This is a genomic window from Pantoea sp. Ep11b, from assembly GCF_040783975.1.
Lineage (GTDB): Bacteria > Pseudomonadota > Gammaproteobacteria > Enterobacterales > Enterobacteriaceae > Pantoea.
In genome coordinates, this window is sequence record NZ_CP160631.1 from 167064 (window position 1) to 282406 (window position 115343).

General features: G+C 58.4%; 96 protein-coding genes, 4 tRNA genes, 3 rRNA genes and 2 riboswitches (1 of these 105 only partly in view). Of the genes, 42 read left to right on the forward strand and 61 right to left on the reverse strand.

Going from position 1 to position 115343, the window contains the following annotated elements; genetic code table 11:
- Positions 1–90, forward strand: the 3' portion of a protein-coding gene (locus AB1748_RS00890; RefSeq protein WP_293773263.1) for a MurR/RpiR family transcriptional regulator. 753 nt of this gene lie to the left of the window's left edge; only the last 90 of its 843 coding nucleotides appear in the window; its start codon lies beyond the left edge, outside the window; its stop codon occupies positions 88–90.
- A 73-nt stretch (positions 91–163) separates the two neighbouring features.
- Here AB1748_RS00890 and iolB read toward each other — a convergent pair whose 3' ends face one another.
- Entirely contained in the window at positions 164–982 is an 819-nt protein-coding gene (gene iolB, locus AB1748_RS00895; protein WP_111139268.1) for a 5-deoxy-glucuronate isomerase, read from the reverse strand.
- Between the two features lie 117 nt (positions 983–1099).
- Positions 1100–2605: a CoA-acylating methylmalonate-semialdehyde dehydrogenase gene (locus AB1748_RS00900; RefSeq protein ID WP_111139269.1), complete on the reverse strand. Its 1506-nt coding sequence runs from the start codon at positions 2603–2605 to the stop codon at positions 1100–1102.
- A gap of 422 nt (positions 2606–3027) precedes the next feature.
- Between AB1748_RS00900 and AB1748_RS00905 the strand changes: the two genes are divergently transcribed.
- Entirely contained in the window at positions 3028–3843 is an 816-nt protein-coding gene (locus AB1748_RS00905) for a TIM barrel protein (RefSeq protein ID WP_367395896.1), read from the forward strand.
- 65 nt (positions 3844–3908) lie between these two features.
- On the opposite strand, the gene AB1748_RS00910 is transcribed toward AB1748_RS00905, so the two are convergent.
- Positions 3909–5120, reverse strand: a complete 1212-nt coding sequence (locus tag AB1748_RS00910) for an MFS transporter (protein WP_367395897.1) — start codon at positions 5118–5120, stop codon at positions 3909–3911.
- 276 nt (positions 5121–5396) lie between these two features.
- On the opposite strand from AB1748_RS00910, the gene AB1748_RS00915 reads away from it, so the two are divergent.
- Positions 5397–6452, forward strand: coding sequence for an AI-2E family transporter (locus AB1748_RS00915; protein ID WP_111139272.1), 1056 nt, complete (start codon positions 5397–5399; stop codon positions 6450–6452).
- On the opposite strand, the gene AB1748_RS00920 is transcribed toward AB1748_RS00915, so the two are convergent.
- Complete coding sequence (locus tag AB1748_RS00920; RefSeq protein WP_367395898.1) at positions 6441–7124, reverse strand: FadR/GntR family transcriptional regulator; 684 nt, start codon at positions 7122–7124, stop codon at positions 6441–6443. The genes AB1748_RS00915 and AB1748_RS00920 overlap by 12 nt on opposite strands.
- 146 nt (positions 7125–7270) lie before the next feature.
- On the opposite strand from AB1748_RS00920, the gene uxuA reads away from it, so the two are divergent.
- The 6 genes from uxuA to AB1748_RS00950 all read left to right on the forward strand — a co-directional run bounded on the left by uxuA (position 7271) and on the right by AB1748_RS00950 (position 14461).
- Entirely contained in the window at positions 7271–8455 is a 1185-nt protein-coding gene (uxuA, locus tag AB1748_RS00925; RefSeq protein WP_111139274.1) for a mannonate dehydratase, read from the forward strand.
- Between the two features lie 271 nt (positions 8456–8726).
- Complete coding sequence (locus tag AB1748_RS00930) at positions 8727–10331, forward strand: EAL domain-containing protein (protein WP_111139275.1); 1605 nt, start codon at positions 8727–8729, stop codon at positions 10329–10331.
- Entirely contained in the window at positions 10318–10569 is a 252-nt protein-coding gene (locus tag AB1748_RS00935; RefSeq protein ID WP_367395899.1) for a hypothetical protein, read from the forward strand. The genes AB1748_RS00930 and AB1748_RS00935 overlap by 14 nt, the downstream gene beginning before the upstream one ends.
- Positions 10570–10780: 211 nt before the next feature.
- Positions 10781–12286 carry a glycine betaine/L-proline transporter ProP gene (proP, locus tag AB1748_RS00940; RefSeq protein ID WP_111139276.1) on the forward strand — a complete coding sequence of 502 codons (1506 nt, stop codon included), beginning with the start codon at positions 10781–10783 and terminating at the stop codon, positions 12284–12286.
- Between the two features lie 127 nt (positions 12287–12413).
- The gene (gene hemB / locus AB1748_RS00945; protein WP_293773246.1) at positions 12414–13391 is read left to right on the forward strand and encodes a porphobilinogen synthase; all 978 of its coding nucleotides are present in this window, start codon (positions 12414–12416) and stop codon (positions 13389–13391) included.
- A gap of 101 nt (positions 13392–13492) precedes the next feature.
- Positions 13493–14461, forward strand: a complete 969-nt coding sequence (locus AB1748_RS00950; RefSeq protein WP_367395900.1) for a diguanylate cyclase — start codon at positions 13493–13495, stop codon at positions 14459–14461.
- Between the two features lie 16 nt (positions 14462–14477).
- Here AB1748_RS00950 and AB1748_RS00955 read toward each other — a convergent pair whose 3' ends face one another.
- Positions 14478–15500, reverse strand: coding sequence for an alpha/beta fold hydrolase (locus AB1748_RS00955; protein WP_111139279.1), 1023 nt, complete (start codon positions 15498–15500; stop codon positions 14478–14480).
- Between the two features lie 308 nt (positions 15501–15808).
- Here AB1748_RS00955 and AB1748_RS00960 point away from each other — a divergent pair, with 308 nt between their 5' ends.
- On the forward strand, positions 15809–16306 hold the full coding sequence (locus AB1748_RS00960; protein WP_367395901.1) for a helix-turn-helix domain-containing protein: 498 nt from the start codon (positions 15809–15811) through the stop codon (positions 16304–16306).
- Here AB1748_RS00960 and AB1748_RS00965 read toward each other — a convergent pair whose 3' ends face one another.
- Positions 16307–16966, reverse strand: a complete 660-nt coding sequence (locus AB1748_RS00965; RefSeq protein ID WP_111139281.1) for an epoxyqueuosine reductase QueH — start codon at positions 16964–16966, stop codon at positions 16307–16309.
- A gap of 271 nt (positions 16967–17237) precedes the next feature.
- Between AB1748_RS00965 and AB1748_RS00970 the strand changes: the two genes are divergently transcribed.
- Entirely contained in the window at positions 17238–18626 is a 1389-nt protein-coding gene (locus tag AB1748_RS00970; RefSeq protein WP_111139282.1) for a sugar porter family MFS transporter, read from the forward strand.
- A 15-nt stretch (positions 18627–18641) separates the two neighbouring features.
- Here AB1748_RS00970 and AB1748_RS00975 read toward each other — a convergent pair whose 3' ends face one another.
- From AB1748_RS00975 to AB1748_RS00985, 3 genes are all read right to left on the reverse strand, one after another.
- Complete coding sequence (locus tag AB1748_RS00975) at positions 18642–19319, reverse strand: SDR family oxidoreductase (protein ID WP_367395902.1); 678 nt, start codon at positions 19317–19319, stop codon at positions 18642–18644.
- 173 nt (positions 19320–19492) lie between these two features.
- Positions 19493–20320, reverse strand: coding sequence for a hypothetical protein (locus AB1748_RS00980; RefSeq protein WP_111139284.1), 828 nt, complete (start codon positions 20318–20320; stop codon positions 19493–19495).
- Between the two features lies 1 nt (position 20321).
- Entirely contained in the window at positions 20322–20519 is a 198-nt protein-coding gene (locus AB1748_RS00985; RefSeq protein ID WP_111139285.1) for a hypothetical protein, read from the reverse strand.
- A 284-nt stretch (positions 20520–20803) separates the two neighbouring features.
- Here AB1748_RS00985 and AB1748_RS00990 point away from each other — a divergent pair, with 284 nt between their 5' ends.
- Positions 20804–21790, forward strand: a complete 987-nt coding sequence (locus AB1748_RS00990; RefSeq protein ID WP_367395903.1) for an aldo/keto reductase — start codon at positions 20804–20806, stop codon at positions 21788–21790.
- Positions 21791–21796: 6 nt separating this feature from the next.
- On the opposite strand, the gene AB1748_RS00995 is transcribed toward AB1748_RS00990, so the two are convergent.
- On the reverse strand, positions 21797–22981 hold the full coding sequence (locus AB1748_RS00995) for an NAD(P)/FAD-dependent oxidoreductase (protein WP_367395904.1): 1185 nt from the start codon (positions 22979–22981) through the stop codon (positions 21797–21799).
- Positions 22982–23224: 243 nt separating this feature from the next.
- Here AB1748_RS00995 and pitA point away from each other — a divergent pair, with 243 nt between their 5' ends.
- Positions 23225–24727: an inorganic phosphate transporter PitA gene (gene pitA / locus AB1748_RS01000; protein WP_367396308.1), complete on the forward strand. Its 1503-nt coding sequence runs from the start codon at positions 23225–23227 to the stop codon at positions 24725–24727.
- 35 nt (positions 24728–24762) lie between these two features.
- On the opposite strand, the gene uspB is transcribed toward pitA, so the two are convergent.
- Positions 24763–25098: a universal stress protein UspB gene (uspB, locus tag AB1748_RS01005; protein ID WP_111139289.1), complete on the reverse strand. Its 336-nt coding sequence runs from the start codon at positions 25096–25098 to the stop codon at positions 24763–24765.
- Positions 25099–25513: 415 nt separating this feature from the next.
- On the opposite strand from uspB, the gene uspA reads away from it, so the two are divergent.
- Positions 25514–25951, forward strand: a complete 438-nt coding sequence (gene uspA / locus AB1748_RS01010) for a universal stress protein UspA (RefSeq protein WP_293773229.1) — start codon at positions 25514–25516, stop codon at positions 25949–25951.
- Between the two features lie 629 nt (positions 25952–26580).
- Here the strand turns inward: uspA and rsmJ are convergent.
- Both rsmJ and prlC read right to left on the reverse strand, forming a co-directional pair.
- Complete coding sequence (gene rsmJ, locus AB1748_RS01015) at positions 26581–27345, reverse strand: 16S rRNA (guanine(1516)-N(2))-methyltransferase RsmJ (RefSeq protein WP_111139292.1); 765 nt, start codon at positions 27343–27345, stop codon at positions 26581–26583.
- Positions 27346–27353: 8 nt separating this feature from the next.
- Entirely contained in the window at positions 27354–29396 is a 2043-nt protein-coding gene (gene prlC, locus AB1748_RS01020) for an oligopeptidase A (protein ID WP_367395905.1), read from the reverse strand.
- A gap of 293 nt (positions 29397–29689) precedes the next feature.
- Between prlC and AB1748_RS01025 the strand changes: the two genes are divergently transcribed.
- Together AB1748_RS01025 and AB1748_RS01030 are read left to right on the forward strand one after the other, a co-directional pair.
- Positions 29690–30532: a 23S rRNA (adenine(2030)-N(6))-methyltransferase RlmJ gene (locus AB1748_RS01025; RefSeq protein WP_111139294.1), complete on the forward strand. Its 843-nt coding sequence runs from the start codon at positions 29690–29692 to the stop codon at positions 30530–30532.
- A 7-nt stretch (positions 30533–30539) separates the two neighbouring features.
- Positions 30540–31358 carry a CPBP family intramembrane glutamic endopeptidase gene (locus AB1748_RS01030; protein WP_111139295.1) on the forward strand — a complete coding sequence of 273 codons (819 nt, stop codon included), beginning with the start codon at positions 30540–30542 and terminating at the stop codon, positions 31356–31358.
- Here the strand turns inward: AB1748_RS01030 and rnz are convergent.
- Positions 31355–32266 carry a ribonuclease Z gene (gene rnz, locus AB1748_RS01035; RefSeq protein WP_367395906.1) on the reverse strand — a complete coding sequence of 304 codons (912 nt, stop codon included), beginning with the start codon at positions 32264–32266 and terminating at the stop codon, positions 31355–31357. The two genes, AB1748_RS01030 and rnz, sit on opposite strands and share 4 nt — an antisense overlap.
- A gap of 127 nt (positions 32267–32393) precedes the next feature.
- On the opposite strand from rnz, the gene gorA reads away from it, so the two are divergent.
- A complete protein-coding gene (gorA, locus tag AB1748_RS01040) occupies positions 32394–33746 on the forward strand; it encodes a glutathione-disulfide reductase (RefSeq protein ID WP_111139297.1) in 1353 nt (450 codons plus the stop codon).
- Positions 33747–33857: 111 nt separating this feature from the next.
- On the opposite strand, the gene AB1748_RS01045 is transcribed toward gorA, so the two are convergent.
- From AB1748_RS01045 to AB1748_RS01060, 4 genes are all read right to left on the reverse strand, one after another.
- On the reverse strand, positions 33858–34754 hold the full coding sequence (locus tag AB1748_RS01045) for an alpha/beta hydrolase (RefSeq protein ID WP_140917398.1): 897 nt from the start codon (positions 34752–34754) through the stop codon (positions 33858–33860).
- Positions 34755–34922: 168 nt separating this feature from the next.
- A complete protein-coding gene (locus tag AB1748_RS01050; RefSeq protein WP_111139299.1) occupies positions 34923–35267 on the reverse strand; it encodes a hypothetical protein in 345 nt (114 codons plus the stop codon).
- Positions 35268–35290: 23 nt separating this feature from the next.
- On the reverse strand, positions 35291–36637 hold the full coding sequence (locus tag AB1748_RS01055; protein WP_293773212.1) for a sodium:proton antiporter: 1347 nt from the start codon (positions 36635–36637) through the stop codon (positions 35291–35293).
- Between the two features lie 62 nt (positions 36638–36699).
- A complete protein-coding gene (locus AB1748_RS01060) occupies positions 36700–37902 on the reverse strand; it encodes an MFS transporter (RefSeq protein WP_111139301.1) in 1203 nt (400 codons plus the stop codon).
- 94 nt (positions 37903–37996) lie between these two features.
- On the opposite strand from AB1748_RS01060, the gene AB1748_RS01065 reads away from it, so the two are divergent.
- Entirely contained in the window at positions 37997–38935 is a 939-nt protein-coding gene (locus AB1748_RS01065; protein WP_367395907.1) for a LysR family transcriptional regulator, read from the forward strand.
- A 73-nt stretch (positions 38936–39008) separates the two neighbouring features.
- Here AB1748_RS01065 and AB1748_RS01070 read toward each other — a convergent pair whose 3' ends face one another.
- The 7 genes from AB1748_RS01070 to AB1748_RS01100 form a co-directional block, all read right to left on the reverse strand.
- On the reverse strand, positions 39009–39506 hold the full coding sequence (locus tag AB1748_RS01070; protein WP_111139303.1) for a TIGR00645 family protein: 498 nt from the start codon (positions 39504–39506) through the stop codon (positions 39009–39011).
- Between the two features lie 54 nt (positions 39507–39560).
- The gene (gene kdpD, locus AB1748_RS01075) at positions 39561–42236 is read right to left on the reverse strand and encodes a two-component system sensor histidine kinase KdpD (protein WP_111139304.1); all 2676 of its coding nucleotides are present in this window, start codon (positions 42234–42236) and stop codon (positions 39561–39563) included.
- 16 nt (positions 42237–42252) lie between these two features.
- Positions 42253–42819, reverse strand: a complete 567-nt coding sequence (gene kdpC, locus AB1748_RS01080; RefSeq protein ID WP_367395908.1) for a potassium-transporting ATPase subunit KdpC — start codon at positions 42817–42819, stop codon at positions 42253–42255.
- 10 nt (positions 42820–42829) lie between these two features.
- Complete coding sequence (kdpB, locus tag AB1748_RS01085; RefSeq protein ID WP_111139306.1) at positions 42830–44878, reverse strand: potassium-transporting ATPase subunit KdpB; 2049 nt, start codon at positions 44876–44878, stop codon at positions 42830–42832.
- Positions 44875–46563: a potassium-transporting ATPase subunit KdpA gene (gene kdpA / locus AB1748_RS01090; RefSeq protein ID WP_111139307.1), complete on the reverse strand. Its 1689-nt coding sequence runs from the start codon at positions 46561–46563 to the stop codon at positions 44875–44877. The genes kdpB and kdpA overlap by 4 nt, the downstream gene beginning before the upstream one ends.
- Positions 46563–46652 carry a K(+)-transporting ATPase subunit F gene (kdpF, locus tag AB1748_RS01095; protein WP_010253443.1) on the reverse strand — a complete coding sequence of 30 codons (90 nt, stop codon included), beginning with the start codon at positions 46650–46652 and terminating at the stop codon, positions 46563–46565. The genes kdpA and kdpF overlap by 1 nt, the downstream gene beginning before the upstream one ends.
- A 108-nt stretch (positions 46653–46760) precedes the next feature.
- Entirely contained in the window at positions 46761–47927 is a 1167-nt protein-coding gene (locus tag AB1748_RS01100) for an HD-GYP domain-containing protein (protein WP_367395909.1), read from the reverse strand.
- 253 nt (positions 47928–48180) lie between these two features.
- Here AB1748_RS01100 and AB1748_RS01105 point away from each other — a divergent pair, with 253 nt between their 5' ends.
- Complete coding sequence (locus AB1748_RS01105) at positions 48181–49191, forward strand: hypothetical protein (RefSeq protein ID WP_367395910.1); 1011 nt, start codon at positions 48181–48183, stop codon at positions 49189–49191.
- Between the two features lie 499 nt (positions 49192–49690).
- On the opposite strand, the gene AB1748_RS01110 is transcribed toward AB1748_RS01105, so the two are convergent.
- Positions 49691–50191, reverse strand: a complete 501-nt coding sequence (locus AB1748_RS01110; protein WP_111139310.1) for a GNAT family N-acetyltransferase — start codon at positions 50189–50191, stop codon at positions 49691–49693.
- Positions 50192–50263: 72 nt separating this feature from the next.
- Between AB1748_RS01110 and AB1748_RS01115 the strand changes: the two genes are divergently transcribed.
- Positions 50264–52096 (forward strand): ABC transporter ATP-binding protein, encoded by a 1833-nt coding sequence (locus tag AB1748_RS01115; protein ID WP_367395911.1) that lies wholly within the window; start codon positions 50264–50266, stop codon positions 52094–52096.
- On the opposite strand, the gene AB1748_RS01120 is transcribed toward AB1748_RS01115, so the two are convergent.
- Positions 52093–53211, reverse strand: coding sequence for a GNAT family N-acetyltransferase (locus AB1748_RS01120; protein WP_367395912.1), 1119 nt, complete (start codon positions 53209–53211; stop codon positions 52093–52095). The two genes, AB1748_RS01115 and AB1748_RS01120, sit on opposite strands and share 4 nt — an antisense overlap.
- Before the next feature lie 141 nt (positions 53212–53352).
- Here AB1748_RS01120 and AB1748_RS01125 point away from each other — a divergent pair, with 141 nt between their 5' ends.
- From AB1748_RS01125 to AB1748_RS01135, 3 genes are all read left to right on the forward strand, one after another.
- Positions 53353–54258 carry a LysR family transcriptional regulator gene (locus AB1748_RS01125; RefSeq protein ID WP_111139313.1) on the forward strand — a complete coding sequence of 302 codons (906 nt, stop codon included), beginning with the start codon at positions 53353–53355 and terminating at the stop codon, positions 54256–54258.
- A 98-nt stretch (positions 54259–54356) separates the two neighbouring features.
- Complete coding sequence (locus AB1748_RS01130) at positions 54357–55298, forward strand: glutathione S-transferase family protein (protein ID WP_111139314.1); 942 nt, start codon at positions 54357–54359, stop codon at positions 55296–55298.
- 10 nt (positions 55299–55308) lie between these two features.
- Entirely contained in the window at positions 55309–55914 is a 606-nt protein-coding gene (locus tag AB1748_RS01135; RefSeq protein WP_293773178.1) for an alpha/beta hydrolase, read from the forward strand.
- Here the strand turns inward: AB1748_RS01135 and AB1748_RS01140 are convergent.
- Together AB1748_RS01140 and crcB are read right to left on the reverse strand one after the other, a co-directional pair.
- Positions 55911–56726 carry a sugar phosphate isomerase/epimerase family protein gene (locus AB1748_RS01140; protein WP_367395913.1) on the reverse strand — a complete coding sequence of 272 codons (816 nt, stop codon included), beginning with the start codon at positions 56724–56726 and terminating at the stop codon, positions 55911–55913. The two genes, AB1748_RS01135 and AB1748_RS01140, sit on opposite strands and share 4 nt — an antisense overlap.
- A gap of 108 nt (positions 56727–56834) precedes the next feature.
- Positions 56835–57212: a fluoride efflux transporter CrcB gene (crcB, locus tag AB1748_RS01145; RefSeq protein WP_111142119.1), complete on the reverse strand. Its 378-nt coding sequence runs from the start codon at positions 57210–57212 to the stop codon at positions 56835–56837.
- An 87-nt stretch (positions 57213–57299) separates the two neighbouring features.
- Positions 57300–57375, reverse strand: a riboswitch (Fluoride riboswitch).
- Between the two features lie 117 nt (positions 57376–57492).
- Here crcB and AB1748_RS01150 point away from each other — a divergent pair.
- Complete coding sequence (locus AB1748_RS01150) at positions 57493–58413, forward strand: nucleoside hydrolase (protein WP_111142120.1); 921 nt, start codon at positions 57493–57495, stop codon at positions 58411–58413.
- Between the two features lie 6 nt (positions 58414–58419).
- Here AB1748_RS01150 and AB1748_RS01155 read toward each other — a convergent pair whose 3' ends face one another.
- The gene (locus tag AB1748_RS01155) at positions 58420–59448 is read right to left on the reverse strand and encodes a zinc-binding alcohol dehydrogenase family protein (protein ID WP_367395914.1); all 1029 of its coding nucleotides are present in this window, start codon (positions 59446–59448) and stop codon (positions 58420–58422) included.
- A 137-nt stretch (positions 59449–59585) separates the two neighbouring features.
- Between AB1748_RS01155 and AB1748_RS01160 the strand changes: the two genes are divergently transcribed.
- A complete protein-coding gene (locus tag AB1748_RS01160; RefSeq protein ID WP_367395915.1) occupies positions 59586–60488 on the forward strand; it encodes a GntR family transcriptional regulator in 903 nt (300 codons plus the stop codon).
- 169 nt (positions 60489–60657) lie between these two features.
- Positions 60658–62010: an MFS transporter gene (locus AB1748_RS01165; RefSeq protein ID WP_111142123.1), complete on the forward strand. Its 1353-nt coding sequence runs from the start codon at positions 60658–60660 to the stop codon at positions 62008–62010.
- Positions 62011–62030: 20 nt separating this feature from the next.
- Here AB1748_RS01165 and AB1748_RS01170 read toward each other — a convergent pair whose 3' ends face one another.
- The 4 genes from AB1748_RS01170 to mntP form a co-directional block, all read right to left on the reverse strand.
- Positions 62031–63422, reverse strand: a complete 1392-nt coding sequence (locus AB1748_RS01170; protein ID WP_111142124.1) for a hypothetical protein — start codon at positions 63420–63422, stop codon at positions 62031–62033.
- Positions 63415–64326, reverse strand: a complete 912-nt coding sequence (locus tag AB1748_RS01175; RefSeq protein ID WP_293773158.1) for an alpha/beta fold hydrolase — start codon at positions 64324–64326, stop codon at positions 63415–63417. Before AB1748_RS01175 ends, AB1748_RS01170 begins: the two co-directional genes overlap by 8 nt.
- A 425-nt stretch (positions 64327–64751) precedes the next feature.
- Complete coding sequence (gene azuC, locus AB1748_RS01180; RefSeq protein ID WP_367396309.1) at positions 64752–64829, reverse strand: stress response protein AzuC; 78 nt, start codon at positions 64827–64829, stop codon at positions 64752–64754.
- Between the two features lie 115 nt (positions 64830–64944).
- Positions 64945–65520, reverse strand: a complete 576-nt coding sequence (gene mntP / locus AB1748_RS01185) for a manganese efflux pump MntP (RefSeq protein ID WP_111142258.1) — start codon at positions 65518–65520, stop codon at positions 64945–64947.
- A 315-nt stretch (positions 65521–65835) separates the two neighbouring features.
- On the opposite strand from mntP, the gene AB1748_RS01190 reads away from it, so the two are divergent.
- The 3 genes from AB1748_RS01190 to AB1748_RS01200 all read left to right on the forward strand — a co-directional run bounded on the left by AB1748_RS01190 (position 65836) and on the right by AB1748_RS01200 (position 70951).
- A complete protein-coding gene (locus AB1748_RS01190; protein ID WP_111142257.1) occupies positions 65836–66078 on the forward strand; it encodes a DUF1158 domain-containing protein in 243 nt (80 codons plus the stop codon).
- 748 nt (positions 66079–66826) lie between these two features.
- The gene (gene mqo / locus AB1748_RS01195; protein WP_367395916.1) at positions 66827–68440 is read left to right on the forward strand and encodes a malate dehydrogenase (quinone); all 1614 of its coding nucleotides are present in this window, start codon (positions 66827–66829) and stop codon (positions 68438–68440) included.
- Between the two features lie 126 nt (positions 68441–68566).
- Positions 68567–70951 (forward strand): phosphoketolase, encoded by a 2385-nt coding sequence (locus tag AB1748_RS01200; RefSeq protein WP_367395917.1) that lies wholly within the window; start codon positions 68567–68569, stop codon positions 70949–70951.
- On the opposite strand, the gene AB1748_RS01205 is transcribed toward AB1748_RS01200, so the two are convergent.
- Positions 70948–71535: a LysE family translocator gene (locus tag AB1748_RS01205; protein ID WP_367395918.1), complete on the reverse strand. Its 588-nt coding sequence runs from the start codon at positions 71533–71535 to the stop codon at positions 70948–70950. The genes AB1748_RS01200 and AB1748_RS01205 overlap by 4 nt on opposite strands.
- A 135-nt stretch (positions 71536–71670) precedes the next feature.
- Here AB1748_RS01205 and AB1748_RS01210 point away from each other — a divergent pair, with 135 nt between their 5' ends.
- Entirely contained in the window at positions 71671–73158 is a 1488-nt protein-coding gene (locus tag AB1748_RS01210; RefSeq protein WP_111141120.1) for a PLP-dependent aminotransferase family protein, read from the forward strand.
- On the opposite strand, the gene AB1748_RS01215 is transcribed toward AB1748_RS01210, so the two are convergent.
- A complete protein-coding gene (locus tag AB1748_RS01215; protein WP_111141119.1) occupies positions 73125–73748 on the reverse strand; it encodes a glutathione S-transferase family protein in 624 nt (207 codons plus the stop codon). The two genes, AB1748_RS01210 and AB1748_RS01215, sit on opposite strands and share 34 nt — an antisense overlap.
- 106 nt (positions 73749–73854) lie before the next feature.
- Here AB1748_RS01215 and AB1748_RS01220 point away from each other — a divergent pair, with 106 nt between their 5' ends.
- Positions 73855–74703 carry a PhzF family phenazine biosynthesis protein gene (locus AB1748_RS01220; protein ID WP_111141117.1) on the forward strand — a complete coding sequence of 283 codons (849 nt, stop codon included), beginning with the start codon at positions 73855–73857 and terminating at the stop codon, positions 74701–74703.
- A 45-nt stretch (positions 74704–74748) separates the two neighbouring features.
- Here the strand turns inward: AB1748_RS01220 and AB1748_RS01225 are convergent, their stop codons facing one another.
- Positions 74749–75507: an SDR family NAD(P)-dependent oxidoreductase gene (locus AB1748_RS01225; protein WP_367395919.1), complete on the reverse strand. Its 759-nt coding sequence runs from the start codon at positions 75505–75507 to the stop codon at positions 74749–74751.
- A 115-nt stretch (positions 75508–75622) separates the two neighbouring features.
- Here AB1748_RS01225 and AB1748_RS01230 point away from each other — a divergent pair, with 115 nt between their 5' ends.
- From AB1748_RS01230 to AB1748_RS01240, 3 genes are all read left to right on the forward strand, one after another.
- Entirely contained in the window at positions 75623–76522 is a 900-nt protein-coding gene (locus AB1748_RS01230; protein WP_367395920.1) for a LysR family transcriptional regulator, read from the forward strand.
- 45 nt (positions 76523–76567) lie between these two features.
- Positions 76568–77584, forward strand: coding sequence for an inner membrane protein YhjD (yhjD, locus tag AB1748_RS01235; protein WP_111141111.1), 1017 nt, complete (start codon positions 76568–76570; stop codon positions 77582–77584).
- A gap of 272 nt (positions 77585–77856) precedes the next feature.
- Positions 77857–79188 carry an MFS transporter gene (locus AB1748_RS01240; protein WP_111141109.1) on the forward strand — a complete coding sequence of 444 codons (1332 nt, stop codon included), beginning with the start codon at positions 77857–77859 and terminating at the stop codon, positions 79186–79188.
- 357 nt (positions 79189–79545) lie between these two features.
- On the opposite strand, the gene ilvC is transcribed toward AB1748_RS01240, so the two are convergent.
- Positions 79546–81021, reverse strand: coding sequence for a ketol-acid reductoisomerase (gene ilvC / locus AB1748_RS01245; RefSeq protein WP_111141107.1), 1476 nt, complete (start codon positions 81019–81021; stop codon positions 79546–79548).
- Between the two features lie 162 nt (positions 81022–81183).
- Here ilvC and ilvY point away from each other — a divergent pair, with 162 nt between their 5' ends.
- Entirely contained in the window at positions 81184–82065 is an 882-nt protein-coding gene (gene ilvY, locus AB1748_RS01250; protein WP_111141105.1) for an HTH-type transcriptional activator IlvY, read from the forward strand.
- Here ilvY and ilvA read toward each other — a convergent pair whose 3' ends face one another.
- From ilvA to ilvL, 6 genes are all read right to left on the reverse strand, one after another.
- Entirely contained in the window at positions 82066–83613 is a 1548-nt protein-coding gene (ilvA, locus tag AB1748_RS01255) for a threonine ammonia-lyase, biosynthetic (RefSeq protein ID WP_293773125.1), read from the reverse strand.
- A gap of 2 nt (positions 83614–83615) precedes the next feature.
- The gene (ilvD, locus tag AB1748_RS01260; protein WP_111141101.1) at positions 83616–85466 is read right to left on the reverse strand and encodes a dihydroxy-acid dehydratase; all 1851 of its coding nucleotides are present in this window, start codon (positions 85464–85466) and stop codon (positions 83616–83618) included.
- A 60-nt stretch (positions 85467–85526) separates the two neighbouring features.
- Positions 85527–86456 (reverse strand): branched-chain amino acid transaminase, encoded by a 930-nt coding sequence (locus tag AB1748_RS01265; protein WP_111141100.1) that lies wholly within the window; start codon positions 86454–86456, stop codon positions 85527–85529.
- A gap of 18 nt (positions 86457–86474) precedes the next feature.
- Positions 86475–86732 (reverse strand): acetolactate synthase 2 small subunit, encoded by a 258-nt coding sequence (gene ilvM, locus AB1748_RS01270; RefSeq protein WP_008926359.1) that lies wholly within the window; start codon positions 86730–86732, stop codon positions 86475–86477.
- Positions 86729–88375 (reverse strand): acetolactate synthase 2 catalytic subunit, encoded by a 1647-nt coding sequence (gene ilvG, locus AB1748_RS01275; RefSeq protein ID WP_367395921.1) that lies wholly within the window; start codon positions 88373–88375, stop codon positions 86729–86731. Before ilvG ends, ilvM begins: the two co-directional genes overlap by 4 nt.
- 150 nt (positions 88376–88525) lie before the next feature.
- Positions 88526–88624 carry an ilv operon leader peptide gene (gene ilvL / locus AB1748_RS01280; protein WP_072101316.1) on the reverse strand — a complete coding sequence of 33 codons (99 nt, stop codon included), beginning with the start codon at positions 88622–88624 and terminating at the stop codon, positions 88526–88528.
- A 329-nt stretch (positions 88625–88953) separates the two neighbouring features.
- Here ilvL and AB1748_RS01285 point away from each other — a divergent pair, with 329 nt between their 5' ends.
- Positions 88954–90474, forward strand: a complete 1521-nt coding sequence (locus AB1748_RS01285; protein WP_111141096.1) for a YifB family Mg chelatase-like AAA ATPase — start codon at positions 88954–88956, stop codon at positions 90472–90474.
- 25 nt (positions 90475–90499) lie between these two features.
- On the opposite strand, the gene AB1748_RS01290 is transcribed toward AB1748_RS01285, so the two are convergent.
- A complete protein-coding gene (locus AB1748_RS01290) occupies positions 90500–90838 on the reverse strand; it encodes a DUF413 domain-containing protein (protein ID WP_111141094.1) in 339 nt (112 codons plus the stop codon).
- A 120-nt stretch (positions 90839–90958) separates the two neighbouring features.
- Between AB1748_RS01290 and hdfR the strand changes: the two genes are divergently transcribed.
- Positions 90959–91792 (forward strand): HTH-type transcriptional regulator HdfR, encoded by an 834-nt coding sequence (gene hdfR / locus AB1748_RS01295; RefSeq protein WP_111141092.1) that lies wholly within the window; start codon positions 90959–90961, stop codon positions 91790–91792.
- Positions 91793–91901: 109 nt separating this feature from the next.
- Here hdfR and AB1748_RS01300 read toward each other — a convergent pair.
- The 9 genes from AB1748_RS01300 to btuB all read right to left on the reverse strand — a co-directional run bounded on the left by AB1748_RS01300 (position 91902) and on the right by btuB (position 100446).
- Positions 91902–91977 (reverse strand) — tRNA-Trp (locus tag AB1748_RS01300).
- A 7-nt stretch (positions 91978–91984) separates the two neighbouring features.
- A tRNA-Asp gene (locus AB1748_RS01305) sits at positions 91985–92061 on the reverse strand.
- A gap of 88 nt (positions 92062–92149) precedes the next feature.
- A 5S ribosomal RNA gene (gene rrf, locus AB1748_RS01310) occupies positions 92150–92265 on the reverse strand.
- Positions 92266–92355: 90 nt separating this feature from the next.
- A 23S ribosomal RNA gene (locus AB1748_RS01315) occupies positions 92356–95261 on the reverse strand.
- A 206-nt stretch (positions 95262–95467) separates the two neighbouring features.
- Positions 95468–95543 (reverse strand) — tRNA-Ala (locus AB1748_RS01320).
- Between the two features lie 138 nt (positions 95544–95681).
- Positions 95682–95758 (reverse strand) — tRNA-Ile (locus AB1748_RS01325).
- Positions 95759–95831: 73 nt separating this feature from the next.
- A 16S ribosomal RNA gene (locus tag AB1748_RS01330) occupies positions 95832–97371 on the reverse strand.
- Together the 16S, 23S and 5S rRNA genes with 4 tRNA genes alongside form the textbook arrangement of a ribosomal RNA operon.
- A 398-nt stretch (positions 97372–97769) precedes the next feature.
- Complete coding sequence (gene murI / locus AB1748_RS01335) at positions 97770–98621, reverse strand: glutamate racemase (protein WP_111140435.1); 852 nt, start codon at positions 98619–98621, stop codon at positions 97770–97772.
- On the reverse strand, positions 98566–100446 hold the full coding sequence (btuB, locus tag AB1748_RS01340; RefSeq protein ID WP_111140434.1) for a TonB-dependent vitamin B12 receptor BtuB: 1881 nt from the start codon (positions 100444–100446) through the stop codon (positions 98566–98568). The genes murI and btuB overlap by 56 nt, the downstream gene beginning before the upstream one ends.
- A 69-nt stretch (positions 100447–100515) precedes the next feature.
- Positions 100516–100699, reverse strand: a riboswitch (cobalamin riboswitch).
- A gap of 110 nt (positions 100700–100809) precedes the next feature.
- On the opposite strand from btuB, the gene trmA reads away from it, so the two are divergent.
- Positions 100810–101913, forward strand: a complete 1104-nt coding sequence (gene trmA / locus AB1748_RS01345) for a tRNA (uridine(54)-C5)-methyltransferase TrmA (RefSeq protein WP_111140433.1) — start codon at positions 100810–100812, stop codon at positions 101911–101913.
- A gap of 41 nt (positions 101914–101954) precedes the next feature.
- On the opposite strand, the gene AB1748_RS01350 is transcribed toward trmA, so the two are convergent.
- Positions 101955–102305: a YijD family membrane protein gene (locus AB1748_RS01350; protein WP_111140432.1), complete on the reverse strand. Its 351-nt coding sequence runs from the start codon at positions 102303–102305 to the stop codon at positions 101955–101957.
- A gap of 14 nt (positions 102306–102319) precedes the next feature.
- Positions 102320–102967 (reverse strand): HTH-type transcriptional repressor FabR, encoded by a 648-nt coding sequence (fabR, locus tag AB1748_RS01355; RefSeq protein WP_111140431.1) that lies wholly within the window; start codon positions 102965–102967, stop codon positions 102320–102322.
- Positions 102968–103159: 192 nt separating this feature from the next.
- Here fabR and sthA point away from each other — a divergent pair, with 192 nt between their 5' ends.
- A complete protein-coding gene (gene sthA / locus AB1748_RS01360; protein ID WP_293770478.1) occupies positions 103160–104560 on the forward strand; it encodes a Si-specific NAD(P)(+) transhydrogenase in 1401 nt (466 codons plus the stop codon).
- Here sthA and oxyR read toward each other — a convergent pair.
- Positions 104543–105460: a DNA-binding transcriptional regulator OxyR gene (gene oxyR / locus AB1748_RS01365; protein ID WP_111140429.1), complete on the reverse strand. Its 918-nt coding sequence runs from the start codon at positions 105458–105460 to the stop codon at positions 104543–104545. The two genes, sthA and oxyR, sit on opposite strands and share 18 nt — an antisense overlap.
- 124 nt (positions 105461–105584) lie before the next feature.
- Between oxyR and AB1748_RS01370 the strand changes: the two genes are divergently transcribed.
- Complete coding sequence (locus tag AB1748_RS01370; RefSeq protein ID WP_111140428.1) at positions 105585–106319, forward strand: glutathione peroxidase; 735 nt, start codon at positions 105585–105587, stop codon at positions 106317–106319.
- A gap of 119 nt (positions 106320–106438) precedes the next feature.
- On the opposite strand, the gene argH is transcribed toward AB1748_RS01370, so the two are convergent.
- The 4 genes from argH to argC all read right to left on the reverse strand — a co-directional run bounded on the left by argH (position 106439) and on the right by argC (position 110940).
- Positions 106439–107812 (reverse strand): argininosuccinate lyase, encoded by a 1374-nt coding sequence (argH, locus tag AB1748_RS01375; RefSeq protein ID WP_111140427.1) that lies wholly within the window; start codon positions 107810–107812, stop codon positions 106439–106441.
- Positions 107813–107902: 90 nt separating this feature from the next.
- On the reverse strand, positions 107903–109120 hold the full coding sequence (locus tag AB1748_RS01380) for an argininosuccinate synthase (protein WP_111140426.1): 1218 nt from the start codon (positions 109118–109120) through the stop codon (positions 107903–107905).
- A 24-nt stretch (positions 109121–109144) separates the two neighbouring features.
- Positions 109145–109921, reverse strand: a complete 777-nt coding sequence (argB, locus tag AB1748_RS01385; protein WP_111140425.1) for an acetylglutamate kinase — start codon at positions 109919–109921, stop codon at positions 109145–109147.
- A gap of 14 nt (positions 109922–109935) precedes the next feature.
- Positions 109936–110940, reverse strand: coding sequence for an N-acetyl-gamma-glutamyl-phosphate reductase (gene argC / locus AB1748_RS01390; protein ID WP_367395922.1), 1005 nt, complete (start codon positions 110938–110940; stop codon positions 109936–109938).
- A 167-nt stretch (positions 110941–111107) separates the two neighbouring features.
- On the opposite strand from argC, the gene argE reads away from it, so the two are divergent.
- Together argE and ppc are read left to right on the forward strand one after the other, a co-directional pair.
- Positions 111108–112256 carry an acetylornithine deacetylase gene (argE, locus tag AB1748_RS01395; protein WP_111140424.1) on the forward strand — a complete coding sequence of 383 codons (1149 nt, stop codon included), beginning with the start codon at positions 111108–111110 and terminating at the stop codon, positions 112254–112256.
- A 352-nt stretch (positions 112257–112608) separates the two neighbouring features.
- Positions 112609–115260, forward strand: a complete 2652-nt coding sequence (gene ppc, locus AB1748_RS01400; RefSeq protein WP_111140423.1) for a phosphoenolpyruvate carboxylase — start codon at positions 112609–112611, stop codon at positions 115258–115260.
- Positions 115261–115343: the final 83 nt, after the last annotated feature.

Below are 115343 nucleotides of genomic sequence, written 5' to 3' on the forward strand. Positions count from 1 at the left end.
GTTGATGGCTTCCGTTCTCAGGTCGCCTCTCTCTGTCTGGCGCAGACGCTGGCGGTTTCCCTGGCGCTCAACAACGCGGAAACCTCCTGAATCTGACCGGCTCGCCTTGCAGAAAGGGCAGCCCACGGGCTGCCCTTTTTCACTGCCTGAAACCGTTCCGGCGTTACTCGGTGCGCGGATAGCGGTCGCTGTTGACCCAGGCGTGATCTTTCTCCCAGCTGAATTTCCACAGCCGCACCGGCCCTGCCATGACATTCAGATAGTAGTTGTTGTAACCCGCCAGCGTTGCCACCGGATGATAGCCGCGTGGCACCATCACCACATCGCGATTGTAGGGGGCCATACAGAGATCCAGCGAACGGTCGTCGGTGTAAACGCGCTGCATGGCAAAACCCGGCTCCGGATCGAAACGGTGATAGTAGGTCTCTTCCAGATAGGTTTCGTTTTCACTCTCCTCCTGGTCGTGCTTGTGGCTGGGATAAGAGCTGGTGTCGCCCTCGTTGGTATAGACCTCAACCACCAGCAGACTGTCTGCCGGTTCACTGTCAGGCAGAATATTGTGGACCAGGCGCTGATTGCGCCCTTTTCCGCGATGTTCGACGCCGACATCCGCAGGTGAAATCAGTCGCGCCGGCAGATTCCCCTGACCGGGTGCGTTACAGACGGCCAGTTCGAGATCGCTGTCCGCGTAAACGACCACCTCATCATCATGCGGTACGTAGACGGAATAGGGCGGCACGCGCTCAAAGGGCGACATGCGCTGACCAATGCCGGGGAACTCAGCATGGCGGGTTTTTACCGAGGCCAGCCCGGCAACCAGCACCAGGCACAGCTCTTTATCACCGCTGCTCAGGTGCAGGGTTTCCCCTTTTTTAAGCAGATAGGCATCAAAGCCAACATAACGCCAGCCTGCCCGCTCAGGCGTAACATGCTGAATACGGCCCTGCGCGTCAGGGGCCTGGGCTTTCGACAGTAAAGACATCCTGATCCTCCTCTCTGTCACGATTGACGCTGCAGTACCTCGCTGCGCGGTGCCAGCGAATAACGCGACCGGCAGAGTAGCCTGCCGGTCGCGCATCCTGATCAGCGTTGAAATAGATTAGCCGAGTGTCGGCATACTGAATTCAGACACGGTCTGCTGCCCGGATGGCCAGCGCACGGTGGCCGTCTTCATTCGGGTGTAGAAGCGAACGCCATCCGGCCCGTGAACATTGAGTGCGCCAAAGACGGATCGTTTCCAGCCGCCGAAACTGTGAAACGCCATCGGCACCGGAACCGGCACGTTAACGCCCACCATGCCCGCTTCCACGTTCTGCACAAATTCACGCGCGGTATGCCCGTTGCTGGTGAAAATCGCACTGCCGTTGCCAAACTCATGGCTGTTAACCAGCTGCAGCGCCTGGGTATAGTCGGGCGCACGCATGATGCTCAGCACCGGTCCGAAGATCTCTTCACGCCAGATCACCATGTCCGGCGTGACGTTATCGAACAGCGTGCCGCCGACGTAGTAACCTCCGGCGTGGCCTTCCACCTGGACGTGACGGCCATCGACCACCAGCTTCGCCCCTTCCTGCTCGCCTTTGTCGATGTAACCCAGCACTTTCTTCTGGTGCGCCGCCGAGACCACCGGTCCCATCTCATTCTCATCCGCGCCCTGATTCATGCCAGGGCCGATGCGCAGCGCCTTCACCAGCGGTGTCAGACGGGCAATCAGTTTGTCGGCCGTATCATTGCCTACCGCGACCACGACCGGCAGCGCCATGCAGCGTTCACCGGCGGAACCAAATGCCCCGCCCATAATGGCGTTCACGGTGGCATCCAGATCGGCATCCGGCATCACAATCGCGTGGTTTTTCGCCGCGCCAAACGCCTGGACGCGTTTGCCATGGGCGCTGGCCGTTTTATAAATATGTTCTGCCACGCCCGAAGAGCCGACAAAGCTGACTGCGGCAATGCGGGGATCTTTATAGAGCTGTTCGGCATCTTCATTTGAGCTGTGGACTACGTTGAAGACCCCATCAGGCAGGCCCGCTTCGGTCAGCAGTTCCGCCATGCGCACCGAGGCCGAAGGGTCCAGCGCAGGGGGCTTCAGTACAAAGGTGTTACCGCAGGCCAGCGCGATCGGGAACATCCAGAGCGGCACCATTGCCGGGAAGTTAAACGGCGTAATGCCTGCCACGACCCCGACCGGTTGCATCAGCGAGAAGCTGTCCACCCCGCCGCCGACATTCGGCGAGTACTCCCCTTTAAGCAGATGCGGGATCCCGCAGGCAAACTCGATGACTTCAATGCCGCGTGTCAGTTCGCCCAGCGCATCTGACCAGACTTTGCCATGTTCAGAGACAATCAGTGCCGCCAGCTCATCGCGATGCTGTTCCATCAGGGCTTTAAAGTTAAACAGCACGCGGGCGCGACGCAGCGGCGAGGTTTTCGACCAGTCGGCAAACGCATTGTGCGCCACGCCAATCGCATGGGCCACCTCATCAGCGGTGCTTTGCGTCAGTTCACGGATGACGTTGCCCGTGGCGGGATCGTAAACAGGAATGGTTTCGTTGCTGGCGCTGAGGGTAGTTTTACCGCCAATGAAGTTACCTATGATCGTCATGATGTTGCCTCTTTAAATGGTGAAGTTCCCTGCAGACGGCCCCTGCAACCTGCCACGCTGCCTGACCAGGCAAACCTGAAAGCGTGGTATGAAGCTATTACAGTGGAATAAATTTTTCAAATAGTTCTTTTTGGAAAATTTGCTTTTAGCGGCACAGATCGCATTTTCCCGGTTGCTCTTGCCCTGAAGGCGTGCTGCTGGTCGCAGGAGGTTATCTCAGGCCAGCACACGCCTGGCCGTGTCACATCCGGGGCGTACAGGGGAGAGAACAGTGCGAACTCTAGCGGGTTTTGAGGCATCTGACTGAAACGCAGCAGGGAATTAATGCGAGGCTGATCTAACAATTTAAATTTCACAATCCCCTATTAATGAAATAAATGTTTTCTTTAGTCGCCATACCCTCCCCTTCCTGGAGTTATCGCATGGCTATCGATCCCACCCGTTTCTGCATCAATCGCAAAATTGCGCCCCGGCTTTCGCTGGAGGCATTTTTTCAGCTGGTTCAGCGGCTGGGACTGAGCAAAGTTGAGCTGCGCAATGACATGCCGGGCGGCAGCGTCACCGACGATCTCAGCACCAGCCAGCTGCGGGCGCTGGCCGACAGATATCAGATCGATATCGTGACCATCAATGCGCTCTATCCGTTTAACCGTATTGATGACGAGCTGCTCGACCGCGCGGAGGCGCTGCTTCGGACAGCACAGCAGATCGGCGCGAAGGCGCTGGTCATGTGCCCGCTGAATGAGGGCATCGCCCTGTCCTCTCAGCAGACCCAGGCGGCGATGCAGCAACTGGCCCCGCGCTTTGCACATTACGGCATTCAGGGGCTGGTTGAGCCGCTGGGTTTCCCCGTCAGTTCGCTTCGTTCAGCCGTACAGACGCAACAGTTAATCGCTGCGGCGGGCGTGCCCTTTAAGCTGCTGCTGGACACCTTCCATCATCATCTTTATGAGGAGGCTGAGCAGGAGTTTCCGGCGGGCATTGATGCGGAACAGATCGGGCTGGTGCACCTGTCCGGCGTGGAAGATCGCCGTCCGACCGCCGAACTCACCGATGAGGAGCGCATCATGCTGAGTGACAGTGATGTGCTGAAGAGCGTGGTGCAGGTCAGACGCCTTGAGATGCTGGGCTATAAAGGGCTTTACGCCTTTGAGCCTTTCTCCAGCCAGCTTAACAACTGGACTCCGGCAGAGATTGAGCGCCAGATCCGCCATAGCATTGAACTGCTGCAAGCCTGAGTGCGGCATTGCACAGGTTGCGGGCGGGCACCGGACACGACGCGGCGCCGTCGTCGTGCCCGATGCTAGTCTGAAGCGGCGTCTGCCGCCTGACGCCGCTGCAGGCGCAGCGTGCAGAAAAACGCCACACAGACCAGTAAAGCCGTCAGCAGATAGACGCGGGAAACCCCGGCGTAGGTCATGATGAATCCGGCCAGCGGGCCGGTAATGCCCAGCGAGAGATCCATAAAGGCGGTGTAGGTTGCCAGCGCACTGCCCTGATTCTGCGGCGGCATCACTTTTACCGCCACCACGCCCAGCGCCGGGAACACCAGCGAGAATCCGGCCCCGGTCAGAAAGGCGCCCGCTTTGGCCATCCAGGGCTCGCCCGCCGCGGCAACCAGAAACAGCCCGGCCGCTTCAACCGCCAGGCAGAGGCTGGCGACCCGCAGGCCACCGTGACGGTTAATGGCGTTCGGGAACAGCAGACGCGCGCCGACGAAGGCGCCGCTGAACAGAGAGAGGGCAAAGGCGGCCCCTTCCCAGCCCTTCTCCTGATAGAACAGAGTAATAAAGGTGGCGATGACGCCAAATCCGGCCGATCCCATCGCAAGGATGGCACCAAAACCCGCAACTTTTCCCAGCACCGCCCTAAACGGCAGCGGCCTGGCCCGGCTCGCTTTTACCGCCGGGCGCGGCACCGCGCAGGCGATACCCACAATGCAGATAGCCACAATCACCAGCGACAGCCACAGCAGTCCGCCCGCCCGGAATATCATCACGCCGAGCGGCGCGCCTATCGCCATCGCGCCGTAGGTGACGATGCCGTTCCAGGAGATGACCCGGCCGATGTGCAGCGAACCGACCCGCGCCACCCCCCACAGTGAGGTGCCCGTGCCGGTAAAACTCTGACCCACGCCAAGGATCAGCCTGCCCAGACAGAGCAGCGTCAGGCTTAGCAGCGGTGAGGCGATCAGCGCCGCCAGCAGAATACAGAAACCGCTGATCAGGCAGCCTGCCAGGCCTATCACCACCACTTTTTTTGGGCCCCAGAGATCGGCATAGCGTCCGGCATGCGGGCGGCTCAATAGGGTCGCCACATACTGCAGGCTGATCACCAGCCCGGCCCAGAACGCGCTGAACCCCAGCTGCTCATGGACCCATCCCGGCAGCACCGCCAGCGGCAGACCGATGGTGAGATAGCTGGCGAAGTTGTAGGCCACGATAGAGAGGATCAGCAGAGAGATGCTCAGGTTTCCGGCTGGCGTATTCGGTTCCGCTGCAGGCTGTTCAGGCATGAGTCCTCACGCGTGTATTTGGCTGAATGATAAGGTTTATCCTTTCACTATACCTGCTTTCGCCACCGGCGCATCCGAATGGCCGGCGATCCGGCGGCTGCGTCTGCCCCGACAGGCCGCCGTACACCGGCCGGAAAGTGATGGCGAGAGCGGAATGGGGTGGCGCTGATTATCCCGCCTTTCCGCCGCTGCGATTTACCGTTTCTCTGATAAATCAGATTGTTAATTTTCTTTCAGCTAAACTGGTAACAGCCAATTTACGTCACGGGAGAGGGCATGAGCGAGCTGCAACGGGAAAAGATCGGACAAAACATTCTGATTAAACTGGCGATGCTGGTCATCATCCTCGCCGGTATCCGGGCTGCGTCCGATATTCTGGTCCCGCTTCTGCTGGCGGCGTTCTTTGCCATCGTCCTCAATCCGCTGGTCACGATGCTGATGCGCCGTGGCTTCCGTCGCGGACTGGCGATCGGGCTGGTAATCACAGTGATCTTCTGTGTGATCGTCCTGCTGGGGGCGGTCATTGCCAGCTCGATGAGCGAATTTTCCGAGCTCTATCCGCAGCTGCGCGCCACTATGGAGCAGAAAATGACGGTGCTGCAGCATCTGGCGGCAGGCTTTCATCTCAATATCTCCACCAATGCGCTGGTTCAGCATTTCGACCCGAATACCATGATGAATCTGGCCCGGGCGGCGCTGAGCGGTTTTTCCGGGGCGATGACCAACACCGTGCTGCTGGTGCTGACCGTGGTCTTTATGCTGTTTGAGGTCCATCACCTGCCTTACAAGATGCGCAACGCGCTGGTGAATCCGAAAATCCGCATCGCCGGGCTGCATAAAGCACTGAAAGGCGTTACACACTATCTGGCGCTGAAAACTCTGGTAAGTCTGATTACCGGGCTTTCGGTCTGGCTGACGCTCTATCTGCTGGATGTGAAGTTCGCGCTGCTGTGGGCGGTCGTGGCCTTTATCCTCAACTTCATTCCCAACATTGGCCCGATTATCGCCGGCATTCCCCCTTTCCTGCAGGCGCTGCTGCTGAACAGCTTGTTTGATGCGGCGATGGTGGCGGCGCTGTTTACCGCGATCCATATGGTGTTCGGTAACATGCTGGAACCGCGTTTGATGGGGCGCGGTCTTGGCCTGTCGACGCTGGTGGTGTTCCTGTCACTGGTGTTCTGGGGCTGGCTGCTGGGCCCGGTCGGCATGCTGCTCTCGGTGCCGCTCACCAGCATTACTAAAATCCTGATGGAAACCACGCCGGGCGGCAGCCGTCTGGCGATCATGCTGGGCACCGGCAGACCGAAGCGGGCGCGGGGATTAACCAAGTAGCCGCTGCTGAACGTGCTGCAGATGGCGCGCCATCGCCTGGCGGGCCGCCACGTCATCGCCCGCCACAATGGCCTGCGCAATCTGCTGATGGTCAGCATTCATCTCCTGCGCAACGCTGTTATCAGCGAAATAGCGTTCCAGCCGCTGCACATGCGGGCTGTGGCGTCGGTTCCATAATTGCTCCAGCATGTCGCGCAGGAGATCGTTACCGCTCATCTCGCTGATCAGCAGATGAAAGCGTTTATCCTGTGCCAGAAAAGCCGCATCGTTTTCATTGTGCTGCTGCAGTTCTGCGGTCAGTGCCAGCAGTTCTGCCCGCTGCGCGTCAGTACCGTGCCGTGCCGCCAGGCCTGCCAGCATCCCCTCAAAGGCTTCGCGCGCCTGCAGAAGATCCTGCAGACTGCAGGCTTCACTCTCCTGCGGCATCGCGCTCTGCGGCAGCGGCTGTGCAACAAAGACGCCGGTGCCGGTGCGGATATCGACCCAGCCGGTCATCTCCAGCGCAATCAACGCCTCACGCACTGACGAGCGGCTGACGCCCAGCTGCTTCGCCAGCTCACGTTCCGGCGGCAGCAGTCCTCCCGCGACGAACTCCCCACGCGCGATACCGTCCATAATGGCGTTGGCAATCTGGCGATAGAGACGCTCAGTTTTGATTACAGCCAGGGTCATTACCTTCTCCTTTTACTCCGCTTAACAGCGGTCGCGGCCGATGCAGTTTGTCACGCTGCGATCCGGATCACGGCCCTGTTTTTCCCGCTATCATACTCTTGGTCCAGCGGCCTGACCACTGGGCCACATCACAGTAAGGAGTGAAGATGGAACATACATGGCGATGGTACGGCCCGAACGACCCGGTTTCACTGGATGATGCGCGTCAGGCGGGCGCGACCGGTATCGTGACGGCGCTGCACCATATCCCCAATGGCGAAGTCTGGCCGGTTGAGGAGATTAAAGCGCGTCAGGCCCTGCTGGCGGAAAAAGGGCTGGTCTGGTCGGTCGTGGAGAGCATCCCGGTTCATGAGGCAATCAAAACGCAGCGAGGTGACTACCTGCGCTATATCGCCAATTATCAGCAGTCGATACGCAATCTGGCCGCCTGCGGCATTGATACCGTCTGCTACAACTTCATGCCGGTGCTGGACTGGACGCGCACCGATCTCGCCTGGACGCTGCCGGATGGCGCAAAAGCCCTGCGCTTTGACGCCGACGCCTTCGCCGCCTTTGAGCTTTACCTGCTAAAGCGGCCCGGCGCAGAGCAGGATTACAGCGCAGCCGAGCAGCAGGCCGCCGCTCAGTGCTTCGCCGCCATGAGTGAAGAGGAGAAAAACACCCTGGTCCGCAACATTATCGCCGGTCTGCCGGGTGCCGAAGAGGGGTACACCCTGGAGCAGTTTCAGGTTCAGCTGGCGCAGTATGACGGCATTGATAAAGCAAAACTGCGTGAGCATATGGCGACCTTCCTGCGCGCCATCGTGCCGGTTGCGGAAGAGACGGGTATCCGGCTGGCGGTTCACCCGGACGATCCACCGCGCCCTATCCTGGGTCTGCCGCGCATTATCTCTACCCAGGAAGATATGCAGTGGCTGAAGGAGACGGTGGACAGCCTGCATAACGGCTTCTGTTTCTGCACCGGCTCCTATGGGGTCCGTGCCGACAACGCGCTGGTTGAGATGGCGGAAACCTATGCTGACCGCATTAACTTCGTCCACCTGCGCGCCACGAAACGCGAGGAAAATCCGGCCAGTTTTCATGAGGCGGCGCATCTGGCGGGCGACGTCGATATGGTCGGCGTGATTAAAGTGATTCTGGCGGAAGAGCAGCGCCGTCGCCGGAGCGGCCAGTTGAGAGCGATTCCGATGCGTCCCGATCATGGTCACCAGATGCTGGATGACCTGCACAAACGCACGAACCCTGGCTACTCCGCCATCGGCCGTCTGAAAGGGCTGGCTGAGCTGCGTGGCGTCGAAGTGGCGCTGACGCAGATCTATTTTGCCGACTGAGCAGCAGAACCCTGGCCCGCGAGCGGGTCAGGGTTCTGCTGCCGGCTGCGGCCGCCAGGCGCGCCGTCTCTCCTCCCGTTATCAGCGGATCTGCGCTGAAAGCCAACGAAGCCAAAACAACCTGTCAATAAATGCAAAGTCTGGTCGATAATTGACCTGAGTCAGTTCTGTCGATCGCAAAAACGCTAATCTGCACCGCCCGGAGAAATGCTATGCTGCACCACGTATTAGCCCCTCCGCTCAATACGAAAAAATCTCAGAGGATTTAGCGGTGCCGCTACTGAAACGAAAACGTGACTACGCCAGGCTGGTGATTATTATTGCCGGCCTGCTTCCTCTGGTTATTGGCCTTTTCTTTACCGCGCTTGATGCGCGCCACACCGTCCACCAGCAGCAGGTGAGCGCGGCAACTACGCTGCTCTCGCAGGCCGAACGAATGAGCGACAGCGCCTGGAATATGATCACCACGCTGCGCCAGTTTCAGCATCAGCCCTGCAGCCAGATTGAAAGCCAGTTACAGCGCATCGGCTCACTGAATCCCTATTTCCGCGCCGTCGGCAAGATCGAGCGGGGTGAGATCGCCTGCTCATCAGCCTACGGTTCAGAGCCTACCCCGCTGAAAGAGATGATCATGCGTGACAGGCCGATCACCGGCAAAGCCTGGTGGAGCCTGTCAATTGCCGGAACCTCCGGCGTGCCGGATCGGCCGGCCGTGATTTTCATGCGCGAGCTGCCCGACGGTGAAGGATTCTGGGCCGTGATCGACGGGCAGTATCTGATCGATTTTATGCGCGCGATCGGCAGCACACACCATTATCGTTTCAGCATGACCTTCAGCGACGGCGCACCGATCGCGTCTGGCGCACACATCACGGCATCCCGCTGGTTTGAGCCGCTGATTTATCAGACCCGCTCCGGCCGCTATCCGCTCTCCGTCACGCTCATCGCCTCTCCCTCTGAGCTGATCGCCGCGTGGCGTCAGGTGATGTTTATCATCATGCCGATGGCGGCCATTTTCTCTATTCTGCTGATGATACTGATGTCGAACTGGCTGCAACGGCGGATTTCGTGGCGCGATGAGATCCGGCGGGCCATCGCCAGCGACCAGTTCAGGGCGCACTATCAGCCGGTTTATGACAATCAGCGGCAACGCTGCAGCGGCGCGGAAGTGCTGCTGCGCTGGATCACACCCGATGGTCAGGGCATCCGGCCCGATATTTTTATCGGTGCGGCCGAAGCGGAGGGGATGATTGTGCCGCTGACCCGCCATCTGCTCGATCTGGTCGCCGACGATGTGCAGACGTGGCAGGTTGCGCCCCACTTTCATCTGGCGATTAACGTGGCGGCAGACCATCTTCAGCATCCCGACTTTGTGGACGACATGCTGCAGTTTGCCGAGCGGGTAAAGAGTAAACAGTTCCTGATTACCCTGGAGCTGACCGAACGCAGCCTGATCAAAGATGGCGCGGAGGTCGCCCGCAAGCTGGACCGGTTACGGCGCTGCGGAATGAAGGTCGCCATTGATGACTTTGGCACCGGCCACTGTTCGCTGAGCTACCTGCAGACCTTCACGATGGATTATCTCAAGATCGATCGCGGCTTTATCAACGCGATTGAATCCCTTGAGGGCCGCACCCCGGTGCTGGACGCGATTATCCAGCTCAGTCATCAGCTGGAACTGGAGGTGCTGGGTGAAGGCGTTGAGAGTGCGTTGCAGTTTCGCTATCTGCAACAGCGCGGCGTCGTCTTTATTCAGGGCTACTACTATGCCCGTCCGATGGATAACGAGGCGCTGGTCGCCTGGCTGGCCGCCCAGGGTGAAGAGCCGGTTAAGCTGGAACCCCATCTGCAGAAGCCGGAGAGTGCCAGCGCCTGATCCCGCCTTAAGCCGCAGTGAAACGCCAACGCTGCGGCTCCCCTTCATCCGCTTTCAGCGCAGTTCCGGCCCCGAAACCGCTGTTTCTGCTAATCTGAATCGGTGCCGGCAGCCGATTTCCGGCATTGCTCATCATTTGTCGCTCATTTTTCCTGTTTATCCGCTGAAAAAACCGGCAGTCGTCACGCAGCGTGATAATTTTCTGGCGTCGCTAAACAGCGTAAATCCCCAGCCCTGACGGTCAGTTATGGCTCAAACATGACAGATATCACACAAAAACGGTATACTCTGTCGCTGTTCGGAATAATTACAACAGTAATTATTGTATCGGCGAACGCCTGAATAGCGCTTATTTACGGCTATGCTTAAATTTCTCAACGCAGCGGTCTGACTGCTTCATCCCGGCTCGCGCCGTTGAGAACTTTCGTGTTCCATTACAGGGTAATTCTATGAAATTGCGTAGGAAGCGTGTAAAACCAATTGGGATCAATGATGTCACCATCATTGATGATGCCCGTTTACGTAAAGCCATCACCGCAGCCTCTCTGGGTAACGCGATGGAGTGGTTCGACTTTGGTGTTTATGGCTTTGTTGCCTATGCGCTGGGTAAAGTCTTCTTCCCCGACGCGTCACCGGGTGTGCAGATGATCGCAGCACTGGGCACCTTCTCCGTGCCCTTCCTGATCCGTCCGCTGGGTGGTCTGTTCTTCGGTATGCTGGGCGACAAATATGGTCGCCAGAAAATTCTCTCTATCACCATTATCATCATGTCGGTCAGTACCTTCTGTATCGGCCTGATACCTTCTTATGCCTCTATCGGCATCTGGGCACCGATTCTGCTGCTGCTCGCCAAGATGGCGCAGGGCTTTTCGGTGGGTGGTGAGTACACCGGCGCCTCGATCTTTGTCGCCGAGTATTCGCCTGACCGTAAACGCGGCTTTATGGGAAGCTGGCTCGACTTTGGCTCCATCGCAGGCTTCGTGCTGGGCGCGGGCCTGGTGGTACTGATCTCCTCGATTATCGGCGAAGCCAACTTCCTTGAGTGGGGCTGGCGTCTGCCGTTCTTCGTGGCGCTGCCGCTGGGGATTATCGGTCTTTACCTGCGCCATGCGCTGGAAGAGACCCCGGCCTTCCAGCAGCATGTGGATAAGCTGGAACAGGGCGACCGCGAAGGCCTGCAGGATGGCCCGAAGGTGTCGTTTAAAGAGATTGCGACCAAACACTGGCGCAGCCTGCTCTCCTGTATCGGTCTGGTTATCGCCACCAACGTCACCTACTACATGCTGCTGACGTACATGCCGAGCTACCTGTCTCACAACCTGCACTACAGCGAAGATCACGGCGTGATGATCATCATCGCCATCATGATCGGTATGCTGTTTGTTCAGCCGATGATCGGCATGATGAGTGACCGTTTTGGCCGTCGTCCCTTTGTGATTATCGGCAGCCTCGCCCTGATGATCTTCTCGATTCCCGCCTTCATGATGATCAACAGCGGCGTGCTGGGTATGATTTTTGGCGGTCTGCTGCTGATGGCGGTGATCCTCAACGCCTTTACCGGTGTGATGGCCTCTTCCCTGCCAGCGATGTTCCCGACGCACATCCGCTACAGTGCGCTGGCCAGTGCGTTTAACATTTCGGTGCTGATTGCCGGTCTGACGCCAACCCTGGCGGCCTGGCTGGTTGAAACCACGGACAACCTCTACATGCCTGCCTACTATCTGATGGTGGTGGCCGTGATTGGTCTGATTACCGGTCTGTTCATGAAAGAGACGGCGAACAAGCCGCTGAAAGGCGCAACGCCGGCCGCCTCTGACATGGAAGAAGCGCGCGAAATTCTGCAGGAGCATCACGATAACATCGAGAACAAAATCGAAGATATCGACGCAGAGATCGCCCGTCTGGAAGCGAAACGTAAAAACCTGGTGCAGCAGCACCCGGATATCAACGAGTAATCGTTCTGCTCTCCCGCCGCCCGGCGGGAGAGCACTTTTCCCCGCGCACGACCGCACACAAACCTTCATGCTCCGCAGGCAAAGAGAGTAAACTGTCGTTACTTTTTTCACCTGTGTAAGAATGAAAATGTCTGATTATTCCCTTATCCAGCGCCCAAGAAGATTGCGCGCCAGCGCCCCGATGCGTGAACTGTTCCAGGAGTCTTCGCTGAGCCTGAACGATCTGGCTCTGCCTATCTTTGTTGAAGAAGAAGTCGACGATTACAAACCGATTCAGGCGATGCCTGGCGTGATGCGAATCCCGGAAAAGCGTCTCGCGTATGAAATCGAGCGCATCGCTAAAGCGGGCATCCGCTCGGTGATGACCTTTGGTATTTCACACCATACCGATGCCACCGGCAGCGATGCCTGGAATGAAAACGGTCTGGTGGCGCGCATGTCCCGCATCTGCAAGGAGACCGTGCCGGAAATGATCGTGATGTCCGACACCTGTTTCTGCGAATACACCAGCCACGGCCACTGCGGCGTGCTGTGCGATCACGGTGTCGATAATGACGCCACCCTGGCTAACCTGGGCAAACAGGCAGTCGTCGCAGCCGCAGCCGGTGCCGATTTTATCGCCCCGTCAGCCGCGATGGATGGTCAGGTGGAAGCGATCCGTCGGGCACTCGACGCGGCGGGCTTTACCCGGACGGCGATCATGTCCTACTCCACCAAGTTCGCCTCGTCGTTCTACGGGCCGTTCCGCGAAGCCGCTGGCACCGCGCTGAAAGGCGACCGTAAAACCTATCAGATGAACCCGATGAACCGCCGGGAAGCGATCCGTGAATCCCTGATCGACGCGGCACAGGGTGCCGATTCGCTGATGGTGAAACCGGCGGGTGCCTATCTGGATATCCTGCGCGATATCCGTGAGCGCACCGAACTGCCGCTGGCGGCTTATCAGGTCAGTGGCGAATACGCGATGATTAAATTTGCGGCCCAGGCCGGTGCCATTGATGAGCGTAATGTGGTGCTGGAAAGCCTCGGTGCGATCAAACGTGCCGGTGCAGACCTCATTTTCAGCTATTTCGCCCTTGATCTCGCAGAACAAAAAGTGCTCTGATCCCCTCCTCATAAAGAGCGTGGTCGCTATGCCGCGCTCTTCTTCTCCGCCGTAAGGCAAACACCAGAACCTGGTTTCAGCTCAAACAAAAGGTCTCTGTGATGAAAGCACCTGGAATTCCTGCCGATGAGGCACAACGTTTATCGCAGTTGCGTGCGCTGAACATCATGAACACCCCAGCGGAAGAGCGTTTCGATCGTCTGACCCGCCTGGCGCGCCGCCTGTTTGACGTTCCTGTCGCGTTAGTCAGTCTGCTGGAAGCTGACCATCAGTGGTTTAAATCCGCCCAGGGCTATGAACCTGCAGGATCGCCACGCAACATCTCCTTCTGCGGTCACGCCATCCTGCAGGATGAGATCATGATCGTTGAAGATACGCACAATGATGTCCGCTTTCATGATAATCCGCTGGTGACCGGCGAGCCACACATCCGCTTTTATGCGGGCTGTCCGCTGCGCGCGCCGGGCGGTGCAAAGATGGGGACGCTCTGCATCATCGGTCGTGAGCCGCGTCAGTTTAACGAAGAGGATCTGGCCACCATGCGTGACCTGGCGGCAATGGCTGAAGCGGAGCTGGTCGCGTTTCAGACCGCCACCTGCGATGAACTGACGCAGATTACCAACCGGCGCGGTTTTATGACGCTGGGACAGATGGTGCTGAATGAGTGCCGGATGAAAAACCGCCCCGCCTGTCTGACCTTTCTCGATCTCGACAGGTTCAAGCAGATCAATGACACCCTGGGCCACTGCGAAGGCGACCGCGCGCTGATGGACTTTGCTGATGCGATGAAAGTGGTATTTAAGCACTCCGATCTGTTTGCCCGTCTGGGCGGTGATGAGTTTGTGGTGCTGCTGAACGGGCGATGCCAGCAGCAGAGTGAAGCTCTGTTAGCGCAGTTTGCCCGCTACCTGCGCCAGCAGTCTGTCAGCCTGAATCGGCGCTATCAGCTGCAATTCTCTTCCGGCGTCGTGGAGTTTGATCCGGCCCATCCGCAAACCCTGGAGCAGTTGCTGCACGACAGCGATCAGCAGATGTACCGGAGCAAAAAGCAGAAGCGGGCCACGGCATAAGGCCGGGCCCGGCGGTTCAGGGGCGCGCCAGATCGTCGAGCAGCGTCTGGTTAAATGTCGCCGGCGCCTCCATCTGTGGCGCGTGTCCCATGCCAGGAAATTCGATTAACCGCGCGCCCGGAATGCGTTGAGCCGCCGCTTTACCCAGGACCGCATATTTTCCCAGTTGCGCTCTGACCGCCGGTGAGGCGATGTCGCTGCCGATTGCGGTGGTATCGGCGGTGCCGATCATCAGCGTCGTGGGCACCTTCAGGTCACCCAGCTCATAGAACACGGGCTGCGTGAAGATCATGTCGTAGAGTAAGGCGGAGTTCCAGGCAACCTTCTGATGCCCTGGCCCCCCGTTGAGGCCCGCCAGCATATCGACCCAGCGATCGTATTCCGGTTTCCAGCGTCCGGCATAGTAAGTCTGCTGCTCATATTTCCGGATGCCCGCAGCGCTGAGCCTGAGCTCGCGCTGATACCACTGATCGACGGAGCGCCACGGTGCGCCCTTCGCCTTCCAGTCCTCCAGCCCGATCGGGTTAACCAGCACCAGCTTCTGCGTCTGATCCGGATACATCAGGGCATAGCGGGTAGCCAGCATTCCGCCCGTGGAGTGACCGATGATCACCGCCTGTTTCACCCCCAGCCGGGCAAGCAGCTGATGGGTATTGTCGGCCAGCTGCTGGAAACTGTACTGGTAGCGATCGGGCTTGGTGGAACTGCAGAATCCAATCTGGTCGGGCGCGATTACACGATACCCCTGCTGACTCAGCACCCGAATCGTCTCTTCCCAGGTCGCGCCGCAGAAGTTTTTGCCATGCATCAGCACCACCGTTTTGCCGTTGGCCTGTTGCGCCGGTCTGACATCCATATAGCCCATGCTCAGCGACTGCTGCTGGGAGTGAAACTCAAAATGGTGCAGCGGCCAGGGATAGGTAAAGCCTTCCAGCTGTTCGCCATACACCGGCGTGGCACTGGCAGAGGCCGGTGCAGATAAAGCCAGCAAGGTGAGCAAAGCGGCAAGCGGTTTTTTCAACGCGTATGTCGGGCTCATCCGGGGTTCTCCTGATGAAAGATGAACCCTAAGCCTGGCATGTCACCGTCAGAAATCTATTGATGCGACGTGCGATAGCGATAATGAGAAAACGTGTTTTCTGATAATGTAGCGCGGCGAATTATTTTTATTTCATTACTTCATAATTATCAACACATCAATTACAACTCATCCTTTTTATTAAAAAAGGATGGTCAAATGAACATCTCTCGAAATAAATATTAAAATACTGAAAAATCTTTTACGCAAGGAATAAGCACATTAAGATAAATAATTCATCATTGCCGGACCTGAAACAGGGAGGCTCTATGACCGACAATAAACATAACGAAAGCGTAATTATTTCTATAACCGAGTGGATTAATCACAATCTCGATCAGCGTTTAAGCGTGGACGATATTGCAGAAAAAGCGGGTTACTCAAAATGGTATTTACAGAAGCTCTTTGCCCGTTATCACAATGAAACGCTGGCGCGCTATATCCGCAAGAAAAAGCTTAACGCCAGCGTGAATGATTTAAAGAACAGCCACGCCCCGATCATCGCGCTGGCGCTGAAATACCATTTCGAAAGTCAGCAATCTTTTACCCGTTCATTCAGGCAGATCATGGGCTGCACGCCCAGCGCCTGCCGGAAGCGTCAGCTGAGCGACGCGGCAAAGCAACAGCCGGGCTATACGGATAACCCCTGTGCGCAGTGCAGTTACGGGCAACACGACAGCGGACCGGACGGCAGCGTTACGCTGCGGCCGGTGATGACCGCCACGCACGGCCATGCACAGGCCGCGACCTGTCGCAACGCAGGATAATCAGGACTCATCAGGCTGATAATATTGCACACCAATCTGAATACGCTCACGTCCCTGGGCGACGCGATGACGATTGGTGTCGCGCAGGGAATAGACACAGCCGCAATACTCCTGCTGATAGAAACTTTCGCGCTTGCTGATTTCAATCATGCGCGCCGAACCGCCGCCTTTACGCCAGTTAAACTCCCAGTAAAGCAGGTCCGGATAGGCCGCCGCGGCGCGTACACCGCAGCTGTTAATCTGTTTCATATCTTTCCAGCGCGAAATCCCCAGGCAACTGGTCATGACCGGGAAGCCGTTCTCATGCGCATAGAGTGCCGTACGCTCGAAGCGCATATCAAAGCACATGGTGCAGCGCTCGCCCCGTTCCGGCGACCACTCCAGTCCGCGCGCGCGCTCAAACCAGTTATCCCGATCGTAGTCAGCATCCACAAAGGGCACGCCAAACTTTTCGGCAAAGCGGATGTTCTCCTCTTTACGCAGTTCATACTCTTTAAGTGGATGAATATTCGGGTTGTAGAAATAGATCGTGTAATCAATGCCGGAGGCCAGCATCGCTTCCATGACTTCGCCCGAACAGGGCGCGCAGCAGGAGTGCAGCAGGACTTTGTTATGACCGCCTGGCAGAGGCAGTGGCTGACGCTGGAAAGGTTCAGACATAAGCACCTTCAATCAATGGCAGAAAAGCGGCAGTGTAATGCCGCAGGCGGAGAGTTGCAAAAGCCACCCTTTCCTGCCCGGTTTTGCGTAATCGTGCCCCACTTCCCTTTTCCCGCCATTGGGCCATCCCGCTGATCTCTGGCGTTTTCTTTTCGCCATCCCTTCTGCCAGGCAGGGTGATGCGTAAAAGTGTGATCGGCACCACACCAGCATCAGCTATGTTTACATAACGTTAACAATATTGACATAACATCGGCGCAGGGAGACTCGCATGGGAGCAGCTAAACGATCGGGACATCAACAGAACCGCTTTACCTGGTTCGTCTGTTTTATGGCGGCGCTGTCCGGCCTGCTGTTTGGCCTGGATATCGGCGTGATTGCCGGTGCCCTGCCATTTCTGGCGAAGGATCTGCAGATCACTAATCATCAGCAGGAGTGGGTGGTCAGCGCGATGATGTTTGGTGCGGCGCTGGGTGCGCTGGCTGCAGGCTGGATGTCGTCAAAGCTGGGCCGTAAAAAAAGTATGCTGGCGGGCGCGACGCTGTTTGTCGTCGGTTCGCTGTGGTCGGCCTTCTCTCCCGATGTCACCTCGCTGGTCTGCGCCCGCGTGATGCTGGGTCTGGCTGTCGGAATCGCCTCTTATACCGCCCCGCTCTACCTGGCGGAGATCGCGCCGGAACGGATTCGCGGCTCCATGATCTCGATGTATCAGCTGATGCTGACCACCGGCATTGTGGTGGCCTATCTCTCTGATACCGCCTTCAGCTACAGCGGCAACTGGCGCGCCATGCTGGGTATTATCGCTATTCCGGCGGTAATCCTGTTTATCGGCGTGCTGTTTCTGCCGAACAGCCCGCGCTGGCTGGCCGCCCACGGTCGCTTTAATGAGGCGCAGCGGGTGCTGGATCGCCTTCGCAACAGCAGTGAGCAGGCGCGCGAAGAGCTGGAAGAGATCCGCGAGAGCCTGCAGGTGAAGCAGCGCGGCTGGTCACTGTTCCGCTCGAACACCAATTTCCGCCGCGCGGTGTGGCTGGGGATGCTGCTGCAGGTGATGCAGCAGTTTACCGGCATGAACGTGGTGATGTACTACGCGCCGAAGATCTTTAACATCGCCGGTTTCTCCAGCACCAGCGAGCAGATGTGGGGCACGGTGGTTGTCGGGCTGGTCAACATGCTGGCGACCCTGATTGCCATCTTCTTTGTGGATCGCTGGGGACGTAAACCGATGCTGACCACCAGTTTCCTGGTGATGGCGATCGGAATGGGGGCGCTGGGCACGCTGCTGCACGTCGGCGTGGAGACAGATTTCCGCAAATACTTTGCCGTCGCGATGCTGCTGATGTTTATTGTGGGCTTCGCTATGGCGGCCGGGCCGGTGATCTGGCTGCTCTGCTCAGAGATTCAGCCGCTGAAAGGGCGTGACTTCGGTATCACCGCCTCCACGACCACCAACTGGGTCGGCAATATGATTGTGGGCGCGACCTTCCTGACGCTGCTGGACCAGCTGGGCAACGCCAATACTTTCTGGTTCTACGGTGCGCTCAACCTGGTGTTTATTCTGCTGACGCTGATGCTGGTGCCCGAGACCAAGCATGTGACGCTGGAGCACATCGAACGCAATCTGATGAAGGGCAAAGCACTGCGTGATATCGGGGCGTAACCGCCCCGCGTCAGCCTACCATTGCAGCGTCTGGCCAGCGTAGTCGACATAGTGATGGCCACCGCGCCCCCGCCAGTGGGCGAGCTGCTGAACAATGCCCGCTGCGCTCTCTTCGGCGGTCAGGGGCGCACTCTCACCGCCCATATCCGTTTTTACCCAGCCGGGATGCAGCGTCAGCAGCGTCCCGCGCTGCGCGTCAACCGCGCCTGTCAGCGTGCGGCTCAGCATATTCAGCGCGGCTTTGCTGGCCGCGTAGATCGGCATCTGCGCCGTGGGGTTTTCGTTCAGGCTGCCGAGCTGCGAGGAGGTGATCGCCAGCACGCCCTCCGGCTGCAACAGCGGCAGCAGGATCTCTGCAGTGCGCACCGGTGCAATCGTATTGGTCAGGAACAGCTGTGCCAGCGCCTGATCGTCACTCTGTAACAGCGACTGATGCGCAGGGCCGCTGATCCCGGCGTTGATCAGCATCGCCGCAAACGTCCCTTTATGCAGCTGGCCGGCAAGCTGCTGTACCGCCGCCGTGTCGGTCATCTCCAGCGCATGCCATCGGATGCCAGAGTGGTTGCCCTGCGCCGGTATGCCGCTGCGGTGCGTGGCCGTAACCTGCCAGCCCTCATCGGCAAACGCCCGGGCGACGGCCAGACCAATGCCGCGCGATGCACCAATAATCAGAATCTCTTTTTGCTGAGCCATATTCACTCCTGGTTGATTGTCTCATGACAAGCTTAACCGCTAATCCGCTCAGGCCATGGCCAGGTGTGCTGTCTGGCGGAGAGTGCGCCTCTGCCAGGGCAGCGCGCGGGTAGGGAGAGGTCAATGTATCTGATTGTCCTCTGGCCTGCGGTCAGAGGAACCCATGGAACGGTTTAATCCGGCGTGTCCCGGCTTTCTGCATCCGGGCGGTCGCCATCCTCGGTGCCCTGGCTCTTTTCGACCTCCTGGGGATGTCCCATGGAGAGCGCGGTGGCACTGGCAGGATCGAACAGCGACAGGCTCTCAATCTGGTCAACCATGATCACTTTGCGGAACGACATTGCATCCTTAGGCGATGAGTCGAGCGTGATGTTGTGCTCGGCGTACCATTTGCTGTAGTTGTGCTCCACCGCCAGCTTCAGCGTCTTGCTGTCGCGATACCCGCTCAGCATCGGGATCAGCACAATGTTCTTGGTGCTCTCATACTCAAAGGTGGAGGCGTGCACCATGCCGATATAGATACGGCGTGACTTCAGGGTAATCCACGCCAGCTCCCCCTCTTCCATGCACTGAAACAGCAACTGCTCTACGCCGTTGGAGCGCGAAAGGCGCTGATAGAGATCTTTACGACCGGAGACGTTGAGCCGCGCGCTGCCTGCCCAGTTCGAGCGATAGAGGCAGAGCAGAATGGCAAAGGCGAGCATGACCACCACCGGTGCCTGGATGCCGAGAAAGCTCCAGTTCATAAACTCCACCTGCCACTTCAGATGGACGCCAGGGATCATCTGTACGGCATTGGCGATGCCGGAGACGCAGAGCAGCAGCAGCCAGACCAGCCCGGTCGCGAATACCCCCTGCAGAACGAAGATACAGCCGTAGAGCGCCACCAGGAAGTAGACATCCCAGCCTGACGAGCGGCGGATTTTAAAGCGGCTGTTTAAATCACGGCTGGTATACCAGTAACCACTGACCATCAACACCATAAATATCGCGGTACCCACCTCATACTCCCTTTAACGTGTTCACATGGCGGGCAAAATCTTCATGGACTTCCTCGCTCAGCGTATTGACTGAGATATTGCCGTTCTCATCAATGATGATCCGCTCACCTTCCGCGATCGAGTCGTTGATATCCTGACGGCTCATGATCTGCAGAAACTTCTCGGGACTGGCAAAGACCGACGAAATAAATTTAAACATGGCGATCCACCTGGTAGCCTGAAAACATGAAGTATGTGACCGAATCCACACTCTCGCCTGTTTAATTTCAGGTGAAATTTCTTAAAATCAATTAATTAGCGAAGCGGTGAAGGCCCGAACGCCGCCGTTTTTCCCGGAAAACGTCAACGTTACCAGCAGCCTGCCGATGCGCTGCACCGCGACGATCTGCCGCATCATCCGGTCGCCTCTGCGCCGGAAAGCGCTAAGCTCAATGGTTAGCCCTCTTCTGTCACCCTGTCTGAAACGCATCGAGGAATGTTTGCATGAAACTACGAACACTGGGCCGTACCGGTCAGCGCGTCTCTGAAATTGGTTTTGGCGCATGGGCCATTGGCGGCACCTGGGGAGAAGTGAGCCTGGAGGATGCCAGAGCAGCCCTCAACGCTGCGCTGGATGCGGGCATAACCTTTATTGATACCGCCGATGTCTATGGCGATGGCCGCTCCGAAAAAATCATTGCTGAGGTGCTGAAGGCGCGCGGCGGGGAACGCCCGTTTGTGGCCACCAAGCTGGGCCGTCGCCTCTCGCCCCACGTCGCCAAGGGCTACACGGCAGAAAACCTCAACGCCTTTATCGACCGCTCACGGGAAAATCTGCAGACCGACACCCTGGATCTGGTGCAGCTGCACTGCCCGCCCACCGAGGTTTACTACAATCCGGACGTGTTCGCGGTAATGGATGAGATGGTGGCCGCCGGGAAGATCCGTCATTACGGCGTGTCCGTTGAAAAGGTCGAGGAAGGTCTGAAAGCGCTGGAATTTCCCAACGTCTCGTCGATTCAGCTGATCTACAACATTTTCCGCCAGCGTCCGGCGGAACGGCTGCTACGCGAAGCGAAACAACGTGAAGTGGCAATCATCGCCCGTGTGCCGCTGGCCTCTGGCCTGCTGACCGGTAAGATGCGCGCCGACAGCGTGTTCGCTGCGGACGATCACCGCAGCTTTAACCGTAATGGTGAAGCGTTCGATAAAGGCGAGACCTTCTCAGGCGTGCCGTACGAGGTTGCCCTGGAGGCGGTCGAGGAGATTCGGCGGCTGGTGCCGGGTGATATCACGATGGCGATGTTTGCGCTGCGCTGGATCCTGATGAATGAGGATGTCAGCGTGGTGATCCCTGGCGCGAAGAACCGTGAGCAGGCGGAAGCCAACGCCCGCGCCAGTGACGTTGAGGCGCTCTCTGCGGAGACAATGACCGCGCTGAAGCAGATCTATCAGGAGAAAATTGCACCGCATGTGCATCAGCGCTGGTAAACCGGCTTACAACGCCTGGGCGCAGGCCCAGGCGGAACTCCAGGCCCACTGGAAGTTATAACCGCCCAGCCAGCCGGTGACATCGGCGACTTCACCGATAAAGTAGAGTCCCGGCATCGTGCGCGCCTCCATCGTTTTTGAGGAGAGTTGGGTGGTATCGACGCCGCCGAGCGTCACTTCCGCCGTCCGGTAGCCCTCGGTGCCATTGGGCTGGATGCGCCAGGCGTGCAGCGCCTGCGCCAGCTCGCTCTGCTGTCTGCTGTTAAGCTGCTTCAGGGTGACATCCGGCACCCTCTTCATCCCCTGTAATACTTCCACCAGCCGCTTCGGCAGGATCTTCGCCAGGCTGTTTTTCAGGCTCAGGTTCGGGTGCGCGTTGCGCTGGGCCGTCAGAAACGCCTCCAGCGGCGTAGCGGGCGACAGATCGATCGTAACGAACTCACCCGGCAGCCAGTAGCTGGAGATCTGCAACACCGCCGGGCCGGAGAGGCCTCGGTGGGTGAACAGCATCGCCTCTTTAAAGCGGGTGCCATCCTGCGCGTCGATGGTGGTATCCAGCGCAACGCCTGACAGCGTCTGTAACTGCTCCAGCAGCGGTTTATGCAGGGTAAAGGGCACCAGCGCCGCCCGCGTCGGATAGACGCTCAGGCCGAACTGCTCCGCGATTTTATAGCCAAACGGCGAGGCACCCAGGCCTGGCATCGACAGACCGCCGCTGGCGATCACCAGCTTCTGCGCCTGAACCGTGCTGCCGTTGAGTTGCAGCGTATAACCGCTGTCGTCGCGCGCCACGCTAAGCACCTCGCTGCGCAGCCGCAGCGTCACGTTCCCTTTGTCGCATTCGGCCAGCAGCAGATCGACAATCTGCTGCGCCGAGTCGTCGCAGAAGAGCTGACCCAGGGTTTTCTCATGCCAGGCGATGCCGTGGCGATTCACCAGATCGATAAAATCCCACTGGGTGTAACGCGCCAGCGCGGATTTACAGAAGTGGGGATTGTGCGACAGATAGGCCGCCGGTTCGGTGTAGAGATTGGTGAAATTGCAGCGGCCACCGCCAGACATCAGAATCTTGCGTCCGGGCTTTTTGCCATTATCCAGCAGTAACACGCGGCGCCCCCGCTGCCCGGCCTGAGCGGCACAGAACAGCCCTGCGGCACCGGCACCAATGATGATAACGTCAAACTGTTCCACTGCGGTTCACTCACTTTACTGGAAAGGCGCAGATTGTAGTGATCTGCTCACGGAGACGCCAGCGTCAAAAAATTGCCGTAAATGTGTCATATTGTATCTGACTGATATCTGACCCTTTTTCACCCAGCTGACTGTTACTCTTACGACGAAAGGTCAAATCAGAACTATATTTTGCTTTCCCATACCGCACGTTGTCGCGGATAATGCGCCGCGTTCATGTCCTCCAAAAATGGCGTAACGTTTATGCTACATTTGTTTGCTGGTCTAGACCTCAGTACTAGCCTGTTATTGGTTCTTGCCCTGCTGTTTGTATTGTTTTACGAAGCAATCAACGGTTTTCACGACACGGCCAACGCAGTTGCGACGGTCATCTATACCCGTGCCATGCGGGCCCAGCTTGCTGTGGTCATGGCCGGTGTATTCAACTTCCTTGGCGTACTGCTCGGTGGATTGAGCGTCGCATACGCTATCGTTCACATGCTTCCCACCGATCTGCTGCTGAATGTTGGATCGGCGCACGGTCTCGCCATGGTGTTCTCTATGCTGCTGGCGGCGATTATCTGGAACCTCGGTACCTGGTATCTCGGGCTGCCTGCCTCCAGCTCCCATACGCTGATCGGCGCTATCATCGGTATCGGCCTGACCAATGCTCTGATGAGCGGAACCTCGGTCGTTGATGCGCTCAACATCCCGAAAGTGCTGAATATCTTCCTCTCGCTGATCCTGTCGCCGATTGTCGGTCTGGTGCTGGCGGGTGGCCTGATCTTTATTCTGCGCCGCTACTGGAGCAACACCAAAAAGCGGGCGCGCATTCATATGACGCCTGCTGACCGCGAGAAGATCGACGGCAAGAAAAAGCCACCGTTCTGGACCCGTATCGCCCTGATTGTTTCGGCAATTGGCGTGAGCTACTCGCACGGCGCGAACGATGGTCAGAAAGGAATTGGCCTGATCATGCTGGTATTGATCGGGGTAGCACCGGCCGGTTTTGTGGTCAATATGAACGCCTCCGGTTATGACATCACGCGTACCCGCGATGCGGTCAATCATCTGGAGCAGTACTATCAGCAGCATAACGCATCGCTGACGCACATCATCCAGATGGCACCGCCTGCGCTGCCAACACCGGAAGAAGTGCCTGCGAGCAGCCCGAAAGAGTTCCACTGTGACAGCGCGCGGACACTGCAGGCGGTACAGGGTGCACAGGTGCTGCTGAACAATCTGCAGAGCTACGACCAGCTGACCGTAGACCAGCGCGGTCATATGCGTCGCCTGCTGCTCTGTATCTCTGATACCGCCGATAAAGCAGCCCGTCTGCCGGAAACCTCAGCGGATGACAAACGCTTCCTCAACAAACTGAAAAGCGACCTGCTTGGCACCATCGAGTATGCGCCGATCTGGATTATTGTGGCCGTCGCGCTGGCGCTGGGCACCGGTACGATGATTGGCTGGCGCCGTGTTGCCACCACCATCGGTGAGAAGATTGGTAAAAAAGGGATGACCTATGCGCAGGGTATGTCAGCGCAGGTGACCGCCGCGCTGTCGATTGGCATTGCCAGCTACACCGGGATGCCTGTCTCCACCACGCACATCCTCTCCTCTTCGGTGGCCGGTACGATGCTGGTCGACGGCGGCGGATTGCAGAGCCGGACCATCAAGAATATCGCTATGGCGTGGGTCTTCACCCTGCCGGTCTGTATTCTGCTCTCCGGTTCGCTCTACTGGATTGCCCTGAAACTGGTGTAATCTCCGCGAAAAAGGGCGACTCAGGTCGCTCTTTTTTAATGCCAGATCGCCAGTCCCACCAGACTGATCACCACCAGCCCGCACAGTGCACTGGTCAGAATAAACTGTCCTCTAACCCGCTCACAGCGCCGGATGAATTCATCATCATGGTGGTCAAGGTAACGCTTTGCCCAGATATAGGTCACCAGCCGCACCTGTTTGCTCGGCTGGCCGTGAGAAGTGAAAAATCCCGCACCATCGACATACTGATACAGCAGCGGATCACAGCCCCGCAGAACCGCCAGCAGCGCGCGCAGCGATGAAAAATAGCGCGCCATATTTACGATACATACCACACAAAGCGCCCAGAAAAGTGCAATAGTGCTGATCATTTTCTCCCCCTCCCGGCCGGAATCGCAGCCACAGACCCCGCATCATGCACTGAGCCCGCCTGCCGATATAACCCGCCACTGAATCACCGGACTGCCAAAGTTTTCGACCCCCTGAGCGGCTGCGAATCGGACCGCCTTTTTTCAGTGTAGGAGAAATCTTTACATTTTTTCCAACGATGATTTTCGTTCAGCGCGAGTAAATTCTGAACAGCCTTGATCTGCTGCACAAGCCAGGCGGCAACGGCAGCATTTGCGGTGAGAGAAGGCTATACTCAGGGGATAACAACATCATCACCTGCAACGCAGGCAGACACGTTGGTGGCGCTCATCGCCCGCTCGCGCAAGGGATTTCGCTAAGCTGTGACGCGGCAGGAACACTGGATGCCATCCTTAATCTCGTGAAAGGAGTTTTATCATGGCTTATAAACACATCCTGATTGCAGTAGACCTTTCCCCGGAAAGTCAGTTGCTGGTGGATAAGGCCGTCTCGCTGGCTCGCCCCTACGATGCCAGAATTTCCCTGATTCACGTTGATGTGAATTACTCCGACCTCTACACCGGCCTGATCGATGTCAATCTGGGGGATATGCAGAAGCGGATCTCCGAAGAGACCCATACCGCGCTGAAAGGGTTGTCAGACGCGGCAGGTTATCCTGTCAGTGAGACGCTGAGCGGCAGCGGCGACCTGGGGCAGGTGCTGGTGGATGCGATTAAGAAATATGATGTCGACCTGGTCGTGTGTGGTCATCATCAGGATTTCTGGAGCAAGCTGATGTCCTCTGCCCGCCAGCTGATCAATACCGTGCACATCGACATGCTGATTGTGCCGCTACGCGATGAAGAGGACGCATAATCCCCGTTTCTGAAAGCCGGCACCCGCCGGCTTTTTTCATGCAGGAAGACTATGACCCGTGCCTGGTTAATTCCTGACAGCAAAAGGGAACTTATCAAAGTATTACGATAGGCAAAGATAACGGCATTCGTTGTCTTTTTCTGGCTTGCTTGTTTTCTTTACACAGGAGAGCAGCGCGAAAGAGTCGCTTTAACTGATTCAGAGAAACTAATAAGGATATTAACGATGAGAGAAATTAACCCGGCAGAAATAACGGTGGTCAGTGGCGCCTGCCTCGTCGGTATGATGGGTGACGTCAGCCAGTGCGAAATGAATGTTCCGGAATTAATGAACAAGGTTATCGCCCCCGATACCCGCTCACCGTTCCGGAAACAAACTGGAACCCGTCAGAGATCCGTCCTCCTGTCGCCGTTGTGCCACCGACGTTTCTGGACAATCTGTTAAATTAAGCGTCCCGCAGAACCCCGGCTGAAGCATTATGCCGCGATAACGCGAAGCGTTTATAAAGCATGGCTGAAATTATTCAGCCATGCTTTATTTCATCCGTCACATGATGAGATGCGCGTTAAGAACCCGGTACGGCAGCGTGCCAGATAAACCGGGCGGGCGCGCTGGTGAAAGCGGGCAGATTAGGATGCGGGCGGAGCCGCCAGCGGGGGATAGATATCGAAGCGATGACTTTTCGTGACCACCGCCGCCTGCGTCTCCACCCCTGCCAGCGGCGGGGCGTAGTCTGGCCGTTTGACCACGATGCGCTTCTTCGCCAGCCGACGGGCCGGTTCCAGTAACGCATCCGCATCTTCATCGGGGCCAACCAGCGACTGGAATACCCGCATCTCTTTTTTTACTAGCGCACTTTTCTGGCGATGGGGATACATCGGGTCAAGATAGACCACATCGGGCTGAGGCGTAATCTCGCCCAGCGCCTGCGCGCTGGCAGCATGGATCAGCGTCAGCCTTTCGCGCAGCCAGGGACCGATTTCCGCATCCTGATAACCGCGCTGCAGGCCATCGTCCAGCAGTGCAGCCACCACCGGATGGCGTTCCAGCATCCGTACCCGGCAACCCAGTGCCGCCAGCACAAATGCATCCCGCCCCAGCCCGGCCGTGGCGTCAACCACATCCGGCAGATAGCTGCCTTTAATGCCAACCGCTTTCGCCACGGCTTCGCCGCGCCCGCCACCAAAGCGACGGCGATGCGCCATCGCGCCAGTGACAAAATCAACAAAAATGCCGCCCAGCTTTGGCTCATCGCGCTTGCGCAGCTCCAGATGCGTGGCCGTCTGCACCAGGGCCAGCGGCGTGGCGTCATCGTGCTCCAGCAGCCAGCGTTGCGCTAAACGTGATAAGGCGCCGTTTCCGGCGCCCGATTCATCAAGTAAACAGATTTTCACGAACCGACTTATCCCTGAATGCCGTAATGTTCCAGCATCGCATCGAGCTGCGGCTCACGGCCGCGGAAGCGTTTGAACAGCTCCATCGGCTCTTCGGACCCCCCGCGCGTCAGGATATTATCCAGGAACGACTGACCGGTTTCACGGTTGAAGATGCCCTCTTCTTCGAAGCGGGAATAGGCGTCGGCCGCCAGCACGTCGGCCCACAGATAGCTGTAGTAACCGGCAGCATAGCCCCCTGCGAAGATATGGCTGAAGGCGTGCGGGAAACGGCCCCATTCCGGGCTCGGAACGACCGCCACGCGGCTTTTCACTTCGCGCAGGGTTTCCAGGATCTGCGCGCCTTTCTCCGGGTTAAACTCGGTGTGCAGACGGAAGTCGAACAGACCAAACTCAAGCTGACGCAGGATAAACAGTGCCGCCTGGTAGTTTTTGGCCGCCAGCATTTTATCCAGCAACGCTTTCGGCAGCGGCTCGCCCGTTTCATAGTGTCCAGAGATAAACGCCAGCGCATCCGGTTCCCAGCACCAGTTTTCCATAAACTGACTTGGCAGTTCTACCGCATCCCACGGCACCCCGTTGATACCCGATACGCCCGGCGCTTCGATGCGGGTCAGCATGTGGTGCAGGCCGTGACCAAACTCATGGAACAGAGTAATCACTTCGTCATGGGTAAACAGCGCCGGTTTGCCTTTTACCGGGCGGTTAAAGTTACAGGTCAGGTAGGCGACCGGCTTCTGCAGGCTGCCATCAGCTTTACGCATCTGACCTACGCAGTCATCCATCCAGGCCCCGCCGCGCTTGTGCTCACGGGCATAGAGGTCGAGGTAGAAGCTGCCGCGCAGTTCACCGGTTTCATCGAACAGATCGAAGAACTTCACGTCAGGATGATAAACCTCGACGTCGGTGCGCTGCTTCGCCGTGATGCCGTAAATGCGTTTTACCACTTCAAACAGACCGGCGACGGCCCGCTCTTCCGGGAAGTAAGGACGCAGCTGCTCGTCGCTGATGGTGTAGAGATGCTGCTTCTGTTTTTCACCGTAATAGGTGAGATCCCACGGATTGAGTTCCGTCACACCATGCTCTTTCCGGGCGAAGGCGCGCAGCTGCTCCAGCTCTTTTTCGCCCTGCGGACGGGCGCGTTCCGCCAGGTCATTCAGGAAGTCGATCACCTGAGACGGGCTCTGTGCCATTTTAGTCGCCAGCGATTTATCGGCGTAGGAATCAAAGCCCAGCAGCTGTGCCAGCTCGTGACGCAGCGCCAGCTCTTCCGCCATGACAGGGCCGTTATCCCACTTACCGGCGTTCGGTCCCTGATCGGAGGCGCGTGTTGCGTAGGCGCGATACATCTCTTCACGCAGCGCGGCGTTGTCGCAGTAGGTCATAACCGGCAGATAGCTTGGGATATCCAGCGTCAGCAGCCAGCCTTCCTGCTCTTTGGCTTCGGCCTGGGCTTTCGCCGCGGCCAGCGCGCTTTCCGGCATCCCCGCCAGTTCGCTTTCGTCGGTGATCAGCTTGCTCCAGCCCATGGTGGCATCCAGCACGTTATTGCTGTAGACCGATCCCAGTTCGGAGAGGCGCGCGGCGATCTCGCCATAGCGCTGCTGCTTCTCTTTGGGCAGACCGATACCGGAAAGTTCGAAATCACGCAGGGCGTTATCGACCGCCTTCTTCTGCGCCAGATCCAGCGCAGCATACTCGTCGCTCGCTTTCAGGCTGCGATAAGCCTGATAGAGGCCCTCATGCTGACCGACCCAGGTGCTGTATTCAGAGAGCAGCGGCAGCGTCTGCTCATAGGCTTCGCGCAGCTCCGGGCTGTTTTTCACGGAGTTAAGGTGGCTGACCGGGGAGAAGATGCGGCTCAGGCGATCGTCGGTTTCCGCCAGCGGCTGAACCAGGTTATCCCAGGTGTAGGGCGCGCCCTGCGCCACGACTTTTTCAACTTCTGCGCGACACTGGCTGAGTACTTCCGTCACGGCAGGCACCACATGTTCAGGCTGGATGGCAGAAAAAGGGGGAAGCGTAAAAGATGTCAGTAGCGGATTGGTCATAGCGCAGTCCTTTATGGATGTATGGGGCGCAGCGGGTCGCGCCACGCAATCTAAGTAACATGCGGCTTAGTGTAGCGAAAATCAATGGCAGCCAGAGAGAGGTGGGGAAGAAACGCGCCGATTTGTTCTCTCGCTTTCGACCCATCACCCCGTCATCCCTGATATAATCGCGGATTCTCATGCTTTTCCTGCGTCGGTTGCTGTGCGTCGTTCTGTGGGTAATACGTGAGGTAATAATTGGGATAAATTGATTTTCCATCAATTAAAACCTTATACATTCAACAGGATAAACAATGCTGAGTTATCGCCATAGCTTCCATGCCGGCAACCATGCCGACGTGCTGAAGCACACCGTTCTGAGCCTGATCATCACGGCGCTGAAAGAGAAAGAGAAACCCTTTTTCTACCTGGACACCCATGCCGGTGCCGGCCGCTACCAGCTCAGCGGCGAACACGCCGAGCGTACCGGTGAATATCTGGAAGGGATCGCCCGCATCTGGCAGCAGCCCGACGCACCCGCACTGCTGCAGCCCTATTTTGACGCGATCGGCGCGCTGAATCGCGGCCCCGCGCTGCGTTACTATCCCGGCTCCCCGCTGATCGCCCGTCACCTGCTGCGTGAAGATGACAAACTGCAGCTCACCGAACTGCACTCCAGCGACTATCCGCTGCTGCGTAACGAATTCAGCAAAGACAACCGCGCCCGCGTCGATCGCGCCGACGGGTATCAGCAGCTGAAAGCGAAGCTGCCCCCGCTGTCGCGTCGCGGTCTGGTGCTGATCGATCCGCCGTATGAGATGAAAAGTGACTATCAGGCGGTCGTGAAAGGGATCCAGGAAGGCCACAAACGTTTCGGCACCGGCATCTTCGCGCTGTGGTATCCGGTGGTATTACGCCAGCAGATCAAGCATATGCTGCGCGACCTGGAAGCGACCGGCATTCGCAATATTCTGCAGATCGAGCTGGCAACCCGTCCGGACAGCGATCAGCGCGGCATGACCGCCTCCGGCATGATTGTGATCAACCCGCCGTGGAAGCTGGCCGATCAGATGAACACCGTGCTGCCGTGGCTGCACAAAAAACTGGTTCCGGCAGGCACAGGTCACTTCGTGGTAAACCAGATCGTCCCTGAATAACGCCACGATGTGGATGCTGCTGGCGGCCGCACTGGCCGCTCTGCAACCCGCCCGGCGGCTGGCGCTGCTGCTGTCAGCCTTCGCCGCGCTGGCGGGGTTTTATCATCAGGTCCTGACGTGGCCGGTTCTGCCGCTGCTGGCCGGCACCGCCGCGCTGGTTGCGCTGCACCGCGATGACCCAGCCCGTTCCCGATATGCCCTGCTGCGCGAAGCGCTGCTGCTGCTGATCGCGCTGGGGCTGCTGCTCCATCTCTTTCCCGGCTTTCACAATCCTGTTCAGGTCGATGCGGTTAAGGTGGGTCCACATAGCCTGCCGTTCAGCTTCTCCTTTAATATCGATAAGGCGCTGATCCCCTTCGTGCTGCTGGCCTGCCTGCCGACGCTGTTCCGCGCCCGGGCCTGCCCGCCGCGTTATCCGTGGATCGCGGCGCTGGCGCTCATCGCCGCCGTGCCGCTGCTGCTCTGCTGCGCCGTGCTGCTGGGCGGTCTGGCGTTTGAGCCGCACCTTCCATCGTGGCTGCCCGCATTTATGCTGGCGAATCTGTTTTTTGTTTCGCTGGCCGAAGAGGCGCTGTTTCGCGGCTATCTGCAACAGCGGCTCCGGGCGGCACTGGGAGGCGTGCCCGCGCTCGCGATCAGCGCACTGCTGTTCGGGCTGGCGCATCTCACCGGCGGCGTACTGCTGGTGATTTTTGCCACCCTGGCGGGCCTGCTGTATGGCCTGGCGTGGCACTGGAGCGGCCGGTTATGGCTGGCGACCGCCCTGCACTTTACCCTTAACCTCACTCATCTGCTGCTCTTTACCTATCCGGCACTTCAGCACTAAACCGTGAAAACGGCCAGATCCGAAGCCAGCTCGGTGCAGGGAAAAATCGTCTGACACTCCGCCAGCAGGCGGCTCATGTCTCTGGCCAGATAGCGGGAGCTGAAATGGGTGGCGATCAGCCGTTTTGCCCCGGCGCGTTTCGCCAGATCGGCGGCCTGCAGGGTGGTGGAGTGGCCGCGTCCGTTGGCCTTTTCCACCATCGCCGCCTCCAGCGTGGTTTCATGCACCATCAGATCAACATCCGCCGCCAGTTGCAGCGCGGCCTCGGTAGGGGCGGTGTCGCCAAAGATAGCCAGCTTTTTGCCAGGCGTCGCCGGCCCCAGATAGTCCGTGCCGTTGATCACCCGGCCATCCTCCAGCGTGACGCGCTCGCCCTGTTTGAGCTGCTGAAACCACGGCCCGCGTGGCACCCCTTCGGCCTTAAGCCGCGCCGCATCCAGCAGGCCGGGTTTGTCATGCTGCTCAATGCGGTAGCCGTAGCACTCTACCGGATGGCTCAGCGGCCAGGCGCTGATGCGGAAGGCCCCGTCATCCAGCGTCCAGCCCGCCTCAATCTCGACGATCGTCAGCGGATAGTCGGTGTAAGAGCCGCTGATCGACAGCGCCGTCTCCACAAAGGTTTTTAACCCCTTTGGCCCGTAAACCGTCATCGGTGTGGTCAGCCCGGCCATCGATCGGCTGGTGAGCAGGCCCGGCAGCCCGAAAATATGATCGCCATGCAGATGGGTGATAAAAATTCTGTCCACTTTGCCCGGTTTCAGGCTGGAGCGCATAAACTGTAATTGCGTGCCCTCCCCGCAGTCGAACAGCCAGGTTTCACCGCTCTGCGCACGGGTAAAAGCAATGGATGTCACGTTACGTTGCAGGCTGGGAGCACCGCCGCCGGTGCCAAGAAAAGTGAGGTGCATGGTATGCTTCCCTGTCAGCGATGAAAAAACAGAACCCTATTACAATCATAGGCGCAAACTTTGCGTCATTTCGACCCGCAGCGTTACACTCAACCCCAATTTTTTATGCAACCGGATGGATACTTCAATGACCCGACATTTCGACTATCTCGCCATTGGCGGCGGCAGCGGCGGTATCGCCTCAATTAACCGTGCGGCTATGTATGGCCAGAAATGCGCCCTGATTGAAGCGAAAGAGCTGGGCGGCACCTGCGTGAACGTGGGTTGCGTGCCGAAAAAGATCATGTGGCACGCCGCGCAAATCGCTGAGGCTATCCATCTTTACGGCCCGGATTACGGCTTCGACACCACCGTGAACCGCTTCGACTGGGCCACGCTGGTGAAAAACCGCAGCGCCTATATCGATCGTATCCACAACTCCTATGACAACGTGCTGGGCAAAAACAAAGTCGAAGTAATCAAAGGCTTTGCCCGCTTCGTCGATGCGCACAGCGTGGAAGTTAACGGCGAGATCATCACCGCTAACCATATCCTGATCGCCACCGGCGGTCGTCCGGTTCACCCGTCGATTCCGGGTGCGGAATATGGCATCGATTCCGACGGTTTCTTCGAGCTGGATGCGCTGCCAGAACGCACAGCGGTGATCGGTGCAGGCTACATCGCGGTCGAGCTGGCGGGCGTGGTGAACGCGCTGGGCTCAGAAACCCACCTGTTCGTGCGTAAGCATGCGCCGCTGCGCAGCTTCGATCCGCTGCTCTCCGAAACGCTGGTCGAAGTAATGAACACCGATGGCCCGACGCTGCACACCGAAGCCGTGCCGGAATCGGTGACGAAGAATGAAGATGGCAGCCTGACGCTGCGGCTGGAAAACGGCAGCGAATACACCGTGGATTGCCTGGTCTGGGCGATCGGCCGTGAGCCGGCGACCGACAACCTCAATATTGACGCTGCAGGCGTGGCGCTGGACGACAAAGGCTATATCCGCGTCGATAAATTCCAGAACACCAATGTCTCCGGCGTCTATGCGGTGGGCGATAACACCGGTGCGGTCGAGCTGACGCCGGTCGCGGTGGCCGCAGGCCGTCGTCTCTCTGAGCGTCTGTTTAACAACAAGCCGGATGAGCATCTGGATTACAGCAATGTGCCGACCGTGGTCTTCAGCCATCCGCCGATTGGCACCGTCGGCCTGACCGAGCCGCAGGCGCGCGAACAGTATGGCGACGATCAGGTCAAAATCTACAAATCATCGTTTACCGCGATGTACAGCGCGGTGACTCAGCATCGTCAGCCGTGCCGCATGAAGCTGGTCTGCGTGGGTGCCGATGAGAAGATTGTCGGGATTCACGGTATCGGATTCGGCATGGATGAGATGCTGCAGGGCTTCGCCGTGGCGCTGAAGATGGGCGCGACCAAGAAAGACTTCGACAACACCGTGGCGATCCACCCGACCGCCGCGGAAGAGTTTGTGACCATGCGCTAAGCCGCACGGGCTTCAGCAACAGAACAGGCGGCTCCGGCCGCCTGTTTTTTTTATCTCTCTGCCGCCTGCCAGGTTTACTGAGCGTGCAGCCCTGCACCGCACCAGAGCCCCTCAGCCGACCCGATCCAGCCAGCGGACATACGCCTGATCCCATAACGCCGCGGGCGTTCCCGCCTTGCCCAGACCAAATCCATGCCCGCCTTTGCTGATCTGAATCAGCTCAACCGGCACGCGATTGCGGCGACAGGTGTCGCGCATCAGCTCGGTATTAAAGGGATTGGAGGTGTGATCGTCCTCGGCCTGCGCCAGAAACGTCGGCGGATAGTGCCGGGTCACAAAGTTCTGTACCGACCAGTTCGCCTCATCCTGCGGCGTGGCATTTTTGCCGACCATCATCAGATGGGTGTTGGTGTGCTGATAAGGCGCTTCCAGGGTAATCACCGGATAGATCAGCCCCACGCTATCAACGCCAGGCACCACCTCATCCAGCGAATCGATGGCGGGATAGGATTGAAAGTCCGGCCGCGCCGCCGCCAGCCCCAGCAGATGCCCGCCTGCCGAGAAGCCCAGCACATGCACCCTGCGTTCGAAAGATCGCACCAGCCGGATGGCGCGCTGCGCATCCTGCAGCGGTGCCAGCCGGCCCGCCTGCCACTTCTCATGCGGCAGCCGGTAGCTGAGCACATAGGCGGTGTAGCCACTGGCGTTGAGCCAGCGCGCCACCGGCCAGGCTTCGCGTGCCATGCCGATCCAGCGATAGCCGCCGCCAGCGGCGATCAACACCGCCTCGCCATTGGGATTCTCGGGCTTAAAACGCTGAATCGCCGGGCTGACGATATTCGACCATGAACCGGTACTGTTAATCCGCAGCTGACCCGATGGGCCGCCGCCGCCGGGCGGATCGTCCGGCCAGAGGGGAATAATGTCATCGCGGGCAAATAATTTGCCGGTGGTCATGGAGAGCCCAAGCGCTCCCGTGCCGAGAATAAAGCGTCGACGCGTAATCATAATGCCTGTTAAGTGATGCCAGAGTAATAAGCCAGCCGTTGCGGCGGGCTGAAGGAGAATCAACAGATGCAAGGCGGATGCCATGGCTGGCGATTATGTACGCAATGTCCCCTGAAAAGCCATAAAAAAACGCGCCCGGCAGGCGCGTTTTTCTCTGATGCCGCGCGGTTAATCTTCCTGCTGGAACTGCGCCATGACCGCCTGTTCACACTGCTGTTCATTGACGCGCAGTTTGGCGCGCTCATCGTCACCCAGCTGCAGCCAGGCGCTGGCGACTTCACGCGCCGACTCTTCATCAAATTCGGGCTGATTCATCGCCGACGGCGACTGGCTGCTCGCTACAGCCGACTTCATCTGTTCGACATAGTGATCCGCCGTCGCGACCTTTTTTTCGCCGCTGACGATGTGGCACAACTGGCTGGCATAGACATTCTGTTCTGTGTCAGCGTCGTCCGCCGCCAGCGCACTGCCGGACGCGAGGATACTCAGCAGCACTATCTGAGTCACTTTCATTTTTTAACTCCTGTTCTTGCGGGTTAAGCCTTGCGCTGAAGGGCTTCAATGCGTTTCTGACGCCAGTTCAGCAGCGACGTCACGGTGGTGCCGTGGATCACCACGCTGCAGACCACCAGTGTTAACGCCATGTTCGTCATGATTTCCATCTGCGGGCCTTCCATGCCGTGCGTCCAGGCGTAGGCGATGTAGTTCAGGCTGCCTATCCCCCGGATGCCCAGCCAGCCGATCAGCAGGCGCTGCCCCAGCGGCAGCCCGGCGCGCAGCGTCACCAGCCACACAGCCAGCGGCCGCACCACGACGAACAGCGCCAGCCCGAGCAGCACGCCGTAGAGATTCCAGTGCTGCGCCAGCGTCACGCCCAGCACCACCATCATGCCAGCCGCCAGCAGACGTTCAATAGTATCGCCAAAAGAGAGGGCGTCGCCTACCACAAACCCAATCGATTTCACCATATTGCTGTCGCCCTGATGTGCCAGCCGCTTGTTGGGATTGACCAGCGCCTCAGAGGGGAGCACCCGCTCGTCGTCGGAGAGATCGTCGGGCTGATGACGCCGGAAAACGCCCAGCTCCGCCCGGCGCAGCCCCAGCCCGGCGGCAAAGGCGGCCAGGAAGCCGGAGGCACCCAGCCACTCCACCAGCGAATAGCTCAGCGCGATCAGCGCCAGCGCCAGGAAATCGTTGGGGGCGACATCGCCATTGGCATTGCGCAGACGGGTCGCCAGCACGCCAATCAACTGCCCCAGCACAAACCCGATGATCAGCCCGCCGCCAATCGCCCAGATCACCTCGACCGCGCCCCAGTGCGCCAGCATCGCGCCGCTCAGGCTCTCGCCATTGAACAGCAGCAGCGCCAGCATCAGCAGCGGCAGCGCGGAGCCATCATTCATGCCCGCTTCGCTGGAGATCGCCACCCGCAGCGAATCATCATCCTGCGCATCATTCACCGAGATTAAGCTCGCCAGCACCGGATCGGTGGGCGCGACGATCGCCCCAAATGCCAGCGCGATCGGCCACGCTAATCCCACCACGTAGTGCGCCAGCAGGGTCATCGCCGCCACCGTCAGCAGCATGGCGGGAAATGCCAGCTTCAGCCCGGTGTGCCAGCAGTGATTCTGCAGCGGCAGGCGCAGCTTAAGGCCGGTGATGAACAGCGAGGCGGCCATGGTGATCTCGGTGATGTGCGCCACGGCTTCAGAGTGGGTAACGATATCGATATGGATAAGGTCAAAGCCCCACGGCCCGCAGAGTATCCCGGCGATAAGAAACAGGCCAAATGAGGTCACGGGTCCCCGGTGAATCCATCCGGAAGCCAGTGACATCAGCAGCAGAAGGCCGCCCGTCGCTGCTGTCCAGGCTAAAAAGTTCATAACACTCCAGATTATTTCGGGTTTATGAATAAGCCTGGCACATTTTTTGACGGGCGAGACGATCAGTTTTTCAGGTGACGACTGGCGAAACGCACCGCTACACTGGCGGCGCCGGCCAGGGTGGCGAGCGCAACCACTCCATTCCAGCCCCCGTGCGCCAGCGCCAGACTCCCGAGCGCGGCACCGCTGGCCATCCCGATAAACACTACGGTAAACAGCAGCGCGTTGAGACGGCTGCGTGCCTCAGGCGCCAGACCATAGACCAGCGTCTGATGTGCCACCAGCGTAGCCTGCACCCCTAAATCAAACCCGATGGCCGACAGGACGATCAGCGCCAGTTGCGCCGGCACCGGCAGCAGCGGCAGCAGAAACATCAGCGCAAAGGAGAGCGTCACCAGCCCTGCACCCACCAGCGTCACCCGCGCCGGGCCGATGCGGTCAGCGACACTGCCCGCCAGCGGTGCCGCCATTGCACCTGCTGCGCCCGCCAGGCCAAAGGCTCCGGCGATGGCACTGTCGAGATGAAAACGGTCGCTGAGCATCAGCGCCAGCGTCGACCAGAAGGCGCTGAAGGCGACGGAGAGCAGCCCCTGCGCCAGTGCGGCCCGGCGCAGCGTCTGGTGGTGACGCCAGAGATGCACCAGCGACAGCAGCAGACGCGGATAGCTCACCTGGGTGCCCGGCGCGAAGCGTGGCAGAATCCGCCGCAGCGTCAGCGTGATCAGCAGCACCGACAGCGCGGCGATCATATAGAGGGTGCGCCAGCCGAAATACTCCGCCACCACGCCGCTGACGACCCGCGACAGCAGGATCCCCACCAGCAGCCCGGTCATCACCGTACCGACTGTTTTCCCCCGGCTGCGTTCCGGTGCCAGCGCCGCCGAGGCGGGCACAATATCCTGTGCCACGGTGGCGGTCAGGCCGGTCACAAAGCTGGCGATCAGCAGCGCGCTGAGTCCGCCGGAAAAGCCGCACAGCAGCAGCGCCGCCACCAGCAGCAACCCCTTGATGAAGATGATGGTGCGCCGGTCATGACGGTCGCCCAGCGGGGCCAGCAGCAGAATACCCAGCGCATAGCCCGCCTGGGTCAGCATCGGCACCATGCCAACCGCGCCGATCCCCGCATTAAACTGCCGGTTGATGATCTCCAGCATCGGCTGGCTGTAGTAGATCGACGCGACGCTGAGTCCGGCCCCGGCGGCCAGGGTAAACACCAGCGGCGTGGCGAGCGGTTCATTGTGGGAGTGGGTCTGTATTGCTGACATGGTTCTGTTCCTCGCGATTTTCAGCCGCCATTAGAGCGCATCGCGTTTATACGCGGTAGACTGACATCAGGCAAAACCGTTATGCGTGGAGCGTATGAACAACCCGAACAGCAGCGATCGCATCGATCTGATGCAGACCTTTATCCGTATCGTCGAGAGCGGCAGCTTATCCGCCGCCGCCGCCCAGCTCGGCACTACGCAACCCACCGTCAGTCGTCGGCTGCAGTCCCTGGAGCAGCGGCTCGGCCTGAAGCTGATCCTGCGCACCACCCATGCCCTGAAGCTCACCGACGATGGCGAACGCTGCTACGCGCAGGCGCGGGAGCTGCTGGCAACCTGGCATGCGCTGGAGGATGCGCTGACCGATGCCAGTGCCGATCCGGTCGGAACGCTGCGGGTGCGCGCGCCGCACGCCTTTGGTCAGGATCAGCTGATCGCCCCGCTGGTGGATTACCTGAATCGCTATCCCCGGCTCAATATCGAGTGGATGCTGAATGACCGGACGCCGGACTTTATCGCGGAGAACGTTGACTGCGCGATTCAGGTGGGCGCACCAACCGATCCCTCCGTGGTGGCGATTCTGCTGGCCGAGGTGCCGCGCATCGTGGTGGCGGCCCCCTCGCTGCTGGCCCGACAGCCGCCGGTTGAAGCGGTCGGACAGCTGCGCGATCTGCCGTGGCTGGCCCTGACCAGTTTTTACCGCAATGAGGTGGCGCTACAGAGGATTGACGACGGCCAGCCGGTGAACCTGCCGATTACGCCCCGCCTCGCCAGCGACAGCCTCTATGCGGTGCGCAAAGCGGCGCTGGCGGGGATGGGTGCGGCAATTGTCTCCTCCTGGGCGGTGCAGGCGGATCTGGCGGCGGGCAGCCTGGTACAGCTGGTCCCCGCCTGGCAGGCTCCGCCGCTGCCGGTGTGGCTGACCTATCCCTGGGCGAGTTACTACCCGGCCAGGCTGCAGCACTTTTTTACCATGATCAAAGAGGTGATGCCGCAGCTGGCCGGCACACGCCCGGCTTCGCCAGCGGGGTAATCAGAAAGGCAGGAAAACAGGGAGAGGCGGATAAAACAGGTGCCCGCGTCAGCGGGCTACCGGAGGCGTGAGGCTACTTTTTGTCGCTACGCGACAGCTTATCCAGCCAGCCCATCACAAAGGCGGAGAGCACAAAGGTCAGATGGATAATCACGTACCACATCAGCTTGCCGTTATCGACATTGCGCGCTTCCATAAACACCCGCAGCAGGTGAATCGAGGAGATCGCGACGATAGAGGCGGCCACTTTGTTCTTCAGCGAGCCGGAGTCCATCTTGCCCAGCCAGCTCAGCTTCTCTTTATCTTCGTCGATGTCGAGCTTAGAGATGAAGTTCTCATAGCCTGACAGCATCACCATCACCAGCAGGCCGCCCACCAGCGTCATATCCACCAGCGACAGCAGCAACAGGATCAGATCGTTTTCCGCAATGCTGAAAATGTTGGGCAGCAGGTGAAAAATTTCCTGGAAAAATTTAATGGTCAGCGCCAGCAATCCCAGCGAAAGTCCAATGTAAACCGGAGCCAGCAACCAGCGCGATGCATACATCAGGTTTTCGGTAAAACGTTCCATACAATCCCACACGTAATCAGACAGGTCCGGGAGTATAACCGATTCACTGTGAAGTTATTTCAGCCCTTCTTCAGAAATTTCAGGCGCGGGCGGCAGGGGCAGTGAGAGGCGGAAAGCCGCGCCGCCTTCGGCCCGGTTTTCCGCCCAGATCTGCCCGCCGTGGCTTTCGATAATGGTCTTACAGATCGCCAGCCCCAGGCCCACGCCCGGCACCGCCGACTCTTTATCACCGCGTGAGAACTTATCGAATATCCGGCTGAGATCCCCTTCCGCAATGCCCGGTCCGCCGTCCCAGACCGAAATCTCCAGCCGGGTGGCGGCGCGCCAGGCGCGGATACCACGCGGCGCGCAGTTACCGGCATACTTCAGACTGTTCTCGATCAGATTGGTAAAGACGCGCTCCAGCAGCGTGCTGTCGCCCTTAATCAGCACAATGTCATCCGGCAGGTCGAGCTGAACCTCATGCCCTTTCAGCGACGGCGCCATACTGCTCAGCGCGCCGCCGATCACCTCCTCCAGCGCCAGCCACTCTTCCCGCAGATTCAGCCCGCCCGACTGAATGCGGGCCATATCCAGCATGTTGCTGACCAGCCGGATCGTGCTCAGCGTCTGTTCGCGGATCTGACTCGCCTGCGGCACATACTTTGAGTTGTCACCGGCAAGGTCGAGCATCAGCATCTCCGCCTGACCAAACAGCACGGTCAGCGGCGTGCGCAGGTCGTGTGACAGCGCCGACAGCAGGGCGTTACGCAGCTGCTCCCGCTCGGCCGCAAGCCGGGAGGCCGCCTCGCTGTGCGACAGCGCCATCCGCTCCAGGGCGTTGGCGATCAGCACCGTGAAGGTCTCCACCAGCCGCTGCTGCTCGGGGATCATCAGCTGCCGCAGGTTCTGCGGCTCCACCACCAGCAGGCCACGGCAGTGTGCGCCGCTTTTCAGCGGCAGGATCTGATAAGGCACCGCCGGTAAGGTGTCGGTGCCCGCGCCCGCCGGCTGGCCTTTGCTGTAGCTCCATTTGGCAATTGCCCGATCCGGCTCGCTGGTCGGCAGTGCCTCGCCCACCGGCTGCAGCTCACCCTGCTCATCCGGCAGCAGCAGCAGGCAGCGCGCCTGCAGCGTGGCGTCAAGCACCCGCTGGCTGGTGGCAGCAATATCCTGCGGCGTTAACGCGCTGCCCAGCGATTTCGCCATCTCATAGAGCTGACGCGCCCGCTGCTCACGGTAACGGGCGACTCGTGCCTGATAGCGCACGCCCGCCGTCAGATTACCGACGATCACCCCCACCGCCAGCATCACACCGAAGGTCACCAGATATTGCAGGTCGGAAACCGCCACCGTGCCGGTCGGCGCGACAAAGAAGAGGTCAAAGGCGACGATATTCATCACCGTGGCGATCACCGAGGGCCAGCGGCCATAGCGCAGCGCCACGATCACCACCGCCAGCAGATAGATCATCACACAGTTGGCGGGATCGAAGTTGATCAGGACGGATTGCCCGGCGGCGGTAACGACGATGCAGAGCACCAGTGCCATCATCACGCCGCGCAGCTGCACCCGCCATTTTTCGCTGGTGGCACGGCCATCCGGCAGCGGATGCGGCGCATCCTTAAGCGGCTCATCCAGCGCCACCACCAGCAGATCGAGATCCGGCCCCAGCTGACCCAGCCGTTCGGCAAAACTGTCACGCCGCCAGCGCCGCAGCGGACGACGGCCGGTGACAATTTTGCCCAGGTTGTGCTCGCGGGCGTAGCCCAGCACCGCCTCCGCCTCATCCGGCTCCGAGAGCGTGGCGGTTTCCGCGCCCAGCTCCTGCGCCAGCTGCAGGGTGCGCAGAATGGCCCGTCGCCGGGCTTCCGGCAGCCGGTGCAGCCGGGGCGTTTCGACGTAGACCGCATGCCACTCGCTGCCGAGCCGGGCGGCCAGCCGGGCAGCGGTGCGCACCAGCTTTTCACTGCCGCTGTCGTCGCCAATGCAGAGCAGGATCGCGTCGCGGGTGTGCCAGACGCGATCCCGGCCCTGCTGGTCACGCCAGGCACGCATCTGATCGTCCACCCGATCGGCCGTGCGGCGCAGGGCCAGCTCACGCAGGGCGAACAGGTTGCCTTTGCGGAAGAAGTTTTCGATGGCGCGCTCCGCACGGTCGCCAATATAGACCTTGCCCTCTTTCAGACGCTGACGCAGATCGTCGGGCGGCAGATCGACCAGCACCACCTCGTCGGCGCTGTCGAAGAAAGGATCGGGCACGGTTTCCCGCACCTGAATGCCGGTCACGCCGCCGACCACATCGTTGAGGCTTTCCAGATGCTGCACATTCACGGTGGTCAGGACGTCGATGCCCGCCTCCAGCAGCTCCTCGATATCCTGCCAGCGCTTGGGATGACGCGATCCCTGAACGTTGGTGTGCGCCAGCTCATCCATCAGGATCACCGCCGGATGGCGGGCCAGCGCGGCATCCAGATCGAACTCCGCATGGCGTGAACGCCCGGTCGCACGACGCGGCAGCAGGGTTAACCCTGTCAGCAGCTGGGCGGTTTCCGGTCGCTCATGGGTCTCAACCACCCCGATCAGGACATCCAGCCCCTGCGCACGCAGCCGCTGTGCCTCCTGCAGCATGGCGTAGGTTTTGCCCACGCCCGCACAGGCACCAAAGTAGATTTTCAGCCGTCCGCGATGCGTTTCGCGGTTAGCCTGCAGCAGCGCGTCAGGATCGGGACGCTGAGGTTCGTGGTTCATCGCTTTCTTAACACCCTTACAGTTCGTTGAGCGCCATATTCAGCTGCAATACGTTGACGGTCGGCGTCCCCAGGAAGGGCATCAGCGGACGGTTCGTCATCTTCTCAATCAGCGCCTCCACCTGCGGCAATGGCAGCTGGCGGCTGGCGGCGACACGGGGTGCCTGCCACAGGGCAGCCTGCGCCGAAATGTCGGGGTCCAGGCCGCTGGCGGAGGCGGTGACCAGCTCAACCGGCACCGCCGCAGACGCCTGCGGATTGGCGGCCCGCAGTGCTGCAACGCGCTCCGCCACCGCTTTATCCAGCGCCGGATTGCTGGCGGCCAGATTGCTGCCGCCGGAGGAGAGCGGGTTATAGGGCTTATCGCTGGTGGCGGAAGGACGGCCCCAGAAATCGCCGGGCCGGGTAAAGTTCTGGCCAATCAGCGCTGACCCGCGGGCGGCCCCCTCCTCTTCCAGCAGCGAGCCGCCAGCCTGGAAGGGAAACAGCCACTGCGCCAGTCCGGTAGTGAGGAAAGGATAAACCACACCGGTAGCCAGTGTAAGCAGCAACAGCAGTAAAACGGCCGGACGTAACTGACTCATTTCTCTCTCCTCAGGCCATGCCTGATAACACTAACAGCAGATCGATCGCTTTGATGCCGACGAACGGCACCAGCAGACCACCCAGACCGTAAATCAGCAGATTGCGGCGCAACAGAGCGGCGGCGCTGAGCGGGCGATAGCTCACGCCTTTCAGGGCCAGCGGGATCAGGAAAACAATCACCAGCGCGTTAAAGATCACCGCCGACAGAATGGCGCTGGCGGGCGAGTGCAGCTGCATCACGTTGAGCATGTTGAGCTGCGGATAGGTCGCCGCAAAGGCCGCCGGAATAATGGCGAAATATTTCGCCACGTCATTGGCGATACTGAAGGTGGTCAGCGAACCGCGCGTCATCAGCATCTGTTTACCGATGTGCACCACCTCCAGCAGCTTGGTCGGGTTCGAGTCGAGATCAACCATGTTGCCCGCCTCTTTTGCCGCCTGCGTACCTGAGTTCATCGCCACCGCCACATCCGCCTGCGCCAGGGCTGGCGCATCGTTGGTGCCGTCACCGGTCATCGCCACTAACCGTCCCTCTGACTGATACTGACGAATCAGCGCCAGCTTCGCTTCCGGCGTCGCCTCAGAGAGGAAATCATCCACGCCCGCTTCTGCAGCAATCGCGGCGGCGGTCAGCGGGTTATCGCCGGTGATCATTACCGTTTTAATGCCCATTTTGCGCAGCTCGGCAAAGCGCTCTTTGATGCCGCCTTTCACAATATCTTTCAGCGCCACCACGCCCAGCACATTCGCGCCCTCGGCCACCACCAGCGGCGTTCCGCCGGTACGGGCGACCTCTTCCACCTGAGCGTTAACCTCGGCAGGGAAGCGGCCCTGATTCGCTTCGATGTGGCGACGCACCGCATCCACCGCGCCCTTGCGGATCAGGCGATCCTGTACGTTGACGCCGCTCATGCGGGTCTGGGCGGAGAACGGAATAAAGCTGGCCCCCATGCTGCTGAGATCGCGCTCGCGCAGATTAAACTGCTGTTTCGCCAGCACCACGATGCTGCGGCCTTCCGGCGTCTCATCGGCCAGCGAGGCGAGCTGCGCGGCGTCGGCCAGCTGCTCTTCGCTGACGCCCGGCGCGGGCAGGAACTGCGTTGCCTGACGGTTGCCGAGCGTGATGGTGCCGGTTTTATCCAGCATCAGAACATCCACATCCCCTGCGGCTTCGACCGCGCGGCCACTGGTGGCGATCACGTTGGCCCCCAGCATCCGGCTCATGCCCGCCACGCCAATCGCCGACAGCAGGCCCCCGATGGTGGTCGGGATCAGGCAGACCAGCAGCGCCACCAGCACCGTCACGCTGACCGGCGTGCCGCCCCAGGCTGAGAATGGCCAGAGCGTCACGGTCGCCAGCAGGAACACGATGGTCAGTGAGACCAGCAGAATGGTCAGGGCGATCTCATTGGGTGTTTTACGGCGTTTCGCGCCCTCGACCATCGCGATCATCCGGTCAAGGAAGGTTTCGCCCGGGTTGGCGCTACAGGTGATCACCAGCCAGTCTGAGAGAATACGGGTCCCGCCGGTGACGGAGGCGAAGTCCCCGCCCGATTCACGGATCACCGGTGCAGACTCACCGGTAATGGCGCTCTCATCCACCGAGGCGCCGCCCTCCACGACTTCACCGTCGCAGGGGATGATATCGCCCGCTTCCACCAGCACCGCGTCGCCTTTACGCAGCTGGTCGGCACCCACCTGCTGCCACTCAGCGCCATAGCGCGCCGCCGCAAGTTTTTTAGCAAAGCTGGTCTTTTTTACCCCTTTCAGGCTGCTGGCCTGGGCCTTACTGCGCCCTTCGGCCAGCGCCTCCGCCAGGTTGGCGAACAGCACGGTAAACCAGAGCCAGAGCGCGATCGCGCCGGTAAAGCTGGCGCTGCCGCCGACACGGCCAGCCAGCATCGCCAGCGCCAGCAGCGAGGTCAGAATGCTGCCGAGGTAGACCACAAACATCACCGGGTTACGAAACTGTACCCGCGGATCGAGCTTTTTCACCGCATCCCAGGCCGAGGTGCGCAGCAGGGCTGCGTCAAATAATGCCTGTTGTTGACGACTCATGAGGATTGTCCCTGAACAAGTTGCAGATGCTCAGCCACCGGGCCGAGGGCCAGAGCAGGAATAAAGGTCAGTGCACCCACCAGCAGAACGGTGCCGATCAGCAGCGCAATAAACAGCGGGCCGTGCGTCGGCAGCGTGCCGTTACCCACCGGCTGCACTTTTTTCACCGCCATCGCCCCGGCAATCGCCATCACCGGGATGATGATGCCGAAGCGGCCCAGCAGCATGCAGACGGCCAGTAACAGGTTCCAGAATGGGGTGTTAGCACTCAGTCCGGCAAAGGCACTGCCGTTGTTGTTGGCCGCCGAGGAGACCGCGTAGAGCACCTCGCTGAAGCCGTGAATGCCAGGATTCGCCATGGCGCTGCGTCCGGCGTCCGTCATCATCGCCAGCGCGGTGCCGATCAGCACCAGCGCCGGAGTGACCAGAATCGCCAGCGCGGTCATCTTCATCTCCCACACATCGACTTTTTTGCCCAGGAACTCCGGGGTTCGGCCAATCATCAGCCCGGCGATAAACACCGCCAGCAGCACAAACAGCAGCATCCCGTAGAGGCCCGCACCGACACCGCCAAATACCACCTCGCCCAGCTGCATCAGCCACATCGGCACCATCCCGCCCAGCGCGGTAAAGGAGTCGTGCATGGCGTTCACCGCGCCGCAGGAAGCTGCCGTCGTAATCACTGCAAACAGGCTGCTGTTGAGGATGCCGAAGCGCGTCTCTTTGCCTTCCATGTTGGCGGCGCTGTCTGCGCCCATCTGCAGGAAGTGCGGATTGCCCTGCAGTTCAGCCCACATCACCACCGCCACGGCCGCGACAAACATCAGCGTCATCGCCCAGAGCAGCATGTGGCCCTGACGGCGGTCACGCACGCTTTCACCGAACGCGAAGCAGAGCGCCGCCGGGATCAGAAAGATGCTGAGCATCTGCACCAGGTTAGTCAGCACGGTCGGGTTCTCAAACGGATGGGCAGAGTTGGCGTTGAAGAAGCCTCCTCCGTTGGTGCCCAGCATTTTGATCGCCTCCTGCGATGCCACCGGCCCCATCGACAGCGTCTGCTGCACCCCTTCCAGCGTGGTGAAGTTGTGGTAGGGCGCAAAGTTCTGAATGCTGCCCTGGCTGACAAAGAACAGCGCCATCAGCAGGCTGATGGGCAGTAAGACGTAGAGCGTGATGCGCGTCAGGTCGCGCCAGGCGTTACCCAGCGAAGCCGAGCTGCGATTCGCGAAGCCGCGGATCAGGGCAAACGCCACGGCGATACCGGTCGCGGCAGAGAGGAAGTTCTGCACCGTCAGGCCCACCATCTGACTGAAATAGCTCAGGGTGCTTTCGCCGCTGTAGGACTGCCAGTTGGTGTTGGTCACGAAGCTCACAGCGGTGTTCAGCGCCAGATGCCAGCTCAGGCCCGGCAGCTGCTGGGGATTCAGCGGCAGCGAACCCTGCATCAGCAGGATAGCCAGCAGCAGCACAAAGCCCAGCGCATTGAACAGCAGGATCGCCAGCAGATAGTGCGGCCAGCGCATCTCCGACTGCTGCGCGCCCAGCAGTCGCCACAGTGGCGCTTCCAGACGGGCAAAGAGCGGTTTGTCCGCCACCAGGGATGCCAGCCCCCGACCCAGCGGTTGCGCCAGCAGCATCAGCAGCACCAGATAGAATGCGATGAGTAAGAAAGCATTGGCCGCCATCAGAAGGCCTCCGCATTTAACAGGGCATAGATCAGATAGCCCAGTAACAACACCACCAGCACGATGCCGGTTATTACGCCCACGCTCACAGGAACCTCCAGAGGATTGGATTTATGGCTTAGCTTGCGCGGCGGCGTATAAAGAAGGGGTTAAAATGCAGCGGGCGGGCGTAAAAATAGTGTAAAAATGGCGAAAAATCAGGCGACTTCCAGCGCCCAGATGCGGTTCAGATCGACGTTGCTCCAGAGCGTGCTGTCTTCAGCGCCCACAATGCTGTCGGTGCAGAAACTGTCACCCAGGTCGAGCTCCTCCGGTTTCACCTCACGCTGAGCATGCAGCGACCAGAAGACATGCACACAGGGACGCATCAGCGACTTTTCACCCGCTTTCACCACCAGCGCCACCCGGCCGGAGGCCAGACGCACCAGCGAGCCCACCGGATAGATGCCGATAGTGCGGATAAAGGTGTGCAGCAGGCCCGGATCGAAGTGGCCGCGCCAGCTCAGCATCTGATGCATCGCCTCTGCCGGTGTCCAGCCGTTACGGTAGGCGCGGGTCGAGGTCACGGCATCATAGACGTCACACACCGCCGACATGCGGGCGTAGAGCGAAATTGCCTCACCTTTCAGCCCATGCGGATAGCCGCTACCATCATATTTTTCATGATGATGCAGGGCGATATCGATCAGATCGCTGTCGGCGTTGCACTCGATCAGGATCTGCGCGCCCACCACCGGATGCTGACGCATCACTCTCAGCTCCTCTTCCTCCAGCCTGCCGGCTTTATTCAGGATCGCCAGCGGCACGGCGGCTTTACCGACGTCATGCAGTAAACCGCCCATGCCAACCCGGCGCAATGCACGCTCCTCCAGACCCAGTTTTTTACCCAGCGCAATCATGAGTCCGCAGACCGCCATCGAATGCAGATAGGTATAGTCATCATGATTTTTAAGCCGTGCCACGCTGAGCATGGCGGAGGGTTCACGCGTAATGGAACCGGCGATCTCATCCACCAGCTCCATCATGTAATCCAGTTTCAGGCTGTTACCCAGCCGGGCCTCATTGAACATCGCCTGTATTTTGGGTTTGCCCTGCTGAAAGATCTGCTGTGCCTGATCCAGCTCCTGAAAAAATGGCGTCCGGGCGACAGGTTTCGTGGCGTTCGGGGTCGCGATCGGCGCCTGCACCGATCGATCGAGATCGATCCAGAGCTGACGGATCCCTTCATTGCGTAACAGGTCAATTTGTCGTGGATCGGCGATCAGCATCTGATTATGAATGCGCTGGTCCTTTATCCACCAGACTTCCAGCTTGTGGATAAACATACCCGGACGCAGTTCATCGATAGTAATCAGCTTTATCACGCTATCACTCCTTACTCTCTGCGGGTGGTAAGGTGATATCGGCAGCTGGACAAATTTTCTTCAGGCTGTTTTATGCTAAGCAGGTGGCCGGTTGTGTGGTCAGAGGAGCGCGCGGCGACGGCGCTGCTTATAGCGGGCGATTTTTTTGCCAGGCACTCCGGAATTACTTATATTTGTCAGCAGGACGTTTACTAAACAGTGGTACTGAAAAGTCTGCCCTTATCCACTGTTTTCAACGATGGAGAAAGGAATCATGGCGCAGCCTTCAGCTCCCGGATATTGCATTGTAGAACGCCCCGGAACACTGGAATATCAGGCGCGGGAATTGTTCAGAAATACCCGTTCACCGGCCACCAGCCTGTTTATGACACTGAATGCGGATACACCCTATCTCAAACCAGGGCAAATCCTTATTGTGGCAGATCCTGAAGCACCAGACTCGCTTAACAGACAGCTCCTGATGAATCTCAGACAGGCAAAGAGTAAAACTAATGCAGCATTGGTTGGCGTGAACGGCGATGACGCTGGCTTTATGCAAAAACATTATGGAATGATTGCGGCATTAACGGGGGCCGGAGATAAAATTTTTAGCACAGCAGGCGATGCCGGTGAAAAATATTTTAATGCCATTGAGCAAATCCTGAGAAAAATTGAAGCCAGCTACCAGAATCAGTTTCGCACACAGGGGGCCCTGATCGGCCAGCAGTTTTATACAGAACGCAATCAGCTACTGCATCAACTAAAAGAACTGGTCAATAAGCCGCTATTAAAATCCCTTACGCGGCATACTGTCAAATTCAAACAGTATGACAATATGAAGCGGGCATTAAATCTCTCCTCCCGTTCGATTGTTCATGAGTGGTCCACTTCTGGAATAGGCGGTATTCCGGGATATTCATACTATGTCGGCAATGCGGCCAGAGCCGCGCGTTATTTAAAACGGGGTGGATTGATCGGGATTGGTTTCTCCTTTGCAGCAACGACTAATGATGTGATGCAGGCCTGCAGCAAAGGGCGCGAGGAAGAGTGTGAAAAAATTGCTGTCAGAAGCTATTCAAAATTCGCCATTACCACTGGCGGTGGAATGCTGGGGGGTGTATGGGGTAGCTCTGCTGCATTAGCTGGCTGTGCAGCAATTGGCATAGCAACAGCGGGTGCTGGCGGGGTTGCATGTGCAGTTGTAGGATCTGTTGCCGGTGGATATGCTGTCAGCTCAGGTGTCGATGCTATACTTAATAAAGTCTTAGAATATTATGATCAATAATAAATTTCTGGCCGATATATCGTTATTTTTTGGTGGATTAGGCTGCTGCCTTTTACTGCTGTCACTTGTAATTTATTTATTTAACAGGCAGGATTATTTTAATCTGGTCTCCTCTTACAGAGAGAAACACACTTTACCAGGTCCATGCGCCTTTTATTATATGACAGGCTTCTTTGGCGTTTTTCCGCTCTTACAATTCTTCATAAAATTGAGCAAAAAAAAGAAAATAAAATTCGTCGCTCGCACCGATCCCGGTTACGATTTCTTTGACGAAGAAAAAAACAAGATCCATACGTGGATGAAAATTTATTCTTTTCTGTGGTTCGCCGCAACAGTGTGTTATATCCTCTTTGCTGTTTCCGGGCTACTTCTATCTTAAATTCTGTGCAGGCATCAGTAAGAAAGCCTGCACAGATATTTTAAAAAGCCGTTAATCCTGAAAGGTAACTAAAAAAAGCCAGTGGTTTAATGCGGAGCGGCAGCGCCGCCGCTCCGTTTCTCATTTCTCGTGCAGCAGCTTCGCCATGATCACCACATCACGTAACTGACCATCGCGCAGGGCAGCCTCACGCATTACCCCTTCCCGCTCGAAGCCCAGCCGCTCATAGAGCCGCAGCGCCCGGTCGTTATCGTGAAATACCTCCAGCTCCATGCGGGTAATGCCCAGCCAGTTGCGGGCATAGTCGAGCGCGGTGCGGATCAGACGCTCACCAACGCCGCGTCCGGCAAAATCGGGATGCACACCCAGTCCGAAGCTGATGCAGTGACGGGTGCGCGGCTTGTTATTCACAAACAGCGTCAGCTCACCGGCCAGCGCGCCCTCGATCTCTGCAACGAAAGCGATAAACCCTTCGGCATCCATTCTGTCGAATTTTTTCTCCCAGGTGGCCACGCTGGGAAACGGCAGTTGCAGCGTCCAGGGATAGACATCGGGATGACTGTATAGCCGTTGATAGGCCGCTGCGTCCTGCGGTTCCCGTGCCCGAATGGTGATTTCCATATTTTCTCCTTTTAGCTCAACTGGGTTCATGCACTAAGCTGTAGCTCTTTACCGGACGGAAAGAGTATCGCTATGTTGTATCGCCGTTTTGAACGCTTTATCAATATTTTTCATGACGCGCCTACCGATTCGCCCCCTTCAACGGTCTGGTCGTTCTACTTCTATTATCTGCGGCAGGTCTGGCCGAGCTTTGCGGCCCTGCTGGTGGTGGGCCTGGCGTCAGCCCTGATCGAAGTGTCGCTGTTCAGCTATCTGAGCCGCATTATCGATATGGTCAATCACTCCACGCCCGCGACCCTGTTCCGGGATAACTGGCCGCTGCTGCTGTGGATGGCGGCGGTGGCGCTGATCCTGCGGCCGCTGTTTATCGGTCTGCATGACATGCTGGTTCACCAGAGCATCAGCCCCGGCATGACCAGCATGATCCGCTGGCAGCATCATAATTACGTGCTGCGCCAGAGCCTCAACTTCTTCCAGAGCGACTTTGCCGGGCGTATTGCGCAGCGCATTATGCAGACCGGTAATTCACTGCGCGACTCGGCGGTGCAGCTGGTGGACGCCATCTGGCATGTTCTGATCTACGCCGTCACCTCGCTGGTCCTCTTTGCCGGTGCCGACTGGCGACTGATGATCCCGCTGATTCTGTGGATGGTCGCCTACAGCGCCTCGCTGCGCTTCTTTGTGCCGCGCGTCAAGGCGCGCTCGGTGATCTCCTCGGAGGCCCGTTCCAGGCTAATGGGGACGATCGTGGATGGCTACACCAATATCGCCACCATCAAACTGTTTGCGCACAGCGACCTGGAACGTCAGTACGCCCGCCAGGCGATTCAGGAGCAGACCGATAAAACCCAGTACGCCAGCCGCATGGTCACCAGCATGGATCTGACGCTCTCGGCCCTGAACGGGCTGCTGATTGTCTCCACCTCCGGGCTGGCGCTGTGGCTGTGGAGCCAGTCGTTAATCAGCGTCGGCGCGATTGCGCTGGCAACCGGCCTGGTGATCCGCCTGGTCAACATGTCCGGCTGGATTATGTGGGTGGTCAACGGCATCTTCGAGAATATCGGCATGGTGCAGGATGGGCTGGAGACCATCGCGCAGCCGCTGAGCGTGCAGGATGCGCCACAGGCGACACAGCTTAAGGTCACGCGCGGCAATATCCGTTTTGAGGATGTGCGCTTCGATTATGGCGGCGGCCGTCAGGTAATCGACGGGTTTAACCTCGACATTAAACCTGGCGAGAAGATCGGTCTGATCGGGCCGTCGGGCGCCGGGAAATCGACGCTGGTTAACCTGCTGCTGCGGCTCTATGACCTGAACAGCGGGCGCATTGTGATCGACGATCAGGACATCGCCTCCGTGACGCAGGAGAGCCTGCGCAGTCAGATTGGCATGATCACCCAGGACACCTCGCTGCTGCACCGCTCCATCCGCGAAAACCTGCTCTACGGACGTCCTGACGCCAGCGATGAGGCGCTGCAACTGGCGATGAAACGCGCCCGCGCCGATGAGTTTATTCCGTTGCTCTCCGACTCGCAGGGCCGCACCGGGCTGGACGCGCACGTCGGCGAACGCGGCGTGAAACTGTCAGGCGGTCAGCGTCAGCGCGTGGCGATAGCCCGTGTGCTGCTGAAGGATGCGCCGATTCTGATCATGGACGAAGCGACCTCGGCGCTCGACTCTGAAGTGGAAGCGGCCATTCAGGAGAGCCTGGAGTCGTTAATGCAGGGCAAAACCGTGATCGCCATTGCACACCGCCTCTCCACCATTGCGAAGATGGATCGGCTGGTGGTGCTGGATAAAGGCGGCATTGCCGAGATGGGCAGCCATCACGAACTGCTGGCAAAAAACGGCCTCTACGCCCGGCTCTGGCAGCATCAGACCGGAGGATTTGTCGGCGTCGATTAATCGCCGCGTCGATAGGGCAAGGCGTCGCGGGCTTCTTCCGCCCAGCCGCGCACGCCTTCCCGCTCCTGCACCAGAAAATCAGCGACAGCATCACGCAGGCCGGGATGCAGCAGATAGTGCCAGGAGCGAGTGATCTGCGGCTCAAAGCCGCGCACCAGCTTGTGTTCACCCTGCGCACCCGCATCGAACCGCGTCAGCCCTTCCTCAATCGCCAGCTCCATTCCCTGATAGAAACAGGTTTCGAAGTGCAGCCGGTCAAACTCCGCCAGGCAGCCCCAGTAGCGGCCGTAGAGCGTCTCGCTGTCCCGCAGATAAAAAGCCATCGCCGCCGGTTGCTGCTGTAAGCGGGCAATGACTACCACTATGTTCTGCGGCATCCGTTCCGCCAGCAGGCTGAAAAAGTCGCGCGTCAGATAGGGCCGCTGACCACGCACTGCATAGGTGTTGGCGTAACAGGTGTAGACAAAATCCCACTGATCTTCGCGTAACTGGTCGCCGCGATAGCGGTCAAACAAAAAGCCGCTCTGCGCCACCTGTTCGCGCTCTTTTCGCAGCTGTTTGCGCTTGCGCGACATCAGCGTATCCAGGAAATCCTGAAAATCGCGGTAGCCGCGATTGTGCCAGTGATACTGGCAGCCGAGCCGCGACAGCCAGTCGGGCTGATCGGCCAGCAGCTGGTCAGCCTGTGCATCGGTGAAGTTGATATGCGCCCCGCTCAGGCCATGCTGCAGCAGGCTTGCCGGCAGGGCCGACAGCAGTTGTGCGGCGGGCTCCCCCAGCAGGCGCGCGCCGCTGACCGGGCTGAAGGGGATCGCCCCCAGCCATTTCGGGTAGTAGCGGATACCGGCGCGCTGGCTGGCATCCGCCCAGGCGTGATCGAAGACATACTCACCCTGCGAATGGTATTTCTGGTAGCCCGGCAGCGCGGCGCGGGTGACGCCCTTTTCCTGCCACAGCAGATGATCGGGCTGCCAGCCTGACTCAGGCCGGACGCTGCCGCTCTGCTCTAAGGTGAGCAGAAAGGCGTGGCGCAAAAAGGGCTGGTCATCGGGCAACAGTGCATCCCACTCGGCGGCCGGGATGGCTGCCAGTGACGTCAGGTGAATCAGCGACATGAAATACTCCAGACAGCGTCGGGCAGAGCGTCAGTCAAGCAGGTTTTCCGCCGCGGCGAAAGGGTTAAGGCACACAAAGTGAAGGCTGCATCCCCTGCACACAGCCTCTATACTGCGACTTTACCTCTACAGGGCTTCGCGATGGATCGACTCGATTGTGACCGGATGTTTGTCACGGTGCTGGAAACCGGCAGCTTTTCAGCGGCGGCGCTGCGTCTTGGCACCAGCAGCAGTCAGGCCTCCAAGCTGGTATCGAAGCTGGAGCAGCAGCTCGGTGTGCAGCTGTTCAAGCGCAGCACGCGCGCCCTGTCGCCGACTGATGTTGGCCGCAGCTACTATGAGCGGGTAAAACACCTGCTGGATGCCTTTGAGACGCTGGATGCCAGCGTGCGCGAAAGTGCCACCACCCCCACCGGCAGGCTGAAGATCAGCGCCCCCGGCTCCTTCGGCACGGCGGTGCTCTCGCAGGTGCTGGTCGCCTTTGCGCGGCGCTATCCGCTGATTGAACTGGATGTCAGCTTTTCCGATCGGGCGGTCAACATCGTCGATGAGGGCTTCGATATGGCGATCCGGATCGGCAACCTCAGCGACAGCAGCCTGGTGGCCCGCAAGCTGGGCGAGGTGCATGTGCGCATCGCCGCCTCGCCGGTCTATCTTGAACAGTTCGGCACCCCGCAGCACTGGCGTGACATGGCGCAGCACCAGTGCGTTATCGACACCAATTTTCGCGATCCCTGGCACTGGCCGTTCAGCGGCGGTGATGACAACCGCGAGATCGTCACGGTGCCGGTCCGGGGCCGTCTGCGCTTCGCCAATACGGAGGCCTGCCTGCAGGCGGCGGTCGCGGGTCTGGGGATTGCGCGCCTGCCCGGTTTTATCGCGGCCCCTGCGCTGCAGCGTGGCGAAATTGTCCGCCTGCTGGAGAACTTCGACACCCCGCCATTGGGCCTGTTTGCGGTCTATCCACCCGCCCGCCATCTGGCCCATCGGGCGCGCCTGCTCATCGACTTCCTGGTCACCCACTTCACCCGCCATCCGCCCGCGTGATTTCTTCCATAATGGAATAAATGATTGTCTTTGTGACCGGATTATCAGCCGTTTAGTCATCAGTTAAGCTGCGGCTCAAATCACAGAGGAGTCGCGCGATGTTAGTAGAAGGCAAATGGAGTAGTGACTGGCATCCGGTGCAGGCTACCGATAACCAGGGCGGTTTTGTTCGTCAGGCGTCCGGTTTCCGGCACTTTATCAGCAGCGACGGCTCCACGGAATTTGCTGCCGAACCCGACCGCTACCATCTCTATGTGGCACTGATCTGCCCGTGGGCGTCACGCGCCCTGATCGCCCGTAAACTCAAAGGGCTGGCGTCGCTGATTAGCGTCACCGTCGTCGAGCCACAGCTCGGCGCGCAGGGCTGGCGCTTCGGCAACTATCCTGGCGCACAGCCCGATCCGCTGAATAACGCGCAATACCTGCATGAGATCTACACCCGCGCTGCGCCCGATTACACAGGCCGCGCCACCGTGCCGGTGCTGTGGGACAAGAAAACCGGCACCATCGTCAGCAACGAATCGGCGGACATTGTGCGCATGTTTAACAGCGGCTTTGGCGATCTGGCCGACAACCGCATCGACCTCTATCCGGCGGCGCTGCGTGCGGAGATTGATGCGCTGAACGAGAGCCTCTATCCGCGTCTCAACAATGGTGTTTACCGTGCGGGCTTTGCCACCACGCCGGTGAGCTATCAGGCGGCGTTCAGTGACGTCTTCAGCCAGCTCGATGAACTGGAAGCCCTGCTGAGCGATGGTCGCACCTTCCTGCTGGGTGAGCGGCTGACGGAAACCGATATCCGGCTGTTCGTCACCCTGATCCGCTTTGACGCAGCCTATCATGGCCTGTTCAAATGCAATCTGCGGCGGATACGCGACTACACGCTGCTGAATCGCTATCTTAAGAGCGTGCTGTCGGTTTCTGGCATACGCGAAACGGTCAATATCGACCATATCAAACAGGGTTACTATTCAATCAAGGCGCTGAATCCGAACGGGATTGTTCCGGCAGGCCCCGATCTGAGTGAATACGGTTTTTAAAGGAGCAACGATGGCAAAGGCACTGGTGATTTTTCTGCATGGCGTGGGCAGCAACGGCGACGATCTGGCTCCGATTGGCCGTCACTGGGCGACGCTGTTGCCGGATGTGGTGTTTGCCTCACCCGATGCCCCGGAACCTTTTCCCGTTGGCCTGGGTTATCAATGGTTCAGCCTGACGGACGTGACGCCGGAGAACCGGCCGGGCCGGGTGCGGGCGGCACGGGCAGCGTTTGACGCGACGCTGAGCAGGGTTATGGCGCAGCACGGCTTTGCCGACCGCTGGCAGGATGTGGTGCTGGTGGGCTTCTCCCAGGGGTCGATTATGGCGCTGGATGCGCTGGCCTCCGGCCGTTATCCGCTGGCGGGCGTGGTCGCCTTTTCCGGCCGTCTGGCGGTTGACGGCGAACTGACGCCGCAGGCTCATCTGCCTGCGCTGCTGATCCACGGTCAGGCCGATGAGGTGATCCCGTGGCAGGAGAGCGAATCCGCCGCTGCCCGGCTCCGGGCCGCCGCGGTGCCGGTCGAGGCGCGTTTTGAACCCGCGACCGGCCACACCATCTCCGCCCAGGGCGCGATGCACGCCGCCGCGTTTATCGCGCAGTGCTTACAGGATTAACCCCAGCAGCGGGTTAACGCCTGCCAGGCCCTGCTGGCCGCGACGTCGGGCGGCAGGCGTTTCAGGGCATCATTAAAGACTTCAATGCCTACCGGCCCCTGATAGCCCGCGCTTTTCAGCTTATCCACGAAGCATTCAACGTCGATAATCCCCTCGCCGGGCAGCAGGCGCTGGTGCTTCGCCATCGCCATCAGGCTCTGCTTATCCTGCGCGGGAACGGCGGCCATATCGCAGAGCTGCACTTCATAGATGCGATCGGCGGGAATACCGTCGAGCTGCGATGCGTCACCACCCCGCGCGCAGATATGAAAGAGATCGACCACCAGCCCGATATTGGGCTGATCGAGCCGCTGCAGCCGCTGCCAGGCCAGCGGCAGCGTGTTATCTACGCTGCACCAGGCCATGGGTTCATACATGATGCGCATATTGTGACGCGCAGCTTCCGACGCCATCCAGCGCAGGTCATCATCAATCTGATCGGCGCAGCAATCTTCGCGGGTCGTGGCTGGCGCCTGAATGGTGTCGCAGCCCAGCGCCTGAGCCATCTGAATAAACTGACGCAGCTCTTCGCGCTTCTGCGCGCGCAGTTCACCGGGCGCACCACTGAAATCACGCAGCACCTGAAGATTGGTAAAACCTGGCCCCTGCCGGGCGGCGATCTCCGCCAGCGCCGCCGCGCCACCACTGGACGCCTCAACATCTTCGCGCCAGATCTCAACCTGATCGAAACCGGCGTTTCGCGCCGCCTGCAGCTTCTGACTGGGTTCACCGCTCAACAGCACCAGGTTAAGGAAGGTCGGTTGGGTTCGCATGGCTCTGCTCCTTCGTCCGGAATAATCGGCGAGTTCAGGGGACGCGCAACCTGCGCGTCACCTGAATCCTTCCCGATCTCTGGCGCGTCGCGGCTCGCTGACCTGCGGTCAGCTCAGCAGCGTCACCAGCGCAAAACCGGCAAACGCCATCAGCAGCGAGCCAATCACATGCACCAGCGCACTGGCCATCGCCCAGAGATACTTCCCTGATTGTAGCAAGCCCATTAATTCTGCCGTGAAAGAGGAGAAAGTCGTCAGCCCGCCGCACAGGCCGGTGACGATCAGCAGCTTCCAGACCGGGTCGATATCGGGATGGCGGACAAACCAGGCCATCGCCCCGCCGATCACCAGACCGCCGATCAGATTCACCAGCAGGGTGCCGGGCGGCAGATTAGGGAAGAGCGCATTAAAGCGCACCGAGAAGAACCAGCGCAGCACACAGCCAGCCGAGCCGCCGATCATCACAGCCAGTAAAGGTTTCAACATATTCTGCTCCTGATTGCAGATTCACGCCGGGCTGAGGGGAAAGGCAGAGGTAAACAGCGCCTGACACCTCAGCTCCCGCGAAAGGATTGAGTGTCAGGCGTCATCAGCCGGTGTTTAGCTCACCGGCGGTTGGGAAAGGTGGCACGCCATCACCTTGCGCCGCTGATAATACGACGCCCGTCTGCGGCTGGCAAGCGGGCGCTCTGGACGGCTGAATCACTTGACGCCTGCGCGTCTGACGGGGTAATGCTGATGCTTTACAGCCTGTTGCGGAGACCCCATGCGTACCCTGATTTTTGACACTGATATCGGCGTGGATGACGCCTTTGCGCTGGCTTACGCGGCGCGGACGCAGCATCTGCTGGGAATTACCACGGTATTCGGTAATGTGCCGGTGGGTCAGGCGGTGAAAAACGCCCGGCTGTTCTGCGGGAAAATGGCGATTGAGGCGGAGGTTTACCGCGGCTGTTCACGACCGCTGGCGCTGGCACCCTCTGCCCCCGCCGCACTGCACGGTCAGGACGGGCTGGGCGATGCCTTTGAAAATGAGTACAGCGATCGGGCACCGGGCGCGGTGCAGTTTATTATCGACAGCGTTCGGGCGCAGCCGCATCAGATCACACTGGTGGCGATAGGGCCGCTGACCAATATCGCCACGGCCATCAATCAGGCGCCGGATATCATTCCGCTGGTGAAGGAGCTGGTGATTATGGGCGGTGCCTTTGGCACCGATGGCCACAGCGGCAACGTGACCCCCTTCAGTGAATTTAATATCTGGAAAGATCCGCACGCCGCCGATCAGGTGCTGACGTCGGCGCTGAAGGTGGTGGTGATCCCGCTGGATGTCACGCATAAGGTGTTAATCAGCGGTGAAGAGGTGCAGCGCCTGAATCAGCCGGTGCTGAGTGCGATCTGTCGCCCTTATCTGGCTTACAGCCTGGCGAAAGAGGGCTTCAGCGGCATGGCGCTGCACGATACCCTGGCGGTGGCGTGGCTGACGCTGCCCCAGGCCTTCACCCTCACCGACAGTCCGCTGCGGGTCATCACGGAGGGGATCGCCTGCGGCCAGACGGTGCGTAAACTGAGCGCGCTGGCCTCGCGCCAGGATCCGTTTGCCGGTCTGCCCGCCCAGCGTGTCGCGCTCGGGGTGGATGCTGACGCGGTGCGGGCGCACTTCTTTGCTACCCTGACCGCGCCCTGAAGTCCGTTAGCGATCGAAATGAATCACGCCTTTAATCAGTTCGCGGTTATTAATCACCTGCGCTTCAAAGGTCTGATCCAGCGTGGAGAAGGCCAGATGGTGATTGAGCATCATGTCGGCGCGTAACTGGCCACTGGCCATCAGCGCACACACCTGGTCGAAATCCTCGCGGGTGGCGTTGCGGCTGCCCATCAGTGTGGTCTCTTTCTTGTGAAACTCACTGTCCGGGATCACCAGATCGCCTTTATGCAGGCCGACATAGACGATGGTGCCGCCGTGCCGCATCAGGTTAACCGCATTGTTCATCGCGGCCGGATTGCCGGTAGCGTCGATCACCTTCAGCGCCAGCCGGCCGCCAAACTGGTCGCGCAGCGCCGTGGTAAAGGTCACCTCAGCCGGATCGAGTGCGGCCAGGCCAAGTCGATCGGCGACATGCTGACGACGAAATGCGCTGGTGTCGGCTACCACTACCTGTGCGCCGCTGGCGGCCGCAATCGCGGCAACGCCCAGTCCGATCGGCCCGGCACCGACTACCAGCACCTGCTCATCCGCCGCCACCGCCGCACGCCGCACCGCATGGGCGCTGATAGCAAACGGCTCAATCAGTGCGGCCGCCTCCGGTGCCACCTCATCCACCGCCAGTAATGTACTGACCGGCACGCTCAGGTAGTCGCAGAAGCCGCCATCCTGATGCACGCCTATCACGGAAATCTGCTCACAGCAGTTGGTCCGGCCGCTCTGGCAGGCGTCACACTGCAGGCAGGAGATATAGGGCATGAGCGCCACCCGCTGGCCTAACTGAACACCCTCTGCGCCACTGCCCAGCGCCACCACTTCCGCACAGATTTCGTGACCCAGCACGCGGGGATAGCTGAAAAATGGCTGATTGCCGGACCAGGCATGAATATCCGTGCCGCAGATCCCGGCGGTCAGGATCTTAATCAGCGCCTCGCCTGCGGCGGGTGTCGGCAGGTCGCGGCTGGCCCATACCATTCTGCGGGGTTCTGCGATGAGCAGTGCTTTCATTGTTGTCATGATGATTCTCCGGTTGTCCTGCAGGCAGTTAGGGCGAATCCGTCAGGCCGCGCAGCGCTGATCGGCGGGAACTGTGAAGCACGACGATTTTTTTGGGCTTTGAATGGTTTTTAATGCATAAAAAACCGGAGGGTGCGATGAGCCGCAGCCAGAATTTGCGTCAGAACGTCATTAACCAGATGCTTGAGAGCATTGCGCAGCATCACATCCGTTCTCCCCTGCCACCGCAGGCGGCGCTGGCCGAAATGTTCAATATCAGCCGGACCACAGTGCGCCATACCCTGCACTATCTGCATCAGCGTGGCATACTCGACAAGGTGGATCAGACTTATGTGATCGTACGCGAACCGCGCGAAGATGACCGCTTCAGCGCCTTAACGCCGCCGATTGAGCAGCAGGCCAGCCACGTCGAGCAGATGTTTTTTAACCTGATTAACCAGCGGCAACTGGTGCCCGGCGATACCTTCAGCGAGCTGCAACTGGCGCAGCAGGTCAACGTCAGTCCGGTGGTCGTTCGCGAGTTTCTGCTGCGTTTTATGCGCTATGACCTGCTGGAACCGGTCCGGCGGGGTCAGTGGCGGATGAAAAAATTCACTCAGGATTACGCCGAGAAGCTGTTTGAACTGCGCGAGATGCTGGAAACCCACGCCCTGAGCCGCTTCCTGAATCTGCCCGCCGGCGATGAGCGCTGGGTGCAGGCGCGGGATCTGCTGGATCGTCATCGATCGATGCGCGACACCATCGCCAGCAACTACCGCCACTTTGCCGCGCTCGATCGGCAGATGCACTCGCTGATCCTGTCTGCCGCCAGCAACCCGTTTTTCAACCAGTCGCTGGAGATTATCTCGGTAATCTTTCACTCGCATTATCAGTGGGATGAGAGCGATCTGAAGCAGCGCAACATCGTGGCGCTGGAGGAGCATATGGCGATTCTGACCGCGCTGATTGGCCGTCAGGATATCGACGCGCTCTGTGCCTTACACAGCCATCTGGCGACCGCCAAGACCTCTATGGTGCGCTCCATCAGTCAGTACAATTAAAAACCGATTAAAAACCGCAAAGCATTAGCTTCCGCACGGTTCAGAAACATCTTTGCAACATCCTTATCCCTTTGCTCTTAGTCTCGACTGCAGCGTCACGGCGGCCTTTTGCCGCTGCGCGCAACCCCTTCTCACCATAACGATAAGTACCCAGTTTCGGGAGAGTGCAATGGAAAAGACCTCAGTAACCGGCCGCGACAGCGCATCCGGTGAGATGACACCAGACCAGGATTTTGTGCCGATGCGCAGCGACGTGGTACGTTCTCCGCGTATCCGCAAGGTGCAGATAACGGCGATGCTGCTGCTGCTGTTCGCGGCCATCATCAACTATCTGGATCGCAGCTCGCTCTCCGTGGCGAACATGACGATTCGCGATGAGATGGGACTGAGCGCCACCGAAATCGGCGTGCTGCTCTCCGCTTTTTCGCTGGCCTATGGCCTGGCGCAGCTGCCGTGCGGCGCGCTGCTGGATCGCAAAGGGCCGCGCATTATGCTCGGCATCGGCATGTTTATCTGGTCGCTGTTCCAGGCGGCCTCCGGCCTGGTGCATAACTTCACCCAGTTCGTGCTGGTGCGCATCGGCCTTGGCATTGGTGAAGCGCCGATGAACCCGTGCGGCGTGAAAGTGATTAATGACTGGTTCAACATCAAAGATCGCGGTATGCCGATGGGGATGTTTAATGCGGCGTCGATGATTGGGCTGTCGGTGGCGCCGCCGATCCTGGCAGCGATGATGCTGGTGATGGGCTGGCGGGGCATGTTTGTCACTATCGGTATCCTCGGCATGTTCCTCGCCATCGGCTGGTACATGATCTACCGCGACCGCGACAACAACACGCTGAGCGCCGAAGAGATCCACTATCTGCAGGCGGGCAGCGTGGCGTCACGTAAAGAGCCGATCAGCTTCAGAGAGTGGTGCGGCCTGTTTAAGCAGCGCACCATGTGGGGCATGATGATTGGCTTCAGCGGCATCAACTACACCGCGTGGCTCTATATCGCCTGGCTGCCGGGTTATCTGCAATCCACCTATCACCTCGATCTGAAAAGCACCGGTCTGCTGGCGGCGATTCCGTTTCTGTTTGGTGCGGCGGGGATGCTGCTGAATGGCTATGTGGTGGATTCGCTGGTGCGTCGCGGCTTTAACGCGGTGAAAACCCGTAAAGTCTGCATCGTCAGCGGGATGCTGCTCTCGGCCGGATTCACCGCTGTGGTGACCCGCGCCACCGACACCACCAGCGCCGTGACGCTGATCGGGATGGCGCTATTCTGCATCCACTTCGCTGGTACGTCGTGCTGGGGGCTGATCCACGCCAACGTCACCGCCCGTATGACCGCGTCGGTCGGCAGCATCCAGAACTTCGCCAGCTTTATCTTCGCCTCGTTCGCACCGGTGATCACCGGCTGGGTGCTTGACACCACCCAATCCTTCAGCCTGGCGCTGATGATTTGCGCCTGCGTGACGCTGGTGGGCGCACTCGCCTACCTGCTGCTGGTGCGCCAGCCGATTACCGACGGCGAATAATCGCCGCTGACGGCGCGGCGCTACGTCAGCGCCGTCAGGGTCACGCCATATTTCGCCCCGTAGCGTTTAATCCCGGCCATCACCTTCTCCGTGCTGAGCGGCGGCGGCGGTGGCAACAGCGCGGCCCGTTCACGCAGCGCCGAGTCGAAGCGGGAGAAGGTCGCGAAATCACGCGGGAACCGCTCTTCATCCACTCCGATAAAGACCCCCTCGTCGCGGGCATGGGCGAGCAGCGCCCGCCAGCGGTCGATCTCCGCCAGCCCGATGCTCTCCGTGCCGTGAGAAAAGAGCATCATGTCGATATTGCGGAACGGTGGCTGTTTTTCGAGGAAACGTTGCAGCGCCGCGGCGGAAGGTTCAGTGCAGAACACCAGCCAGAACGGGATCGCCTGCTGCTGCTGCGTACACCACGGGTCCATCAACAGGAAGCTGTCCACCGTCAGCCGGGTCGGTAAAATGCCTGCCGCCAGATACCAGTCGCGGTAGATCTCCGCTACCACATAACTCATCGCTTCCGGGTCGTCGTAACGGATCTCCATCAACGTCCAGCTCTGCGCCGCCGCCAGTTTTTTCAGCGGCGAGATGAGGTAGCCATCCAGTCCCCACTCCGCTTCCGGTACATGATCGGTGATGGCGGGCGGCGTCCAGCGTTCCCGGTCAACGCCGTAACGCGCCAGATATTCCGCCACTCTCGGCCCGCCCTGCAGATACTCTTTTTCGCTGGCGCCGCCCAGCGCGCCAAACTGGAAGAACGAGCGATCGCTGGTGCGCGTCACCGGCCACTGACGGGTGCAGTGATTGATAAACAGCGTTGACCCGGCAGGCAGGCTGCCCATCAGAAACTCGTTGAAGGCCAGCGGCAGGTCGCGCAATTTCAGCCGGAAATAGCGCATCTGGTCCAGCATCAGGCGATCCTGATTCGGGTCGTGCATATGGTGAACGGCCAGGCGCGGCCAGGCGGCCAGCAGGGCAGCGGCAATCTCTTTGCCCTGCTCAAAACTCGCCATTGCATCATCGGGATCGCTGCCGGTCGCCCGGACCGGACAGAGAAAGGTCTGCGGCAGCCAGGGGACGCCCATCGCCGACGCCAGATGCACCAGCGCCCCGTTCGACGAACCGATAAAGGCTGCCGGATACGCCTGCTGCGGGTACTCACTCACCATCCACTCGGCGATCCCTTCCACATCCAGTTCGCCCGCCTGACGCAGGCTGATCCCCTCCGCCAGGCCGCCCAGCGCATAGCCCCACTCGCGTAGCCCGGTGGGCAGCCGGTTCAGCGAAGGCAGCAGGCGGTCCAGCGTCGGTGACTGGCTGGGACTGGTAAAAGGACGATCGTGAAGCGCGTTGGCCAGCGCCAGCAGCATGGCGGCCGCAGAGTCAAAACGGGCAATGCCTTTAGGCGGTTTACTCATGCTGATTCTCCTGCTGGATCCGCGCCAGGAAGGGGCGGATGGCGTTGCAGAAACTCCACGGATAGACGTAGTGCAACGTGTGGGTGCCGTCGCGCAGCGTCAGACGTTCACTGCGCGGCATCAGTGCGGCCAGTTCATCCAGCCAGCGCGCCGGACAGATCGGATCGCGTGAGCCGCGCAGCAGCAGCGTGGGGGCGCTGATGTAGGTAAGGCGATGCTCAATATGATCCCGTATCATAGCGCGCATTGTGCCAAAGGCACGCCACAGCCCCGCTTTTGCATAATCGATGCGGGCCAGCGGCCCCGGCGGCCGGCGCGTTTCCAGCCGGCTATTACGCCAGCTACGCCAGAGCTGGCGCGGCAGGCTGCGGGCGTGACGATCGACCGTCGGCCCCTGCAGCACCAGCCCCGCCACCGCCTGCGGATGTTTTACCGCCAGCGCCGCCAGAATCTGGCAGCCAGACGAATTACCGATCCAGATGGCACGCTGAAAGCCGTTGTGCTGCAGCCAGAGCCAGAGCACATCGGCCTGCTGATCCACCGACATTATCGGGGCTGAGGCTGGCAGCGCACTGGCCCCGAAACCCGGCAGATCCGGCACCAGTACGTGATAGTCGCGAGCCAGCGCCAGTGCCAGCGGCTCCATAGCCCGGCCCGACATCACCAGACCATGAATCAGCACCACCGGCAGGCCCTGATCGTCGTTTGGCGTGACGCGGGTAAACATGCGCCAGTCGCCCACCTGCTGGAAGTAACCGGCCAGTCCGGCATGATGACTGCGCGGCGACACCGGCGGCGTCTGCTTCAGCGCCTGCCAGCGTTTCATGCCCCACAGCGTCGCCGCCACACCCAATCCCACGCCTGCCACAATCGCTGCCTGTTTTCGTCGATGCTTCTGGATCATCCGCTGCTCCTGATTTGGGGAGAATAATTCAGTGTAGGACGGTATCAGGCCGGAGGCGGGTTAATGGTGAGATGGTGAACTATTTGGACGGCGTGTCAGTCCCACAGGAGAGAGCGTGATGGGTATTAAACACTGGTAAGCAGAAGCGTTGGTGTCGGTGGCTTCAGGTAATTACAACTTCAGACGATGAAAATCTGCAATGAGCGATAAGCGGACATCGTGCTTTCTCATAACGATCACCGCAAAAAGCAAAAACTTCGTTCATCCTTTCTGACAGCTAAAACATGATAATAAGCGTGGCAGCAGCAGACCGGATGCCCACGGGGCACAAACAGGCAGATCTAAACAGCGGGAAGTAAAAAGCGGAAGGTGATAATCACCGGTCTGTCCCTGACCGCGATTATCGAGGGTTTCCTGCGGGGTGTTTAGTTCATGGCACCCGGCGGGACGTGTCTGAACGTCTCAACATAAGCGCGGAACACGTATTTAAATATGCGTTTCATGCAGCACCTGATTCAAATTTCGTTGAAGATATACTGAAAAAGTATAGCTGCTGCGCGTTTTAACAGCAAATAAATTTGAACCAGATCACAAAATTGCCACTTTGGCGCGGGCGCCTCAGGCTATATAGCCGAGGTGCTCTAACAGGATGGTAGAGCCGATAGCGATCAGCACCACGCCGCCCAGCACCTCCGCCCATTTGCCCAGAACCGGACCGATGAAGCGTCCCACCAGCACCCCGGTCGTCGCCATCACGGTAGTCGCGGCGCCGATGGTCAGTGCGGTGGTAATGATGTTCACCTGCAGGAAGGCCAGGCCGACGCCGACAGCCAGCGCATCCAGGCTGGTCGCGACAGCGGTGGTCGCCAGCACCATAAAGCCGTGGCTTTGCGGGGCTTCGCAGGGCTCTGCAACGGCAGTCTGCCGTAAACCTTCCAGCATCATACGCCCACCAAGGAACGCCAGCAGGCTGAAGGCCACCCAGTGATCCCACGCCATAATGTAACGGCTGGCGGCCAGGCCAAGCGCCCAGCCAATCAGCGGAGTCAGCGCTTCAATAGAGCCGAAAATCAGACCGGTACGCAGTGCTTCCTTAAAACCGGGACGATGCAGAGTCGCACCTTTGCCCAGGGCAGCAGCAAACGCGTCCATCGACATGCCAAGCGCAAGAATCAGAGTAGCAATAAAGGTCATGATTTATTCACCTGGGGCGAAAAAGCGGCAATTCACGCTAAATTCACCACACAAAGTGTTCAGTTATGAAAAAGTGGGCGCAGTCTACCATGCAAACCGGAAGATAAAAAGACAGTAAAATCATGGATTTAAGTATAGCAAAGGCTATAACTCTTATCATTCGCTATATATGCCGCTAAGTCGATGGCAGCAAAGCCTTTTCTGATCTTCCTCCGCCTGCTGTGACCCGCCTGTGGCGCTGATCCGCTACGCCGCCATTGAACCGCGCCGACGATTGCCGGAAAATGCCGGGCTGATAAATATGGGATACCGGTTATGAATAACCCTTTTGAGACGTTGATCGTGCCGGGTGGCATTTTGCTGCTGGGCTTTCTTTCGGCACTGCTGCTGCCTGCGCCCGCTTTCAGCCTGGCGGTGGCACAGCATCTGTTGCAGCTGTTCCATCTGCAGGATCTGAATCAGCTCTACACGGTAGTGTTTTGCGTCTGGTTTTTACTGCTCGGGGCACTGGAGTTTTTTGTGATCCGTTTTGTCTGGCGTCGCTGGTTCAGGGTCTGATGACCCGGGTATCGACCAGCGTCCTGAGCCGTCCGGCGCTGCGCGCTTAACCCTCTAGCAACAGTTTCTCCACCTGGCAGCAGACCCGCAACGCGCTGTCGGGTCTGCTATGCCGCACTCGCGCGACGCTCAATGGAACAAGATCGCCAGTCCGGACATCGCGACCGGGATGATGAACGCCCGAAACGGCATGGCGATAAGTCTGAAAAAGCGCCCTGCCAGCGCGACGCCGTCATAAGTGAAACCGATGCGTGCATTGCTTTACACGCATTTTCAGACTCACAAAAATGTAACATTGTTTTTACACAACCAGCCGATCGGCACCCTCTGCGCCTATTCCCGTTATTCCTTTTTGCATAATAAATCGCTAAATTTCAGCGAATTAAATAATTCCGCACGGTTAGCACGCATACAGGCGTTGCACCAGCATGGGGCTTTTCCGCAACATAGTTTTTCAGTTAACCTACTGACTTAACGATAAAAAATCGCTAATACACCATTGCGCGTGATGATTAATTCTTATGCTGAATCATTTCTGCATTTAAAAAATAAACAAATGTTTAATTCAGATGCGAGAATGTTATATTCAGATGACAAAGCATAACGTGCAGTTAACGCGTTATCACCGCTTTAACCTATACCTGAGACTTAACCTTTGAGAAATAGCGCAACGCGCTCGTCAGAAGCGTGACTATTTCGCCTGCGAAACTGTTGGGCTTCAGGTCAACAGAAGAGGAGATGTCGCCTCATGTGCAATTCAGCTGTAAACCTTGCGCTCGCGATGAGTGCCATGGCAAAGGACACCACTACCGCGCAGGAGCGCAAAGACGTTGACGTGCTGCTGATTGGCGCAGGTGTGATGAGCGCTACTCTTGGCGCATGGCTGCAGGATTTAGAACCGGACTGGTCCATCGAAATGGTGGAGCGGCTGGATAGCGTGGCCGAAGAGTCATCCAACGGCTGGAATAACGCCGGGACCGGTCATGCGGCGCTGGCCGAGCTGAACTATACGCCTCAGCAGGCGGATGGCAGCATCGACATCTCCAAAGCGGTGACGATTAACGAATCGTTCCAGATTTCCCGTCAGTTCTGGGCCTGGCAGGTTCAGAAAGGCAATCTGCGCAACCCGAAAAGTTTCATTCACAGCACGCCACATATGAGCTTTGTCTGGGGCGACGACAACGTCAATTTCCTGCGCAAGCGCTATAAGGCGCTGCAGAAAAGCACCCTGTTCCGCGGTATGGCTTACTCTGAAGATCCGCAGCAGATTGCCCGCTGGATCCCGCTGGTGATGAATGGGCGCGATCGCAACCAGAAAGTGGCCGCGACCTGGACGGAGATGGGCACCGACGTCAACTTCGGTGAAATCACCCGTCAGCTGATCGCCGCCTTAGAGAAGAAAGCGAACTTCCGGCTACGCCTGCGTCAGGAAGTGCGTGAGCTGAAGCAGCTCGCCGACGGGCGCTGGCAGGTGACCCTGCAGTGTCTGAACAGCGGCACACGTCGTACGCTGACCGCAGGCAAAATCTTTATCGGCGCAGGCGGCGCGGCGTTACCGCTGCTGCAGAAGGCCGGTATCCCGGAAGCCCACGGCTACGCCGGTTTCCCGGTGGGAGGTTCCTTCCTCGTTACCGAGAATCCGCAGGTTGTGGCACAGCACATGGCCAAGGTCTACGGCAAAGCCAGCGTCGGTGCGCCACCGATGTCCGTGCCGCACGTCGATACCCGCGTACTGGATGGCAAGCAGGTGCTGCTGTTTGGCCCGTTTGCCACCTTCTCGACCAAATTCCTGAAGCAGGGTTCGCTGATGGATATGTTCACCTCGCTGAACAGCAGCAATATGCTGCCGATGGTGAAAGTGGGCCTGAAAAGTTTTGATCTGGTGAAATACCTGATGGATCAGGTGCTGCAGAGCGATCGCGACCGGATGGACGCCCTGCGCGCCTATGTGCCGCAGGCGAAGCAGGAGGACTGGCGCCTCGTCACGGCCGGTCAGCGTGTGCAGATCATCAAAAAAGATGAGAAAGAGGGCGCGGTATTGCGCCTGGGCACCGAAGTTGTCGCCTCACAGGATGGCACCATCTCCGCCCTGCTGGGTGCCTCACCCGGCGCCTCTACGGCGGCACCGATCATGCTGGAGCTGCTGCATAAGGTCTGTCCTGAGCAGATGAAGACGCCGGAATGGCAGAATAAGATCCGTGCCGTGATCCCCTCCTGGGGACGCAAACTCAACGGCGACGTGGCACTGACCGAGAAAGTGTTAGCCGAAACCAGCCGTATTCTGCAGCTCGACTATTCGCCGGTTACCCCGATGGCGGCCAACGACGAAGGACGGGAAACCGCGTTCGTGGTCGGCAAGTAATTCAGCGCCATCCAGAAAAAGGCTCCGCACTGCGGGGCCTTTTTTATTGGCCGGTTGCCTGGTCGTCCTGACTATTCTCTATTAGGGTTAAGGCATCTTTTAGCTGAACGCTCAAGAGGAAACGGCATGTCTTACTCCCCTGCGTCATCGGAATTTACGCTGCTCGACCGCTACTGGCGGGCGGCGAACTATCTCTCCGTCGGACAGATCTACCTGATGGATAACCCGCTGTTACGCGAGCCGCTCAGACCGGAGCACATCAAACCGCGCCTGCTGGGCCACTGGGGCACCACGCCAGGGCTGAATTTTATCTACGCCCATCTCAATCGCGCGATCCGTAAACACGACCTGGCTATGATCTACCTCTGCGGACCGGGACACGGCGGACCCGGTATGGTGGCCAATACCTGGCTGGAGGGCAGCTACAGCGAGATCTATCCGCAGGTTTCACAGGATGCGGCGGGCATGCAGCGCCTGTTTAAGCAGTTCTCTTTTCCCGGCGGCATCCCCAGCCACGCGGCACCGGAAACACCCGGCTCGATCAACGAAGGCGGTGAGCTGGGCTATTCGCTCTCCCATGCTTTCGGGGCGGCCTTCGACCATCCCGACCTGATCGTGCCATGCGTGATCGGCGACGGCGAGGCGGAAACCGGGCCGCTGGCCTCCAGCTGGCACGGCATCAAATTCCTCAATCCTGAACGTGACGGTGCGGTGCTGCCGATTCTGCATCTTAATGGCTATAAGATTGCCAACCCGACGCTGCTGGGCCGCAGCAGCGACGAGGATCTGCACCAGCTGTTCAGTGGTTACGGCTATGAGCCGCTGTTCGTCTGCGGACATGAACCGGAAAAAATGCATCCGCTGATGGCGGAGATCCTGGATCGGGCGCTGGCGAAAATCGCCGCTTATCAGCGTGAGGCGCGCAGCGGTAAGGCCAGCGTCGAGGTGCCGCGCTGGCCGATGATCATCCTGCGCAGTCCCAAAGGCTGGACCGGCCCCAAAACGGTCGACGGCAAAAAGGTGGAAGATTTCTGGCGGGCCCATCAGGTGCCGGTCGCGGCCTGCCGTGAAGATGAAGGGCATCGCCAGATCCTTGAGAACTGGATGCGCAGCTACCAGCCCGACGATCTGTTTGATGAACAGGGTCGGCTCAGGCCGGAGCTGCAGGCGCTGGCACCCGAGGGCGACAGGCGGATGGGGGCATCACCTTATGCCAACGGCGGCCTGCTGCGCCGTGAGCTGGATACGCCAGCGATCGCAACATTCGCCTGCGAGGTCAGCGAACCTGGCGCGCAGATGGCGCAGGCCACGGAACATCTGGGGCGCTATCTCAGCGCACTGTTCGAACGTAACCGCGATAATTTCCGCCTGTTCGGACCCGATGAAACGGCCTCTAACCGTCTGACGCCGGTCTTCGATGTGACCAGCCGCACCTGGCTGGAACGCACCGAGCCTTATGATGAACAGCTGGCGCGCGATGGCCGGGTCATGGAAATCCTCAGCGAGCATCAGTGTCAGGGCTGGCTGGAGGGCTATCTGCTGACCGGCCGCCACGGGCTGTTCAACTGTTATGAAGCCTTTATCCACATTGTCGATTCGATGTTTAACCAGCACGCCAAATGGCTGAAGGTGTCGCGTAAGCTGGGCTGGCGTAAGCCCATCTCGTCGCTTAACTATCTGCTCTCCTCCCACGTCTGGCGGCAGGACCATAACGGCTACAGCCATCAGGATCCGGGCTTTATGGATCACGTTGCCAACAAGAAAGCGGACATCGTGCGCATCTATCTGCCGCCCGATGCCAACACGCTGTTGTGGGTGGGCGACCACTGCCTGCGCACCTGGGACCGCATCAACGTGATCGTGGCGGGCAAGCAGCCTGCGCCGCAGTGGCTGGATATGAGCAGCGCGGTGACCCATTGCGAAGCGGGCATGGGCGAATGGCGCTGGGCGGGCACCACGCCGGATAATACAGAGCCGGACGTGGTGATGGCCTGCGCCGGTGATGTGCCGACGATGGAGACGCTGGCGGCGGTCGATCTGCTGCGCGGGATGCTGCCTGAACTACGCATCCGCGTGGTCAACGTGGTTGATCTGCTGGCGCTGCAGCCGCAGGACCAGCATCCGCACGGCAAATCGGATGAGGCATTTGACGCGCTCTTTACCCGGGATAAACCGGTGATCTTTGCCTTCCACGGCTATCCGGCGCTGATACATCGCCTGACCTACTCGCGCACCAATCACCGCAACTTCCATGTGCGCGGCTTTAACGAAGAGGGCACGACCACTACGCCGTTTGATATGACAGTGCTGAACGAGCTGGATCGCTATCATCTGGCGCAGGAGGCGATTCTGCGCGTACCGGGGCTGGCTGAGGCCCATCCGGAACTGCTGGAGAATTTACAACAGCGGCTGGCTGAACATCATCGCTATGTCCGTGAACATGGCGAAGATCTGCCGGAGGTGCAGAACTGGAAATGGCCGTCGGCCACCGCGCCGGGTGCGCCCGATTAAGCGGCCAGCAACGCGTCGGTCAGCATCCAGATGGTGGTCGCCACCAGCGACAGGGCCATCAGGCTGTTGAAGAGCTGACGCTTCCAGGCAATCTGCAGATGGCTGCGCAGGCGATCGCCCAGCGCAGCCCAGATCAGGATGCAGGGCAGATTCAGCAGCATAAAGCCAGCCATCACCGTCAGCACCCCACTGCTGGCGCTGTAGAGCAGTGCGACGTTGGTCGCCATCAGCCAGGCCTTGGGGTTGATCGCCTGGAAACAGGCACCGCCCACCAGCGTCATCGGCTGCGGCCGGTTTCGCACTTCGGGTGCCGCGGCGCGAAAAATTTTCCAGGAGATCCACAACAGATAGGTGCAGCCTGCCAGCGTCAGCGGCAGGCGAACCGCCGCCATCCCCTGCAGCAGCAGCTCCAGCGCCATCCCGGCAATCAGCGTCTGAAGTGCGCAACCGACTAAAATGCCGAAGACCATCGGCAGGGTTCGCCGCATACCAAAATTGACGCCGGAGGTCGCCAGCAGCAGATTGTTCGGACCTGGCGTAATAGACATCACGGTGACGTAACTGAAGAAAGAGGGGTCAAGCATTATGGCGCTCCTGAAAAACAGACAGAGCCTTATGCTACGGCGGGAAAAGAGATGGTAACAGTAACACAAAATCATTATTGTTATGGTTACAGTTCCTGTTAATCACAATTGTACCCATCACATCCGGAGGCGACTGTGTCCCTTGTTCCCCCATCCGATCGGCCCCTTTATCAGCAGCTTGCCGAGAGCTTCGCCGGGGCCATTCATCAGGGCACGCTGAAACCCGGCAGACGCCTGCCCGCGATCCGGCGCGTGGCCCAGTCCCATCAGGTGAGCGTCAATACGGTGCTGAATGCCTGGCAGATGCTGGAAGATCGCGGGCTGATTGAGGCGCGGCCGCAGTCGGGCTATTACGTGCGCGGGGTCCTGCCCGCCGTGATCCGGCATGGCGAACACAAAACCCGGGTGCGCGATCCCGGCAGCGGCAAGCTCGACCTGATCGATAAGGTCTTTGCGGCCCAGAATCATCCTGACTACATCAACATCTCCCTGGCCTGTCCGCAGGACAGCGAACTCTTTCCTGCTGCGCGCCTCGCCCGGATTACCGCCTCATTGCTGCGTCGCCAGCCCGGCATCATTGGACGCTATGCGCTTCCGCCCGGTAGTGAGCGCTTACGGGAGGAGATCGCCCGACGGGCACTGCACGCCGGGCAGACCCTGACAGCCGATGAGATCACCCTGACCCACGGCTGTATGGAGGCGCTGCAGCTGGCCCTGCGGGCGGTGACCCAGCCGGGTGACTGCGTCGGGCTGGAGTCACCCACCTACTTCTTCCTGTTTCCCCTGCTGGCCTCGCTGGGCCTCCGGGCGCTGGAAATCCCCACCGACCCGCAGCAGGGGCTGTCGCTGGACGCGCTGGAGATGCTGCTTCAGGAGCAGCGCATCCAGGCGCTGATTGCCATGCCGGGCGTGCAGAATCCGCTGGGCTGCGGCCTGTCGCTGGAGAATAAGAAGCGACTCGCGAAGTTAGTGAATACTTACAACGTCCCGCTGATTGAAGATGGGCTGTATGACGAACTGCAGTTCGACTGGCCGCTCTCGCCGCCCGTTAAAGCGTTCGATCGCGATGGCTGGGTCATTTACTGCACCAGCTTTACCAAAACCGTCGCGCCCGATTTTCGCGTTGGCTGGACTGCCGCAGGCCGCTTTCATGATGCGATCGCCCGCCTGAAAGCGGTGTCGTCGATGGCCGAATCCGCCCTGCTCTCGGAAACCCTGGCAGAGTTTCTGGCCTCCGGCGGTTACGACCACCATCTGCGCACCCTGCGTCGCCGCTACGCGGCTAATCTGGATGAGGCACGCGGATTGATCGCCCGCTATTTTCCGGCGGGCACCCGCGCGACGCTGCCGCGCGGCGGCTTCGTTTTCTGGGTTGAGCTGCCGGGTAGTGTGAATACCACCGGGATGTTTGACCGGCTGCTGCAGGAGAAGATTTGCGTCACGCCCGGCGCGCTCTACTCCCTGAGCGAGCGCTATAACCATGCGCTGCGCCTCTCCTGCTGCTATCCGTTCGACGAACGTTACACCCAGGCGATTAAGCGCGCGGGCGAGATCGCCTGTGAGCTGGCGGGACTGCCAGCCGGCGGGGATCAGGGCGTGCCGTTGCGCCCCCAGACGGTATAGCCGCGGCGTTCAGTCAGACGTTCATAATAGGTGCGCACCGCCGGATAGTCGGGGTGGTCGAGCGGGGTCTCAAACCAGCGGTTGACCGCCAGGCCGATGGGAATATCCGCCAGAGTGAAATTTCGTCCGGCCACATAGCGCCCGGTTTTTTCCAGCTGCTGGTTGAGAATGTTCATGGTATGCGCCCAGCCTTTGCAGGCGGCGGCCAGCAGACGCGGGTCCTGATGAGCCGGAGAGTTTCGCACCAGCGACATAAAGGCGTAGCGCCAGGAGGTGTTGAGTTCGGTGGATTGCCAGTCCATCCACTGATCAACAGGCGCGCGAGTCTGCGGATGAAGAGAATAGAGCCACTCGCCGCCATAGGCATTCGCCAGATAGCGCAGGATGGCATTGGACTCCCACATCACGAAATCATCATCCTTCAGGACCGGCACCATCGCATTCGGATTCAGCGCCATGAATTCCGGCAGGTGCGTGGAGCGGAAACCATCGCCCCACTCTTCGCGCTCATAATCCAGATCCAGCTCGTCACACAGCCATAACAGTTTGCGCACGTTGATTGAGGAGGCGCGTCCCAGGATCGTTAGCATTCACAGTCTCCGACAAAACCTTTAACTTATTGATAACGCTGTTGGCGGTGATAAGCAATCTTCCGGCAGAGAAAAGGCCACACTGAACCCAGAGCAAGGAGTCACCATGCAGGTCGCGTTTAAGCAAGTCGATGTGTTTACCTCATCTGCCTTTAACGGCAATCCGCTGGCGGTGATTATGGATGCGCAGGGGCTAAGCGACAGCCAGCTGGCAGCGATCGCCCGCTGGACAAATCTGTCGGAAACCACCTTTGTCCTGCCGCCGCAGCACGAAGAAGCGGACTACCGGGTGCGTATTTTTACCGTGGAAGGTGAGCTGCCTTTTGCCGGACATCCGACGCTGGGCACGGCGCACGCCCTGCTGGAGGCGGGCTGGCCGACCCGGACGCCGGGGGTCATCGTGCAGGAGTGCGGTGTCGGTAACGTGACGGTAAAGAGTAACGAATCGGGCGAACTGGCGTTTGCGGCCCCGGCCGCGACCCTGATGCCCTGGCAGGATGCGCTGCTGGGCAGGGCATTAAACAGTGATGCGTTCGATCTGACGCAAAGCCCGACCGTGGTGGATATGGGCATTCGCTGGCTGCTGGTACCGATGGTCAGCGCCGAAGCCGTTCTGGCACTGCAGCCCGGCGTCAGCGATCTTCAGCAGCTGATTCACCAGGCGGGCGTTTCGGGTGTGATGCCCTTTGGACGTCTGCCCGCGGGCGAGTCTGAGCAATATGAAGTGCGGGGGCTGCTGGTCGAGCATGGCAGCCTGACCGAAGATCCGGTGACCGGCAGCGCCAACGCCTGTCTGGCACGCTACCTGGCGATGACGGGGCAGACGACGCCGTATCGCGTTCGTCAGGGCACGGCGCTGCAGCGTGCCGGCCGGGTGAGCGTGACCTTTGCCGGGGAGACGATCTGGATCGGCGGCCATAGTCTGACCGTTATTGACGGCACGATCACGCTGTAAAACATGGCGGCGTCCGCAAAGGGGTCTGCGTGACGCCGCCCGCCGTTAAATTCCCTGCCCGCCTGACGCTTCGATACGCTGCGCGGTGATCCAGCCGGTTTCGTCACTGAGGATCGCACTGATGGCGTCGCCGATATCATCCGGCAGGCCAACGCGGCCCAGCGCCGTCAGCCCGGCGATCTGCTCGTTGATCTCGCGGGTGTCACGAACCCGGCCACCGCCGAAATCGGTCTCTATCGCCCCCGGTGCCAGGATATTGACCCGGATGCGCCGTTCGCCCAGCTCTTTGGCCTGATAGCGCGTCAGCACCTCCATTGCCCCTTTCATCGACGCATAGGTGGCAGAGCCAGGATAGACCAGCCGGGTCAGCCCGCTGGAGATATTCAGGATGCGTCCTCCGTCAGCGATCAGCGGCAGGAGTTTCTGCGTCAGGAAGTAAGGCCCCCTGAAATGGACATTCATCAGCGCATCAAATTCAGCCTCGGTGGTGTCGGTAAAGGGTTTATAGTGTCCATGTCCGGCGTTGTTCACTAAATAGTCAAAGGTGTGACGCTGCCACTGCTGTTGCAGCACCGTTTTCACCTTGCCGGCAAAGCGATCGAACTGCCCGATTTCGCCGACATCCAGCGCCAGCGCGACCGCACGCCTGCCCAGCGCCTCAATATCTCTCACCACCGCCTGCGCTTCATCCGCGTGGCTGCGGTAGGTCAGAATGATATCGGTGCCTCTGGCGGCCAGTTTTAACGCGCCATCACGGCCTAAGCCACGGTTTGCACCGGTAATTAATGCGACTTTTTGATTCATCTCTCATACCTGTTGAAAAATTGAACACGATTTAAGGATATTCATCCGTCGCTGATCTATAAACAGGGTTAAGCGCGCATCACTGTTTCAATAAAAACAACAATCGGTGAACAACATGGACAAAATTCACGCAATGCAGGTGTTTGTGCGGGTGGCCGAAATGGGCAGTTTTACCCGTGCAGCGGAAAGTCTGGGCATCCCCAAAGGCAGCGTGTCACGCCAGATCCAGGCGCTGGAGAACCAAATGGCAACACGTTTGCTGCATCGCACTACACGCCGGGTGCAACTCACGCAGGATGGGCTGGTCTATTACGATCGCTGCCTCGACCTGCTGTCGATGATTGATGATATGGACAGCCTGTTCCAGCATGAGCCCGCCTCGCTCAGCGGCAAGCTTCGGGTGGATATGTCGGTGGCGATGGCGACCGGTTTTATCCTGCCGCGGCTGCCTGAGTTTTTGCAGCACTACCCCGGCATTGAGGTTGAGCTGAGCAGCAGCGACCGCCAGGTGGATGTGATCCGGGAAGGTTTTGACTGCGTGATTCGGGTCGGCGAACTCAAAGACTCCGGGCTGATTGCGCGAAAAATTGGTACCCATACCTTGATCAACTGCGCCAGCCCTGGCTACCTTTCGCGTTTCGGCATGCCGACCCGGCTGGAAGAGCTGTCGCAGCATGCGATGGTGCACTACAGTCAGCAGCTCGGCCAGGCCTCGCCCGGTTTTGAATATTATGATGGCCGCCAGTGCCACTATGTTCACACCGGTGGCGTAGTGACCGTGAACAGTACGGAGACCTATCGCGCCGCCTGCCTGGCCGGTCTGGGGATTATTCAGGTGCCCGCCGCCGGGATTCAGCCATTACTGGAGAGCGGTGAGCTGGTGGAGGTGCTGCATCGCTTCCCCGCCCGGCCCATGCCGATTCATCTGCTCTATCCGCACCGGCGCAATGTGGCGCGTCGCGTACGGGTTTTTATGGAGTGGCTGAGTCAGGTGTTACAGGAGTACGTCACCTGAGCGGCTATACTTTGATTTTAATGATAAACAGGACAGTGAAGGTCTATGACAGACAAGCAGGAAAACCCACAGGAAACGTCGCCGGAAAAGCCGCTTATCGACTTCAAAACCGGTAATCACACCGTGGATAAATCGATCGTTCGCGTGTCGCGTTTCGTCAGCTGGTTTCAGTCTATTCCGGCCGTGGCGCACTTTATCCGTGCTCTCGATCGCTTCAACGACCGGCTCGGCAGCCAGTTTGGCGCGGCCATTACCTATTTCTCTTTTTTATCGCTGATCCCGATCCTGATGGTGTCGTTCGCAGCCGTAGGTTTTGTGCTGGCATCGAATCAGGATCTGCTGACCGATATCATCAACAAAATCGTCAGCAGCATCAGCGACCCGACGCTGGCCACCACGCTGAAGAATACGGTGAACACTGCGATTCAGCAGCGCGCCACGGTGGGGATTACCGGTTTGCTGCTGGCGCTCTACTCCGGTCTGAACTGGATGGGGAATCTGCGTGAAGCGATTCGCGCGCAGTCGCGCGACGTCTGGGAGCGGCAGCCGGATGACAAAGAGAAGATCTGGAAACGCTATATCCGCGACTTTCTGTCGCTGACCGGCCTGATGCTGGCGCTGGTGATTACGCTGTCGCTGACCTCGGTGGCTGGCTCTGCGCAGGCGACCATCGTGAGCGCACTGGGGCTGGATGGCATCGACTGGCTGCGGCCTGCCCTGACCATTATCGCCACCTCGATTTCCGTCATGGCTAACTACCTTCTGTTCCTCTGGATTTTCTGGATACTGCCGCGTCATAAGCCGCGCAGGAAGGCGCTGTTTCGCGGCACCCTGCTGGCAGCCATCGGTTTTGAGGTGATTAAGTTTGTGATGACGCTGACGCTGCCGAAGCTGGCGACCTCGCCTTCAGGGGCGGCATTTGGTTCAGTGCTGGGCCTGATGGCGTTTTTCTACTTCTTCGCCCGTCTGACGCTCTTCTGTGCCGCCTGGATCGCCACGGCTAAATATAAAGACGATCCGCAGATGCCTCAGGCGGGCAGCGCAAAACAGAAAGCATCGTAATCGGTTAACAACAGCGGAAAATGTCTCCCCTCAGCTACTTTTTAATCAGATAACAGGATGAATAGCTGAGGGGTCACTTTTATTTAGCCCTTTCTCAGAGTATCCCGCCAGATATCACCCGGTTTTCCCCGGTATCGCCCGGCATTCGTCGCACCACAGAAATTATCCTCTTTTTGCCCGCTGAAGCCAGACGTGGCGCGGGTTTTCATCATTGAATGCACCCTGGCAGATGCGTAAGATTCTTTGTCTGTATTTACAAATAAGAAACAGTTATGCAAGCCTCCCTCACAGACACACTCGACAAACAGCAGGACCCCACACCCGTTAACTCACGCAGTAAAGTGGTGATTGCGTCGCTGGTCGGAACGGCCATCGAATTCTTCGACTTTTACATTTACGCCACGGCTGCGGTCATTGTTTTCCCGCACATTTTCTTCCCGCAAGGGGATGCCACGGTCGCTACGCTCCAGTCGCTGGCTACGTTCGCTATCGCCTTTGTGGCGCGTCCGATTGGCTCGGCGGTGTTCGGCCACTTCGGTGATCGCGTAGGGCGCAAGGCCACGCTGGTGGCATCGCTGCTGACCATGGGGATCTCTACCGTGGTGATTGGCCTGCTGCCGGGCTATGAAACCATCGGCGTGATGGCGCCACTGCTGCTGGCGCTGGCGCGTTTCGGTCAGGGGCTGGGGCTGGGCGGTGAATGGGGCGGTGCGGCGCTGCTGGCTACCGAGAATGCGCCCGCGAAGAAGCGTGCGCTTTATGGCTCCTTCCCTCAGCTGGGTGCGCCGATTGGCTTTTTCTTCGCAAACGGGACCTTTCTGCTGCTCTCCTGGCTGCTGACCGACGAGCAGTTTATGCAGTGGGGCTGGCGCGTGCCCTTTATCCTCTCCGCCGTGCTGGTGCTGATTGGCCTCTATGTGCGCGTGTCGCTGCATGAGAGTCCGGTGTTCGCCAAAGTGCAGAAAGAGAAGAAGCAGGTCCGGGTGCCGATTGCCGCGCTGCTGCGTCAGCATCTGACCGCCACTATTCTCGGCACCTTTATTATGCTGGCGACCTATACGCTGTTCTACATCATGACTGTCTACTCAATGAGCTACGGGACCACACCCGCACCTGCCGGTCTGGGTATACCGCGTAACAGTATGCTGTGGATGCTGATGCTGGCGGTGATTGGCTTTGGGGTGATGGTGCCGATTGCCGGGCTGCTGGCGGATCGCTTTGGTCGTCGCAAGACCATGATCACCATTACGCTGATGATTATCGCGTTTTCGTTCCTGTTCCCGGCGATGCTCGGTTCCGGTTCACAGGCGCTGGTAATGGTGTTCCTGCTGCTGGGGCTGAGTATTATGGGCCTGACGTTTGGCCCGATGGGCGCGCTGCTGCCGGAGCTGTTCCCGACGGAAGTGCGTTACACCGGTGCTTCGTTCTCCTATAACCTCTCCTCCATTCTGGGTGCCTCGGTAGCGCCTTATATCGCGACCTGGCTGAATGCGCACTATGGCCTGCAGGCAGTGGGATTCTATCTGGCGTCGATGGCGGTGCTGACGCTGATTGCACTGCTCGCCTGTAAAGAGACGCGCCATCAGACGCTGTATGACGTGTAATCCCGCGGGATGAAGGTCAGCGAAACCCGGCAGCCGCCGGGTTTTTTTATGGGTTTCGCGCAGCGCCCGGGTGAACAGATGAACACGGCGGAGCGGGGAGTACGGGAACGGCATCCGCTCTGAACATCGCCCGGCGATCGGGCGAGAGGCGCAGGGAGCGTTGCTGAACAACGCAACGCGTTGGCCCGCCGCTCAGGGATGAGGGGCGTAATCGCGCGGGCCGGGTGGACAGGGAGTGGCTTAAGCGCCTTTCCGGACTGACCGTACTCCCCTGGCAGGCACGGTCAGGCACTGTTTACAAATAAAAAAACCCCGGCAAGCCGGGGTCTGTTTTGCTGAAAAGGGTGTTGCCGGTGATTAGCCCGCGACAGCGATACGCTTCATATCGGTCATGTAGCCACGCAGCTTGCGGCCCACGGTTTCAATCGGATGCTGACGAACGGCTTCGTTGACGTCACGCAGCTGCGCGTTGTCGACCTGTGTGCCTTCAATCGCTTTACCCAGATCGCCAGGCTGCAGCGTGGTCATGAACTCTTTCAGCAGCGGCACCGCCGCGAAGGAGAACAGGTAGTTACCATATTCAGCGGTGTCGGAGATCACCACGTTCATCTCATACAGGCGTTTACGGGCAATGGTGTTTGCGATCAGCGGCAGCTCATGCAGCGACTCATAGTAAGCTGACTCTTCGATGATGCCTGCGTCAACCATGGTTTCAAACGCCAGCTCAACGCCCGCTTTAACCATCGCCACCATCACCACGCCTTTGTCGTAGTACTCCTGCTCTTCGATTTTGCCTTCGTACTGAGAGGCCGTTTCGAACGCGGTCTGGCCGGTCTCTTCACGCCAGGTCAGCAGTTTTTTATCATCGTTGGCCCAGTCTGCCATCATGCCGGAGGAGAATTCGCCGGAGATGATGTCATCCATGTGCTTCTGGAACAGCGGCGCCATGATGGTTTTCAGCTGCTCTGACAGCGCATAGGCGCGCAGTTTCGCCGGGTTAGAGAGGCGATCCATCATCAGGGTGATGCCACCAAACTTCAGCGACTCGGTGATGGTTTCCCAGCCGAACTGGATCAGTTTCTCTGCGTAAGCCGGGTCGGTGCCTTCCGCCACCAGCTTGTCGAAGCAGAGCAGTGAACCGGCCTGCAACATGCCGCACAGGATGGTCTGCTCGCCCATCAGGTCAGATTTCACTTCGGCAACAAACGAAGATTCCAGTACGCCAGCGCGGTCGCCACCGGTCGCAGCAGCCCAGGCTTTGGCAATCGCCATGCCTTCGCCTTTTGGATCGTTTTCCGGGTGAACCGCGATCAGGGTCGGCACGCCGAAGCCACGCTTATACTCTTCACGGACTTCCGTACCCGGGCACTTCGGTGCCACCATGACGACGGTGATATCTTTACGGATGCTTTCGCCCACTTCGACGATGTTGAAGCCGTGAGAGTAGCCCAGTGCAGCACCATCTTTCATCAGCGGCTGAACAGCCTGAACCACAGCAGAGTGCTGCTTGTCCGGCGTCAGGTTGACCACCAGGTCCGCCTGCGGGATCAGATCTTCGTAGGTGCCCACTTTGAAACCGTTATCGGTCGCTTTACGCCAGGAAGGACGTTTTTCCGCAATCGCTTCAGCACGCAGTGCATAGGCAACATCCAGACCGGAATCGCGCATGTTCAGACCCTGGTTCAGGCCCTGTGCGCCACAGCCAACGATAACGACTTTTTTGCCTTTCAGGAAACTGGCACCGTCTGCAAATTCGTCGCGAGCCATGAAGCGGCATTTACCTAATTGCGCTAACTGGTTGCGCAGATTCAATGTGTTGAAATAGTTAGCCATGGGAACTCCGGTAAGGTTGTGTTTGCTTTTTTTGTTCAGGAACGGCGTGTCATGCAACGCCGCGAATGACCCCATCATATGACAGGAATTCTGTTGCTTAAATTGATATATTAACAACGTCACATTGCAATAAATGCAACACCACTCAGAGGCGACGCGCGCATGGATTTACGGGATCTGAAACTGTTTCTTCATCTGGCAGAAAGCTGCCACTTCGGGCGCAGCGCGCGGGCGATGCATGTCAGCCCCTCCACGTTGTCGCGCCAGATTCAGCGGCTGGAGGAGGATGTCGGTCATGCGCTGTTCCTGCGCGATAACCGCACCGTGACGCTGACGGAGGCGGGTGAACGCCTGCGCCAGTTTGCCCAGCAGACGCTGTTGCAGTATCAGCAGCTGCGCCATGTGATGGATCTGAATGGCCCGTCGCTGAGCGGCGAGCTGCGCCTGTTCTGCTCGGTGACGGCGGCCTACAGCCATCTGCCGCCTATCCTCGACCGCTTTCGTGCGGAACATCCGCAGGTCGAGATCAAACTGGATACTGGCGATGCCGCAGATGCGGTGGAAAAAGTGCACTCCGGCGATGCCGATTTAGCGATAGCGGGTCGCCCTGAAACCCTGCCCGCCAGCATCGATTTTATGCCCCTGGGGCTGATTCCGCTGGTGCTGATCGCGCCCGCTCTGCCCTGCGCCGTGCGCACCCAGGCCACGCAGCCACAGCCCGACTGGTCAAAAATTCCCTTTATCCTGCCCGTGCAGGGCCCGGCGCGGCGGCGTATCGACCTCTGGTTCCGCCGTCATCGCATCCCGAATCCGTTAATTTACGCCACGGTGTCGGGGCATGAAGCGATTGTCTCGATGGTGGCGCTGGGCTGCGGCATTGCGCTACTGCCAGATGTGGTGCTGGAAAACAGCCCGGAACCGGTGCGTAACCGCGTGCTGATGCTGGAGAATGTGGAGTCTGTCGCGCCGTTTGAGCTGGGCATCTGCGTACAAAAAAAGCGGCTCGGTGAGCCGCTTATCAGTGCGTTCTGGAGCCAGCTGTAATCAGCTGCCTGACAGGAAGAAGCGGAATGCCGGGTTCTGGCTTTCGTCGTGAAAGTCGTAACCCAGATCGGTGAGGTGCTCTTCAAACCGTGGCTCATCGCTGCCAAGTTCAAACGCGGCCAGCACCCGGCCATAATCGGTGCCGTGGCTGCGGTAGTGGAACAGCGAGATATTCCAGTGGGTGCCGAGCGTCTGCAGGAACTTCAGCAACGCGCCCGGCGCTTCCGGGAATTCAAAACTGAAAAGCCGTTCACGCAGCGGTTTGGTCGGACGGCCGCCGACCATGTAGCGCACATGCAGTTTCGCCATCTCATCATCGGAGAGATCGACCACCTGATAACCGCCACGGGTCAGCTCGCCGATGATTTCGCTGCGCTCTTCCATACCCCGGGTCAGTCGCACACCCACAAAGATGCAGGCTTTGTCCGCATCGGCGTAGCGATAGTTGAACTCAGTGATAGACCGTCCGCCCAGCGTCTGGCAGAAACGCAGGAAACTGCCCTGCTGTTCCGGAATGGTGACGGCCAGCAGTGCTTCACGCTGTTCGCCCAGCTCGCAGCGCTCAGAGACGTAACGCAGCCCGTGGAAATTGACGTTGGCACCGGATAACACATGCGCCAGCCGCTCGCCTTTGATCTCATGCTGCTGGATATACTTTTTCATGCCCGCCAGCGCCAGCGCACCCGACGGCTCCGCCACAGCACGAACATCTTCAAACAGATCTTTCATGGCCGCACAGATCGCATCGCTGTCGACCGTGATGACTTCGTCGATGTAGGACTGACAGAGCCGGAAGGTTTCGCTGCCAATCCGTTTAACCGCAACGCCCTCAGCAAACAGCCCGACGCGCGGCAGGTCGACCGGATGACCCGCCTCCAGCGCCGCTTTCAGACAGGCGGAGTCCTCTGACTCCACCGCGATCACTTTGATCTGCGGCATCAGCTGCTTGATCAGCACCGCAACGCCGGCCGCCAGGCCACCGCCGCCCACCGGGACAAAGACCCGGTCAAGGTGCGCATCCTGCTGCAGCAGCTCCATGCCCAGCGTGCCCTGCCCGGCAATGACGGCCGGATGGTCAAACGGCGGAACGAAGGTATAGCCGCGCTGTTCAGAGAGTTCAATCGCTTTGGCTTTCGCCTCGTCAAAGTTGGCCCCGAACAGGAAAGCCTCACCGCCAAATGCGCGTACCGCATCAACCTTGATGTCTGCGGTTGCCAGCGGCATCACAATCAGTGATTTGATGCCCAGTTTCGTGGCTGAGAGCGCCACGCCCTGCGCGTGATTTCCGGCTGACGCCGTCACCACGCCGCGCGCTTTCTGCTCTTCATTGAGGCCGGCAATCATCGCGTAAGCCCCGCGCAGCTTGAAGCTATGCACCGGCTGACGATCTTCCCGCTTCACCAGAATGGTGTTGCCGAGACGCGATGAGATTTTTTCCATAACCTGCAGCGGCGTCACCTGTGCCACTTCATACACCGGTGAACGCAGTACTGCGCGCAAATACTCCGCGCCGCCTGGCGCGTCGGGTAGCGGTTGAGACTCGGCCACGGTTAGCCTCCCAGCTTGCTCTTATCGCGGACCGCACCTTTGTCGGCGCTGGTCGCGAGTGATGCGTAAGCACGCAGCGCAAAGGAGACTTCACGCTGACGATTGACCGGCGTATAGGCCGCATCGCCACGCGCCTGCTGCTCTTCACGACGGGCGTGCAGTTCGTTGTCCGGCACGGCGAGTTTAATGCCGCGATTAGGGATATCGATCTCGATGGTGTCACCATCCTTGACCAGCGCAATGGTGCCGCCGTTAGCCGCTTCCGGCGAGGCGTGACCGATTGAGAGGCCGGACGTGCCACCCGAGAAGCGACCGTCGGTGATCAGGGCACAGCTTTTGCCCAGGCCCATCGATTTCAGGTAGGTGGTCGGATAGAGCATCTCCTGCATACCCGGCCCCCCTTTTGGCCCTTCGTAGCGGATAACGACCACGTCGCCCGCCACCACTTTGCCGCCCAGAATCGCTTCTACCGCGTCATCCTGGCTTTCATAGACTTTGGCCGGGCCGGTAAAGGTGAGGATCTCTTTATCTACGCCTGCGGTTTTCACGATGCAGCCATCTTCCGCAATGTTGCCGTAGAGCACGGCCAGACCGCCATCCTGCGAATAAGCGTTTTCGCGGGTGCGGATGCAGCCTTCAGCACGATCGTCATCAAGCGTATCCCAGCGGCAGCTCTGCGAGAACGCCTGGGTGGTACGGATACCGGCAGGGCCCGCGCGGAACATATCTTTTACCGCCTGATCCTGAGTCAGCATGATGTCGTACTGATCCAGCGTTTCACGCATGGTCTGCTGCAGGATGTTGCGGGCGCTGCTGTCAAACAGGCCAGCGCGATCCAGCTCGCCGAGAATCGCATAGACGCCACCCGCACGGTGCACATCTTCCATGTGGTATTTTGGGGTGCTGGGTGCCACTTTACAGAGCTGAGGCACTTTGCGTGACAGGCGGTCGATGTCAGAGATGTTGAAGTCGATATCGCCCTCCTGCGCCGCCGCCAGCAGGTGCAGGACGGTATTGGTGGAGCCGCCCATCGCGATATCCAGCGTCATCGCATTTTCAAACGCCGCCTTACTGGCGATATTTCGCGGCAGGACGTTTTCGTCATCCTGCTCGTAGTAACGTTTGGTCAGGCTGACGATACGCTTACCGGCATTGATGAACAGCTCTTTACGGTCGGCGTGGGTGGCCAGCAGCGAGCCGTTGCCCGGCTGCGACAGGCCGAGAGCTTCGGTCAGGCAGTTCATGGAGTTAGCGGTGAACATACCAGAGCAGGAGCCGCAGGTCGGACAGGCAGAGCGTTCGATCTGCTCGCTGTCGGCATCGCTGACGTTGGGGTTCGCCCCCTGAATCATCGCATCCACCAGATCCAGTTTGATGATCTGGTCGGACAGTTTGGTTTTACCGGCCTCCATCGGGCCGCCGGAGACGAAGATCACCGGGATGTTCAGGCGCAGTGACGCCATCAGCATTCCCGGCGTGATCTTGTCGCAGTTCGAGATGCAGACCATGGCATCGGCACAGTGTGCGTTGACCATGTACTCGACAGAGTCAGCGATCAGCTCACGCGAAGGCAGGGAATAGAGCATGCCGCCATGGCCCATGGCAATACCGTCATCCACCGCGATCGTGTTGAACTCTTTGGCTACGCCACCTGCCGCTTCAATCTGCTCAGCAACCAGCTTACCCAGATCGCGCAGATGGACGTGGCCCGGCACAAACTGGGTGAAGGAGTTGACGACGGCGATAATCGGTTTGCCGAAATCGTCGTCGGTCATTCCTGTTGCGCGCCAGAGGGCACGGGCACCCGCCATGTTGCGGCCGTGGGTGGTGGTAGCGGAACGGTACTTAGGCATGCTCTTTACTCCAGTGAAAATAAGTTCGCGGACATCCAGCGATATCCGCGCAAGGTCTGGTTACGCGTTAACCGGGTCCAGCCAGCCCCATTTGTCTTCGGTCTCGCCGGTGAACAGGCCAAAGAATGCCTGCTGAATGCGTTTGGTGACCGGGCCGCATTTGCCTTCGCCGACCTGAATACGGTCCACGCTGCGCACAGGGGTGATTTCTGCTGCAGTACCGGACATGAAGACTTCGTCGGCCAGGTAGAGAGATTCACGCGACAGCGTCTGTTCGCGCACTTCGATACCCATATCACGCGCCAGCGTGATGATCGCATCGCGGGTGATGCCCGGCAGTGCCGAAGAGGTAAATGGCGGGGTAAAGAGCACGCCATCTTTGACTTCAAACAGGTTTTCGCCTGCGCCTTCTGAAATCAGACCATTGGTATCCAGCGCGATCCCTTCCTGATAGCCGTGACGACGGGCTTCGCTGCCCACCAGCAGTGAGGAGAGATAGTTTCCGCCCGCTTTCGCGGCGGTCGGCAGAGTATTTGGCGCAACGCGGTTCCATGAGGAGACCATCGCATCAATTCCGTTCTCCAGGGCTTCAGCGCCCAGGTATGCGCCCCACGGGAATGCGGCGATAATCACATCGGTGGTGAAACCGTCTGGCGGGTTTACGCCCAGGCCTACATCGCCGACAAAGGCCAGCGGACGGATATAAGCACTTTTCAGTTTGTTTACGCGGATGACTTCGCGGCACGCTTCCATCAGCTCATCAACGCTGCTTTTAATCGGGAAACGGTAGATTTTGGCGGAGTCGTGCAGACGTTGCATGTGTTCACGATGACGGAACACAACCGGTCCTTTGTGAGAGTCGTAGCAGCGCACGCCTTCAAATACCGACGTACCGTAGTGCAACGCGTGGGACATAACGCTGACCTTCGCCTCTTCCCACTTAACCATCTCGCCATTGAACCAAATAAAGTCTGCTTTCTTCGTGCTCATTGTTATTCCCTCTCGCGGCTACGCGCGAATTTGTTGTGTTGTCTGTTGTTGAATCTGAACGCATGCGACGTCGATCAATTTGCTTAACTGCGAAGACAGTAAATCGACGGAACGCTGGCTGGCAACGGTCATTTCAATATTAATATTTTCTGCATTGGCGACGGAGGCCATGTTCATGGAACAGACCTGAAAACCGCGATGACGCACGACACGCAGAATGCGCTCCAATATTTCAGGACGGAATCGGGCTTCGATAGACAATTGATGCTGGTTCATACGGTTTTCTCCATCATGTTTGCATTGCTGGCACCCGGCGGTACCAGTGGCCAGACGTTTTCATGCTCATCAATTGCAACATGCAGGAAGTAAGGACCTTCGCTGTTCAGCAGAGCATCAAGGGCGGCGTCGACCTGATCTTTACGGGTAATACGCTGGCCGGGAATATCAAACGCACTGGCCAGCGTGAGGAAGTCGGGGTTGTCAGAGAGATTGGTTTCGCTATAGCGACCGTCGAAAAAGAGCTGCTGCCACTGGCGCACCATGCCCAGACGCTGGTTATCCAGCAGCAGGATCTTCACAGGCAGCCTGCCACGCTTGATGGTGCCCAGCTCCTGAATATTCATCATAATGGAGCCGTCACCTGAAACGCAGATGACGGTGTCTTCCGGGCGGGCCACCTGAGCGCCGATGGCGGCGGGTAAGCCAAAGCCCATGGTGCCTAAACCGCTGGAGGTGATGAAGTTCTCAGGTGCGCTGAAAGCCATGTGCTGCGCGGTCCACATCTGGTGCTGTCCAACATCGGTGGTCACTACGGCATCGGCGGATTTGCGATCCGAGAGCTGCTTCAGCAGCAGCGGGGCATAGATCGCCTCGCCCGGATGGTCATAGCGCCAGGCGTGGCTGGCTTTCATCGCCTTCACTTCGTCACGCCAGGCGTCGATTTGCAGCGGCTGACTCAGCGCGGGCAGCAGATCGTTAAGATCGCCCTGCAGTGAGACATGCGCGCGACGCAGTTTGTTTAATTCTGCCGGATCGATGTCGAGATGAATGACGCTGGCGTGCGGGGCAAAGGTGTCCAGCTTGCCGGTCACACGGTCATCGAAACGGGCACCGACTGCAATCAGCAGGTCACACGCCTGTACGGCGAAGTTGGCGGCTTTGGTACCGTGCATCCCCAGCATACCGAGATAAACCTCGCTGTGAGGATCCACGCTGCCCAGCCCCTTTAAGGTTGCGACGGCCGGAATACCGGTCTCTTCTGCCAGCGCACGCAGTGCCGGCACAGCCTGCGCCAGACCCACGCCGCCGCCGATATACAGCATCGGTTTTTTAGCCTGCGCCATCAGGGCTCGTGCCTCGTGGATCGCCTGATGTGGCAGAGTGTTGTCCTCTTCAACCGACACCAGATGCGGAGCAGGTTCACCCTGTGCAACCTGAATATCTTTTGGGATATCAACCAGTACCGGACCCGGGCGACCCGACTGTGCCAGCGCAAACGCCTCGGCCATGATGGCGGGCAGCTCATCCAGCGACTCTACCAGGAAGCTATGTTTAGTGCAGGCCAGCGAAAGGCCGAGCACATCGATCTCCTGAAATGCATCAGTGCCGATGAAGGCAGAGTTGACCTGCCCCGTTATCGCCACAACCGGGACGGAATCCATCATCGCATCCGCCAGACCCGTGATCAGGTTGGTCGCGCCAGGACCCGATGTCGCGATGCAGACGCCGGTTTTGCCGGTAGAGCGCGCATAACCAATCGCCGCCATCACCGCGCCCTGCTCATGACGACACAGAAGGTGTTCCACGCCGCCATCATAGAGCGCGTCGTATACCGGCATGATTGCGCCGCCCGGGTAACCAAATACGGTATTCACACCCTGCGCGCGTAAAGCCTGAACTACCCACTGTGCACCTGTCATCGCTATTCTCCTGTGTCCTGACCGGAACAACAGAATTTTATGCTACTGTTCATTGTTTGTTCCTTGTGGATTTGCTGATATTTCCTCGGCTCGAAAAAAAACCCCCGGACCTTTCGGTGCGGGGGTTTTTTCGGATTCGAGGCTTGATTTTTAAGCCTTTCTTTCTCCAAGCGTTGCCCCGCACGGTAGGTTAATAACCACCACCACGCTAATCACGACCAGGCTAATCACTTGTAGAAGGGCTTTCATGTATTGTTCAATTCTTTTACGTGTTCGAAGTAATGCCTACAGAGTTATCATAGTCAGGGGTAATGATACAACTTTTTTTGCAGCTTTTTTTCGTGCCTGCGGGCGGAGTCGCACCTATCAATCTGTAATACAAGAAATAATTACGTGATGATAATTATTCATCACTTTAGTGACGTAATGATATTTTGGTGAATTTGCGTACAGCTTCGCAGCGTTCTGATACAGCATTGAAACAGGGCTGACAGGTTGTGCATTGCTCCGAAGCATGAAAATGCTGCCCTCGCTTTCCTGTTATGTCGTGCTCAGAATGACGGCCATAAGGAGCGACTATGTCATTATCAAAAGTTCTGACCCGGGCAGCGTTGGGAGTGGAAGCCCCGCTGGTGACCATTGAAGCCCATATCAGTAATGGCCTGCCCGCCTTAACGCTGGTAGGGCTGCCTGAAACCACTGTGAAAGAAGCGCGCGAGCGGGTGCGTAGCGCCATTATCAACAGCGGATTCACCTTCCCGGCAAAGCGTCTCACCATCAATCTTGCCCCGGCAGATCTGCCCAAAGAGGGCGGGCGGTATGACCTGCCGATGGCCATCGCTATTCTGGTCGCCTCTGAACAGCTTCCGGCCGATAAACTGGCGCACTATGAGTTTCTGGGTGAACTGGCGCTTGACGGTGCGCTGTGCGGGGTACAGGGCGCGATTCCGGCAGCAATGGTAGCGATTCAGGCAGGACGACAACTGGTTCTCTCGGCGGAAAATCAGGACGATGCCGGGTTAATCCGTCAGGGCGCATCCCTCGTCGCCTCACACCTCAGCGAGGTATGCGCTTTTTTGCGCGATGCGATCACTTTGCCCGTGGCCCGCGCCCCTGAACATCAGGAATACACGCCGTCTGAAGATCTCGCGGATATGATTGGTCAGGAACAGGGGCGCAGAGCTTTGGAGATCACGGCCGCAGGCGGACACAACCTGTTGCTGATTGGGCCTCCCGGCACCGGTAAGACCATGCTGGCCACCCGGCTTCCCGGTATCATGCCTGCACTGAGCGATCGGGAAGCGCTGGAGTGTGCGGCGATTGCCAGCCTGGTCAACAGCAGCGCCCTGCACCGCCAGTGGCGTACCCGGCCATTCAGGTCACCTCATCACAGCGCCTCGCTTTATGCCCTGATTGGCGGCGGATCCCTGCCGCGTCCCGGCGAGATCTCGCTGGCTCATAATGGTGTGCTCTTCCTGGATGAACTGCCGGAATTTGACCGCAGGGTGCTGGATTCTCTGCGCGAGCCGCTGGAGTCTGGCTGCATCGCCATTTCACGCGCCCGCGCTAAAGTCACCTATCCGGCACGCTTTCAGCTGGTTGCGGCGATGAACCCAAGCCCGACAGGACATTATCAGGGACAGCATAACCGCTGCTCTCCTCAACAGGTGCTGCGTTATCTCAGCAAGCTATCGGGCCCTTTTCTGGATCGCTTTGATCTTTCGCTGGAGATACCGCTGCTGCCCGGCGGCATGCTCAGTGGGCAGCGCCCTGCTGCGGAAGCCTCTGAGCGGGTTCGTCAACGGGTTATCGCCGCGCGCGACGTGCAACTTGTCCGCGCCGGAAAGATTAATGCCCATCTGAATAACGCCGAGATCGTACGCTGGTGCCAGCCCGTTAAAGAGGATGCGGCGTGGCTGGAATCTGTGCTGGAGAAGCTGGGTTTATCTGTACGGGCCTGGCAGCGGATCCTGAAAGTGGCGCGCACGGTGGCCGATCTGGCCGGCGAGCGGGAGATTACCCGACGTCATCTGCAGGAGGCCGTCAGTTACCGGACGATTGACCGGTTAATGATTCATCTGCACAACAGCCTGCAATAAAAAAGGGGCTTTCGCCCCTTTTCTGTTAATCGTCGCTGTCGCTAAAGTCTTCAACGGTATCCATCTGTGGTTTACCGCCAGACAGCGTATGGAAACGCTTGGGACGCTTAATGCGGGTCATGTATTTGGACCAGACGCGTTCTGCTTCCGTCTGCGGTTCACGCACACCACGACATACTTCAATAAACAAACGCTCTTCTTCGGTTACAGGCTCACGCTTTGATAAATCCAGCTCATTAAAGGCAAAACCGTGGCGTTCAAGAAGCTGAGCTTCTTTAATAGTAAAGTCACCGTGACGTGAGAAACCACGCGGGTAATGTTTGTTATCAAAGAAACGATTCTCTGTTGAGAAGCTTTCCGCCATGTTACACGCTCCTGATTTTCTAATGCCGTGCTGTTAATGGCGCGGAGTATTAGATAGGCTTGACAGAGTGTAAAACAAAACATTTAAATCTATACGACAAACATTTTTTGGGAGAAGGCTGTGGATACGGAATTACTGAAAACTTTCCTGGAAGTGAGCAGAACACGCCATTTCGGGCGTGCTGCAGAAGCCCTTTATCTCACGCAATCTGCCGTCAGTTTTCGCATCCGTCAGTTAGAAAATCAGCTTGGTGTGAATCTTTTTACACGCCATCGCAACAACATCCGTCTGACGGCGGCCGGAGAGCGGTTACTCCCTTACGCTGAGAGTCTGATGAGCACCTGGATGATGGCGAAGAAAGAGGTCTCTCACACACAGCAGCACCATGAGCTCTCCATAGGGGCCAGCGCTTCGCTATGGGAGGCTTATCTGACGCCATGGCTACAGACGTTGTATGAGAACCGCGAGAGCCTGCATCTGGAAGCACGCGTAGCGCAGCGGCATCTGCTGGTTAAGCAGCTTCATGAGCGCCAGCTGGATCTGTTGATCACAACCGAAGCGCCTAAGATGGATGAGTTAACCAGTCAGCAGATTGGGCATATCTCGCTGGCGCTGTTCTGCGCCCGCCAGAGTGAGAAGCGCGAACATTACGACTATATCAAGCTGGAGTGGGGAGCAGACTTTCATCAGCATCAGAGTTATCTTTCCGGCGCTGACGATGTGCCGGTCCTGACAACAACCTCTGCGCATGTCACCCGCGAACTGCTGCATACCACCGGAGCGTGCGCGTTTCTGCCCGACTTCTGGCAGAGTCTCTACAGCGAATTAATGGTCATTCCGGATACTCCGGTGGCCGTTCGTCCCCTCTATGCGGTCTGGTTGCAGAACAGCGATCAACAGGCACATATCCGTCAGCTGCTGAAATTCCCGATTCTGGTAAGGCAAAATAGCTGAAATCAGGGGAAAAAACAGGCGGGAGAAATAAGAGACCAGTTAGTGTTAACTGGTTTTTTGCTTTTTTAAAGGCAAAAAAAATCCTTTGCCGAAGCAAAGGATCGTTTTCTGGCAGGGGCGGAGGGACTCGAACCCCCAACACCCGGTTTTGGAGACCGGTGCTCTACCAATTGAACTACGCCCCTAAAAGGGTGGCGGAACGGACGGGGCTCGAACCCGCGACCCCCTGCGTGACAGGCAGGTATTCTAACCAACTGAACTACCGCTCCACCGGTTCTTTCACAGCCATCAGCGCCTCGCTGATGCCTGTCTGTTCCTTCTTGTTTTCCCTGTCAGAGGAAAAGGAACGTGTTTGATGCCTGGCAGTTCCCTACTCTCGCATGGGGAGGCCCCACACTACCATCGGCGCTACGGCGTTTCACTTCTGAGTTCGGCATGGGGTCAGGTGGGACCACCGCGCTAAAGCCGCCAGGCAGATTCTGTCTTCCGCGCCGCCACAGGGGCCGCGCAGATTATCCGGTTCAGGCTGAAAATCGTCTCTCAAAAAACGCCTCTGGCGTTGTAAGGTTAAGCCTCACGGGTCATTAGTACCGGTTAGCTCAACGCATCGCTGCGCTTACACACCCGGCCTATCAACGTCGTCGTCTTCAACGTCCCTTCAGGACCCTCAAGGGGTCAGGGAGAACTCATCTCGGGGCAAGTTTCGTGCTTAGATGCTTTCAGCACTTATCTTTTCCGCACTTAGCTACCGGGCAGTGCCATTGGCATGACAACCCGAACACCAGTGGTGCGTTCACTCCGGTCCTCTCGTACTAGGAGCAACCCCCCTCAATTCTCCAGCGCCCACGGCAGATAGGGACCGAACTGTCTCACGACGTTCTAAACCCAGCTCGCGTACCACTTTAAACGGCGAACAGCCGTACCCTTGGGACCTACTTCAGCCCCAGGATGTGATGAGCCGACATCGAGGTGCCAAACACCGCCGTCGATATGAACTCTTGGGCGGTATCAGCCTGTTATCCCCGGAGTACCTTTTATCCGTTGAGCGATGGCCCTTCCATTCAGAACCACCGGATCACTATGACCTGCTTTCGCACCTGCTCGAGCCGTCACTCTCGCAGTCAAGCCAGCTTATGCCATTGCACTAACCTCACGATGTCCGACCGTGATTAGCTGACCTTCGTGCTCCTCCGTTACTCTTTAGGAGGAGACCGCCCCAGTCAAACTACCCACCAGACACTGTCCGCACCCCGGATCACGGGGCCACGTTAGAACATCAAACATTAAAGGGTGGTATTTCAAGGATGGCTCCACGCAGACTGGCGTCCGCGCTTCAAAGCCTCCCACCTATCCTACACATCAAGGCTCAATGTTCAGTGTCAAGCTGTAGTAAAGGTTCACGGGGTCTTTCCGTCTTGCCGCGGGTACACTGCATCTTCACAGCGAGTTCAATTTCACTGAGTCTCGGGTGGAGACAGCCTGGCCATCATTACGCCATTCGTGCAGGTCGGAACTTACCCGACAAGGAATTTCGCTACCTTAGGACCGTTATAGTTACGGCCGCCGTTTACCGGGGCTTCGATCAAGAGCTTCTCCTTACGGATAACCCCATCAATTAACCTTCCGGCACCGGGCAGGCGTCACACCGTATACGTCCACTTTCGTGTTTGCACAGTGCTGTGTTTTTAATAAACAGTTGCAGCCAGCTGGTATCTTCGACTGGCTTCAGCTCCGGGAGCAAGTCCCTTCACCTACGCGCCAGCGTGCCTTCTCCCGAAGTTACGGCACCATTTTGCCTAGTTCCTTCACCCGAGTTCTCTCAAGCGCCTTGGTATTCTCTACCTGACCACCTGTGTCGGTTTGGGGTACGATTCTGTGTTACCTGATGCTTAGAGGCTTTTCCTGGAAGCAGGGCATTTATCACTTCAGCACCGTAGTGCCTCGTCGTCACGCCTCAGTGTAAAGTGAACCGGATTTGCCTGGAACACACACCTACACGCTTAAACCGGGACAACCGTCGCCCGGCTGATATAGCCTTCTCCGTCCCCCCTTCGCAGTAACACCGAGTACAGGAATATTAACCTGTTTCCCATCGACTACGCCTTTCGGCCTCGCCTTAGGGGTCGACTCACCCTGCTCCGATTAACGTTGAACAGGAACCCTTGGTCTTCCGGCGAGCGGGCTTTTCACCCGCTTTATCGTTACTTATGTCAGCATTCGCACTTCTGATACCTCCAGCATGCCTCACAGCACACCTTCGACGGCTTACAGAACGCTCCCCTACCCAACAGCGCATACGCGCCGCTGCCGCAGCTTCGGTGCATGGTTTAGCCCCGTTACATCTTCCGCGCAGGCCGACTCGACCAGTGAGCTATTACGCTTTCTTTAAATGATGGCTGCTTCTAAGCCAACATCCTGGCTGTCTGTGCCTTCCCACATCGTTTCCCACTTAACCATGACTTTGGGACCTTAGCTGGCGGTCTGGGTTGTTTCCCTCTTCACGACGGACGTTAGCACCCGCCGTGTGTCTCCCGTGATAACATTCTCCGGTATTCGCAGTTTGCATCGGGTTGGTAAGCCGGGATGGCCCCCTAGCCGAAACAGTGCTCTACCCCCGGAGATGAGTTCACGAGGCGCTACCTAAATAGCTTTCGGGGAGAACCAGCTATCTCCCGGTTTGATTGGCCTTTCACCCCCAGCCACAGGTCATCCGCTAATTTTTCAACATTAGTCGGTTCGGTCCTCCAGTTAGTGTTACCCAACCTTCAACCTGCCCATGGCTAGATCACCGGGTTTCGGGTCTATACCCTGCAACTTAACGCCCAGTTAAGACTCGGTTTCCCTGCGGCTCCCCTATACGGTTAACCTTGCTACAGAATATAAGTCGCTGACCCATTATACAAAAGGTACGCAGTCACCCCATTAAAGAGGCTCCCACTGCTTGTACGTACACGGTTTCAGGTTCTGTTTCACTCCCCTCGCCGGGGTTCTTTTCGCCTTTCCCTCACGGTACTGGTTCACTATCGGTCAGTCAGGAGTATTTAGCCTTGGAGGATGGTCCCCCCATATTCAGACAGGATACCACGTGTCCCGCCTTACTCATCGAGCTCACAGCCTGTGTGTTTTTGTGTACGGGAGTATCACCCTGTACCCTGCGACTTTCCAGACGCTTCCACTAACACACAAGCTGATTCAGGCTCTGGGCTGCTCCCCGTTCGCTCGCCGCTACTGGGGGAATCTCGGTTGATTTCTTTTCCTCGGGGTACTTAGATGTTTCAGTTCCCCCGGTTCGCCTTGCAGCACTATGTATTCATGCTGCAATGATGCACTGAGTGCACCGGGTTTCCCCATTCGGACATCGACGGCTGTAGCGGTTCATATCACCTTACCGTCGCTTTACGCAGATTAGCACGTCCTTCATCGCCTCTGACTGCCTGGGCATCCACCGTGTACGCTTGGTCGCTTAACCTCACAACCCACAGGCGTTTTCACGCTGCAGACTGCAAGCATTTGAGAGACCCGACCGTATCGCGTTGTCACCCCTTATTACGGAGGGATGACGCGCTACGTCGTTTCAATTTTCAGCTTGTTCCGGATTGTTAAAGAGCATAATACTTCACAGCACACCGTCGCCGGTACGCTCTGAGGTATTCAGAAAAAACAGTTAAAACGGTATGGTGGAGCTAAGCGGGATCGAACCGCTGACCTCCTGCGTGCAAGGCAGGCGCTCTCCCAGCTGAGCTATAGCCCCATACAGTTACTGCAGAGACCACTACGTCCAACCGAGTACACTTCGTGAGAAATGCAATTCGTGCTCAGGCAAGGCATGTCTTCGCGAAGCATAGTGAACTATGCGAGCCGGAGACATAACGCAGCGTGAGTGCGAATTTGGTAGGCCTGAGTGGACTTGAACCACCGACCTCACCCTTATCAGGGGTGCGCTCTAACCACCTGAGCTACAAGCCTGTAGAGGTTTTTTCTGCTCGTTACTTTTTATCAGACAATCTGTGTGAGCACTGCGCGGAGAGGTATCTTAAGGTAAGGAGGTGATCCAACCGCAGGTTCCCCTACGGTTACCTTGTTACGACTTCACCCCAGTCATGAATCACAAAGTGGTAAGCGCCCTCCCGAAGGTTAAGCTACCTACTTCTTTTGCAACCCACTCCCATGGTGTGACGGGCGGTGTGTACAAGGCCCGGGAACGTATTCACCGTGGCATTCTGATCCACGATTACTAGCGATTCCGACTTCACGGAGTCGAGTTGCAGACTCCGATCCGGACTACGACGCACTTTGTGAGGTCCGCTTGCTCTCGCGAGGTCGCTTCTCTTTGTATGCGCCATTGTAGCACGTGTGTAGCCCTACTCGTAAGGGCCATGATGACTTGACGTCATCCCCACCTTCCTCCGGTTTATCACCGGCAGTCTCCTTTGAGTTCCCGACCGAATCGCTGGCAACAAAGGATAAGGGTTGCGCTCGTTGCGGGACTTAACCCAACATTTCACAACACGAGCTGACGACAGCCATGCAGCACCTGTCTCAGCGTTCCCGAAGGCACCAATCCATCTCTGGAAAGTTCGCTGGATGTCAAGAGTAGGTAAGGTTCTTCGCGTTGCATCGAATTAAACCACATGCTCCACCGCTTGTGCGGGCCCCCGTCAATTCATTTGAGTTTTAACCTTGCGGCCGTACTCCCCAGGCGGTCGACTTAACGCGTTAGCTCCGGAAGCCACTCCTCAAGGGAACAACCTCCAAGTCGACATCGTTTACGGCGTGGACTACCAGGGTATCTAATCCTGTTTGCTCCCCACGCTTTCGCACCTGAGCGTCAGTCTTCGTCCAGGGGGCCGCCTTCGCCACCGGTATTCCTCCAGATCTCTACGCATTTCACCGCTACACCTGGAATTCTACCCCCCTCTACGAGACTCAAGCCTGCCAGTTTCAAATGCAGTTCCCAGGTTAAGCCCGGGGATTTCACATCTGACTTAACAGACCGCCTGCGTGCGCTTTACGCCCAGTAATTCCGATTAACGCTTGCACCCTCCGTATTACCGCGGCTGCTGGCACGGAGTTAGCCGGTGCTTCTTCTGCGGGTAACGTCAATCGGCGCGGTTATTAACCGCACCGCCTTCCTCCCCGCTGAAAGTACTTTACAACCCGAAGGCCTTCTTCATACACGCGGCATGGCTGCATCAGGCTTGCGCCCATTGTGCAATATTCCCCACTGCTGCCTCCCGTAGGAGTCTGGACCGTGTCTCAGTTCCAGTGTGGCTGGTCATCCTCTCAGACCAGCTAGGGATCGTCGCCTAGGTGGGCCATTACCCCGCCTACTAGCTAATCCCATCTGGGTTCATCCGATAGTGAGAGGCCCGAAGGTCCCCCTCTTTGGTCTTGCGACGTTATGCGGTATTAGCCACCGTTTCCAGTGGTTATCCCCCTCTATCGGGCAGATCCCCAGACATTACTCACCCGTCCGCCACTCGTCACCCGAGAGCAAGCTCTCTGTGCTACCGTCCGACTTGCATGTGTTAGGCCTGCCGCCAGCGTTCAATCTGAGCCATGATCAAACTCTTCAATTTAAAGTTTGATTTGCTGAAACCAGTCCAGCGGTGCTCATCTGTAAAACGTCATAATGAATTTCATTATGTGTTCACTCGTGAGGCTTTGATATTTTTTTGCGTCCGGAGACGCTGATATCAATCCTGCGAGTGCCCACACAGATTGTCTGATAAATTGTTAAAGAGCAGTGCCGCGATTTACTGCGGCGCGGGCTGCGTATATTACGCTTTCCGCATTGTCAGTCAAGCATTTATTTTCGCTTAACTCACTGGTTCGTATGATTTCGAACCTACTTAACCCGGCGCTTCGTAAGCCGTTGTGCCGTGTCAGTGGAGGCGCATTATAGGGAGTTCTCGGAGGCTGACAAGTGCTAATTTCAAATAAAATTCTGAGTGCTGTTTTTTTCAGCGAAAAGCCGCTAAAGCGCCAGTTTTTCCAGCAACGGGAAGCCATAACGCTGTAAAACGGGTGATAATTGTACGGCTTCATCATCCAGCGCCGTGCAAAAAGCGACGTTCTGCTGCGATGAGCGCACTTCAGGCGCTTCATGCTCCAGCAGCCAGGCCGTGCGTCGTGCTATCGCCGCACCGGAATCGATCAGGCGCGTGCCGTCCGGTAACACCTGCTGCAGCTCTTCGCGCAGTAAAGGAAAGTGCGTACAGCCTAAAACGACCGTATCCGGTGGCTCAGCCATCCGCAGCCACGGCTGAACGATGCGGCGTACTTCTTCCAGTGCCACCTGTGCGCCGTGGAGTTTAGCTTCGGCCAGCTCCACCAGCTCCGCTGATCCCAGCATTTCGATGTGGCAGGAACCGGCAAACTGCGCCACCAGCTCATGTGTATAAGGACGACGTACCGTCGCCCGCGTTGCCAGCAACCCCACCACGCCATTACGCGTCAGGCGCGCAGCCGGTTTAATTGCAGGCACCACACCTACAACAGGAAACGCAAAGCGTTCCCGCAGCGCGGGCAGTGAAACCGTGCTGGCCGTATTGCAGGCGATGATGACGAGTGAGAGCGGATAGCGCTGAGTAATCGCCGCAACGATGGCAACCACCCGATCGACAATGAAGGTTTCGCTTTTCTCCCCATAAGGGAAACCGGCGTTATCAAAGGCGTAAAGATAATGAAGGTCTGGCAGGAGCTGCCGGACCTCATCATAGACAGAAAGCCCGCCGACGCCGGAATCAAATACCAGCACCGTGGGGCGTAAATCAGAAGGTGTAGCTGCCGCTGAGGTAATACTCTCGTCCTGGAGTCTGATAGCCATACGCTGTCTCGTAATCTTTATCGAACAGGTTGGCAATTCTACCACGAACCGTGAGTTGTGAAGTGACAGGATATGAGACCGCGAGATCCCACAGGCTGACACCGCCTGATTTCACGCGACGGCTGGGCGTGCTGTTGAAGTCGGTGTCATAACGGTCACCCAGATAGTGATAAGTCACGGACCAGTCAAAGGTATACAGCGTCCAGTCGAGCTGATATTTCACCTGCTGTTTAGCCCGGCGAATGAGCGGCTGGCCGGTGGTGCCATCCCGCGCATCGACATAATCGTATGAGAGCTGATGCGTCAGCGGACCGGTGTCGAATCCGGCTGTGGCCTCAACGCCCTTAATCCGCGCCTGCTTAATATTGTAGTAACGGAAGGTCTGGGGATCGCTATCAATCAGGTTATCGATGTCGTTGCGATAACCTGACACGCGCCAGTTCACCGGTCCGCTCAGCCCTTCAACACCCCCTTCCCACTGCTTACTTTTTTCCGGATCGAGGTCGCGATTGCCATAAAACGGGCTGTAAACCTGGGACAGGTTCGGTGCTTTAAAGGCCGTGCCATACGATGCAAAGAGGCGATAGCCGGAGATAAACTCCCATGACGCCGCGGTCTGCCAGGTGTTATGCCAGCCGAACTGATTGTTGTCGTCACTGCGAACCGCGCCTTCCAGCGTGACGCTGCCCACCTGCTGCTGACCGGTGAGGTAGAGACCGGTGTTGCGCTGCTCATAACCGTCAGACAGATAGTTAGTGCCTGGCTCGGTTGTCTCTTTCTGCCAGTCGATACCGGCGCTAAGCGCGCCCTGCCCCAGCTGCAGGGTGTTACCCCACTGCAGATTGTACTGAGTCACATCATCAAAGGTGGATGCCGCGCCGTAACGGCCATTGCGTGGGTCGTAGTTGATGTCTTTGGTATGACCGTAACTGGCGATGAGTTGAGTAGAGTAAAGGTCACGGCTGAAGCGTAACCCGGTGTCCCAGGTCTGGCTGTAGAGCTGCCGGGTATCCGCCAGCCCGACGACATTCGTGAAGCTCTGATCGTAGCTGTAAGAACCATCGTAGGCGGTACGGTTATCAAACCCATAGCCGCGCACAAAACCAGTGAGCTCATCGCTGAACTGATGCTCCAGATTGCCATACAGCGTTTTGCTCATAAAGCCGTCGCGATCGTGCTGGGCCGGGCCATAGTCATTCGGGTAGCCCGCCACCACATCATACCCCCGGGTATAGGTGTAGTTGCCGGCCAGCGTCAGTGTGGTCGCCTCGCCCAGCCTCTGTTGAGTGGAGCCATCGTAAGATTGATAACCCCGGGAGCCCATGCCCGCCGTCAGCGTAGAGCCCGGCTGCGCACGACCGGTGATGATATTGACGACGCCGCCAATCGCATCGGAACCGTAAACTGCCGAACGCGCACCGCGAATATATTCGATACGCTGAACCAGTGACAGGGGGATCTGGCTGAGGTCAGACGAACCGCTGATACCCGCCTGATTAAGCCGGATGCCATCAATCAGGATCAGCACATGTCGGGATTCGGTGCCCCGGATAAACAGCGAACTCTGCTGACCTAATCCGCCATTCTGCGCCACATCGACACCCGGCAGGCGACGCATGACATCCGTCAGACTTTTGGCCTGCCAGCGATCGATCTCATCACGCGTAACAACCGTTGTGGGCGCCAGCACGCCCGAAACAGGTTCAGCAAAGCGGTTAGCGGTGACGATTTGCGTTTCATCATTTGCCTGCGCGTAACCGTTTTGCGCCCAGAGAGAAATGGCCGTGGCGCCCAGAGCGCACAGCGAAAGCGTTTTTTTTGTCATTTATTCATGCATCCATAAGACCCAGCAGGATGCCGCAGGCCGACAATCGATAGCACGCGATGATTGTACGAGTAGCGACGTTACACCGGCAGGTCTTCGGGCTGGGAACCATAAGTGATGATGACTTCCCATCCCGGAGGACAGTGTCTGCAATTGCACACATCACGACATTCCTTACCGCTGCGCGTCAGCTCCAGATTTGCACTGGATTCCCTATTAACTCGGGCATGAGGCCGGCGTCAGCAGTCTACGGAGTGGGGATTGGGAAGTCCAGATAGCCAGATATCTTCTCGCTGCAGGACTGGACATCAGCAAGTGAATGCCTACAATCGCCCGCTGGTAAGCTATTAATCAGGATTACTCATGACACCCGAACATCTCCCTATTGAAGAGTATGACGCCCAGCTGGCGGAAAAAGTCAGTCGTTTAGAAACGATGATGACGCCATTTGCGGCGCCCGACGTGGAGGTGTTCCGTTCGCCGGTCAGCCACTATCGGATGCGCGCCGAATTTCGCCTGTGGCATGACGGCGATGACATCTATCACATCATCTTCGATCAGCAGACGCGCGAGCGGATCCGCGTTGATCAGTTCCCGGCGGCCAGCCAGCTGATCAATCAGCTGATGCCGAAGATGATCGCCGCGATCCGCGATAACCGCATCCTGCGCCATAAACTGTTTCAGATCGACTATCTCTCGACCCTGAGCAATCAGATTGTGATTTCGCTGCTTTATCACCGCAAGCTGGATGATGAGTGGCAGCAGGCAGCCGCGGCGCTGCGTGATCAGTTACGCGCCGAAGGGCTGGATGTGCAGCTGATTGGTCGCGCGACCAAAACCAAAATCTGTCTGGATCGCGACTATGTGGATGAGTGTCTGCCGGTGGCAGGCCGCGAGATTATCTATCGTCAGGTCGAGAACAGTTTTACCCAGCCGAACGCCGCGATGAATATTCAGATGCTGGAGTGGGCGCTGGATGTGACACGGGATTCACAGGGCGATCTGCTGGAACTCTACTGTGGCAACGGCAACTTCTCGCTGGCGCTGGCACGCAATTTCCGTCGCGTGCTGGCCACGGAGATCGCGAAGCCGTCCGTCGCTTCAGCTCAGTACAATATTGCGGTAAACCAGATCGATAACGTGCAGATCATTCGTATGGCGGCGGAAGAGTTTACGCAGGCGATGAATGGGGTGCGCAGCTTCAATCGTCTGGAAGGCGTTGACCTGAGCAGCTACGACTGCGAGACGATTTTTGTCGACCCGCCGCGCAGCGGACTGGATGAAGAGACGGTGAAGATGGTGCAGGCTTATCCGCGCATCCTTTATATCTCCTGTAATCCGCAGACCCTGAGCGACAATCTGCAGACGCTGGCGAAAACGCACGATGTGACGCGGCTGGCGCTGTTTGATCAGTTCCCCTATACCCACCATATGGAATGCGGCGTGTTGCTGACGCGAAAAGCGTAAAAAAAACGGGAACCCTGGAGTTCCCGTTTTTATTATCACGTTTAGTGACGCTTGCGTTTGAACCGCGTCGCAATCCAGAACACCAGCGCCACCATCAGGACGGTCGGCACAAAGTTCGATCCGATATCCGGATACTCTGCCCGCACCAGCGCGCTGTAGACCAGAATGCCCAGCAGGAAAAAGGCGGCCGCCAGGCCTGGCATACCATCCGGCATATTGGTATTGAGATAACGCTGATGCAGACACCAGGCTGCCAGACCCAGTGAAATCAGCGGAAAAATCGAAAAGGGAACAAAGGCGCTGAACAGCACCGAAAAGGAGCCGTTAATCGCTAAGCCGGTAATAAAAGCCAGCGCCAGCGTGCTTTTATCGCGAATACCTGGGTGGGTCATGGAGGGATCCTTACTCATTGTTCTTCGGGTTTTTCCAGGGTAACCGCCAGCCGCTCCTGCTCACGGCGGTACCAGTAATAGGCGCCTTTGGCGATCATGCGCAGCTGTAGCACCAGCCGATCCTCAAGCTTTCGTCGCTGCTCCGTATCAACGTCGAGTGCTTCTGCACCGGCGCTGAAGACTATCGTCACCATCGCTTCAGCCTGCGCTTCGGTGAAACTGCGCGGCATGCGATTTTCGACCTCAAGATAATCCGCCAGTTCAGCGATAAAGTGCTGAATTTCACGCGCCACTGCGGCACGAAAAGCAGCAGAGGTGCCGGAACGTTCGCGCAGCAACAGGCGGAAAGCGTTGGGATTGTTGCCGATAAACTCCATAAAGGTCGCGACCGACGTTTTGATAATGCTGCCGCCTTTGGCAATTCGCTGGCGCGCCTGGCGCATCAGCTGGCGCAGCATCAGACCGCTTTCATCCACCATCGTCAGGCCGAGTTCGTCAACATCCTTGAAATGACGGTAAAACGAGGTAGGTGCGATACCGGCTTCACGGGCAACTTCCCGCAGACTCAGGCTGGCAAAACTGCGTTCGGCGCTGAGCTGACTGAAAGCGGCTTCAATCAGTGTACGTCGTGTACGTTCTTTCTGTTGCGCTCTGACGCCCATTCTCTCTGCCTTTAGCGGTGTTATGGGGCCACTATATCAAAATTTTCAGCGTACAGAGTGGCAATCTTTGTCACCGTCTGTGAACCTCACTCTTTGCCAAACTGTGATGAAAATCGCTGATAGAATTCAGAAGTGCGCGACGAGATGTTAGAATCTCGTTGTAAAAATGTATAAATAATAGGACGTATCGGTATGCAAAAGTCTTACGATTACGATGCCATTGTGATTGGCTCAGGGCCCGGCGGTGAAGGTGCGGCGATGGGGCTGGTAAAACAGGGAGCGCGCATCGCCGTGATCGAACGCTACCACAACATCGGTGGCGGCTGTACGCACTGGGGTACCATCCCCTCCAAAGCCCTTCGCCACGCCGTCAGCCGCATTATCGAATTTAACCAGAACCCGCTCTACAGCGATCACACCCGTCTGCTTCGCTCCTCCTTTGCCGACATTCTCAACCACACGGAAAACGTGATCAGCCAGCAGACAACCATGCGCCAGGGTTTCTATGAGCGCAACCGCTGCGAGCTTTATCAGGGCGATGCGCATTTCGTGGATGCCAATACGATCGAGATTGAACAGCCGGATGGCACCCGCGAGACGCTGACGGCAGAGAAGTTTGTTATCGCCTGTGGCTCACGTCCTTATCATCCTGCGGATGTGGACTTCACCCATCCGCGCGTCTATGACTCCGACTCGATCCTCAACCTGCACCACGAACCCGGCCACGTCATCATTTATGGTGCAGGCGTGATCGGCTGTGAATATGCGTCGATTTTCCGTGGCCTGAACGTGAAGGTTGATCTGATCAACACCCGCGATCGCCTGCTGGCGTTCCTGGATCAGGAGATGTCTGACTCCCTTTCGTATCACTTCTGGAACAGCGGCGTGGTGATTCGTCACAACGAAGAGTTTGAGAAGATCGAAGGCGTGGAAGATGGCGTGATCATGCATCTCAAGTCGGGCAAAAAAGTAAAAGCGGATTGCCTGCTGTACGCCAATGGCCGTACCGGTAACACCGACTCGCTGTCGCTGGAGAATGTCGGCCTGGAAGCCGATGGCCGGGGCCTGCTGAAAGTAAACAGCATGTATCAGACCGCCCAGCCACACATCTATGCCGTGGGTGACGTGATTGGCTACCCGAGCCTGGCGTCTGCCGCCTACGACCAGGGACGCATTGCCGCGCAGGCGATCATCAAAGGGGAAGCGTCAGCGCACCTGATCGAAGATATTCCGACCGGGATATATACCATTCCTGAGATCAGCTCTGTGGGTAAAACCGAGCAGCAGCTGACGGCCATGAAGGTGCCTTATGAAGTGGGCCGCGCACAGTTTAAACATCTGGCGCGCGCGCAGATCGTGGGGATGAACGTTGGCAGCCTGAAGATCCTCTTTCACCGGGAAACCAAAGAGATTCTGGGGATCCACTGCTTTGGCGAGCGTGCCGCCGAGATTATTCATATCGGTCAGGCCATTATGGAACAGAAAAATGGTGGCAACACGATTGAATACTTCGTGAATACCACCTTTAACTATCCGACCATGGCCGAAGCCTATCGCGTTGCCGCGCTAAACGGGTTAAACCGCCTGTTTTAAAGTGGCGTCGAAATAGTGCTCCATATGGGCTTTGATCGCCTCTGCCAGCTGTTCATAACGGCTGCGCAGAGGGGAGCCCGGACGGTAAACCAGCGCGATCGTCCGTCTGGGAACCGGCTTGTAACAGGGCAGATAGCAGACCCCATCCCGGATGCGTTCCGGCGGAACGGCCAGCGCCGGTAACAGCGTGATGCCGCTGCCTGCCGCCACCATGTTGCGCAGCGTCTCAAGGCTGGTTGCACGGAAATGGGTATCTTCATCCGCTCCCGCCTCAAAGCAGAAGCCCATCGCCTGATCGCGCAGGCAGTGCCCGTCCTCCAGCATCAGCAGTTTTTCACCTGCCAGATCGGACATCGGCACCCGGTCGCGGTCACACCACGGGTGATCAGCGTAGACCGCCAGCTTCATCGGCTCGTCAAACAGCGGGACTTCGATAAAGGCCTCGCTCTCTTTGACCAGCGCGACAATCGCGCAGTCCAGCTTGCCGCTGTCCAGTTGTGCCAGCAGCTGCAGCGTCTGCGCTTCGTGCAGATACATCTCCAGTTTCGGGAACGTCTGGTGCAGCGTGGGGATAATCTGTGGCAGCAGGTAGGGCGCGATCGTCGGGATCAGGCCGATGTGCAGCGGACCGGACATCGCTTCCCCTTGCTGACTGGCCATCTCTTTCAGCACCTTGACTTCCCGCAGCACCGTTCGCGCCTGATCCACCAGCAGCAAACCGGCCTGGGTGAACAGTACTTTACGACTGGTGCGCTCCAGCAGCATCACGCCCAGCTCATCTTCCAGCTTGCGGATCTGCCCGCTTAACGTGGGCTGACTGACATGACAGGCATCCGCAGCACGACGAAAGTGGCGGTGTTCAGCAAGCGAAACCAGATATTCAAGATCACGAATATTCATTATTACCCTCCAGACCACGATAGCCCGTGGCGATAGATAGAATAGCAATGAACGATTGGCCCTATCAAGCGTGGTTGGGAATAATGCGCGCATCAAATGGAACGTGGTTGATCAGGAGTAAGAAATGTTGGCAGGTCAGGAAGGTAAAGCAGTCCCCTCAGTGACTTTTCACACACGCCAGGGCGATCGCTGGGTCGATGTCACCACCGATGCGCTGTTTAAAGATAAAACGGTTATCGTATTTTCACTGCCGGGAGCGTTTACACCCACCTGCTCATCTACTCATCTGCCGCGTTACAACGAATTAGCGGGACAGTTTACCCGCCTGGGTGTGGACAGCATCCTGTGCGTCTCGGTGAATGACACCTTTGTGATGAACGCCTGGAAAGCGGAGCAGCGCGCAGACAACATCACCTTTATTCCTGATGGCAACGGCGAATTTACCCGTGGCATGGAGATGCTGGTCGAGAAAGCTGACCTCGGCTTTGGACCCCGCTCCTGGCGCTACTCCATGCTGGTGCGCAATGGCGTGGTAGAGAAAATGTTTGTGGAGCCGAATCGGCCTGGCGACCCGTTCGAAGTGTCTGATGCTGACACCATGCTGCGCTACCTGGACCCGGCCTGTAAAGCTCAGGAGTCGGTCGCCATCTTTACTAAACCTGGCTGCACCTTCTGCATTCAGGCAAAACAGATGCTGGTCGATCAGGGGATTCAGTACGAAGAGATTGTGCTGGGCCAGGATGCCACAACGGTCAGTCTGCGCGCCGTTACCGGCCGGGCGACGGTGCCGCAAATCTTTATCGGCGGTCGTCATATTGGCGGGAGTGACGATCTGCAGCAATACTTGCTGTCAGCGTAAAAAATCTGAGGGTCAGCCGGGAGAGCTGGCGCTCTGATGATGTGCCTATAAAAAAAGTAGTTGTTATGAAGCTAGAGGTTGGCGGGCATCTGAAATGCCCGCTTTTTTTTATCTGCAGATTACGCCAGACGCTGTTTTGCCTCATTGATGGCACGCGCAACCTGCTGCGGAGAGACACCGCCCTGCGCATTACGCTTATCCAGACAGGATTGCAGCGCCAGGATCGGATAGACATCCTCACCAATTACCGTGCTGTACTGCTGCAGCGTCGCCAGCGGCAGGGCCTCCAGCGCCACACCCTCGCCAATCGCGGCCACGACCACTTCGCCAACGATATGGTGCGCTTCACGGAACGGCACCCCTTTGGCAACCAGATAGTCCGCCAGCTCGGTGGAGTTTGCATAACCCTGTTCGGCGGCCTCCTGGCAGCGCGGACGTTTAACCTGCAGACCATCCAGCACCAGCACCGACATATGCAGACAGTCGAGCCAGGTGTCGAGTGCGTCGAACAGCCCCTCTTTGTCTTCCTGCATATCTTTGTTATACGCCAGCGGCAGCCCCTTCAGCGTCATCATCATCCCGGTCAGCGCGCCCTGCACCCGACCGCACTTGCCGCGAATCAGCTCCAGCGCATCCGGGTTTTTCTTCTGCGGCATTAAAGAGGAGCCAGAGGTGACTTTATCTGACAACTCGATAAAGCCCGCTTCGCCGGTATTAAAGAAAATCATATCTTCGGCAAAGCGTGACAGATGCACCATGCCAATCGCGGCATCGGAGAGCAGCTCCAGCACATGGTCGCGGTCTGAGACGGTGTCCAGACTGTTGCGTGTGGCGGACGCAAAGCCCAGCCAGCCTGCCAGCTGCTGACGGTCGATCTCGTAAGCGGTACCGGCCAGGGCGCCGCAGCCCAGCGGGCTGACATCCAGCCGCTTCAGCGTATCCTGCAGACGGCTCTCATCGCGCGCCAGCATTTCCACATAGGCGAGACACCAGTGGGCAAACGTCACCGGCTGAGCACGCTGCAGGTGGGTATAGCCCGGCATCACCGCATCCTGGTTGGCTTCCGCCGTCACCACCAGCGCCTGCTGCAGATCGCGCGTTGCGCCCAGCAGCGCCTCAACCTGCACCTTGCACCAGAGCTTCAGATCGGTCGCGACCTGATCGTTACGGCTACGGCCGGTGTGCAGTTTTTTACCCAGCGCGCCGACCTTGTCAATCAGTTGACCTTCCACCCAGCTGTGAATATCTTCGGCATCGCTCTGCAGGATCTGCTCAGGATTTTCACGCACGTCCTGCAGTAACGCATTCAGGGCTGCTTCCAGCTGCTGCTGCTCATCCTGAGTCAGGACATTCACCGTTACCAGCGCTTTGGACCAGGCAACAGAGCCAATGATGTCCTGCTCTGCCAGGCGGTAATCGAAGCGCAGCGAGTCGTTGAACTGTTTGAAACGTTGATCTGCTGCCTGAGTAAACCGTCCACCCCAAAGTGCCATGTGAAAACTCCTCTGAATCGTTAAACAAGAGGCGGCATAAATGCCGCCCCTGAAGTGAAACTGTGGGGCGGGGCGTACCCCGCCCGAAAATTACTTCTTCTGCTCGTTCAGGGCACGAATGCGCGACGAGAGTGAGAACAGACGGATGAAGCCGCCCGCATGACGGTGATCGTAAACTTCATCTTCACCGAAGGTCGCGAACTCTTCTGAGTAGAGGCTGTTCGCAGAACGCTTCTGGGTCGCGGTTGCCTGGCCTTTAAAGAGCTGCAGAACCACTTCACCGTTAACCTCTTCCGCCAGCGATTCGGCAGCCGCCTGAATCGACTTACGCAGCGGTGCAAACCAGCGACCATCATAAACAACGTAGGACATTTCATGGCCCAGCTGCTCACGCCATTTGAAGCTGTCACGATCCAGAACCAGCTGCTCTACCGCACGCAGGGCGTTGACCATGATGGTGCCGCCAGGCGTTTCATAGCAGCCGCGCGATTTAATGCCGACCAGACGGTTTTCAACGATATCGATACGGCCCACGCCATGCTTCGCGCCGAGCACGTTGAGTTTTTCCAGGCACTGGAACGGACTCATTTTTTCGCCGTTGACGGCGACCACACGGCCTTTCTCAACGGTCACGGTCACATCTTCAGGCTGATCGGGCGCCTCCAGCGGATCGACCGTCCAGACCCAGCAATCTTTGTTCGGTGCATTGGCCGGGCTTTCCAGCACGCCGCCCTCGGTGGAGATGTGCCACGCGTTTTCGTCACGGCTGTAGATTTTTTCCAGCGACGCGGTCGTCGGGATGTTGCGCTCTTTCAGGTAGTCCAGCAGGGCTTCGCGTGAACGCAGATTCCACTCACGCCACGGTGCCACCACTTTCAGCTGCGGAGCCAGCGCGGTGTAGGTGGTTTCAAAACGCACCTGGTCATTCCCTTTACCGGTTGCGCCGTGGCACAGCGCATCGGCACCCACTTTCAGCGCCAGCTCAACCTGCGCTTTTGCGATGATAGGACGCGCCATTGAGGTGCCCAGCAGGTAGGTGCCTTCATACAGGGCGCCGGTCTGCAGCACCGGATAGACATAGTCGCTGATGAACTCTTCACGCAGGTCAACCACATGGCACTCCGAGGCGCCGGACTGCAGGGCTTTCTTCTCCACACCTTCCAGATCGCCGCGCTCCTGACCGATATCCGCCACAAAAGCGACCACTTCACAGCCGCCGTAGTTCTCTTTCAGCCATGGAATGATGGCTGAGGTATCCAGACCGCCGGAGTAAGCCAGAACGATTTTTTTGATGTTTTGCGTTTGCATTTCGTAATCCTTGAATCAGAGTCGTTAAGCGAGAATCCGGGTGCCAATCGACACGCCGTTAAACAGGTCAGGCAGCCGCTCGGCGTGACGCCAGCTGGCAATATCCACCGGGCGGCCCAGGGTACGCGCCGCATCAAGCGCAGCGTGTACCTTCACAATCATGCCATCGGTGATAATGCCCTGGGTAATCAGCTGTTCAGCTTTATCGGCCGTCATCTCTTCAATGCGCTGGCCTTTACCGTCGAGAATACCACTGACGTCAGACAGCAGAACCAAATCCGCGCCCAGCGTCGAGGCGAGTGCGGTCGCCGCCTGGTCCGCGTTGACGTTCATCAGTTCACCGCTGTCAGTAATACCGATTGAGCTGACTACCGGCAGATAACCGGCCGCCAGCAGGGTGTTCAGCAGAGCCGGATCGCCCGGCATCGCGTGGCCGACATGGCCGAGCTCTTCGTCAAACGGGGTGACGTTGACGATGCCCGCATCACCCAGGCAGAGGCCGACCGCGCGGATACCCGATTTTTTTGCCCATGCCAGCAGGGTTTTGTTAGCGGTGCCCGCCAGCGCACCGGTAATAATGTCGATCTGGTCGGCAGGCGTGACACGCAGGCCGTTTTTCTTCGTCACCGGCAGCGCCAGCTTTTTCATCAGTTCGTCCACCAGGCAACCGCCACCGTGGACAATGATCAGCGGACGCTGATGGGCGCTGCGCCAGGTGAGCAGCGCGTCAAACAGGCGGGCCAGCGCTTCTTCGCTGTCTAACAGCACACCGCCCAGCTTGATAATCAATGGATTGGTCATGGTTTAGTTATCCGTTAAATCAGTGACTGCGTTTCAGGGAAGCCGAACCGGATGTTCAGGCACTGTACCGCCTGCGATGCCGCGCCTTTCAGCAGATTATCTTCGGCGGCCACTACAATCAGATGCTCGCCCTGCATCTCAAAACCGATATCGCAGAAGGGCTGACCCACAACGGCTTTCAGCGCAGGTACGCCCTGCTCATAGAACCGCACCAGCGGTTTATCATCATAGGCACGATGGAACACTGCGGCGACATCATCACGGCTGACACCCGCTTTCAGACGACAGGTAATGGTCGCCAGAATACCGCGAGGGAAACTCCCCAGATGCGGCGTGAAGATCACCGGCGTACCGAGGTGCGCGACAATTTCCGGATGATGGCGATGATTGAACAGGCCGTAAGGCTGCAGGCTGACCTCGCAGAAGCTGGTGCCGACATTGGCTTTACGCCCGGCACCGCTCACGCCGCTGGTGGCATTGATGACCGGCCACTGCGCGTCGTTTAACAGTCCGGCATCCACCAGTGGCTTCAGTGCCAGCTGAGCGGCAGTCGGGTAGCAGCCGGGCACGGCCACCAGCTGCGCCTGCTGAATCTTCTCGTGCTGATATTCCGCCAGGCCGTAAACGGCCTTATCCAGCCACTCGCCATGCTGATGGGTGAAGCCATAGAAGCGGGTGTAGAAGTCGGCGTCGTTGACGCGGAAGGCGCCCGACAGATCGAACACCACGCAACCGGCCTTGAGAAATTCGGGCGCCAGATCGTGGCTGACTTCATGGGCGGTCGCCAGGAACACCACATCCACTTTGCCCGCCCACTCCGCCGCGCTGCTGAGCGGCTGCAGCGGGAGATCCACCACGCCTTTCAGCTGCGGATGGAGGTCGGACAGGCGCTTACCGGCATCAGGGCTTTGCGCGGAAACCGCCAAAGCGGTTATGTTGATATGTGGATGACGATTCAGGAAGGTGGCTAGCTCTGTACCAGCGTAACCACTGGCACCAACGATCAGCGTATTCAACATCAGGCTGTAACCCTTTTTACAGTCGCACATTCCGGGTCGCGGCCTTGCCCCGTTACCCACCCTGTCATCTGCAGCGATTTAAGGTTCCCTTGCAGAGGACGTTAATGTATTTTTATTCACTATTACTGCATGAATATGGATACATCCTAACCCAAGGACCGCCAACAGTGAAGACAAAATTACCGCCTTTTATTGAACTGTACAGCCAGTTAATCGCCACACCCTCGATCAGCGCAACCGATGCCGCACTGGATCAGAGTAATGAAACTTTAATCAGTTTGCTGGCAGGCTGGTTCCGCGACCTCGGCTTCAGCGTTGAAGTGCAGCCGGTGCCAGGAACGCGCAACAAATTTAATATGCTGGCGCGCACCGGTAGCGGCGCGGGCGGCCTGCTGCTGGCGGGTCATACCGACACCGTGCCCTTTGATGATGGCCGCTGGACACGCGATCCTTTTACCCTGACCGAGCACGACAACAAGCTCTATGGTCTGGGCACGGCCGATATGAAAGGGTTCTTCGCCTTTATTCTCGATACGCTGCGCGATGTGGATGTCAGCACGCTGAGTAAGCCGCTCTATATTCTTGCCACGGCGGATGAAGAGACCACCATGGCCGGAGCCAAATATTTTTCTGAATCGACGCAGCTGCGCCCCGACTGCGCCATCATTGGTGAACCGACCTCGCTTAAGCCGGTCCGTGCGCACAAAGGCCATCTGTCGAACGTGATCCGTATCGAAGGAAAATCGGGCCACTCCAGCGATCCGGCGCGTGGCGTTAACGCTATCGAGCTGATGCATGAGTCGATCACCCACCTGATGCAGCTCCGCACGACGCTGCAGGAGCGCTATCACCACGATGGCTTTGCCATCCCCTATCCCACCATGAATTTCGGTCATATTCATGGCGGTGATGCGGCGAACCGTATCTGCGCCTGCTGTGAACTGCACATGGATATCCGTCCGCTGCCCGGCCTGTCGCTTGGCGATCTCGACGGGCTGCTGAATGAGGCGCTGGCCCCGGTCAGCGCCCGCTGGCCAGGGCGTGTCACCGTGGCCGAGCTGCATCCGCCAATCCCGGGTTATGAGTGTCCGGCTAATCATGAGCTGGTCAGTGTGGTCGAAAAACTGCTGGGCACGCCTACCGAAATCGTTAACTACTGCACCGAAGCGCCGTTTATTCAGCAGCTCTGTCCGACGCTGGTACTGGGGCCAGGTTCAATTAATCAGGCACATCAGCCAGATGAGTTTATCGATACGGCATTTATTAAGCCGACGCGGGCGCTTATCAGTCAGGTTGTGCAGCATTTTTGTCACTGATTAACAGCAAATGGGGCATTTCACTGCAATAACAGCAAAATGCCCCCTCAATCTGCGGGATTTAACAATAAGAATAACTTATCCCGCTTCACTCCCCATAAATACCAATAATTCCCGTTATTTAGCCGCTACTTCGCCGCACTTTATCTCATTTGACGAATGCAACATTACGTGGCTAGATACAAGACGATGTTATACCCACCGGGTGATTATCCAGAGCGTTTCAGAAAGCGGACAGGCGGCAACGGCGCCGGTTCCCCTCCGTGAGCCGGGAACAACACGTTGCTGATTTTCGGCTGCCTGAAAGGTCGGGTGTAGAAGTTTTTCAAGACGATAAGGGTGTCAGGGTCCAATGAACGAACAATATTCCGCAATGCGAAGTAATGTCAGTATGCTCGGCAAACTGCTCGGGGATACGATTAAGGATGCACTGGGCGAGAACATCCTCGACCAGGTGGAAACCATCCGTAAGCTCTCCAAGTCATCCCGCGCAGGCAATGACACTCATCGTAAAGAACTGCTCAATACGCTGCAGAACCTCTCCAACGAGGAGCTCCTGCCGGTGGCGCGCGCGTTCAGCCAGTTCCTTAATCTGACTAACGTAGCGGAGCAGTATCAGACCATCTCGCAGAGTGGCGAGGGTGAGAACCATCCTGAACTGCTGAAAAAGACCTTTGATACCCTGAAGCAGCAGAAAGATATTCGCGAAAGCGACATCCTGACGGCGATTGAGTCGCTGTCGCTGGAGCTGGTGCTGACTGCCCACCCGACCGAAATCACCCGCCGCACGCTGATCCACAAGCTGGTTGAGGTCAACAGCTGCCTGAAACAGCTCGATCACAGCGATGTCTCCGACTACGAACGTAATCAGATCATGCGCCGTCTGCGCCAGCTGGTCGCCCAGGCGTGGCATACCGATGAGATCCGTAAATATCGCCCTACCCCGATCGACGAAGCGAAATGGGGCTTTGCCGTGGTGGAAAACAGCCTGTGGGAAGGCGTTCCCGCCTTTCTGCGTGAACTGAACGAGCAGGTCGAAGAGGCGTTCGGCATCAGACTGCCGGTCGATTTCGTGCCGGTTCAGTTCACCTCCTGGATGGGCGGTGACCGCGACGGCAATCCGAATGTGACGGCGTCGATTACCCGTCATGTGATGCAATTAAGCCGCTGGAAAGCCACCGACCTGTTCCTGCGCGATATTGGCGTGCTGATCTCTGAGCTGTCGATGTCAGAGTGCAGCGAAGAGATCCGCGAACTCAGCGGCGATCCGGAGGCGCTGGAACCCTATCGAGTGATTCTGAAACGCCTGCGCAGCCAGCTGATGAACACGCAGTCGTTCCTGGAGCATCGCCTGAAAGGGGAACGCCTGCCGCGTCCGGCCGACCTGCTGGTGTCTAACGACCAGCTGTGGGATCCGCTGTTCGCCATCTATCAGTCCCTGCAGAAGTGCGGCATGGGCATCATCGCTAACGGCCAGCTGCTCGATACGCTGCGCCGCGTGAAATGTTTTGGCGTGCCGCTGGTGCGTATCGATCTGCGCCAGGAGAGCACCCGTCACACTGAAGCGATTGCAGAAGTGACCCGCTACCTGGGCCTGGGCGATTACGAGAGCTGGTCCGAAGCGGATAAGCAGGCTTTCCTGATCCGTGAACTGAACTCCAAACGTCCGCTGCTGCCCCGCAACTGGGAACCAGGCGATGAAACGCGTGAAGTGCTGGAGACCTGTCGCGTCGCGGCCGAAGCGCCACAGGGCTCTATCGCCGCCTATGTCATTTCGATGGCGAAAACCCCCTCTGACGTGCTGGCCGTTCACCTGCTGCTGAAAGAAGCCGGTATCAGCTATGCGATGCCGGTGGCGCCGCTTTTCGAAACGCTGGATGACCTGAACAACGCTAACGACGTCATGAGCCAGCTGCTGAGCATCGACTGGTATCGCGGCTTTATTCAGGGCAAGCAGATGGTGATGATTGGCTACTCTGACTCGGCGAAAGATGCCGGTGTGATGGCCGCCAGCTGGGCGCAGTATCAGGCGCAGGATGCCCTGATCAAAACCTGCGAGAAAGCCGGGATCTCCCTGACGCTGTTCCACGGACGCGGAGGCAGCATTGGCCGTGGCGGTGCGCCTGCTCATGCAGCACTGCTGTCACAACCACCGGGCAGCCTGCGTGGCGGTCTGCGCGTGACCGAACAGGGTGAGATGATCCGCTTTAAGTATGGATTACCTGAGGTGACTATCGCCAGCCTGTCGCTCTACACCGGCGCGATTCTGGAAGCGAACCTGATGCCGCCGCCGGAGCCGAAACGCGAATGGCGCGACATTATGAATCAGCTCTCGGCTGACTCCTGCGCGATGTACCGCGGTTACGTGCGTGAAAATGCTGATTTCGTGCCCTATTTCCGTTCGGCCACGCCGGAACAGGAGCTGGGTAAACTGCCACTGGGCTCGCGTCCGGCCAAGCGCCGGCCAACCGGCGGCGTGGAGTCGCTGCGTGCTATTCCCTGGATCTTCGCCTGGACGCAGAACCGCCTGATGCTGCCCGCGTGGCTGGGGGCCGGTGCGGCTCTGCAGCAGGCGATGGCGGCAGGCCATCAGGATCAGCTTGAGGCGATGTGCCGCGACTGGCCGTTCTTCTCTACCCGTCTGGGGATGCTGGAGATGGTCTTCTCGAAAGCGGACCTGTGGCTGGCGGAATACTATGATCAGCGCCTGGTGGATAAATCGCTCTGGCCGCTGGGCAAACAGCTGCGCGATCAGCTTGATGCGGATATCAAAGCAGTGCTGACCATCGCCAACGACTCGCACCTGATGGCTGACCAGCCGTGGATTGCCGAGTCGATCGCGCTGCGTAACGTCTATACCGACCCGCTTAACGTCCTGCAGGCGGAATTGCTGCATCGTTCACGCGCCCAGGAAGCGCGCGGCGAAGAGCCGGATGCCCGCGTGGAGCAGGCACTGATGGTCACCATCGCCGGTGTTGCCGCCGGGATGCGTAACACCGGTTAATCCGGCGCTGATGAGCGTCGGCGGGCAGTGATAAAAAAAAGTCGGGCGATGCCCGACTTTTTTATTGTCTGCGCGTGGCGCGA

What these genes read in the sequence shown, in the direction of transcription:
- iolB (WP_111139268.1), bottom strand. Translation starts at nt 982, where the DNA reads ATGTCTTTACTGTCGAAAGCCCAGGCCCCTGACGCGCAGGGCCGTATT.
- AB1748_RS00900 (WP_111139269.1), bottom strand. Translation starts at nt 2,605, where the DNA reads ATGACGATCATAGGTAACTTCATTGGCGGTAAAACTACCCTCAGCGCC.
- AB1748_RS00905 (WP_367395896.1), top strand. Translation starts at nt 3,028, where the DNA reads ATGGCTATCGATCCCACCCGTTTCTGCATCAATCGCAAAATTGCGCCC.
- AB1748_RS00910 (WP_367395897.1), bottom strand. Translation starts at nt 5,120, where the DNA reads ATGCCTGAACAGCCTGCAGCGGAACCGAATACGCCAGCCGGAAACCTG.
- AB1748_RS00915 (WP_111139272.1), top strand. Translation starts at nt 5,397, where the DNA reads ATGAGCGAGCTGCAACGGGAAAAGATCGGACAAAACATTCTGATTAAA.
- AB1748_RS00920 (WP_367395898.1), bottom strand. Translation starts at nt 7,124, where the DNA reads ATGACCCTGGCTGTAATCAAAACTGAGCGTCTCTATCGCCAGATTGCC.
- uxuA (WP_111139274.1), top strand. Translation starts at nt 7,271, where the DNA reads ATGGAACATACATGGCGATGGTACGGCCCGAACGACCCGGTTTCACTG.
- proP (WP_111139276.1), top strand. Translation starts at nt 10,781, where the DNA reads ATGAAATTGCGTAGGAAGCGTGTAAAACCAATTGGGATCAATGATGTC.
- hemB (WP_293773246.1), top strand. Translation starts at nt 12,414, where the DNA reads ATGTCTGATTATTCCCTTATCCAGCGCCCAAGAAGATTGCGCGCCAGC.
- AB1748_RS00950 (WP_367395900.1), top strand. Translation starts at nt 13,493, where the DNA reads ATGAAAGCACCTGGAATTCCTGCCGATGAGGCACAACGTTTATCGCAG.
- AB1748_RS00955 (WP_111139279.1), bottom strand. Translation starts at nt 15,500, where the DNA reads ATGAGCCCGACATACGCGTTGAAAAAACCGCTTGCCGCTTTGCTCACC.
- AB1748_RS00960 (WP_367395901.1), top strand. Translation starts at nt 15,809, where the DNA reads ATGACCGACAATAAACATAACGAAAGCGTAATTATTTCTATAACCGAG.
- AB1748_RS00965 (WP_111139281.1), bottom strand. Translation starts at nt 16,966, where the DNA reads ATGTCTGAACCTTTCCAGCGTCAGCCACTGCCTCTGCCAGGCGGTCAT.
- AB1748_RS00970 (WP_111139282.1), top strand. Translation starts at nt 17,238, where the DNA reads ATGGGAGCAGCTAAACGATCGGGACATCAACAGAACCGCTTTACCTGG.
- AB1748_RS00975 (WP_367395902.1), bottom strand. Translation starts at nt 19,319, where the DNA reads ATGGCTCAGCAAAAAGAGATTCTGATTATTGGTGCATCGCGCGGCATT.
- AB1748_RS00985 (WP_111139285.1), bottom strand. Translation starts at nt 20,519, where the DNA reads ATGTTTAAATTTATTTCGTCGGTCTTTGCCAGTCCCGAGAAGTTTCTG.
- AB1748_RS00990 (WP_367395903.1), top strand. Translation starts at nt 20,804, where the DNA reads ATGAAACTACGAACACTGGGCCGTACCGGTCAGCGCGTCTCTGAAATT.
- pitA (WP_367396308.1), top strand. Translation starts at nt 23,225, where the DNA reads ATGCTACATTTGTTTGCTGGTCTAGACCTCAGTACTAGCCTGTTATTG.
- uspB (WP_111139289.1), bottom strand. Translation starts at nt 25,098, where the DNA reads ATGATCAGCACTATTGCACTTTTCTGGGCGCTTTGTGTGGTATGTATC.
- uspA (WP_293773229.1), top strand. Translation starts at nt 25,514, where the DNA reads ATGGCTTATAAACACATCCTGATTGCAGTAGACCTTTCCCCGGAAAGT.
- prlC (WP_367395905.1), bottom strand. Translation starts at nt 29,396, where the DNA reads ATGACCAATCCGCTACTGACATCTTTTACGCTTCCCCCTTTTTCTGCC.
- AB1748_RS01025 (WP_111139294.1), top strand. Translation starts at nt 29,690, where the DNA reads ATGCTGAGTTATCGCCATAGCTTCCATGCCGGCAACCATGCCGACGTG.
- AB1748_RS01030 (WP_111139295.1), top strand. Translation starts at nt 30,540, where the DNA reads ATGTGGATGCTGCTGGCGGCCGCACTGGCCGCTCTGCAACCCGCCCGG.
- rnz (WP_367395906.1), bottom strand. Translation starts at nt 32,266, where the DNA reads ATGCACCTCACTTTTCTTGGCACCGGCGGCGGTGCTCCCAGCCTGCAA.
- gorA (WP_111139297.1), top strand. Translation starts at nt 32,394, where the DNA reads ATGACCCGACATTTCGACTATCTCGCCATTGGCGGCGGCAGCGGCGGT.
- AB1748_RS01045 (WP_140917398.1), bottom strand. Translation starts at nt 34,754, where the DNA reads ATGATTACGCGTCGACGCTTTATTCTCGGCACGGGAGCGCTTGGGCTC.
- AB1748_RS01050 (WP_111139299.1), bottom strand. Translation starts at nt 35,267, where the DNA reads ATGAAAGTGACTCAGATAGTGCTGCTGAGTATCCTCGCGTCCGGCAGT.
- AB1748_RS01055 (WP_293773212.1), bottom strand. Translation starts at nt 36,637, where the DNA reads ATGAACTTTTTAGCCTGGACAGCAGCGACGGGCGGCCTTCTGCTGCTG.
- AB1748_RS01060 (WP_111139301.1), bottom strand. Translation starts at nt 37,902, where the DNA reads ATGTCAGCAATACAGACCCACTCCCACAATGAACCGCTCGCCACGCCG.
- AB1748_RS01065 (WP_367395907.1), top strand. Translation starts at nt 37,997, where the DNA reads ATGAACAACCCGAACAGCAGCGATCGCATCGATCTGATGCAGACCTTT.
- AB1748_RS01070 (WP_111139303.1), bottom strand. Translation starts at nt 39,506, where the DNA reads ATGGAACGTTTTACCGAAAACCTGATGTATGCATCGCGCTGGTTGCTG.
- kdpD (WP_111139304.1), bottom strand. Translation starts at nt 42,236, where the DNA reads ATGAACCACGAACCTCAGCGTCCCGATCCTGACGCGCTGCTGCAGGCT.
- kdpC (WP_367395908.1), bottom strand. Translation starts at nt 42,819, where the DNA reads ATGAGTCAGTTACGTCCGGCCGTTTTACTGCTGTTGCTGCTTACACTG.
- kdpB (WP_111139306.1), bottom strand. Translation starts at nt 44,878, where the DNA reads ATGAGTCGTCAACAACAGGCATTATTTGACGCAGCCCTGCTGCGCACC.
- kdpA (WP_111139307.1), bottom strand. Translation starts at nt 46,563, where the DNA reads ATGGCGGCCAATGCTTTCTTACTCATCGCATTCTATCTGGTGCTGCTG.
- AB1748_RS01105 (WP_367395910.1), top strand. Translation starts at nt 48,181, where the DNA reads ATGGCGCAGCCTTCAGCTCCCGGATATTGCATTGTAGAACGCCCCGGA.
- AB1748_RS01110 (WP_111139310.1), bottom strand. Translation starts at nt 50,191, where the DNA reads ATGGAAATCACCATTCGGGCACGGGAACCGCAGGACGCAGCGGCCTAT.
- AB1748_RS01115 (WP_367395911.1), top strand. Translation starts at nt 50,264, where the DNA reads ATGTTGTATCGCCGTTTTGAACGCTTTATCAATATTTTTCATGACGCG.
- AB1748_RS01120 (WP_367395912.1), bottom strand. Translation starts at nt 53,211, where the DNA reads ATGTCGCTGATTCACCTGACGTCACTGGCAGCCATCCCGGCCGCCGAG.
- AB1748_RS01125 (WP_111139313.1), top strand. Translation starts at nt 53,353, where the DNA reads ATGGATCGACTCGATTGTGACCGGATGTTTGTCACGGTGCTGGAAACC.
- AB1748_RS01130 (WP_111139314.1), top strand. Translation starts at nt 54,357, where the DNA reads ATGTTAGTAGAAGGCAAATGGAGTAGTGACTGGCATCCGGTGCAGGCT.
- AB1748_RS01135 (WP_293773178.1), top strand. Translation starts at nt 55,309, where the DNA reads ATGGCAAAGGCACTGGTGATTTTTCTGCATGGCGTGGGCAGCAACGGC.
- AB1748_RS01140 (WP_367395913.1), bottom strand. Translation starts at nt 56,726, where the DNA reads ATGCGAACCCAACCGACCTTCCTTAACCTGGTGCTGTTGAGCGGTGAA.
- crcB (WP_111142119.1), bottom strand. Translation starts at nt 57,212, where the DNA reads ATGTTGAAACCTTTACTGGCTGTGATGATCGGCGGCTCGGCTGGCTGT.
- AB1748_RS01150 (WP_111142120.1), top strand. Translation starts at nt 57,493, where the DNA reads ATGCGTACCCTGATTTTTGACACTGATATCGGCGTGGATGACGCCTTT.
- AB1748_RS01155 (WP_367395914.1), bottom strand. Translation starts at nt 59,448, where the DNA reads ATGACAACAATGAAAGCACTGCTCATCGCAGAACCCCGCAGAATGGTA.
- AB1748_RS01160 (WP_367395915.1), top strand. Translation starts at nt 59,586, where the DNA reads ATGAGCCGCAGCCAGAATTTGCGTCAGAACGTCATTAACCAGATGCTT.
- AB1748_RS01165 (WP_111142123.1), top strand. Translation starts at nt 60,658, where the DNA reads ATGGAAAAGACCTCAGTAACCGGCCGCGACAGCGCATCCGGTGAGATG.
- AB1748_RS01170 (WP_111142124.1), bottom strand. Translation starts at nt 63,422, where the DNA reads ATGAGTAAACCGCCTAAAGGCATTGCCCGTTTTGACTCTGCGGCCGCC.
- AB1748_RS01175 (WP_293773158.1), bottom strand. Translation starts at nt 64,326, where the DNA reads ATGATCCAGAAGCATCGACGAAAACAGGCAGCGATTGTGGCAGGCGTG.
- azuC (WP_367396309.1), bottom strand. Translation starts at nt 64,829, where the DNA reads ATGAAACGCATATTTAAATACGTGTTCCGCGCTTATGTTGAGACGTTC.
- mntP (WP_111142258.1), bottom strand. Translation starts at nt 65,520, where the DNA reads ATGACCTTTATTGCTACTCTGATTCTTGCGCTTGGCATGTCGATGGAC.
- AB1748_RS01190 (WP_111142257.1), top strand. Translation starts at nt 65,836, where the DNA reads ATGAATAACCCTTTTGAGACGTTGATCGTGCCGGGTGGCATTTTGCTG.
- mqo (WP_367395916.1), top strand. Translation starts at nt 66,827, where the DNA reads ATGTGCAATTCAGCTGTAAACCTTGCGCTCGCGATGAGTGCCATGGCA.
- AB1748_RS01200 (WP_367395917.1), top strand. Translation starts at nt 68,567, where the DNA reads ATGTCTTACTCCCCTGCGTCATCGGAATTTACGCTGCTCGACCGCTAC.
- AB1748_RS01205 (WP_367395918.1), bottom strand. Translation starts at nt 71,535, where the DNA reads ATGCTTGACCCCTCTTTCTTCAGTTACGTCACCGTGATGTCTATTACG.
- AB1748_RS01215 (WP_111141119.1), bottom strand. Translation starts at nt 73,748, where the DNA reads ATGCTAACGATCCTGGGACGCGCCTCCTCAATCAACGTGCGCAAACTG.
- AB1748_RS01220 (WP_111141117.1), top strand. Translation starts at nt 73,855, where the DNA reads ATGCAGGTCGCGTTTAAGCAAGTCGATGTGTTTACCTCATCTGCCTTT.
- AB1748_RS01225 (WP_367395919.1), bottom strand. Translation starts at nt 75,507, where the DNA reads ATGAATCAAAAAGTCGCATTAATTACCGGTGCAAACCGTGGCTTAGGC.
- AB1748_RS01230 (WP_367395920.1), top strand. Translation starts at nt 75,623, where the DNA reads ATGGACAAAATTCACGCAATGCAGGTGTTTGTGCGGGTGGCCGAAATG.
- yhjD (WP_111141111.1), top strand. Translation starts at nt 76,568, where the DNA reads ATGACAGACAAGCAGGAAAACCCACAGGAAACGTCGCCGGAAAAGCCG.
- AB1748_RS01240 (WP_111141109.1), top strand. Translation starts at nt 77,857, where the DNA reads ATGCAAGCCTCCCTCACAGACACACTCGACAAACAGCAGGACCCCACA.
- ilvC (WP_111141107.1), bottom strand. Translation starts at nt 81,021, where the DNA reads ATGGCTAACTATTTCAACACATTGAATCTGCGCAACCAGTTAGCGCAA.
- ilvY (WP_111141105.1), top strand. Translation starts at nt 81,184, where the DNA reads ATGGATTTACGGGATCTGAAACTGTTTCTTCATCTGGCAGAAAGCTGC.
- ilvD (WP_111141101.1), bottom strand. Translation starts at nt 85,466, where the DNA reads ATGCCTAAGTACCGTTCCGCTACCACCACCCACGGCCGCAACATGGCG.
- AB1748_RS01265 (WP_111141100.1), bottom strand. Translation starts at nt 86,456, where the DNA reads ATGAGCACGAAGAAAGCAGACTTTATTTGGTTCAATGGCGAGATGGTT.
- ilvM (WP_008926359.1), bottom strand. Translation starts at nt 86,732, where the DNA reads ATGAACCAGCATCAATTGTCTATCGAAGCCCGATTCCGTCCTGAAATA.
- ilvG (WP_367395921.1), bottom strand. Translation starts at nt 88,375, where the DNA reads ATGACAGGTGCACAGTGGGTAGTTCAGGCTTTACGCGCGCAGGGTGTG.
- ilvL (WP_072101316.1), bottom strand. Translation starts at nt 88,624, where the DNA reads ATGAAAGCCCTTCTACAAGTGATTAGCCTGGTCGTGATTAGCGTGGTG.
- AB1748_RS01285 (WP_111141096.1), top strand. Translation starts at nt 88,954, where the DNA reads ATGTCATTATCAAAAGTTCTGACCCGGGCAGCGTTGGGAGTGGAAGCC.
- AB1748_RS01290 (WP_111141094.1), bottom strand. Translation starts at nt 90,838, where the DNA reads ATGGCGGAAAGCTTCTCAACAGAGAATCGTTTCTTTGATAACAAACAT.
- murI (WP_111140435.1), bottom strand. Translation starts at nt 98,621, where the DNA reads ATGGCTATCAGACTCCAGGACGAGAGTATTACCTCAGCGGCAGCTACA.
- btuB (WP_111140434.1), bottom strand. Translation starts at nt 100,446, where the DNA reads ATGACAAAAAAAACGCTTTCGCTGTGCGCTCTGGGCGCCACGGCCATT.
- trmA (WP_111140433.1), top strand. Translation starts at nt 100,810, where the DNA reads ATGACACCCGAACATCTCCCTATTGAAGAGTATGACGCCCAGCTGGCG.
- AB1748_RS01350 (WP_111140432.1), bottom strand. Translation starts at nt 102,305, where the DNA reads ATGACCCACCCAGGTATTCGCGATAAAAGCACGCTGGCGCTGGCTTTT.
- fabR (WP_111140431.1), bottom strand. Translation starts at nt 102,967, where the DNA reads ATGGGCGTCAGAGCGCAACAGAAAGAACGTACACGACGTACACTGATT.
- sthA (WP_293770478.1), top strand. Translation starts at nt 103,160, where the DNA reads ATGCAAAAGTCTTACGATTACGATGCCATTGTGATTGGCTCAGGGCCC.
- oxyR (WP_111140429.1), bottom strand. Translation starts at nt 105,460, where the DNA reads ATGAATATTCGTGATCTTGAATATCTGGTTTCGCTTGCTGAACACCGC.
- AB1748_RS01370 (WP_111140428.1), top strand. Translation starts at nt 105,585, where the DNA reads ATGTTGGCAGGTCAGGAAGGTAAAGCAGTCCCCTCAGTGACTTTTCAC.
- argH (WP_111140427.1), bottom strand. Translation starts at nt 107,812, where the DNA reads ATGGCACTTTGGGGTGGACGGTTTACTCAGGCAGCAGATCAACGTTTC.
- AB1748_RS01380 (WP_111140426.1), bottom strand. Translation starts at nt 109,120, where the DNA reads ATGCAAACGCAAAACATCAAAAAAATCGTTCTGGCTTACTCCGGCGGT.
- argB (WP_111140425.1), bottom strand. Translation starts at nt 109,921, where the DNA reads ATGACCAATCCATTGATTATCAAGCTGGGCGGTGTGCTGTTAGACAGC.
- argC (WP_367395922.1), bottom strand. Translation starts at nt 110,940, where the DNA reads ATGTTGAATACGCTGATCGTTGGTGCCAGTGGTTACGCTGGTACAGAG.
- ppc (WP_111140423.1), top strand. Translation starts at nt 112,609, where the DNA reads ATGAACGAACAATATTCCGCAATGCGAAGTAATGTCAGTATGCTCGGC.